Annotated in this window: 85 protein-coding genes (1 of these 85 running past the window's edge); 44 read left to right on the top strand and 41 right to left on the bottom strand. The window is 70.6% G+C overall.

Annotated elements, in window-relative coordinates; translation table 11 throughout:
• Positions 1-303 precede the first annotated feature (303 nt).
• Positions 304-1,560: an aspartate aminotransferase family protein gene (locus E1161_RS01475; RefSeq protein ID WP_132618671.1), complete on the bottom strand. Its 1,257-nt coding sequence runs from the start codon at positions 1,558-1,560 to the stop codon at positions 304-306.
• A gap of 144 nt (positions 1,561-1,704) precedes the next feature.
• Between E1161_RS01475 and E1161_RS01470 the strand changes: the two genes are divergently transcribed.
• Positions 1,705-3,183, top strand: a complete 1,479-nt coding sequence (locus E1161_RS01470; protein ID WP_132618669.1) for an NAD-dependent succinate-semialdehyde dehydrogenase — start codon at positions 1,705-1,707, stop codon at positions 3,181-3,183.
• 68 nt (positions 3,184-3,251) lie between these two features.
• On the opposite strand, the gene E1161_RS01465 is transcribed toward E1161_RS01470, so the two are convergent.
• From E1161_RS01465 to E1161_RS01450, 4 genes are all read right to left on the bottom strand, one after another.
• On the bottom strand, positions 3,252-3,944 hold the full coding sequence (locus E1161_RS01465; RefSeq protein WP_408011922.1) for a GntR family transcriptional regulator: 693 nt from the start codon (positions 3,942-3,944) through the stop codon (positions 3,252-3,254).
• A 39-nt stretch (positions 3,945-3,983) separates the two neighbouring features.
• Complete coding sequence (locus E1161_RS01460; RefSeq protein ID WP_132618665.1) at positions 3,984-4,706, bottom strand: maleate cis-trans isomerase family protein; 723 nt, start codon at positions 4,704-4,706, stop codon at positions 3,984-3,986.
• 152 nt (positions 4,707-4,858) lie between these two features.
• Positions 4,859-5,620, bottom strand: a complete 762-nt coding sequence (locus E1161_RS01455) for a maleate cis-trans isomerase family protein (RefSeq protein ID WP_132618663.1) — start codon at positions 5,618-5,620, stop codon at positions 4,859-4,861.
• On the bottom strand, positions 5,610-6,128 hold the full coding sequence (locus E1161_RS01450; protein WP_132618740.1) for a DUF3830 family protein: 519 nt from the start codon (positions 6,126-6,128) through the stop codon (positions 5,610-5,612). The genes E1161_RS01455 and E1161_RS01450 overlap by 11 nt, the downstream gene beginning before the upstream one ends.
• A gap of 208 nt (positions 6,129-6,336) precedes the next feature.
• On the opposite strand from E1161_RS01450, the gene E1161_RS01445 reads away from it, so the two are divergent.
• The 3 genes from E1161_RS01445 to E1161_RS01435 all read left to right on the top strand — a co-directional run bounded on the left by E1161_RS01445 (position 6,337) and on the right by E1161_RS01435 (position 9,739).
• The gene (locus E1161_RS01445; protein ID WP_132618661.1) at positions 6,337-7,305 is read left to right on the top strand and encodes a D-2-hydroxyacid dehydrogenase; all 969 of its coding nucleotides are present in this window, start codon (positions 6,337-6,339) and stop codon (positions 7,303-7,305) included.
• A 33-nt stretch (positions 7,306-7,338) separates the two neighbouring features.
• Positions 7,339-8,745, top strand: a complete 1,407-nt coding sequence (locus E1161_RS01440) for an amidase (protein WP_132618659.1) — start codon at positions 7,339-7,341, stop codon at positions 8,743-8,745.
• Between the two features lie 103 nt (positions 8,746-8,848).
• Positions 8,849-9,739, top strand: a complete 891-nt coding sequence (locus E1161_RS01435; RefSeq protein ID WP_132618657.1) for an AraC family transcriptional regulator — start codon at positions 8,849-8,851, stop codon at positions 9,737-9,739.
• Between the two features lie 3 nt (positions 9,740-9,742).
• On the opposite strand, the gene E1161_RS01430 is transcribed toward E1161_RS01435, so the two are convergent.
• Positions 9,743-11,179 carry an aldehyde dehydrogenase family protein gene (locus E1161_RS01430; protein ID WP_132618655.1) on the bottom strand — a complete coding sequence of 479 codons (1,437 nt, stop codon included), beginning with the start codon at positions 11,177-11,179 and terminating at the stop codon, positions 9,743-9,745.
• Positions 11,180-11,249: 70 nt separating this feature from the next.
• Entirely contained in the window at positions 11,250-12,461 is a 1,212-nt protein-coding gene (locus E1161_RS01425) for an MFS transporter (protein ID WP_132618653.1), read from the bottom strand.
• Between the two features lie 133 nt (positions 12,462-12,594).
• On the opposite strand from E1161_RS01425, the gene E1161_RS01420 reads away from it, so the two are divergent.
• Together E1161_RS01420 and E1161_RS01415 are read left to right on the top strand one after the other, a co-directional pair.
• Complete coding sequence (locus tag E1161_RS01420) at positions 12,595-13,272, top strand: GntR family transcriptional regulator (protein ID WP_132618651.1); 678 nt, start codon at positions 12,595-12,597, stop codon at positions 13,270-13,272.
• Between the two features lie 146 nt (positions 13,273-13,418).
• Positions 13,419-13,823 carry a PAS domain-containing protein gene (locus E1161_RS01415; protein ID WP_132618649.1) on the top strand — a complete coding sequence of 135 codons (405 nt, stop codon included), beginning with the start codon at positions 13,419-13,421 and terminating at the stop codon, positions 13,821-13,823.
• A 28-nt stretch (positions 13,824-13,851) separates the two neighbouring features.
• Here the strand turns inward: E1161_RS01415 and E1161_RS01410 are convergent, their stop codons facing one another.
• The 3 genes from E1161_RS01410 to E1161_RS01400 all read right to left on the bottom strand — a co-directional run bounded on the left by E1161_RS01410 (position 13,852) and on the right by E1161_RS01400 (position 16,315).
• Positions 13,852-14,916, bottom strand: coding sequence for an SPFH domain-containing protein (locus E1161_RS01410; protein ID WP_235874706.1), 1,065 nt, complete (start codon positions 14,914-14,916; stop codon positions 13,852-13,854).
• Between the two features lie 87 nt (positions 14,917-15,003).
• Positions 15,004-15,435: an NfeD family protein gene (locus tag E1161_RS01405; RefSeq protein ID WP_132618647.1), complete on the bottom strand. Its 432-nt coding sequence runs from the start codon at positions 15,433-15,435 to the stop codon at positions 15,004-15,006.
• A 73-nt stretch (positions 15,436-15,508) separates the two neighbouring features.
• Positions 15,509-16,315, bottom strand: a complete 807-nt coding sequence (locus E1161_RS01400) for a DUF3097 domain-containing protein (protein WP_235874700.1) — start codon at positions 16,313-16,315, stop codon at positions 15,509-15,511.
• A gap of 128 nt (positions 16,316-16,443) precedes the next feature.
• Between E1161_RS01400 and E1161_RS01395 the strand changes: the two genes are divergently transcribed.
• Positions 16,444-17,238: a hypothetical protein gene (locus E1161_RS01395; protein WP_132618643.1), complete on the top strand. Its 795-nt coding sequence runs from the start codon at positions 16,444-16,446 to the stop codon at positions 17,236-17,238.
• A gap of 59 nt (positions 17,239-17,297) precedes the next feature.
• On the opposite strand, the gene E1161_RS01390 is transcribed toward E1161_RS01395, so the two are convergent.
• The 3 genes from E1161_RS01390 to fabG all read right to left on the bottom strand — a co-directional run bounded on the left by E1161_RS01390 (position 17,298) and on the right by fabG (position 20,010).
• Positions 17,298-18,317: a ferrochelatase gene (locus E1161_RS01390; RefSeq protein ID WP_207920035.1), complete on the bottom strand. Its 1,020-nt coding sequence runs from the start codon at positions 18,315-18,317 to the stop codon at positions 17,298-17,300.
• 122 nt (positions 18,318-18,439) lie between these two features.
• The gene (gene fabI / locus E1161_RS01385) at positions 18,440-19,207 is read right to left on the bottom strand and encodes an enoyl-ACP reductase FabI (RefSeq protein WP_132618641.1); all 768 of its coding nucleotides are present in this window, start codon (positions 19,205-19,207) and stop codon (positions 18,440-18,442) included.
• A gap of 98 nt (positions 19,208-19,305) precedes the next feature.
• The gene (gene fabG / locus E1161_RS01380) at positions 19,306-20,010 is read right to left on the bottom strand and encodes a beta-ketoacyl-ACP reductase (RefSeq protein ID WP_132618639.1); all 705 of its coding nucleotides are present in this window, start codon (positions 20,008-20,010) and stop codon (positions 19,306-19,308) included.
• Between the two features lie 287 nt (positions 20,011-20,297).
• Here fabG and trxA point away from each other — a divergent pair, with 287 nt between their 5' ends.
• Positions 20,298-20,648, top strand: a complete 351-nt coding sequence (gene trxA / locus E1161_RS01375; RefSeq protein WP_132618637.1) for a thioredoxin — start codon at positions 20,298-20,300, stop codon at positions 20,646-20,648.
• 383 nt (positions 20,649-21,031) lie between these two features.
• Here trxA and E1161_RS01370 read toward each other — a convergent pair whose 3' ends face one another.
• From E1161_RS01370 to E1161_RS01335, 8 genes are all read right to left on the bottom strand, one after another.
• Positions 21,032-21,754 (bottom strand): MgtC/SapB family protein, encoded by a 723-nt coding sequence (locus tag E1161_RS01370; RefSeq protein WP_132618635.1) that lies wholly within the window; start codon positions 21,752-21,754, stop codon positions 21,032-21,034.
• A gap of 35 nt (positions 21,755-21,789) precedes the next feature.
• On the bottom strand, positions 21,790-22,380 hold the full coding sequence (locus tag E1161_RS28275) for a class I SAM-dependent methyltransferase (RefSeq protein ID WP_132618633.1): 591 nt from the start codon (positions 22,378-22,380) through the stop codon (positions 21,790-21,792).
• 23 nt (positions 22,381-22,403) lie between these two features.
• Positions 22,404-23,384: a VWA domain-containing protein gene (locus tag E1161_RS01360; protein WP_207920046.1), complete on the bottom strand. Its 981-nt coding sequence runs from the start codon at positions 23,382-23,384 to the stop codon at positions 22,404-22,406.
• Positions 23,385-23,386: 2 nt separating this feature from the next.
• The gene (locus tag E1161_RS01355; protein ID WP_132618734.1) at positions 23,387-24,271 is read right to left on the bottom strand and encodes a DUF58 domain-containing protein; all 885 of its coding nucleotides are present in this window, start codon (positions 24,269-24,271) and stop codon (positions 23,387-23,389) included.
• A gap of 83 nt (positions 24,272-24,354) precedes the next feature.
• Positions 24,355-25,389 carry an AAA family ATPase gene (locus E1161_RS01350; RefSeq protein WP_235874705.1) on the bottom strand — a complete coding sequence of 345 codons (1,035 nt, stop codon included), beginning with the start codon at positions 25,387-25,389 and terminating at the stop codon, positions 24,355-24,357.
• A 364-nt stretch (positions 25,390-25,753) separates the two neighbouring features.
• Entirely contained in the window at positions 25,754-26,326 is a 573-nt protein-coding gene (gene mobA, locus E1161_RS01345; RefSeq protein WP_235874699.1) for a molybdenum cofactor guanylyltransferase, read from the bottom strand.
• A 45-nt stretch (positions 26,327-26,371) separates the two neighbouring features.
• The gene (locus E1161_RS01340; RefSeq protein ID WP_132618627.1) at positions 26,372-27,673 is read right to left on the bottom strand and encodes an NlpC/P60 family protein; all 1,302 of its coding nucleotides are present in this window, start codon (positions 27,671-27,673) and stop codon (positions 26,372-26,374) included.
• A gap of 142 nt (positions 27,674-27,815) precedes the next feature.
• Positions 27,816-28,658, bottom strand: a complete 843-nt coding sequence (locus tag E1161_RS01335; protein WP_408011921.1) for an SIR2 family NAD-dependent protein deacylase — start codon at positions 28,656-28,658, stop codon at positions 27,816-27,818.
• A 186-nt stretch (positions 28,659-28,844) separates the two neighbouring features.
• Between E1161_RS01335 and E1161_RS01330 the strand changes: the two genes are divergently transcribed.
• The 7 genes from E1161_RS01330 to E1161_RS01300 are packed head-to-tail and all read left to right on the top strand — an operon-like array spanning position 28,845 to position 38,356.
• The gene (locus E1161_RS01330; RefSeq protein WP_132618625.1) at positions 28,845-30,239 is read left to right on the top strand and encodes a nitrate/nitrite transporter; all 1,395 of its coding nucleotides are present in this window, start codon (positions 28,845-28,847) and stop codon (positions 30,237-30,239) included.
• Positions 30,232-32,307 carry a molybdopterin oxidoreductase family protein gene (locus tag E1161_RS01325; RefSeq protein ID WP_132618623.1) on the top strand — a complete coding sequence of 692 codons (2,076 nt, stop codon included), beginning with the start codon at positions 30,232-30,234 and terminating at the stop codon, positions 32,305-32,307. Before E1161_RS01330 ends, E1161_RS01325 begins: the two co-directional genes overlap by 8 nt.
• Positions 32,304-33,716 (top strand): FAD-dependent oxidoreductase, encoded by a 1,413-nt coding sequence (locus tag E1161_RS01320; RefSeq protein WP_132618621.1) that lies wholly within the window; start codon positions 32,304-32,306, stop codon positions 33,714-33,716. Before E1161_RS01325 ends, E1161_RS01320 begins: the two co-directional genes overlap by 4 nt.
• Positions 33,713-36,232 (top strand): nitrite reductase large subunit NirB, encoded by a 2,520-nt coding sequence (gene nirB, locus E1161_RS01315; RefSeq protein WP_132618619.1) that lies wholly within the window; start codon positions 33,713-33,715, stop codon positions 36,230-36,232. The genes E1161_RS01320 and nirB overlap by 4 nt, the downstream gene beginning before the upstream one ends.
• Positions 36,229-36,552 (top strand): nitrite reductase small subunit NirD, encoded by a 324-nt coding sequence (gene nirD, locus E1161_RS01310; protein WP_132618617.1) that lies wholly within the window; start codon positions 36,229-36,231, stop codon positions 36,550-36,552. Before nirB ends, nirD begins: the two co-directional genes overlap by 4 nt.
• Positions 36,549-37,688 carry a uroporphyrinogen-III synthase gene (locus E1161_RS01305; RefSeq protein WP_132618615.1) on the top strand — a complete coding sequence of 380 codons (1,140 nt, stop codon included), beginning with the start codon at positions 36,549-36,551 and terminating at the stop codon, positions 37,686-37,688. The genes nirD and E1161_RS01305 overlap by 4 nt, the downstream gene beginning before the upstream one ends.
• Complete coding sequence (locus E1161_RS01300) at positions 37,685-38,356, top strand: sirohydrochlorin chelatase (protein ID WP_235874698.1); 672 nt, start codon at positions 37,685-37,687, stop codon at positions 38,354-38,356. Before E1161_RS01305 ends, E1161_RS01300 begins: the two co-directional genes overlap by 4 nt.
• A gap of 95 nt (positions 38,357-38,451) precedes the next feature.
• On the opposite strand, the gene E1161_RS01295 is transcribed toward E1161_RS01300, so the two are convergent.
• On the bottom strand, positions 38,452-38,715 hold the full coding sequence (locus E1161_RS01295) for a hypothetical protein (RefSeq protein WP_132618611.1): 264 nt from the start codon (positions 38,713-38,715) through the stop codon (positions 38,452-38,454).
• 43 nt (positions 38,716-38,758) lie between these two features.
• Here E1161_RS01295 and E1161_RS01290 point away from each other — a divergent pair, with 43 nt between their 5' ends.
• Together E1161_RS01290 and E1161_RS01285 are read left to right on the top strand one after the other, a co-directional pair.
• The gene (locus E1161_RS01290) at positions 38,759-39,007 is read left to right on the top strand and encodes a hypothetical protein (RefSeq protein ID WP_235874697.1); all 249 of its coding nucleotides are present in this window, start codon (positions 38,759-38,761) and stop codon (positions 39,005-39,007) included.
• Positions 39,008-39,024: 17 nt separating this feature from the next.
• Positions 39,025-43,443, top strand: a complete 4,419-nt coding sequence (locus tag E1161_RS01285) for a cation-translocating P-type ATPase (RefSeq protein ID WP_132618609.1) — start codon at positions 39,025-39,027, stop codon at positions 43,441-43,443.
• A 120-nt stretch (positions 43,444-43,563) separates the two neighbouring features.
• Here E1161_RS01285 and E1161_RS01280 read toward each other — a convergent pair whose 3' ends face one another.
• Positions 43,564-44,514 (bottom strand): EamA family transporter, encoded by a 951-nt coding sequence (locus tag E1161_RS01280; RefSeq protein WP_235874696.1) that lies wholly within the window; start codon positions 44,512-44,514, stop codon positions 43,564-43,566.
• 333 nt (positions 44,515-44,847) lie between these two features.
• On the opposite strand from E1161_RS01280, the gene acnA reads away from it, so the two are divergent.
• A complete protein-coding gene (acnA, locus tag E1161_RS01275) occupies positions 44,848-47,646 on the top strand; it encodes an aconitate hydratase AcnA (protein ID WP_132618605.1) in 2,799 nt (932 codons plus the stop codon).
• A 218-nt stretch (positions 47,647-47,864) separates the two neighbouring features.
• Here acnA and E1161_RS01270 read toward each other — a convergent pair whose 3' ends face one another.
• Positions 47,865-48,458 carry a class I SAM-dependent methyltransferase gene (locus E1161_RS01270; RefSeq protein WP_235874695.1) on the bottom strand — a complete coding sequence of 198 codons (594 nt, stop codon included), beginning with the start codon at positions 48,456-48,458 and terminating at the stop codon, positions 47,865-47,867.
• A gap of 347 nt (positions 48,459-48,805) precedes the next feature.
• A complete protein-coding gene (locus E1161_RS28270; protein ID WP_268951358.1) occupies positions 48,806-48,940 on the bottom strand; it encodes a hypothetical protein in 135 nt (44 codons plus the stop codon).
• A 333-nt stretch (positions 48,941-49,273) separates the two neighbouring features.
• On the opposite strand from E1161_RS28270, the gene E1161_RS01265 reads away from it, so the two are divergent.
• The gene (locus E1161_RS01265; RefSeq protein ID WP_132618603.1) at positions 49,274-49,930 is read left to right on the top strand and encodes a TetR/AcrR family transcriptional regulator; all 657 of its coding nucleotides are present in this window, start codon (positions 49,274-49,276) and stop codon (positions 49,928-49,930) included.
• On the opposite strand, the gene E1161_RS01260 is transcribed toward E1161_RS01265, so the two are convergent.
• From E1161_RS01260 to E1161_RS01240, 5 genes are all read right to left on the bottom strand, one after another.
• Entirely contained in the window at positions 49,927-51,267 is a 1,341-nt protein-coding gene (locus tag E1161_RS01260; RefSeq protein WP_132618601.1) for a uracil-xanthine permease family protein, read from the bottom strand. The two genes, E1161_RS01265 and E1161_RS01260, sit on opposite strands and share 4 nt — an antisense overlap.
• 109 nt (positions 51,268-51,376) lie before the next feature.
• Positions 51,377-52,375, bottom strand: coding sequence for a TIGR03842 family LLM class F420-dependent oxidoreductase (locus E1161_RS01255; protein ID WP_132618599.1), 999 nt, complete (start codon positions 52,373-52,375; stop codon positions 51,377-51,379).
• Positions 52,376-52,386: 11 nt separating this feature from the next.
• Positions 52,387-53,781 (bottom strand): dihydropyrimidinase, encoded by a 1,395-nt coding sequence (gene hydA / locus E1161_RS01250; protein WP_132618597.1) that lies wholly within the window; start codon positions 53,779-53,781, stop codon positions 52,387-52,389.
• 11 nt (positions 53,782-53,792) lie between these two features.
• Positions 53,793-54,635, bottom strand: a complete 843-nt coding sequence (locus E1161_RS01245) for a nitrilase-related carbon-nitrogen hydrolase (protein WP_132618595.1) — start codon at positions 54,633-54,635, stop codon at positions 53,793-53,795.
• A gap of 141 nt (positions 54,636-54,776) precedes the next feature.
• Positions 54,777-55,181 carry a DUF5313 family protein gene (locus E1161_RS01240; RefSeq protein ID WP_132618593.1) on the bottom strand — a complete coding sequence of 135 codons (405 nt, stop codon included), beginning with the start codon at positions 55,179-55,181 and terminating at the stop codon, positions 54,777-54,779.
• A gap of 219 nt (positions 55,182-55,400) precedes the next feature.
• Here E1161_RS01240 and E1161_RS26970 point away from each other — a divergent pair, with 219 nt between their 5' ends.
• Positions 55,401-55,559, top strand: coding sequence for a hypothetical protein (locus E1161_RS26970; protein ID WP_165939646.1), 159 nt, complete (start codon positions 55,401-55,403; stop codon positions 55,557-55,559).
• A 46-nt stretch (positions 55,560-55,605) separates the two neighbouring features.
• On the opposite strand, the gene E1161_RS01235 is transcribed toward E1161_RS26970, so the two are convergent.
• Positions 55,606-56,772, bottom strand: a complete 1,167-nt coding sequence (locus E1161_RS01235) for a fumarylacetoacetate hydrolase family protein (protein ID WP_132618591.1) — start codon at positions 56,770-56,772, stop codon at positions 55,606-55,608.
• Between the two features lie 305 nt (positions 56,773-57,077).
• On the opposite strand from E1161_RS01235, the gene E1161_RS01230 reads away from it, so the two are divergent.
• Positions 57,078-57,605, top strand: coding sequence for a hypothetical protein (locus E1161_RS01230; RefSeq protein ID WP_132618589.1), 528 nt, complete (start codon positions 57,078-57,080; stop codon positions 57,603-57,605).
• Positions 57,606-57,662: 57 nt separating this feature from the next.
• Complete coding sequence (locus tag E1161_RS01225) at positions 57,663-58,463, top strand: SDR family oxidoreductase (RefSeq protein ID WP_132618587.1); 801 nt, start codon at positions 57,663-57,665, stop codon at positions 58,461-58,463.
• 5 nt (positions 58,464-58,468) lie between these two features.
• On the opposite strand, the gene E1161_RS01220 is transcribed toward E1161_RS01225, so the two are convergent.
• Together E1161_RS01220 and E1161_RS01215 are read right to left on the bottom strand one after the other, a co-directional pair.
• Positions 58,469-59,473 carry an NADP-dependent oxidoreductase gene (locus E1161_RS01220; RefSeq protein WP_132618585.1) on the bottom strand — a complete coding sequence of 335 codons (1,005 nt, stop codon included), beginning with the start codon at positions 59,471-59,473 and terminating at the stop codon, positions 58,469-58,471.
• A gap of 72 nt (positions 59,474-59,545) precedes the next feature.
• Positions 59,546-60,532 carry a pirin family protein gene (locus E1161_RS01215; protein WP_132618583.1) on the bottom strand — a complete coding sequence of 329 codons (987 nt, stop codon included), beginning with the start codon at positions 60,530-60,532 and terminating at the stop codon, positions 59,546-59,548.
• A gap of 76 nt (positions 60,533-60,608) precedes the next feature.
• Between E1161_RS01215 and E1161_RS01210 the strand changes: the two genes are divergently transcribed.
• Both E1161_RS01210 and E1161_RS01205 read left to right on the top strand, forming a co-directional pair.
• Entirely contained in the window at positions 60,609-60,920 is a 312-nt protein-coding gene (locus E1161_RS01210) for a GNAT family N-acetyltransferase (protein ID WP_132618581.1), read from the top strand.
• An 82-nt stretch (positions 60,921-61,002) separates the two neighbouring features.
• Positions 61,003-61,986 carry an aldo/keto reductase gene (locus E1161_RS01205; RefSeq protein WP_235874694.1) on the top strand — a complete coding sequence of 328 codons (984 nt, stop codon included), beginning with the start codon at positions 61,003-61,005 and terminating at the stop codon, positions 61,984-61,986.
• A 95-nt stretch (positions 61,987-62,081) separates the two neighbouring features.
• On the opposite strand, the gene E1161_RS01200 is transcribed toward E1161_RS01205, so the two are convergent.
• Positions 62,082-63,203, bottom strand: coding sequence for a VIT1/CCC1 transporter family protein (locus E1161_RS01200; protein ID WP_132618579.1), 1,122 nt, complete (start codon positions 63,201-63,203; stop codon positions 62,082-62,084).
• A gap of 2 nt (positions 63,204-63,205) precedes the next feature.
• On the opposite strand from E1161_RS01200, the gene E1161_RS28480 reads away from it, so the two are divergent.
• From E1161_RS28480 to E1161_RS01145, 10 genes are all read left to right on the top strand, one after another.
• Positions 63,206-63,850 carry a YceI family protein gene (locus tag E1161_RS28480; protein WP_328591197.1) on the top strand — a complete coding sequence of 215 codons (645 nt, stop codon included), beginning with the start codon at positions 63,206-63,208 and terminating at the stop codon, positions 63,848-63,850.
• Between the two features lie 40 nt (positions 63,851-63,890).
• Positions 63,891-64,076, top strand: a complete 186-nt coding sequence (locus E1161_RS01190; protein WP_132618577.1) for a hypothetical protein — start codon at positions 63,891-63,893, stop codon at positions 64,074-64,076.
• An 80-nt stretch (positions 64,077-64,156) separates the two neighbouring features.
• The gene (gene qcrB / locus E1161_RS01185; protein ID WP_132618575.1) at positions 64,157-65,794 is read left to right on the top strand and encodes a cytochrome bc1 complex cytochrome b subunit; all 1,638 of its coding nucleotides are present in this window, start codon (positions 64,157-64,159) and stop codon (positions 65,792-65,794) included.
• A gap of 43 nt (positions 65,795-65,837) precedes the next feature.
• Positions 65,838-66,752, top strand: a complete 915-nt coding sequence (locus tag E1161_RS01180; RefSeq protein WP_132618573.1) for a ribonuclease Z — start codon at positions 65,838-65,840, stop codon at positions 66,750-66,752.
• A 96-nt stretch (positions 66,753-66,848) separates the two neighbouring features.
• Positions 66,849-67,352 carry a mycothiol transferase gene (locus E1161_RS01175; protein WP_132618571.1) on the top strand — a complete coding sequence of 168 codons (504 nt, stop codon included), beginning with the start codon at positions 66,849-66,851 and terminating at the stop codon, positions 67,350-67,352.
• Between the two features lie 39 nt (positions 67,353-67,391).
• On the top strand, positions 67,392-67,880 hold the full coding sequence (locus E1161_RS01170; RefSeq protein ID WP_132618569.1) for a DnaJ family domain-containing protein: 489 nt from the start codon (positions 67,392-67,394) through the stop codon (positions 67,878-67,880).
• 763 nt (positions 67,881-68,643) lie between these two features.
• Positions 68,644-69,939, top strand: a complete 1,296-nt coding sequence (locus E1161_RS01165) for a helix-turn-helix domain-containing protein (protein WP_132618567.1) — start codon at positions 68,644-68,646, stop codon at positions 69,937-69,939.
• A 495-nt stretch (positions 69,940-70,434) separates the two neighbouring features.
• Positions 70,435-71,421 carry a LacI family DNA-binding transcriptional regulator gene (locus tag E1161_RS01155; protein WP_132618563.1) on the top strand — a complete coding sequence of 329 codons (987 nt, stop codon included), beginning with the start codon at positions 70,435-70,437 and terminating at the stop codon, positions 71,419-71,421.
• Between the two features lie 10 nt (positions 71,422-71,431).
• On the top strand, positions 71,432-72,904 hold the full coding sequence (locus tag E1161_RS01150) for a mannitol dehydrogenase family protein (RefSeq protein ID WP_132618561.1): 1,473 nt from the start codon (positions 71,432-71,434) through the stop codon (positions 72,902-72,904).
• A gap of 29 nt (positions 72,905-72,933) precedes the next feature.
• Complete coding sequence (locus tag E1161_RS01145) at positions 72,934-74,271, top strand: MFS transporter (RefSeq protein WP_132618559.1); 1,338 nt, start codon at positions 72,934-72,936, stop codon at positions 74,269-74,271.
• 231 nt (positions 74,272-74,502) lie between these two features.
• On the opposite strand, the gene E1161_RS01140 is transcribed toward E1161_RS01145, so the two are convergent.
• Positions 74,503-75,291: an MBL fold metallo-hydrolase gene (locus tag E1161_RS01140; protein ID WP_132618557.1), complete on the bottom strand. Its 789-nt coding sequence runs from the start codon at positions 75,289-75,291 to the stop codon at positions 74,503-74,505.
• Between the two features lie 73 nt (positions 75,292-75,364).
• Between E1161_RS01140 and E1161_RS01135 the strand changes: the two genes are divergently transcribed.
• Positions 75,365-75,574 (top strand): DUF2277 domain-containing protein, encoded by a 210-nt coding sequence (locus E1161_RS01135; RefSeq protein ID WP_132618555.1) that lies wholly within the window; start codon positions 75,365-75,367, stop codon positions 75,572-75,574.
• Here E1161_RS01135 and E1161_RS01130 read toward each other — a convergent pair whose 3' ends face one another.
• Positions 75,575-77,494: a primary-amine oxidase gene (locus E1161_RS01130; protein ID WP_132618553.1), complete on the bottom strand. Its 1,920-nt coding sequence runs from the start codon at positions 77,492-77,494 to the stop codon at positions 75,575-75,577.
• Positions 77,495-77,678: 184 nt separating this feature from the next.
• Here E1161_RS01130 and E1161_RS01125 point away from each other — a divergent pair, with 184 nt between their 5' ends.
• From E1161_RS01125 to E1161_RS01110, 4 genes are all read left to right on the top strand, one after another.
• A complete protein-coding gene (locus E1161_RS01125) occupies positions 77,679-78,923 on the top strand; it encodes an amidohydrolase (protein ID WP_132618720.1) in 1,245 nt (414 codons plus the stop codon).
• A 351-nt stretch (positions 78,924-79,274) separates the two neighbouring features.
• Complete coding sequence (locus E1161_RS01120; protein WP_132618551.1) at positions 79,275-80,060, top strand: DUF1932 domain-containing protein; 786 nt, start codon at positions 79,275-79,277, stop codon at positions 80,058-80,060.
• 438 nt (positions 80,061-80,498) lie between these two features.
• Entirely contained in the window at positions 80,499-81,119 is a 621-nt protein-coding gene (locus E1161_RS01115; protein ID WP_132618549.1) for a TetR/AcrR family transcriptional regulator, read from the top strand.
• Positions 81,120-81,183: 64 nt separating this feature from the next.
• Positions 81,184-82,650 carry a CoA transferase gene (locus E1161_RS01110; RefSeq protein WP_132618547.1) on the top strand — a complete coding sequence of 489 codons (1,467 nt, stop codon included), beginning with the start codon at positions 81,184-81,186 and terminating at the stop codon, positions 82,648-82,650.
• A gap of 54 nt (positions 82,651-82,704) precedes the next feature.
• On the opposite strand, the gene E1161_RS01105 is transcribed toward E1161_RS01110, so the two are convergent.
• The 4 genes from E1161_RS01105 to E1161_RS01090 form a co-directional block, all read right to left on the bottom strand.
• On the bottom strand, positions 82,705-84,015 hold the full coding sequence (locus E1161_RS01105; protein WP_207920033.1) for a TRAP transporter large permease: 1,311 nt from the start codon (positions 84,013-84,015) through the stop codon (positions 82,705-82,707).
• Positions 84,012-84,545, bottom strand: coding sequence for a TRAP transporter small permease (locus E1161_RS01100; protein ID WP_132618545.1), 534 nt, complete (start codon positions 84,543-84,545; stop codon positions 84,012-84,014). The genes E1161_RS01105 and E1161_RS01100 overlap by 4 nt, the downstream gene beginning before the upstream one ends.
• A gap of 9 nt (positions 84,546-84,554) precedes the next feature.
• Complete coding sequence (locus E1161_RS01095) at positions 84,555-85,553, bottom strand: TRAP transporter substrate-binding protein (RefSeq protein WP_165939645.1); 999 nt, start codon at positions 85,551-85,553, stop codon at positions 84,555-84,557.
• Positions 85,554-85,696: 143 nt separating this feature from the next.
• Positions 85,697-86,353 (bottom strand): TetR/AcrR family transcriptional regulator, encoded by a 657-nt coding sequence (locus E1161_RS01090; RefSeq protein WP_132618541.1) that lies wholly within the window; start codon positions 86,351-86,353, stop codon positions 85,697-85,699.
• 117 nt (positions 86,354-86,470) lie between these two features.
• Here E1161_RS01090 and E1161_RS01085 point away from each other — a divergent pair, with 117 nt between their 5' ends.
• The 5 genes from E1161_RS01085 (at position 86,471) to E1161_RS01065 (ending at position 89,528) form a co-directional block, all read left to right on the top strand.
• Entirely contained in the window at positions 86,471-87,022 is a 552-nt protein-coding gene (locus E1161_RS01085) for an NADPH-dependent FMN reductase (protein ID WP_132618539.1), read from the top strand.
• 69 nt (positions 87,023-87,091) lie between these two features.
• The gene (locus E1161_RS01080) at positions 87,092-88,327 is read left to right on the top strand and encodes a D-arabinono-1,4-lactone oxidase (protein ID WP_235874693.1); all 1,236 of its coding nucleotides are present in this window, start codon (positions 87,092-87,094) and stop codon (positions 88,325-88,327) included.
• On the top strand, positions 88,327-89,091 hold the full coding sequence (locus E1161_RS01075; RefSeq protein ID WP_132618537.1) for an IclR family transcriptional regulator: 765 nt from the start codon (positions 88,327-88,329) through the stop codon (positions 89,089-89,091). The genes E1161_RS01080 and E1161_RS01075 overlap by 1 nt, the downstream gene beginning before the upstream one ends.
• Before the next feature lie 138 nt (positions 89,092-89,229).
• Entirely contained in the window at positions 89,230-89,370 is a 141-nt protein-coding gene (locus tag E1161_RS01070) for a hypothetical protein (protein ID WP_235874692.1), read from the top strand.
• Positions 89,340-89,528 (top strand): hypothetical protein, encoded by a 189-nt coding sequence (locus E1161_RS01065; RefSeq protein ID WP_132618535.1) that lies wholly within the window; start codon positions 89,340-89,342, stop codon positions 89,526-89,528. The genes E1161_RS01070 and E1161_RS01065 overlap by 31 nt, the downstream gene beginning before the upstream one ends.
• 14 nt (positions 89,529-89,542) lie before the next feature.
• On the opposite strand, the gene E1161_RS01060 is transcribed toward E1161_RS01065, so the two are convergent.
• Positions 89,543-89,843: the 3' portion of a VOC family protein gene (locus E1161_RS01060; protein WP_132618533.1), read on the bottom strand. Its footprint extends 77 nt past the window's final position; 301 of the gene's 378 nt are visible here — the last part of the coding sequence; its start codon lies beyond the right edge, outside the window — the gene reads right to left on this strand; its stop codon occupies positions 89,543-89,545.

Here is an 89,843-nt window from a genome sequence, read left to right as displayed (position 1 = left end):
CGTCCGGGTGGGGGTGGCGGCGCGGGGCGCCGTCCCTGAGGGGGCTGCGCGCCGCGGTAGTAGTCGTACCTGTCGCCGCCGCCCTGCGGCCTTCGCCTCGGCGGTCCGCCCGCCGACCAGTCGCTCATGCTCACACCTGCGTCGGTTTGTTGGCGACGCGTCCCGCACGCGCCGCTGGTGGCGTGCAGCATTGCAGAAGCACGTCGCGCAGGTGGCCGCCGCTATCGAACAGTAACCCGTGGACCAGCGTTCGTGCTGGTGGCGGGCCCGAGGAAGATCTCACACCCACCACCAGCGCGTTCTCTAGCGTGCCACGGCCGAGCGCACCGCGGTGGCCCACAGTTCGATCGCGGCGTCGACCTGTTCGGCGGTGACGATCAGCGGCGGGATCATGCGCACCACGTTGCCGTGCGGGCCGCAGGTCAGCAGCAGCAGCCCGGCCTCGGCAGCGGCGGCGTGAGCGCGGGTAGCGGTGGCGGTGTCCGGGGTGCCTTCGGGGGTGGTGAACTCGTTGCCCAGCATCAGCCCGAGCCCGCGGACGTCGCCGATGACCGGGTGGTCGGCGGCGACCTTGCGCAAGCCCTCGACCAGCCGCACGCCCTGCTCGGCTGCGTTGGCCACCAGGCCTTCCTGCTCCACCACGTCCAGGGTGGCCAGTGCCGCGGCGGCGGCCACGGCGTTGCCGCCGTAGGTGCCGCCCTGCGACCCGGGCCAGGCCTTGCTCATCAACTCCTCGCCCGCGGCGATCGCCGAGATCGGGAAACCGCTGGCCAGGCCCTTGGCGGTGATGAGGATGTCGGGGCGCACGCCGGCGTGGTCGTGGCCCCAGAAGCGGCCGGTGCGTCCGACACCGGTTTGCACCTCGTCGACGATGAGCAGGATTCCGTGGGCGTCGGCTCGCTGGCGCAGCCCGGCCAGGAACTCCGGGGGCGCGGGGATGTAGCCGCCTTCGCCGAGCACGGGCTCGATGATGATCGCGGCGGTGTCGCGCGGGGAGCTCTGGGTGACCAGCAGCTGGTCGAACTCCGCCAAGGCGCGGCGCACGGCCTCCTCGGTGCTGCACTGCTGGCGGTAGGGCTCGGGGAAGGGGGTGAACACCACTCCCGGCATCATCGGCCCGATCCCCGCGCGCACCTTGACCCCGGAGGAGGTCAGGGCGGCCGCGCCCATGGTGCGGCCGTGGAAACCACCCTGAAAGGCGATGATGTTGGCCTTCCCGGTGGCGTGTCGCGCCAACCGGACGGACGCTTCAACCGCTTCACTACCGGAGTTGACGTAGAAGAGGCGGTCCAGGCCTTCGGGCAGCACCTGGCCGAGCCGTTCGGTCAGGTCGAGCAGCGGTTTGTGCATCACCGTCGTGTACTGGCCGTGAATGAGGGTGCCCACTTGGCGCTGGGCGGCCTCGACCACGCGCGGGTGGCAGTGTCCGGTGCTGGTGACCCCGATGCCGGCGGTGAAGTCCAGGTAGCGGCGGTCGGACTCGTCGTAGAGGTAGACCCCTTCGCCGCGTGCGGCCAGCACCGGGGTCGCCTGCTTGAGCGCCGGGGAGAGCTCCGTCATGATCGACTCCAAGCGTGCAGACTGTAGGATTGTTGACAATCTAGCCAGTCATGCAACCATCGGCAACACTCGGTGTCCACCACCGAAGCGGACTAGGTTGGCAAACAAGCACATCCGTCGACACCCAGGAGGGTTCGCGCAGCGATGACCACCACCCCAACGCATCCCCGCGAGGCGACCGTCGTCGAGGCCGCCCCCAAGCAACTGCTCATCGCCGGCAAGTGGCGCGACGCCACCGGTGAACGCACCTTCGCCGTCGAAGACCCCGCCACCGGCGCCACCCTCTGCCACGTCGCCGACGCCTCCCCCGACGACGCCCTCGCCGCACTCGGTGCCGCCCACGACGCCCAAGCCGACTGGGCCGCCCACCCGCCCCGCGAACGCGGCGAGATCTTGCGCCGCGCCTACGAGACCATCATCGAGCGCCGCGAGGACCTCGCCCTGCTCATGACCCTCGAGATGGGCAAACCACTGCCCGAGGCCCGCGGCGAGGTCACCTACGCCGCGGAGTTCTTCCGCTGGTTCGCCGAAGAGGCCGTGCGGATCAGCGGCGACTACGCCGTGGCCCCCAACGGCTCCGGCCGGTTCCTGGTCACCCGCCAACCCGTGGGACCCGCCCTGCTGATCACCCCGTGGAACTTCCCCATGGCCATGGGCACCCGCAAGATCGGCCCCGCCATCGCCGCCGGCTGCACCTCGGTGATCAAACCCGCGCAGCAGACACCCCTGTCGATGCTGGCGCTGGCCGAGATCCTGCGCGAAGCCGGGCTTCCCGACGGCGTGCTCAACGTCGTCACCGCCAGCAACGCCGGCGGGGTCATGGAACCGATGATCCGCGACCCGCGCGCCCGCAAGCTGTCGTTCACCGGCTCCACCACCATCGGCCGCAAGCTCATCGAGCAGTCCGCCCAGCAGGTCCTCAAGGTCTCCCTCGAACTCGGCGGCAACGCACCGTTCCTGGTCTTCGACGACGCCGACCTCGACGCCGCCGTCGAAGGGGCCATGCAGGCCAAGATGCGCAACATCGGCGAAGCCTGCACCGCGGCCAACCGCTTCTACGTCCACGCCGACATCGCCCAGGCCTTCTCCGACAAGCTCGCCGAGCGCATGTCCGCGCTGACCATCGGACGCGGCGTCTCCGACGACATCCAGGTCGGCCCGCTCATCGACGCCAAGCAACTGGGCAAGGTCACCGACCTGGTCTCCGACGCCATCGCCCAAGGCGCCCAGGTCGTCACCGGCGGCGACCGGCACGGCGGCGACGGTTACTTCTACACCCCCACCGTGCTCACCGGCGTGCCCGAAGGCGCGCGCATGGCCAGCGAGGAGATCTTCGGGCCGGTCGCCCCGATCACCACCTTCACCGACGAGCGCGAAGCCATCGCCAAGGCCAACAACACCGAGTACGGCCTCGTCAGCTACCTGTTCACCCAGAACCTGCAACGCGGCCTGCGCGTCACCGAAGCGCTCGACACCGGCATGGTGGGCCTCAACCAGGGCATCGTGTCCAACCCGGCCGCCCCCTTCGGCGGGGTCAAGGCATCCGGGCTGGGCCGCGAAGGCGGCAAGGTCGGCATCGACGAGTTCCTGGAGACCAAGTACGTCTCCATCGGCGGCCTCTGACCGAGACGCACCAAGGACGTGGGGGGCTGGTTCCCGCGGGAACCAGCCCCCCACGTCGCGCGAGATCCCTACTCGGCGATCGAACCGCTGAGGCGTTCCAAAGCGTCGTTCATGTGCGCCTCCAGCCGCGCCAGCAGCAGCGCCTCGTCACCGGACTCCACCGCATCGACCAAGCCCTTGTGCTCATCGACCAGCGCCTGCACATCGGCGTGGTACTTGTCCTGCAACGCCGTCAGGCACATCCGCTTCTCCACCAGCAGCGTCTGCGCCATCCGCTGCAACCGGGCACTGCCCGACACCCGCACCAGCGTCTCGTGGAACTCCTGGTCGGCATCGGCCAGCTCGATGGCATCACCCTTGCCCGCCGCGGCCACCATCCGCGACTGCGCCGCGGTCAGCTCAGCGACCGCCTCCACCCGGTGATGCCGCACGATCTGCTCGCACGCCGCCCGCTCCACCGCCAGCCGCGCCAGGTAGATGTCGGCGACGTCCTCGGTGTGCAGGTCCATCACGAACAACCCGCGATGCGGCTCACTGCGCAATAACCCCTCGGCGACCAACCGCTGCATCGCCTCCCGCAGCGGACCCCGGCTCACCCCCAGCCGCGCCGCCAACTCCGCTTCCCCCAGCTGCGATCCCGGAGGCAGCGACCCGTACATGATCGCCGCGCGCAACTGGTCGGCCACGATCGCCGCGGTCGACTTGCGCTGCACCGGCTCCAGCTCACCGGGCTGCTGGTACTGCTCCTCGGTCCCGAGCACTGCGCTCACCATTTCCCTTTTCGCCGGAGACCACCGGGGTCACCGGCCCGTTCCGGTCCGGAACAGCGTTCCCAATCCCTCACGCGACGTGCCCGCACCGGCCAGTCGCAACGCCTCCCACGCGCTGACCTGGTTGGCGGTCAGCACCGGCTTGCCCAACAACTGCTCGATGTCCTCCAACCACGCCGCGGTGTGCAGCGCGGTGTCGGGCATCAGCAGCGCTTCGGCCCGGTCGTCGTCGTTGGCCGCGGCAAACGACAGCACCTCGTCGCGGCCCAGCGTGCCGACCTCGGCGGCGGTGACGATGCCCCTGCTGGACAGTCGCACCACCTCCAGGTCCCCGGCGCGCAGGAACTCCACGAAGTGCTCCGCCACATCAGCCGGGTACGTCGCGGCCACCGCGACCCGCCGCAACCCCAGCAGGGCGGCGGCGTGCACGAACGCGAACGACGTGCTCGACGTCGGCTTGCCGGTCACGGCTTGCAGCTTCTCCACCTGATTACGCGCTCCGGACCAGCCGAAGACGAAACTGCCCGAGGTGCACGCCCAGATCACCGAATCCACCTCGCCCAGCGCACGCGCGCCGTCGGCGAGCACCTGATCGGAACCCACGTCCAGCAGGGCATCGACCCGGTGGGCGTCCTCACGCATCAGCGTGTGCACCAGTGGCAGCCGGACGTCGTCTCCGAGCAGGCCCTCCAGGGTCGGGTAGTCGTCTTCGGCGCTGTAGCCGGGATACAGAATTCCTGCGGTGTGCGGCACCGGGGAGCTCCATCCTGTGCTCGACGTCCAACGGCCAACGACCCTGGGGATTCCCGCCCGGACACGCCGGAAACGAGGTGTCGATTGTTGACAATGTTACCGCAGGGTTGACGGCCGCCGGAACGTTCGTGATGTCATCTTTACCGCCCCGCTCATGCGGCCGGAGCGTCCACCGCCTGCATCAATCGCTGCTCGGCACCCACCGCCGCGAGCCCCAGCTCGCGCAACGCCGACCAGATCGTGACCTGGTTGGCCGTGAGGACCGGCTTTCCCAACTCCTGCTCCAACGGCCCGATCAGGTCGTAGGTCGGCAGGTTCGTGCACGAGATGAACATCGCCTCGGCCTCCGGGCGATCCGCGGCGCGCACGATCTCCACCACATCGCGGTACCCGGTCTTCCAGATCTGGCCGTGCAAACCCAGCCCGACGCTGGAGACCACCTCCACCCCGTGCTCACCCAGGAACGAGCACAAGCGGTCGGTGATGCTGACCACGTAGGGCGTCGCGATCGACACGCTGCCCACGCCCAGCACCTCCAGAGCCCGCACCAACCCACCGGAGGTGGTCACCGCCGCGGGCGCACCGGCATCGCGCATCACCTCCACCAGCCGCCGCTGCCCGCCGGCGCCGTCGACGAAACTCCCGGAGGTGCAGGCGTAGGCCACCACCTCCGGCTCGGGCACCAGCAGGTCACGGGTGGCCGCGTGCACCGCGGCCTCGTCGGAGACCAGGCTCGCCTGCTCGACGCTGACCGGCACCGGCACGAACGCGGTGCGCGTGAGGTGCAGCGACACCTCCTGCGGCGCCCAGCGCCACAGCTCGCGATCCAGCGCCAGGTCGAACGGGGCGATCACCCCGATCCCCCGCTGCCGCACCGGGCCGGACACCGCGCCGAGGAAGTCATCAAGTGGCATGCCGGCCCCCGATGGTTCCCTCGAAGCGCTCGTAGCGCAGGGTCTCGCCGACGCTGCCCGAACGCCACACGTCGTTGCAGGCCTCGGCCATCTCCGCCAGACCCTCCACGATCGTGGCGTAGACGTTGCCGGGAACCCAGCCCACGTCACCGTTGAGCAGCAGGTTGTTGCGCCCGTAGAAGATCGCCAGGTCGATCACCCCCGGCAGGTCCTCGATTCCCTTCTCCTGCTTGAACTCCCGGTCCAGCATGCCGCCGGGGAAGGAGAAGTAGACGACGTCGCCGGGGATCGGGGTCACCGTGGGGTTCTCCTGGCCAGGCTCGTCCTCGGCGAAGCGCGGCACCATCGTGTAGATCTCGTTGCGGGCGTACTTGGCGTGGTGCACCGGCCCGACCTGCGGCAGCGCGTTCCACACCGCCTCGCAGGTTCGGGGGGCGTCGGCGTCGAGCAGCTCCGCCACGCAGGACACACCGCGCTTCTCCAGCGTGATCGACAGGTACCTGGGCATCGTGATCCATTCATTCGCTGTGGCCATCTCGCACTCTCCCCGGGCCGACCTGCCGTCGCCAGTGGATTGTTGACAATCCTACGAACCGTTCCTAGCGTGTCAATGCCTCCAGCGACGCTCGTTCTCACCGCCCAGTGCTGGGGAAACACGCTCGTCATCGGCGTGGGAGACGCTCACCCGACACCCCTGCGGCCCTAAGGTCATCGCCATGGTCAACACCCGCCCCACCGTCGTCGTCCTCCACGACGGCGACGCACCCGACGAGATGGCCCGCATCGCCGAGCACGCCGAACTGCGCTACGCCACGGGCGAGCAACTCCCCGACGCCCTGCCCGGAACCGATGCCCTGTTCGTGTGGGCCTTCCGCTCCCAAGCCATCGCCGACGCCTGGCCCCAGGCCGACGAGCTGCAATGGATTCACGCCGCCAGCGCCGGAGTCGACCGCCTGCTGTTCCCGCAGCTGCGCGACTCCCCCGTGCAGCTGACCAACTCCCGCGGCGTATTCGACCAGCCCATCGCCGAATACGTCCTGGCCACCGTGCTCACCTTCGCCAAGGACATGCACACCACCCTGCGCCTGCAAGACGCCAAGCAGTGGGAGCACCGCGTCACCGAACGCATCGGAGGCAAGACCGCCCTCGTCGTCGGCACCGGACCCATCGGCCGCGCCATCGCCCGCCAACTCACCGCCGCAGGACTGCGCGTGGCCGGAGCCGGACGCACCACCCGCACCGGCGACCCCGAATTCGGCGACATCCACGCCTCCGACGACCTCGCCCTCATCGCAGGCGACTTCGACTACCTCGTCGTCGCCGCACCCCTGACGCCCCAGACCCACGGGCTCATCAACGCCGAAGTCCTCTCGGCCATGCGCCCCAGCGCCCGCTTCATCAACGTCGGCCGCGGCGAACTCGTCGACCAGCCCGCCCTCGTCACCGCCCTCCAGCAGCAACGCATCGCCGGCGCCGCCCTCGACGTCTTCGACACCGAACCCCTCCCGCAGGACTCACCCCTGTGGGAGATGCCCCACGTCCTGGTCTCCCCGCACATGTCCGGCGACACCCTCGGCTGGGCCGACGAACTCGTCGACCTGTTCCTGACCAATCTGCGCGCCTTCACCAACGGCACCGACCTGCGCAACGTCGTCGACAAGCAACGCGGGTACGTCACCGCCTGACCCCCCGGAGCCCGCCACACCCAGGGAGACGCCATGGCCAACACCCAGCCCGCCGAACTCTCGGCCACCGAGCTGCTGGCCGCCTACGCCGCCGGAACCCTCTCACCCGTCGAAGCGTGCGAAGCCGCCCTGCAACGCATCAACGACCACGACCCCGCCATCAACGCCTACTGCCTCGTCGACCCAGAGCACGCCCTGCACGCCGCCCGCGAATCCGAAAACCGCTGGCACCGCGGCCAACCCGTCGGACGACTCGACGGCGTGCCCACCTCCATCAAGGACATCTTCCTCACCCGCGACTGGCCCACCCTGCGCGGCTCGAACACCATCGACCCCGACCAGCCCTGGCCCGAAGACGCCCCCGCGGTCACCCTGCTGCGCCGCGAGAACCCCGTCCTCCTCGGCAAGACCACCACCCCCGAACTCGCCTGGAAAGGCGTCACCGACAGCCCCCGCCACGGCATCACCCGCAACCCCTGGGACACCTCCCGGACCGCAGGCGGCTCCTCCGGCGGCGCCGCAGCCGCCGTGGCCACCGGCATGGGCCCCCTCGCACTGGGCACCGACGGCGGCGGATCCGTGCGCATCCCCGCCTCCTTCTGCGGCATCACCACCATCAAACCCACCTACGGCCGAATCCCCCTCTACCCGGCAAGCCCCTTCGGCACCCTCTCCCACGCCGGTCCGATGACCACCACCGTCACCGACACCGCGCTCATGCTCGACGTCCTCGCCCAACCCGACGTCCGAGACTGGTCCGCGCAAGCCCCACCCGCCGACTCCTTCCTCGACCACCTCGGCGGCGGCGTCGCCGGCCTGCGCATCGCCGTGAGCACCGACCTGGGCTTCGGCACCCCCGTCGACCCGCAGATCGTCCGCGCCCTCACCGACGCCGCACGCACCTTCCAAGACCTCGGCGCCCACGTCGAACACGCCGACCCCGGCATCACCAACCCCATCGAGGACTTCCACGTCCTCTGGTTCGCCGGCGCCGCCAAAGCCACCGAACACCTCACCGACGCCCAGCGCGAACTCCTCGACCCCGGCCTCGCCGCCATCTGCCGCCAAGGACTCACCTACAGCGCCCAGGACTACCTCGAAGCCACCAACACCCGCATGGAACTCGGCCAGCGCATGGGCGCCTTCCACCAGGACCACGACCTGCTGCTGACCCCCACCGTCCCCATCACCGCCTTCCCCGCAGGACGCGAATCCCCCACCCACGGCGACCGCTGGACCACCTGGACCCCGTTCACCTACCCGTTCAACATGACCCAGCAACCCGCCGCCAGCATCCCCTGCGGCACCACCGACGACGGCCTGCCCATCGGACTGCAGATCATCGCCCCACGCCACGCCGACGCCACCATCCTGCGCGCCGCCCACGCCTACGAGCAGGCCCGCCCCTGGACCCGCACCACCACACCGAAGCAGACCTGACGCCGCCGAAGACCCGACCGGCACGGGCACCCATCGTCGGACGCGCCGCACCGAGCCCACCTAGCGTTGAGCCCGTCATCGACGAACGCAGGAAGGCACGACGATGGACCCCTGGAACCAGGCCGTCGCGCACATCGAACGCGACATCGCCGACGGAGCGGCCCACCGCACCACCGGGAAGATCGACGTCGCCGCCCTGGCACGGATCACCCTCACCTCGGAACACCACTTCCGACGGATGTTCTCGGTCCTGGCGGGCATGCCCGTCTCCGAATACGTCCGGCGCCGACGCATGACCATCGCAGCATCCGCCGTGCTCACCGGGCACGAGCCGCTGCAGGACATCGCCACGCGCTTCGGGTACACCTCCGCCGACGCCTTCAGCCGCGCCTTCACCGCGGTCCACGGCACCGGACCGACCGGAGCCCGACGCACCGGCGCGGTGCTGCGATCCCAGCCCCCACTGCGCTTCTCGCTCTCAGTGAAAGGAACAACGCAGGTGGACTACCGGCTCACCGACGAAGCACCGTTCACCCTCGTGGGCCAACGGCGCACCATGCCCCTGGTCCACCACGGACCCAACCCCGACATCGAGCACTTCCGCGAACAACTCGGCCTGGACGCGCTCGAGGACATCAGCGCCCTGTCCACCCGGACACCTTCCGGCGTGCTCGCCGTGAGCACCGAATTCACCGAAGACCGCGACGACGGCAGCACCTTCGAGTTCTGGTACGCCGCAGCCACCGACCACCCACCAGCACCCGGCACCGGCCACGACGCGCTGCCCGTCCCCGCCCACACCTGGCTCGTGCTCAGCTCCCACACCGCGCGCACCGACGAGGTCCAGCAGCTGTGGGCCCAGGCCTACGGCGAGTGGTTCCCCGCCAACCCCCACCAACCACTCCCGGCCCCCGAACTGCTCGCCACCGTCCTCGACGACGACGGACGACCCGACCACGCCGAACTGTGGCTCGCCGTCGCACCGACACCCTGAACATCAACCCTCGAGATCCCACGCCGACATCACGTGCTTGATGCGCGTGTAGTCCTCCAGACCGTGGTGGCCGAAATCCCGCGCCGACGCCGAATGCTTGAAACCCGAATGCGGCATCTCGGCCACCAACAGGTCATGGGTGTTGATCCACACCGTGCCCGCCTGCAACCGCCGCGACATCCGCATCGCCCGACCGTGATCACGCGTCCACACGCTCGCCGTCAACCCGTAGCGCACACCGTTGGCCAACTCCACCGCCTCCTGCTCACCGGCGAAGGACTGCACCGTCACCAACGGCCCCAACATCTCGTGCTGCACCAGCTCATCGTCCTGCCCACAACCGTCGACCACCGTGGCCTCCAGGAAGAATCCCCGCTCACCACGCCGCCGACCACCCGCCACGACCCGCGCATGCCCCGGCAACCGCTCCAACCGGCCGAGCACCAGGTCCAACTGCCCCTCGCTGTTGAGCGGACCGAACGCAGCATCCGCGTCCTGCGGCGGCCCGGGCCTCAACCGCCCGGCCCACTCCACCAACCGCCCCACCAACTCCTCGCGCACCTCACCGGCCACCAACACCCGGCTCGCCGCCGTGCAGCTCTGACCCGCGTTGCCGAACGCGGCCGCCGCGATCCCCTCCGCAGCCCGGTCCAGATCCGCATCCGCGAACACCACCGCAGGCGCCTTGCCCCCCAACTGCAGATGCGCACGCTTCAAATCCGCCGCCGCCGACCCCGCGACCTCCATCCCAGACCGCACCGTCCCGGTGATCGAGAACATCCCCGGCACCTCGTGCGCCACCATCGCCCGACCGCTGTCACGATCACCGCACACCACGTTGACCACGCCCGGCGGCAAGAACTCACCCACCAGCTCACCCAGCAACACCGCGCTCACCGGCGTGGTCTCGGCCGGTTTGAGCACCACCACGTTGCCCGCCGCCACCGCCGGACCGATCTTCGCCGCCGCCTGCAACAACGGATGCGTCCACGACGTCACCGCCGCGCACACCCCGATCGGCTCCCGCCGCGTGAACGACGTGTGCCCCTCCCTGTACTCACCACCGGCGGTGGCACCTTCCACCCTCGCCGCACCCGCGTAGAACCGCAGCAGGTCCACCGCCATCGGCAGCTCCTGCGCCCGCACCACCTCGAACGGCTTGCCGGTGTTGCGGCACTCGGCGAGCACCAGCTCCTCGCTGCGCGCCGCCACCGCATCGGCGATGCCCAGCAACGCTTCCTGCCGAAGCCTCGGCGTCGCCTGCGACCAGGACTCGAAGGCCCCGGCCGCCACTGCCATCACCGCATCGACATCGGCCCAGCGCGTCAACGGCGCCGTCGCGTACTGCTCACCCGTGCTGGGGTCCACCAGCGGCAGCGTCGCACCATCCAACGCCGCCACCGACTCGCCACCGACCAGGTTGTGCAGTTCCCAACTCACGCCACACGCCTCCAAGCCACGCCGGCCGCCGCTGGCCGACCACGCACCCGAGGCTAACGCCGCGCGCACATCACAGGGCGCGATCCCGCGACCACCACTGGGACGCGGTACCGATCACCAGCAACGCCAGCACCGGCGCGAAAGCCCACCGGTAACCCGCCGCCGGATCCAGGCCCGACACCAGCTCCAGCACACCACCGACCAGCAGCTGGATCAGCACCGCAGCGCTGAAACCGCCCATGTTCACCACACCTGTGGCAGTACCGGAACGGTGCTCGGCGTTGGCCATCCGCGCACCGTCGAAGGCCAGCATCGCCGCACCACCGGCCACACCGACCGCCAGCAAGGCCACCACCAGCACCGGCATCGGCAACACCTGCGGCCAGCCGACCATCACCGCCCACACGACCACGACCACCAAGGACAACCCGAACGTGTAGCGCTCCCGGCGACGCGGACGCCCCGACACGTACTGCCCGGCGAACCACGACCCCGCGATGAACCCGGTCACGCTCACCAGCAGCAGCGACCCGACCTCCGACTGGCCGTGCCCCTGCCCGGCGCTCAACCACGGACCGCCCCACAGAGTGGTGATCGCGACGAACTGCGCCATGAGCACGAAGTGCGTCCAGAACGAGTGCTTCGTGCCGCGCTGCGCGGCCACCGCCCGCAGGCTGTGCCGGATCTGCTCGGACATCGGCCCGGGTTCGGCGACGTGGGCGTGCGCCGAGGTGTCGCGGTCGCGGATGATCAGCGCAGCGGTCAGCCCCAGCGCGGCGGTCAACGCCGCAGCGCCCAGGAACGTCGGCACCCAACCCAGCGAGTGCAGCGACAGGCCCAGCGGCAGCGTGGAGACGACCTGCCCCAACCCTCCGGCCAGCCCGGTCAGCGCGGCGACCTTGCCGTAGCGGTGCGGCGGGAACCAGTGCGCGGCCAGCCGCAACACGTTGGTGAACATGAACGCGTCACCGAAACCGATGAGCATCCGCCCCGCGATCCCGCCGACGATCGAACCGCTCAGCGCGAACACCGCCGAGCCGACCGCCAGCGCGACCATGCCACCGGTGATGACCTTGCGCGGCCCGAGCCGGTCGGCCAGCAGCCCGGCCGGGATCTGCAGCACCAGGTAGACGCCCAGCTGCAGCGCGGAGAACAGCGCCAGCACGCCCGGACCGGCATCGAATCGCTGCACCGCCTCCGGGGCGGCGACACCGAGCCCGGCGCGGTGGAACAGAGCCGCGCAGTAGCACAGCGCTCCGACACCCCAGACCAGCCACGCCATGCGGCTAGCGGATCCTCGCCGCTGGGCGCCCGCCTGCGGCGGTGGCGCTTCGACCGTCGTGGACAACTGCAACCCTCCCCTCGAAAGCTTGTATTCATCTTAGATACAAGAGTGGTGGAAGTAGGATGCCCACGTGTCGAGCGCAACAGCATCCGAGACGCCGGCGGCCGACCGCGCGTACCAGCACGTCAAGGCCGGACTCCTCGACGGCAGCTTCCCCGACGGAGAGCTACTCAGCGAGGGAGAAGTGGCCAACGCCCTCCAGATGTCGCGCACACCCGTCCGCGAGGCGTTCTTGCGCCTGCAATCGGAGGGATTCCTCAAGCTCTACCCCAAGCGCGGCGCCCTGGTCGTGCCCGTCAGCGCCGCCGAAGCCCGCGCGGTGATCGAGGCGCGCCTGGCGCTGGAGAGCTTCGCCATCGACAAGCTCGCCATCGAAGGACCCGAGGCCATGACCACCATCGGCCGCGAACTCGCCGGTCACCCCGCCTGCGACGGCACCGACCTCAGCGACGCCGAGATGCACGTCGCCGACCGCGCCTTCCACGCCACCCTGGTCGGCGCCGCGGGCAACCCGGTCGTCACCGACCTCTACAACACCTTGCGCGACAAGCAGATGCGCATCACCGCCACCGCCCGCACCCACTCGGCGCGCGAGCGCATCACCCACCAGCACGCCCAACTCGCCGACACCCTCACCGCCGGCGAGGCCGAGCTCGCCAAGCAGCAGCTCCGCGAACACCTCCTGGGCACCGTCCGCGCCCTCGGCATCGCAGGAGGCTCCTACCTCGACCCGACCGACGACGTCTGAAGCGGGTCTTCTCAGAGGTGACGGGTGTGCGTAAGTGCTGGGCTGCGCAGCATTGAATTCGGTAAGCACTGAAATCACCGAGGATACTAAGCGTCAACCGCGCCTTCCGAGAGGCGCTGATCCTCATCCCGCCGCAGAATCTGACCATGAACGACACCGAACACCGCTCGGCCATGGTCATCGCCGACCCCAGCGGCACGATCGTGCACTTCAACGCCGACGCCGAACTCCTCTTCGGCCACCCCGCCCACGAAGCCATCGGCGCCACCCTGGACCTGATCGTGCCCGCCGAACACCAGCAGGCGCACTGGGCGGGTTTCCACCGCGCCATGCGCACCGCCCACGCCGACCTCGAAGGCAATCCGATCAACCTGCCGGTGGTCTGCCGCGACGGCCAGATCCGGGTCTTCCCCGGCGTGTTCGGGGTGCTGCGCGACCCCTACGGCAACGCCCGGGGCGCCGTGGCCACCTACGCCGCCGCCCACCAGGGCGCGCAGCCGTTCACGCCCATCACCGAGACCGCCCAACAAGTACGTCCCGGCGCCGGATGACCGGCACCGGGACGCGACAACCGCTCGATCAGCCCCGTTCCGGCGGCTGCGACATGTTGGCCGGCGGAACCTCCTTGCGGGCCACCGCCTCCGCGGCGCGCACCGCTTCGGCGACCTCGGGGTTGGTGGAGGTGTCGAACCACGCCTGCACCGACTCCTCCACCGCCTCGGCCGGCGGAGCGTCGCTGGTCTCCTGCGACGGCTCGTAGCGGAACACCCCGTCCTCGCCCGGCTCACCGAGCATCCGGGCGAAGCCCTCCAGCGACTTGCCGAAGTCACTGGGCACCACCCACACCTTGTTGGCATCACCCTGCGCCATCTGCGGCAACGTCTGCAGGTACTGGTAGGCCAACAGCTCCGGGGTCGGCTTGGCCCGTTTGACCGCCGCGAAGACCTTCTCGATGGCCTTCGCCTGCCCCTGCGACTGCAGGTACTGGCTCGCCCGCTCACCCTGCGCCCGCAGGATGCTCGACTGCCGGTCGGCCTCGGCCTCCAGGATCGCCGCCTGCTTCTGGCCTTCCGCCGCCAGGATCGCCGACTGCTTCTGACCCTCAGCGGTCTTGATCGCCGACTCCCGGGTGCCCTCGGCGTTGAGGATCATCGCGCGCTTCTCCCGGTCGGCGCGCATCTGCTTCTCCATCGAGTCCTGGATGGACGGTGGCGGGTCGATCGCCTTGAGCTCCACCCGCGCGACCCGGATGCCCCACCGGCCGGTTTCGGTGTCCAGGACCCCGCGCAGCTGCGTGTTGATCGCATCCCGCGAGGTCAGCGTCTCCTCCAGGCTCATCGCACCGACCACGTTGCGCAGCGTCGTGGTGGTCAGCTGCTCCACCGCCACGATGTAGTTGGAGATCTCGTAGACCGCCGCACGCGCATCGGTGACCTGGAAGTACACCACCGTGTCGATCGAGACGGTCAGGTTGTCCTGCGTGATCACCGGCTGCGGCGGGAACGACACCACCTGCTCGCGCAGATCGATGCGCGCCCGAACCCGGTCGAAGAACGGCACCAGCATGTTCAGCCCCGGCTGCGCGACGGTCCGGAACCGGCCCAACCGCTCCACCACCGCCGACTGCGCCTGCGGCACCACCATCACCGACTTCACCGCGACGATGAGCACCAGCAGCACCACAACCGCCAGCACGATCACTTCATCCACTCCCACGAAGCCTCATCTCCCTCAGGGCTCGGCCCACACCACCGCTGTGGCACCCGCGATCTCCATGACGGTGACCGTGCGGCCGGCCTCGACAACCTGCGTCTCGTCCAGAGCCCGCGCCGACCACAACTGGCCGTCGATGCGAACCTGACCCCCCTGCACATCCACTGTGGACACCACGCGCGCCTGCTTCCCCACCAGGGCGTCCACGTTGGTCTTGAGCGCCCGCTGACCGATCATGTGCCGCCTGAGCGCGGGCCGCGCCAGCACCACCAAACCCAGAGCCAGCATGGCGAACACCGCGACGTCCACGCCCAAGGGCATCCCCAGCGCCGAACTACCGGCGGCCCCCAGAGCCGCGGCGCCGATCATGACCAGCACGAAATCCCCGGACAGGACCTCGGCGCCGATCAGCAGCACCCCGGCGATCAGCCACAGCAGCGCAGGAGTCATGCGTCCATCGTGGCACGCCCACCCCAGGTGGCACCGGCATTCCGAACCACGTGATCAACGTGTGACCGCCAGATCACCCATCGCCGGTGACGAAATCGATCAGCTGCTCCACCGCGGTCAACAACGGCGTTTCGACGTCGCGGAAACCAGTGGCGCCGGCCAGCACCCGCCGCCAACCCTCCGCGGGCTCACCCCAGCCCAGCTGCGAGCACACGCCCTGCTTCCAGTCCTGCCCGCGCGGCACCGTCGGCCACTCGCGAATCCCCACCGCAGCGGGCTTGACCGCCTCCCAGACATCCACGTACGGGTGCCCGGTGACCATCACGTGCTCGTCGGTGATGCCCTCCACCAACCGCGATTCCTTGCTGCCCGGAACCAGGTGGTCCACCAGCACCCCGACCCGGCGACCCGGCTCCGGCCCGAACTCGGCCAGCAACCCCGGCAAGTCGTCCACGCCGTGCAGCGGCTCGACGACGATGCCTTCCACCCGCAAGTCGTGACCCCAGATCCGCTCGACCAGCTCGGCGTCGTGAACGCCCTCCACCCAGATCCGGCTGCCGCGCGCCGTGCGGGCCCGCAGACCCTCGACCTTCACCGAACCAGACGCCGACCGCGCCGGACCCGCCGGGGCGCTCGTGCGCGCAGGCACCAGCGTCGCGGGCTTGCCCTCGAACAGGAACGCGGCCGGGCGCATCGGGAACAGGCGCTGCTTGCCGTGCCGGTCCTCCAGCACCACGTTGTTCTTCTCCACCCGCACCACCGCACCGCAGAAACCACTGGCCGGGTCCTCGACCACCAGATCCGGTTCAGCCGGGATCTCCGGCACCTCCTTGCGCCGCGAGCCCGACAGGATGTCGCGTCCATAATCAACCGACCGCACGAACCGACACGGTAATCGACCGTGGCCAACCGTCATGCCGCCACGCCGCGCAACCGCCCCATGGGCGGAGTCACACCACACCTCCCCCCGGGCACGGCAAGGGTTTTCGATCCGTACCCTCTACCGACGTGCCATGCCCAAGCGCCACTTCGGTTGTCTGGTCGTCCGCCTGGCTGCACGGTGCGGCCGCGTCTGACGACGTGCTCGATGCCCTGCAGACCTGGGGCGAGGTGCAGGAGTTCCGCGCCGCCGACGACGAGCTCGCCGCGCGCCTGGACCTGCCCGGCCCCGACGACACCCCCGCCGGCCCCGCCCTGCTGCTGGCGGCGCTGCGCAAGGCCGGTGCCTCCACCGGCGAACTCGCGCTGCCCGTGCCCGGTGACGCCCGGGGCCTCGGCGGAGCCACCCCGTTCTCCAAGCTCGCGATGCGCATCGGCGAAGCCGCCGTGCTTCCCGAAGCCGGACTGGGACTGGTCCCCGAACGCATCGCCGAAGGCATCCTGCGCTGGACGGTGTTCGAGACCGGCGAACTGCCGCCCGCCGAGCACCTGCCGATCGGCGAAGCCGAGCACGGCATGGCCTCGGCCATGCGCGAGGCCGCCACCGCCCTCATCGAACTCGGAGTGGCCAAGCAACGCCCAGGTGTGCGCGAGGAGATCGCCCAGACCATCGCAGCCAAACCCGCCCCGGACTGGCCGGAGAACATCCCCCAGCGCACGCTGCGGATCCTCCAGCGCGCCACCGAGGTCGAGGCCATCCTGTGGGTGGCCACCGACGACGCACCCGGCGGCGCCCTGTCGGCATCAGCGATGCGCAGCCGCACCGACGCCCTGCGCCCGCTGTTCGACGCCGTGCGCGCCGCCCGCCGCGCCTCGGTCGCCGAGATGGTCCGCGTCCTGGCAGACCAAGCGGCCCGTTCCTGACCGACGTTGGTGGGGTGTCTGCTCCGCGGAGCAGACACCCCACCAACAGCCGCGAACCCTCAGCAGCAGCCGGGAGCGCACAGCGCCCCGTTGACCGTCGAACCCGCCATCCGAAGCTCCGAGAGCTTGCACACCGGTGCAGCATCGGTGTGCTCGGCGATGAGCTCCACGATCATCTCCACGAACCGCGGATCGGTGCCCGCCGTGGCCGCGCGCGCGAAACCCATGCCCAACCCGGCAGCCGCTTCTTCCGCTTCGTTGTCCAGGTCCCACACGACCTCGAGGTGATCGGAGACGAACCCGATCGGGCTGACAACCACCGACCCGACCCCCTTGGCGTGCAGGTCCTGCAGGTGGTCGCAGATGTCGGGCTCCAGCCACGGCACCTGCGGCGGCCCCGAACGCGACTGCCACACCACGTCGTAGGACTCGGCACCCACCTGCTCGGCCACCAGCCGCGCGGCCTCGGCGACCTGCCGCGAGTACCACTGCGGCCGCCCGTCCGCACCCGGCCGCTCATCCGCGCGCAGCGGGATGGAGTGCGCGGTGAGGACCAGCCGCGCCTGCTCCGCCCGCTCCCCCAGCTCGGCGTAGGCGGCCCGCACGGCGTCGGCGTTTGCCCCGACGAACAGCGGGTGGTCGAAGAACTGCCGCAGCTTCACCAGCTCCGGCGCCCGCTGCCCGACCGACTCCCGCGCCCGCACGATGTCCTCGTGGTACTGCTTGCACCCCGAGTAGCCGCCCCACGCCGAGGTCGCGAACACCAGAGCCCGCCGCACCCCGTCATCGGCCATCCGCGCGACGGTGTCCTCGACCATCGGGTGCCAGTTGCGGTTGCCGAAGTAGATCGGCAGATCCCGACCCTGAGCGTCCAGCTCGGACCGCAACGCGGCCATGATGTCCTCGTTCAGCCGGTTGATCGGCGACACCCCACCGAAGTGCAGGTAGTGCTCGGCCACCTCGTCGAGGCGCTCCGGCGGCACTCCCCTGCCCCGGGTCACGTTCTCCAGGAACGGCCGCACTTCCTCCGGGCCCTCCGGCCCCCCGAACGACAAGAACAGCAACGCGTCAAAGCTCACCGGACCATCATCGCGCCGCTGATTCATCCCCGCGCAACCGGGGCGCACCCGATGTGAACCACGCGGTGCAGACGACGAGGGGCGCCCCGGATCATCTCCAGAGCGCCCCTCCGCACGACGAATCACACCCCGAGGGAGTGCACCCCACCGTCGACCATGATCATCGAACCGGTCGTGGCAGGCAGCCAATCCGACAGCACCGCGCAGATCGACTTGGCCACCGGCGTCGGGTCGTTGACGTCCCAGCCCAGCGGGGCCCGGTCACCCCAGCCCGCTTCCAGGTCCGCGAAACCCGGGATCGACTTGGCCGCCATCGTCCGCACCGGACCGGCCGACACCAGGTTCACCCGCACGCCCTTGGGGCCCAGCTCACGCGCCAAGTACCGCGACGTCGACTCCAGCGCCGCCTTGGCCACGCCCATCCAGTCGTAGGCCGGCCACGCCACGCGCGCGTCGAAGTCCATGCCCACGATCGAGGAGCCCTCGCTCAGCAGCGGCAGCGTCGCGGTGCTCAACGACTTCAACGAGTACGCCGAGATCCGCACCGCAGTGGACACGTCCTCCCACGGGGCCTCCAGGAAGTCCCCGCCCAGGCACGACGCCGGCGCGTAGCCGATCGAGTGCAGCACACCGTCCAGCCCGCTGACGTGCTGGCGCACCCGCTCCGGCAGCGTCTCCAGGTGCTCGGCGTTGGTGACGTCCAGCTCCAGCACCGGAGCAGGCTTGGGCAGCCGGTTGGCGATCCGCTCCACCAGGCTCAACCGGCCGAACCCGGTCAGCACCACCTCGGCGCCCTGCTCCTGGGCGGCCTTGGCCGCGTGGAACGCGATCGACGCGTCGGTGATCACCCCGGTGATCAGGACCCGCTTGCCTTCGAGCAATCCGCTCACGAAAAACCCCTTCGAAAATCACATGCCGGGCGCCCACGCACCCGAAGTGGCCGGCACCAGCGCTGTGCCGGAAGTCCCCTCACCCGCTGCCGAGCGGGTCAGTGCCCCATCCCGAGACCGCCGTCGACCGGGATCACGGCACCGGTGACGTACCCGGCCTCGTCCGAGGCCAGCCAGCGCACAGCGCCCGCGACCTCCTCCGGGTCGGCCATCCGCGAGAGCGGAACCTGCCCGAGGATCTCCTCCTTGCGATCTTCGGGCAGATCATCGGTCATCTCGGTCTTGACGTAACCCGGTGCCACGACGTTCGCCGTGATGCTGCGCGAACCCAGCTCACGCGCGATCGAACGCGCCATGCCCACCAGGCCGGCCTTGCTCGCCGCGTAGTTGACCTGCCCCGGACCACCGGAGAGCCCCACCACCGACGAGATGAAGATCATCCGTCCGAACCGGTTGCGCAACATGCTGCTGGCCGCGCGCTTGGCCACCCGGTACGAACCGGCCAGGTTCGCGTCGATGACCCGACCGAACTGCTCCTCGCTCATCCGCAGCAGCAGCGTGTCATCGGTGATGCCCGCGTTGGCCACCAGCACCTCGATCCGCCCGTGCGCGGCCTCCACCTCGTCGAAGGCCGCCGCGACCTGGTCCGGGTCGGTGACGTCGCACTGGACGCCGAGCAGGCCCTCGGGCGCGCCCGATCCGCGGTGCGTGACCGCGACCTTGTCCCCGGCCTCCTGGAACGCCCTCGCGATGGCCAGGCCGATGCCGCGGTTACCGCCGGTCACCAGTACGGACCGTGCCACTGTGGATCTCCCATCGAACGCCTCAAGATTCGTTTCAGCCGCGACATTATCGGCTCGGCAAGCTCCACCGCTCATCGACTCCTCACACAAAAACGGACCCTTTCTGGTGGCGTGCCTACACACCGGGCCACCCGCGCACGACGAACCTCACCCGCGGCCAGTACGGTGGCCCACCACGCTCGCGCTGATCGCCACGATCGTGGTGCGACCGACACGAACCGGGGGAATGCGCGGTCCCGCGGCCGGCGTTGCCCGACTAACTGCCCCACCATCCGAAGAGGGATCCAATGGCCACGGTCGAACTGACCAAGGACAACTTCGACGAGGTCGTCAGCGACGACAAGTTCGTCATCATCGACTTCTGGGCTTCCTGGTGCGGCCCGTGCAAGCAGTTCGCCCCGGTCTTCGAGAAGGGTTCGGAGACACACGACGACATCGTCTTCGCCAAGGTCGACACCGAGGACCAGCCCGAGCTCGCCGCCGCCTTCGACGTCCAGTCGATCCCGACGTTGGCGATCATCCGGGACAAGGTCTTGGTCTTCCAGCAGCCCGGTGCCCTGCCCGAGAACGTCTTCGAAGACCTCGTCGGCCAGGCCCGCGACCTCGACATGGAGCAGATCAAGAAGGAAGCGGATTGAGCCCTCCCCCGCCCGCTCGCCGGCGCGCATCCCGCCGGCAGTGCGCAGGCGGGGATTCGCAGCTCAGACAACCTGAGCGCACCGCGTGCGCCCAGGTCTGACGCCCACATCACTGCCCGGATTGGGAACCAGCCCGGCTCCGCACGACGAGGGCCGAGGTCTTCCCCTCGGCGCGGTGCACCCCACCGTCGCGCAGGTGTAGGCGCGTTGCGACATCGGGAGACCGGTCTTCGGCTCCGGCATCGCGGCGCAGGTGGTCGCGGTGTTGGCCGGGGGCGCAGGACGATCACGCTGTGCCCCCGGCCGCCTCGAGTAGCGGGCGGATTCGTGACGGCCTGCTCGCGGTGCGGGCGCGGTCCGCCGATGCCGGCCCCCGCACCGCCTCAGAAACCGCCCTCGGCCGAATCGCCGACCGCAGCGTGCAGCACGCCCGGCAACTGGCTGATCTCCTCCACCAGCGTCGACACCGGTGTCTTGCCGCGCAGCCGCAGCGCCACCACCGCCGTGCGCTGCTCGTCGTCGGAGTCCTCCCGCTCGACCTGCAGGTCCAGCAGCGCCCACCCCCGGCTGGTGCACATCGTCAGCACGCTGCGCAGCACGCCGTAGCCGTCCAGGTAGCCCACCCGCATCACCTGCGGCTCCCGCAACGCCGGACGCGCGACCCGCAGCAGGTGCGGGAAGCCGATCGCCACCAGGAAGTGCACGCCGGTCGTGGCCGCCGCCAGCACCACCAGCCCACCGCCGCAGGCCATCCCCACCGCGGCCACCAGCCACACCGAGGCCGCCGTGGTCAGACCGCGCACGGCATCCCGGCGCACGAAGATCAGCCCGCCGCCGATGAAGCCGATGCCGGAGACGATCTGCGCCGCGACCCGCGACGGGTCCAGCGACACCCGGTCGAACACCAGCAGGTCACCGAAGGCGTACTTGGACACCAGCATGAAGAGCGCCGCGCCCACGCCCACCAAGGCGTGCGTGCGCAACCCGGCGCTCTTGGCCCGGATCTCCCGCTCCAGCCCGATGAGGCTGGAGAACAGCAACGCCGTCCCCAGCTCGATCAGCAGCGGTAATTCGTCAAGCCCGGACACCACGGCATCAGCAGGCATCCCAGCAACCTAACACCGCCCCCGGCGGCGCGCGGCTACGACGAACGCGGCCTGCGGGCCAGGTACACCACCGCGGGCGGCAGGTTGCGCCACACCGTGCGGCTGACCACCGTCTCCTCGAACGTCGCCTTGAGGTCCGCGTGCTGCTTGCGGGCTGGCGGCGCCCACCGCGTCCAGGTGTAGGCGAACTGCGTGAACACCCCGTCCGCAGCCATCACCGACGCCAGCAGCTCCACCAGCGGGACGCCGTTCACCGGCGCGTGCGCCACCCACGGCAACCCGCTGACCACCACGTCGGCCTTGGCGAGTCCGCGCTCGGCCAGCAGTTCCGGGACGCTGCGGGCGTTCCCGCACACGGAGTCCACGCCCGGGAAGCGGTGCCCCAGGTCAGCGGCCCAGCTCTCGTTGAGCTCCACCGCCAGGTGCGTGCCCCGTCCGCCCAGGCGTCGCTGGATCACCTCGGTGAACGCACCCGTGCCCGGGCCCAGCTCCACCACGACCGGATCACCGGTCAGCGGAACCGGCGCCACCATCTGCTCGGCCAGCGCCCGAGAACTCGGGCCCACCGCGGCGGTCGTGGTCGGCGACTTGACGAATTCCCACAAGAAACGAGCTGCCGTGTTCAAGGGGACGAAGCTCCTGTCGTCGGCTACGGCAATCGCCGACCGGCGAACAACGAGATCCCGGCCGCGATGATCGCGCAGAGAGTACCCAGCACCAGCCACGGTTTGCTGGCGTCTGTGTGCTTGGTCTCGTAGCCGATCTGCTCACCCAGCGTCTCGTAGACCTCGCGCAGCTGCTCAGCGCTGGCGGCCTTGTGGAACTCGCCGCCGGACAGGCGCGCGATCTCCTGCATCGCGTCGTCGTCGACCTCGACCCACTCCTGCTCGCCCTCGATCTCGATCGAGCCGTGCTTGGTGCCGAAGGAGATCGTGGAGATCGGAACGCTGGCCTTCTTCGCCTCGAGGGCCTTCGTGTACGCGCCACGCGGCGCGTCCATCTCGCGCGGGATGGTCTGCCCGCCATCGGCCATCAGCACGATCCGCGCGGGCGGAGCACCCGCCGGACCGCCGACCATCTTCCCGAACGAGTCGATGGCCTGCATCGACGCGTTGATCCCGTCACCGGTCGCGGTCGCCTCGGCCAGCTTGAGGGTGTCGATCGCCTGCTTGACGCTCGAACGATCCGTGGTCGGCATGACCAGCACCGTCGCCGTCCCGGCGAACGACACCAGACCCAGGTTGATGCCCGGCGTGAGCTTGTCGGCGAACTCCTTGGCCGCGACCTTCGCCGCCTCCAACCGGTTCGGCTCCACATCGGTGGCCTTCATAGACAACGACACGTCGATGGTCAGCATGACCGTCGCCCGGTTGCGCGGAATCCGCTGCTCGGCCGTCGGACCCGACAGCGCCACGGTCAGCAGGACCAGCGCCACCCCGAGCAACGCCGGCGGCACGTGCTTCCACCAGCCCTGCCTGCTCGAGGCGACCCGGTCCAGCACCTCCAGGTTGGAGAACTTCAACGAATCCCGATGCCTGCGCCGCATCGCCCACACGTAACCGGCGACCAGGCCGGCGACCACCAACAGCAGCAGGAACCACCACGGCGCGGTGAACCCGGTCAAACTCAACATCACCCAGCTCCTCCGCCGGACCAGCCGCGCTTGCGCGCCATCACGAACCGCACGACATCGGCGATCCAGTCGGAATCGGTGCGCAGCACCAGGTGAGCGCACCCGGCCCTGCGCAGAACCCTTGCCACGTCCTCGCGGTGCGCGGCCGCCGCAGCGGCGAACTCCTTGCGCAGCACCGGCGTCGTGTGCACCTCGCGCCGCCTGCCCGTCTCCGGATCAGACAGCAGCACCGTGCCCACGTCGGGCAGCTCCACGTCGCGCGGGTCGATCACCTCGATGGCCAGCAACGAGTGCCGCGCACCCAGCCCGCGCAGCGCGCGCTGCCAGTCGGCGGATCCCAGGAAGTCGGAGACCACCACCGCCAGCCCCCTGCGCCGCGGCGGCCGCCGCAACGATTCCAGCAGCGCGGACAGATCTCCCCGGGTGCCCTCCGGGGCGCGCGGGGTCTCGGCGACCTCCTTCAGCAGCGCCCGAGCGTGCGCCGCGCCGCCGCGCGCGGGCAGCCGGTGCTGCCCGGTGCCGTTGTCCACCACCGCACCGATGCGGTTGCCGCCACCACTGGTCAGGAACATGACAGCGGCCAGCGCCGCCACGGCCAGTTCCCGCTTGTCGCAGGCGGCGGTGCCGAAGTCCAGGCTCGGCGAGAGGTCCATCGCCACCCACGTCTCCAGCTCGCGGTCGGCGACGGTCTGCCTGATGTGCGGCTCGGCCATGCGAGCGGTGACCGCCCAGTCCATCCGCCGCACGTCGTCACCGGGCTGGTAGGCGCGTGCCTCGCCCGGCTCGCTGCCCGGACCGGGCACGAGACCGAGGTGATTGCCCTGCAGGAGACCGTCGAGCCGACCGCGCACGCTCAGCTCGAGAGCGCGCAGCGCGACCTCCATCCGCCCGGTCTCCAGGGCCGGTGGCGCCCAGGCCGGGCGGTCACCGCCGGAGTCCGCGGGTACCGCCACGTCTGCCCCTCCCCTCACTGGTGCGGTGGCATCGGCGGCTGGCCGTAACCGGGCTGCACGGCCGGACCGACCGGCGCGGCCTGCTGCTGGCCGCCCTGCGGGCGGGCCGAGACCTGCGGCAGCGGCACGGTTTGCAGCACCCGGCCGACGATGTGCTCCACGGGGATGCCGTCGGCCAGCGCGTCGTAGGACAGCACGAGGCGGTGGCGCAGAACGTCCGGCACGACGTCGACCACGTCCTGCGGCAGCACGTAGTCGCGACCGCGCACCAGGGCCAGGGCTCGCGCGGCGGCGATGATGCCGAGGCTGGCGCGCGGCGAGGCGCCGTAGGAGACCCAGCCCGCGATGTCGGACAAGCCGTGGTCGTTGGGCATCCGGGTGGCGACCACCAGTCGCACCACGTAGTCGACCAGCGCGTGGTGCACGAACACCCCGGCGGCGACGTCCTGCAGCCGGATCAGCTCCTCGGGGTTGAGCACGCCGTTGGGCTCGGGCGGGGTGACGCCCATCCGGTAGATGATCTCGCGCTCCTCCTCCGCGGTCGGGTATTCGACCGGGAGCTTGAACAGGAAGCGGTCGCGCTGCGCTTCGGGCAGCGGGTAGACGCCCTCGTTCTCGATGGGGTTCTGGGTGGCCAGCACCAGGAACGGCGCGGGCATCGGGAAGCTCTCGCCGCCGATGGACACGTGCCGCTCGGCCATGACTTCCAGCAGCGCCGACTGCACCTTGGCGGGAGCGCGGTTGATCTCGTCGGCGAGAACGAAGTTGGCCAGCACCGGGCCGAGCTCGACGTCGAAGCGCTCGCTGCCCTGCCGGTAGATGCGGGTGCCGAGGATGTCGGCGGGAACCAGGTCGGGGGTGAACTGAAGCCGCGAGAACGAACCGCCGACCACGCGGGCGAAGGTCTCCACCGCGAGGGTCTTGGCGACACCGGGCACGCCTTCGAGCAGGATGTGCCCCTTGGCCAGCAACCCGGTCAGCATCCGCTCGACCAGGCGGTCCTGGCCGACGATGACGCGCTTGACTTCGAAGACGGTGCGTTCGAGCAGCTGCGCATCGCGCGCGGGAGTGCTCGACGAACTCGCCTGACCCGCTGGACGCGCCGCTGCCGCTCCGGCGCCCCCGCTCTCACCGTTGCCGGCCTCGGTCACTTCTCCCAGCCTCCTCGTCGACGCGGCCGTTTCGGGCCGATCAAGATCCTGGCACGCCGCTCGCTCCTCGCGCACGAGGGGGCGCATCGAAGCCCACTCAACCCCATCGGCGGTTTGACCGCTGTGAAGCCGAGCGGCGTTCATCGTCCCGGCCTGGTTCGGGGTTTGCCCGTGGAGCACTGACTTCAGTCGACACTGAAGTCATGGACGCGACAAATGATTCGATGCGGCGGTCCCCCGGGCTTCGACACCACTGGAGGGGTCAGCGTTCCGGCGTGCGAGCCCGATGCAGGTCGCGCGGGGTATCCACATCGGACACCTCAGCTGTGGTGGCGTCGATCCGAAGTGGCTCGACCGGCGCGAAGAGGGTGCGCACCGGCCGGTTCCCGACCTCCGCAGGCATCGCCTCGCGCAGGGACCGCAGGCGCCAGAGGCCTACCAGCCACTGCGCGCGGCCGCCGGGCTCGGACAGGACCGCTCCCCCGGCCCCGGGATCGTCGCGCAGCGCAGCGCGCAACCGGGCCAGCGTGCCCTGGGTGAGGTGCGGGTGGTCAGCGGCGAGGATCGCGACCAGCCCGTCGGCGTCGTCGATCAGGCGCAGCCCGGCCTCGACGGCCGCGAGCGGTCCTCCCCCGGAGGGCTTCTCGGCCGTCCAGCGGACGGGCGTGGCCGTCGGCCGTTCGGGACCGACCACCACGACGGGATCGGCACCTGCCACGGCGTCGAGCGTGCGGTCCAGCAACGTGCGGCCGGCCACCGGCAGCATCACCTTGTCCACGCCGCCCATCCGGCGCGCTCCCCCACCTGCCAGCAGCACCGCCGCGAAATTTGCCACGCGGCCATGCTTGCAGCACCCCTGGTCCGAAGACCAGCCGGGCCGTCAGAGCACCCGGACCGCGTAGGGCGTGATACCGCCGTAGCGGACCTGGGTGACGCGCACCCGAGAACCCGAGTACGGTGCCTCGACCATCTTGCCGTTGCCCAGGTAGAGGGCGACGTGGTGGATGGCGCCGCCGTGGTCCCAGAACAGCATGTCGCCACGGCGCATCTGCGACAGCGGGACGCGCTTGCCCGACTGCGCCTGGTACCCGCTGTAGTGGTCCAGCGTGATCCCAGCAGCGGCGAAGGCGTAGATCATCAGCCCGGAGCAGTCGAAGCCGGTCTTGGCGTAGTCGCCGTAGGAGTCGGCCACTCCCCCGTCGCGGATGCCGCGCGTCGGCCCGCGCGAGTTGCCACCACCCCACGCGTAGGGCATCCCCAGCTGCGACAGCGCCCGCGAGACCACCGCCTCGACGTCGCCGGAGGCGGAGGGTGCGGAGCTGCCCGCCTGGTCGTCGTCGTTGCCGACCGGCTCGGCAGCGACGACCTGCTCCTCGCGGACCTTGTCCTCATGCCACTCCTGGTAGTCGGCGCGCTGCGCCTGCAGCCCGGTGACCCGGGAGAGGGCTGCATCGAGATCGGCCTGCACCGAATCGCGGTCGGCTTGCAGGCCCTGGGCCTGCGCGGCCTGCTGCGCGCGGGCCTGGATCGCCGTCTGCTGCGCGGCTTCGGCGGTGGCGCGCGCCTCGTCGGCGGAACGGCGCTTGGCCTCGGCCTCGTCGAGCGCGGCGCGGGTCATGGAGTCCTTGTTGACCTTCTCGATGCGGGCGCGTTCGAGGTCGTCGAGGACGTCGAGCTGGGAATCGCTGATGGCGTCGAGCAGCGAGGCCCGTTCGAGCATCTCCTGCGGGTCGCGAGCGCCGGCGTAAGCCGTGATCGAGCCCAGCTTGCTGCCCTGCCGGTAGCTGCTGGCGGCGAACTCGTCGAGCCGGGAGCGCTGGGCTTCGATCCGGGCTGCCGCCGAACGCGCTTCGGCGGCAGCAGCGTCGGCGGCGGTGCGCGCCTGCCCGTAGGCGGTCTCGGCGCGCTGGAGGTCGACGCGAGCCTTGTTCGCGTCCTCCATCTTCACCTCGACCTGCGCCTGCAGACCGACCAGCAGGGACTCGGCCTCGGCGAGGCGGTTGGCCAGTTCACCGGCCTGGCCCGCGGTGCGTTGAGCTTCGGACTTGCCCGCCTGGAGCTCGGCGTCGCTGGGGTTGGGCGGGGGCGGCGGGACGGCTACGCCGGTGCCGACGGGTGCGAGACCGACCGCGCACAGCACTACCAGCACGCCGATCCTGCGTGCACCGCTCTTCGTCGACAACACCCGTCACCTCCAGCAGATGCACCCGTTCGGCGCGCTGGAGCTTAGGCCGAACGGAGTAATAATTGACCGGAGCTTGACACTCGTGCCACAGGCGCACCACGCGAAACGGAGGTTTCGCTTGCAGCGTCAACCACTCGTGTCACATCTGTCCCCAGGTGCTGGGATCTCCCCAGGAGCGCAGCGGCTCGGCGGAGTTGATCCGCGGCGCCGCGGCGAGTCCGGGCAGCACCTCGGTGAGCGGGCCGCGCAGGACCGCGTCGGCGATCTCGTCGTAGGGGGTGGGCTCGGCGTTGCAGATGACCAGCTTCGCGCCTGCCTTGGCGGCCAGCTCCGCGAAGGCAGCAGCCGGGTAGACGGTCAGCGATGTGCCCGCGGCGATGAACAGGTCGCAGTCCAGCGACGCGCGCCTGGCTTCCCGCAGCACGTCGGTGTCCAGCGCCTGGCCGAAGAACACCGTCGCCGATTTGAGGATGCCGCCGCACGAGCGGCAGTCCGGGTCCCGCTCCCCCTCGGCGACGCGCTGCAGGGCGTCGGTCATGACCCCCGTGGCGCCGCAGTGCACGCACACCGTGCGGCGCATGGTGCCGTGCAGTTCCAGCACGCGGTCGCGGGCCAGGCCTGCGCGCTGGTGCAGCTCGTCGATGTTCTGGGTGAGCAGGGCACCAAGGCGTCCGGAGGCGTCGAGGTCGACGAAGGCCCGGTGCGCGGCGTTGGGTTCGGCGTGCCAGGCGGGGTTCTCGGCGCGGGCGCGCCACGCCTGCGCGCGGACGTCCTCGTCGGCGAGGTAGCTGTCGATGTCGCTGAGCCGGGCGGCCTGCGGGTTGCGTGTCCAAAGACCGTCCGGGCCTCGGAAGTCCGGGATGCCGGAGGCGGTGGACACGCCCGCGCCGGTGAGCGCGGTGATGCGCCGGGCGGCGCCGAACAGTTCGCGAGCGCGCTGCCAGGTCGCGCTGTCGTCGGCCTCCGAGGCTCGTTCCGTCACCTCCACAAGGTGCCACGAACGCGGCCGCGGACGGAGCACCGGGCCGCCGTGTGTTGCCGGTCACGGCCGTTCTGACCGGGGGCGCAGCGATCATGTGAAGACCGTTTTTCTTAGCGGTAACGCGCGGCAACCACCGGGGAAACAGCCGATTCCTACCTTCGGAGCACCCCGTTGAGAGGAGCCGCGTTGACCACGAGCGCACGGGCCCCGAGAGGCCGCTGGATCGAGGGTTGGGACCCCGAGGACGAGGACCTCTGGGAATCCACCGGCAAGCACGTCGCACGCCGGAACCTCATCTTCTCGATCATCTCCGAGCACATCGGCTTCTCCGTCTGGAGCATCTGGTCGGTCCTGGTGCTGTTCATGGGCCCGGACATCGGCCTGCCCTTCACCCCTTCCGAGAAGTTCCTGCTGGTGATCACGCCGAACCTGGTGGGCGCGGTGCTGCGGTTGCCCTACGCGGCGGCGGTGACCCGCTTCGGCGGACGCAACTGGACGATCTTCAGCTCGGTGGCGCTGCTGGTGCCGGCCGGACTGGCCTTCCACTTCGTGCAGCAGCCGGGAACTCCGCTGTGGGTGTTCATGCTCATCGGCGCCACCGCCGGTGTCGGCGGCGGCAACTTCGCCTCGTCGATGACCAACATCACGATCTTCTTCCCGCAGCGGTTGCAGGGCTGGGCGCTGGGGCTCAACGCCGGTGGCGGCAACATCGGTGTCGCCACCATCCAGGTGGTCGGCCTGCTGGTGATCGCCTTCGCCGGCAACACGCACCCGTCGTACGTGGCGGCGATCTACCTGCCGCTGATCGCGGTGTCGGCTGTGTGCGCGGCGCTGTTCATGGACAACGTCGACGCGATCAAGGCCAAACCGGGTGCGCTGCTGGAGGCGTGCGCCAGCAGGCACACCTGGTGGATCTCCTCGCTGTACGTGGGCACCTTCGGTTCGTTCATCGGCTACAGCTTCGCGTTCGGGCTGGTGCTGCAGACCGAGTTCGGCTTCACCCCGTTGCAGGCGGCGAGCTGGACGTTCCTGGGCCCGCTGATGGGTTCGCTGTCGCGGCCGCTGGGCGGCTGGCTGGCCGACCGGATCGGCGGTGCTCGGGTGACGGCGTGGAACTTCGTGCTGATGGCCCTCGGCGTCGCGGTGCTGCTGGTGGCCTCGGCGCAGGGCTCGCTCGGGTTGTACGTCACGGCGTTCATCGCGCTGTTCCTGCTGACCGGGCTCGGCAACGGCTCGACCTACAAGATGATCCCGGCGGTCTACGCCGCCGAGGCCGAGGACGAGGTCACCTCCGGTGGCGAGGCCGCGGCGGCCTTCGCGAAGGCGCGGCGGCTCTCGGGTGCGGTGATCGGCATCGCCGGGGCGATCGGCGCGCTCGGCGGGGTGGGCATCAACCTGGCGTTCCGCGCCTCCTACGGCGGTGCGGCGGCCAGCGGTGACGCGGCGCTGGCGGTGTTCCTCGCCTACTACGTGGTGTGCGTGCTGGTGACCTGGGCGGTGTACCTGCGGGGTTCGCTCAAGCCGGGGCAGACCCCGCTGCGGGCGGCGGAGAAGCGGACCGCGGAGGCCGGCCGTGCCTGAGGTCCGCACCGTGGCCACCCACTGCCCGTACTGCGCTCTGCAGTGCGGCACCCGGCTCACGCGCGAGCGGCGCGGGGTTTCGGTGCGACCCACGGACTTCCCGGTCAACCGCGGCGGGCTGTGCCAGAAGGGCTGGACCGCTCCGGCGCTGCTGGACGTCCCCGACCGGTTGCGCCACCCGATGCTGCGCCGCGACGGCGAGCTCGTCCGGGTGTCCTGGGAGACCGCGTTCGACACGATCGCGGCGCGCCTCGACGCCATCCGGGCCGAGCGCGGTCCCGACGCCATCGGGGTGTTCGGCGGTGGTGGGCTGACCAATGAGAAGGCGTACCTGCTGGGCAAGTTCGCACGGCTGGCGCTGGGCACGAGCCAGATCGACTACAACGGCCGGTTCTGCATGTCCTCGGCGGCGGCGGCCGGGACGGCGGCGTTCGGGCTGGACCGTGGGCTGCCGTTCCCGGTGACCGATCTCGGCGGCGCGGACGTGGTCCTGCTCGCCGGGGCCAACCCGGCGGAGACGATGCCGCCGCTGATGCAGCACCTGCGCTCGCCGGAGCTGATCGTCATCGACCCGCGCAGGACCGCAACGGCGGAGCAGGCGGCACTGCACCTGCAGCCGCTGCCGGGCACGGATCTCGCGCTGGCGCTGGGACTGCTGCACATCGCGGTGGCAGACGGCTTCAGCAACACCGCCTTCATCGGCGAGCGCACCCGCGACTTCGACGCCGCGTGGCAGCGCGCGATGTCGTGGTGGCCGGAGCGCGTCGAGCGCGTCACCGGGGTCCCGGTGTGCGAGCAGCGCCGGGCGGTGCGGATGCTCGCCGAGGCGGGCAGCGCCTACGTGCTCACCGGCCGGGGCGCCGAACAGCACAGCAAGGGCGTGGACACCGTTTCCGGGTTCATCAACCTCGCGCTGGTGCTGGGCCTCCCAGGGCGAGCGGGTGCCGGCTACGGATGCTTGACCGGCCAGGGCAACGGGCAGGGCGGTCGGGAGCACGGGCAGAAGGCCGACCAGCTGCCCGGCTACCGGATGATCACCGATCAGGCCGCGCGCGAGCACGTCGCCGAGGTCTGGGGCGTGCTGCCGGAGGTGCTGCCCGGTCCGGGTCGCTCGGCCTACGAGCTGCTCGACGCGCTGGGCACCTCGGACGGCCCGCGCGCGCTGCTGGTCTTCGGCTCCAACCCCGCGGTGTCGGCACCGCGCGCCGAGCACGTCGTCCGCCGGTTGCAGTCCCTGGACCTGCTGGTGGTGGCCGATTTCGTCCCCTCGGAGACCACCGAGCTGGCCGACGTGGTGCTGCCGGTGACCCAGTGGGCCGAGGAAGAGGGCACCATGACCAACCTGGAGGGCCGCGTCCTGCGGCGCCGCCGGTTGCAGGTGCCTCCAGGCCACGCGCGCAGCGACCTGGAGGTGCTGCGCGGCATCGCGACCCGGCTCGGCGAGCCCGGCCACCGCTACCCCACCACCGCGCGCGAGGTCTTCGACGAGCTGCGCCGCGCTTCGGCCGGCGGCAAGGCCGACTACTCCGGCATCAGCTACCAGCGCCTCGACGCCGGCGAAGCGCTGCACTGGCCGTGCCCGGACGGCGAACACCCCGGCACGCCGCGGCTTTTCCTCGACGGGTTCGCCCACGCCGACGGCCGGGCGAGGTTCGCGGCGGTCGAGCACCGCGATGCCGGCGACGTCCCGGCGGAGGAGTTCCCGCTGACCGCCACCACCGGGCGCGTGCTGGCGCAGTACCAGTCCGGTGCGCAGACGCGCCGCGTCGCCGAGCTCAACGACGCCGCGCCCGAGGTGTTCGTCGAGGTGCACCCGGACACCGCCACTCGCGCCGGGCTCGCCGAAGGCGCGCTGGCCCGGGTCTCCTCATCGCGCGGCAGCACGATCGCCGCGGTGCGGCTGGTACCGACGATGCGCACCGACACGGTGTTCCTCCCGTTCCACTTCCCCGGCGAGGGGCGCGCCAACCTGCTCACCGGGGACGCGCTGGACCCGCGCAGCCGGATGCCGGAGTTCAAGGTCAGCGCGGTGCGCATCGAACCCCACCGGGAGGTGGTGACGCCATGAGCACCGCGCTGCCCCTCAACCGCGTCGCCGGCCGGGTGGTCGTGGTCGGCAACGGCCCGGCCGCGCACCGGCTGGTCGAGCGGCTGCGCGCGCAGGGCCACGACGGCCCGATCACCGTGCTCGGCGCCGAGGGGCGCGGCGCCTACAACCGGGTGCTGCTCAGCTCGGTCCTCGACGGTTCGCTGTCGGCCGCCGCGGTGAGCCTGCCGGGTCTGGACGCCGAGGTGCACCAGGACGCCGTGGTGACCGACGTGGATCGCGCGCAGCGCTCGGTGCGCACCGCCGGCGGCCGCGAGTTCGGCTACGACGCGCTGGTGCTGGCCACGGGTTCACGACCGCTGGTGCCCGAGATCCTGGGATTGGGTGCCGACCAGCTCACCGCGCTGCGCACCCTCGCCGACTGCGCTCGTCTGGAGACCACGAGGGGTCCGGTCGCGGTGCTCGGCGGCGGGATGCTCGGGGTGGAGTCCGCGCGGGCGCTGCTGACCCGTGGCCGTCAGGTGACGCTGGTGCACCGCGAGCCGCACCTCATGGAGCGCCAGCTCGACGAAGCCGGCGGCCGGATCCTGGCAGAACGCCTGCGCGCGCTCGGTGTCGACGTCCGGACGGGTGTGAAGGCGACCGCGCACCGGTCCGGGACGCTGCTGCTCGGCGACGGTTCCGAAGTGCCCGCCGAGCTGGTGGTGGCCTGCACCGGGGTGTGGCCTGAGGTGGCGCTCGCGCAGCGCGCCGGGGTGTCGGTCAACCGCGGTGTGGTCGTCGACGACCAGCTGCGCACCAGCGACCCGCACGTCCACGCCATCGGCGACTGCGCCGAGCACCGGGGCGCCACGCCCGGTCTGGTGGCCTCGGCGTGGGAGCAGGCCGAGGTGCTGGCCGCGCACCTGACCGGGCGCGATGCCACCTACTGCGGAACACCGGTGGTGTCGCGGCTGCAGGCTCGCGGCATCGACCTGGCGTCGGTCGGATCGGTGCGCGCTCTCAGCTCCGCCGACGCCGAGATCGTCACGCTCTCGGACCCAGCGCGCGGCCGCTACGCCAAGCTCGCGCTGCACTCCGGGCGGATCTCCGGCGCGGTCCTGCTGGGCTTCCCGGCCGCGATCGCCGCGATCAGCCAGCTGCACGACCGCGACTTGCCGATGCCGGCCGATCGCCTGTCGCTGCTGCTGGGCACCCCCGCGGTGCCTGGCGCACCGGTGGAGCTGCCCGAGGACGCGGTGCTGTGCCGCTGCAACAACGTCACCAAGAAGTCCCTGATCAGCGCCTGGCACGCCGGTGCCCGCTCGGTCGCCGAACTGGCCAGGGCAACGCGGGCGACCACCGGCTGCGGTGGCTGCGTCGACGATGTCGGCCGGCTGTCCAGCTCCTTGGCGGATCGCATCGAATCAGAAAGGGAGGGCGCGGCATGACCCGCACGCTCGTCGTCGTCGGCCACGGGATGGTCGGCCACCGGCTCGTTGAAACGCTCCGCGAACGCGATGAGGCCAACACCTGGCGGATCGTCGTGCTCAGCGAGGAGCCACGCCCCGCCTACGACCGGGTGGCGCTGTCGTCCTACCTCGACGGCAAGAGCGCCGAGGACCTCAGCCTGACCGGCCAGGACGTCCTCGACGACCCGATGGTCGAGTTGCGCCTGAACACCGCGGTGACCGGTGTGGACACCGGCGCCCGCGCGGTGACGCTGGCCGACGGCGAGTCGCTGACCTACGACGCGCTGGTCCTGGCGACCGGGTCGGAGCCGTTCGTGCCGCCGGTGCCCGGTCACCGGCTTCCCGGCACGTTCGTCTACCGCACCATCGAGGACCTGGACGCGATCCGCGGTGCGGCCACCGAAGGCCGCGACGGCGTGGTCATCGGCGGTGGGCTGCTCGGTTTGGAGGCCGCGAACGCGTTGCGGCTGCTGGGAATGCGCCCGCACGTGGTGGAGATGGCCCCGAGGCTGATGCCGCTGCAGGTCGACGAGGGCGGCGGGCAGGTGCTGCGTGGTCTCGTCGAGGAGCTGGGCCTGACCATCCACGCCGGATCCGCCACCGCGTCGATCGACGGCGAGGAGCACGTCACCGGCGTCAGGCTCGCCGACGGCACCGTCATCGACACCGACCTGGTGGTGTTCTCCGCCGGGGTGCGTCCGCGCGACGAGCTCGCCGAGCTCGCCGGTGCGGCGCGCGGTGAGCGCGGTGGTTTCCTGGTCGACGAGGCGTGCCGCACCACCGTCGACGGGGTGTGGGCCATCGGCGAGTGCGCGGCGGTCGACGGCCGCTGCTACGGCCTGGTCGCGCCGGGATACGCCATGGCCGAGGGCGTCGCCGAACAGCTCCTGGAGCTGGGCGAGGGCACGTTCCCCGGTGCCGACACGTCGACGAAGCTCAAGCTCCTCGGCGTCGACGTCGCCAGCTTCGGTGACGCCCACGGCACCACCGAGGGCGCGCTGGAGGTCGTCTACGCCAACAACGCGGCTGGCACCTACGCCAAGCTGGTGCTCTCCGACGACGCCCGCGTGCTGCTGGGCGGTGTGCTGGTCGGTGACGCCGGCGCCTACGCGGTGCTGCGACCGCTGGTGGACCGCGAACTCCCCGCGCCGCCCGAGCAGCTGCTGCTGCCCGCCGGATCCGGTGCGGACTCCGGTGCGCTGCCCGACGACGCCACGGTGTGCTCCTGCAACAACGTCACCAAGGGCCGGATCACCTGCGCCATCGCCGAGCACGGGCTCACCGAGGTCGGCGAAGTCAAGTCCTGCACCAAGGCGGGCACCAGCTGCGGTTCGTGCGTGCCGATGCTCAAAACGCTGCTCACCGACTGCGGCGTGGCGACGTCCAAGGCGCTGTGCGAGCACTTCGGCCAGTCGCGGGCGGAGCTGTTCGAGATCGCGCAGGCCACCGGTATCGGATCGTTCTCCGAACTGATCACCAAGCACGGGACGGGACGCGGCTGCGACATCTGCAAGCCCGCAGTGGCCTCGATCCTGGCCAGCCTCGGCAACGGTCACATCCTCGACGGCGAGCAGGCCGCGCTGCAGGACACCAACGACCGGTTCCTGGCCAACATCCAGCGCAACGGCACCTACTCGGTGGTGCCGCGCATCCCCGGCGGCGAGATCACTCCGGACAAGCTCATCGTGCTCGGCGAGGTGGCCAAGGAGTTCGGCCTCTACACCAAGATCACCGGTGGCCAGCGAATCGACCTGTTCGGCGCGCGGGTGGAGCAGCTGCCGGAGGTCTGGAAGCGTCTGGTGGACGCCGGTTTCGAATCCGGTCACGCCTACGGCAAGGCGCTGCGGACCGTGAAGTCCTGCGTCGGGAACGACTGGTGCCGCTACGGCGTGCAGGACTCGGTGAGCATGGCGATCCGGCTGGAGCTGCGCTACCGGGGCCTGCGCTCACCGCACAAGCTCAAGTCGGCGGTGTCGGGCTGCGCCCGCGAGTGCGCGGAGGCTCGCGGCAAGGACTTCGGCGTCATCGCCACCGACAAGGGCTGGAACCTCTACGTCGGCGGCAACGGTGGGTTCACCCCGCGCCACGCCGAGCTGCTCGCCGCCGACCTCGACGACGAGCGGTTGATCCAGCTCATCGACCGGTTCCTGATGTTCTACGTGCGCACCGCCGACCGGTTGCAGCGCACCTCGGCGTGGGTGGAATCGCTCGACGGCGGCCTGGAGCACCTCAAGGACGTCATCGTCGAGGACTCCCTCGGCATCGCCGGCGAGTTGGAAGCCGCGATGCGGCGCCACGTCGACACCTACTCCGACGAGTGGGCGGGAGTGCTCGCCGACCCGGGCAAGCTCTCCCGGTTCGTGTCCTTCGTCAACGCTCCGGACGCCCCGGACCCCACCATCCGCTTCATCTCGGAGCGCGGTCAGGTCCGGCCGGGCCCGGTGGTCCTGCCGATGCCCTCGATCAGCTCCCACACCCAGGAGGTCCACTCGTGAACTGGCACCAGATCTGCGACATCGACCTGCTGCTGCCCGAGTACGGCGTTCCGGTGCTCGTGGGCGACCACCCGGTGGCAGTGTTCCGCACCCACGACGACCAGCTGTTCGCGGTGGGCAACGTCGACCCGTACTGCGGGGCCGGGGTGATCAGCCGCGGCATCGTCGGCGACCGGGCGGGCGAGCCCACCGTGGCCTCCCCGATGCTCAAGCAGGTGTTCTCGCTGCGCACCGGGCAGTGCCTGGACGATCCCGGAACGCGGCTGCCGGTGTTCCCGGTGCGGCGGCGCGCGGCGTTGGTGGAGGTCGCGCTCCCTTGAGCGAAGAACTCACCGGCTACACCGTCGCCGTGACCGCGGCCAGGCGGGCGGACGAGCTCGGCACCCTGCTCGAACGACGTGGTGCCCGGGTCGTGCACGGACCGGCGCTGCGGATCCTGCCGCTGTCCGACGACACCGAACTGCGGCGGGTCACCGACGCCTGCATCGCGCAGCCGCCCGATGCCGTGGTCGCCACCACCGGTATCGGGTTCCGAGGCTGGGTGGAGGCCGCCGACGGCTGGGGCGTGGGAACGGAGTTGCTCGCGGCGCTGGCCCCTGCTCGGCTGCTGGCCCGCGGTCCGAAGGCGCGAGGCGCGGTGCGGGCGGCCGGGTTGCCCGACCCGTGGTCACCGGACTCGGAGTCCTCGGCGGAGCTGCTGGAGAACCTGCTCGGCGGACCGCTGGAGGGCTTGCGGATCGCGGTGCAGCTGCACGGCCAGCCGCTGCCGGACTTCGTCGAGGCCCTGGAGTGCGCCGGGGCGGAGGTCATCGAGGTCCCGGTGTACCGGTGGGCGGCCCCGGCCGACATCACCGCGCTGGAGAACCTGCTGTCCGCGGTGTGCGCGCAGCAGATCGACGCGGTGACCTTCACCAGCGCACCCGCAGCGGCGAGCCTGCTGTCGCTGGCCGCCGAGCGCGGCTGCCGCGAGGAACTGCTGACCGCGCTGCGCGGCCCGGTGCTGGCGGCCTGCGTGGGTCCGGTGACGCACGCGCCGCTGGCCGATCACGGCGTGGCGGCGGTGATCCCGGAACGCTTCCGCATCGGCGCGTTGGTGCGCGCGCTGTCCGAGGCGCTGCCGATGCGCTCGCCGACGCTGCCGGTGGCAGGTCACGACCTCCAGCTGCGCGGGCACGCGGCCATCCTCGACGGTGAGGTCAAACAGCTGTCCCCGCAGGGCAAAACGTTGCTGCGGGCGTTGGCCGAACGACCGGGCCGGGTGGTCTCGCGGCGGGCGCTGGCCGAGGCGCTGCACTGCGCCGGAGGGACCGCCGACGAGCACGCGGTCGAGCAGGCCGTGGCCCGGCTGCGCTCGGCGCTGGGCGCGCCGCAGCTGGTGCAGACCGTGATCAAACGCGGATACCGACTTCCGCTGGAACCGATGAGGGACTCCCCGCGATGCGCCGATGCGCTGTGAACCCGCCGTTGCTGCTGGTCGCCCACGGAACCCGCGACCCAGGGGGTCCGCGGGTGGTCGAGGAGCTGGCCGAGGCCGCCTCGGCACGCCTGGACGTGCCGGTGCACGTCGGCTACGTCGACGTCATCGGCCCGACCGTGGCCGAAGCGCTGGCGTCCGCTCCCGGTCCGGTCGTGGCGCTGCCCGCGTTCCTGGCGGCCGGCTACCACGTGCGCGTCGACCTGCCCGCGCAGATCCGCGCCACCGGCCGCGAGGACGTGACGATCACCGAACCGCTGGGTCCGGCACCGGAGATCACCGCGGCGCTGCTGGACCGGCTGCGCGCAGCCGGGTGGCGGCCGGGCGACCGGGTGCTGTTCTCCGCGGCGGGTTCCTCGGACGAGCGCGCGCTGTCGGACGTGCGCGCCGCCGCACGGTTGCTGGGTCGGCGCTGCGGGCAGTGGCTCACGCCCAGCTACATCACCACGGCGAGCCCGGCCACCGATGCGGTGTGCGCGCCGGGTCATTTCATCGCGCCTTACCTGCTGGCACCTGGACTGTTCCACCGCCGCCTCGCCGACCTCCGAGTCGCCGGGGTCGCCGATCCGATCGGCGTCCACCCGGCGGTGATCGAGCTCGTCGCCCAGCGCTACCGCGCCGCCGTGCGCGACGACGTCTACGCGGCCTGATCGACCGCGGAGGGTGCCGGCAGTCCGCTCACCTGGTCTGTTCACCCGACATCCATGCTCCGTTCGTCGTAGCATTGGTTGCGCCGTCGGTTCCGCTAGGAGGTCGTCGCCATGCCCAGCAACAGCACCGGATCCGCGCAGCCAGGCCGGAGGCGTCCGACGTCGGAGCACGGCCGCACGACCGGCAGGACGCCCTCGAGCACCGAGTCACCCACGACCGGCAGGACATCCTCGAGCACCGAGTCACCCACGACCGGCAGGACATCCTCGAGCACCGAGTCACCCACGACCGGCAGGACATCCTCGAGCACCGAGTCACCCACGACCGGCAGGACGCCCTCGAGCACCGAGTCACCCACGACCGGCAGGACATCCTCGACCTCATCAGGTGCTTCGATTCCCGTGCCGTACGTGACCGCGCAGCTGCACACCACGAACATCCCGCTGCCTGGGATCCCCGGCCGCAACGAGGTCGCCTCGACGGTGACCGCCGTGCGCGGGGCGCTCCCCTCCCGCGACCAGCTGCTGTTCTACGGCGGGCTGACGGCGGCAGCGGCGCTGAGCGTCATCGAGTGGCCCGTCGCCGCCGCGATCGGCATCGGAGCGGCCGTGGTGCAGCGCAACGCGCACCAGGGCGACGAGTCGGACTGACCACGCTGGGGGCGCCGATGCTGCGTTGGCTGCTGTCGCAAGCCACCGAAGTCGCCGCACCGGTGCTGCAGGCTGCCCGCGCGGCCACCACCTCGCCCGGTGACCGCCGGACCTGGCGCGGACGCGAACGCAGCCACCTGGAGATGCGGGGTGCGCACCTCCCCGGCAACGACGACGCCGTCCGCGAGGTGAAGCGCCGGCTGAGCGAGCTCGCCGGGGTGCGCAGCGCCGAGGTCAACGGGGTGCTCGGGCGCGTGGTCGTCGAGCACGACCCCGAACTGCCCGACCTCACCGAACCCTCGCGGATCATCGCCGAGGTCGAGAGCGGTTTCGGCCTGGGAGACCAGGACGTGGCGCCGCGCAGCGAGCGGCACCCGGGCAACGCCGAGGCCGTGCTGCGCGACGCCGGCGCCTTGGCGGTCGGCGTGCTGGGCCTGGGCTACGCGGGACTGGGCGCGCTCCTTCCCGGCCGCTTGGTGTCGCCGCTGGTGCCCGCGGCGGTGTCGCTGGTCGACTCGGTGCCGTGGATGCGCGGTGGCCTGCAGCGCGTGGTCGGGCGCGGACCGCTGGACCTGGCGCTGGCGCTCGGCGGGGCGGCCGGGCAGGGCCTGTCCGGGAGTCCGCTGGGTGCGCTGACCGATCTGTGCGGACGCTTCTGCTCCGCGCGCGAGACGCTCGCGCGCAACCAGGCCTGGCAGCACTGGGAGGACGCGCTGCCGCACGCCTGCCCCGCGCTCGCGCACCGGCCTCGCCCCCGCCCGGTTCCCGACGGTCCCGTGGAACGGGTCGCCAACGCATCGGGTGGCGCGGCGCTGGGCGGTGCGGTGACCGCCTACGCGCTGTCGCGCGCTCCGCAACGCGCGCTGGCGGCGCTGCTGGCCGCGGTTCCCAAGCCCGCCGCCGGCGGGCGCGAGGCGTTCGCCACGACGTTGAGCACGTCGCTGGCCTCGCGGGGAGCGCTCGTCCTGGAACCGGACGCGCTGCGGCTGCTGGACCGCGTGGACGCGGTCGTCTTCGACTCCCCAGCCCTGCTGACCGGACGGCGCGTGGTCGACTCGGTGATCCCGTTGGACGACGGCGGGGAATCCTCGGAGCTGTTCACCCGCGCGGGTGAGCTCGTCGACCCCGCCGATCCCGTCGCCCACCGCAGCAGCGGGAACTGGTCGGTCGCCCCGCTGGACGAGTTGGACCACCCGCTGGAGGCCCGGCGTGCGGCGGAGGCCGAAACCGCTTGTGGTGCGACGGTTCTCGGTCTGGTCCACGATGGACGGACGGTGGCTCTCGTGGTGGTCGCCGACGAGCTCGACCCGCTCGCCGAAGCCCTGGTCGACACCGCCCGATCAGTCGCCGCCGAGGTGCTCGTGACCGGGTCCGGGATGGAGCGCCGGCTGCCCGTCGACGGGTCGGTGCCGGGCGGTTCCGAGCTGGCCGACTCGGTGCGCGCACTGCAAGATGACGGCGCCGTCGTCGCGGTGGTCTCGCACCTCGACGGCGACGGCCTGGCCGCCGCGGACCTGGGCATCGGTCTGTCCCCATCGGACCCCGCAGCCTGGGCCGCGGACGTGATCTGCCCGAGCGCCGCGGTGCTCGACCTGCTGCTGGGCTCGGCCGGGGAGGCTCGGGCGGCGAGCAGGTACGCAGCGGGCATCTCGGCGGCGGGAGCGCTCCTGGGTGCGCTGTTCGCCGCGTTCGGCCCGGCCTCCGGCGCCCCCGCCCGCGCTTCGATGCCGGTGCACGCCGCGACGTTGGCGGCCTACGCAACCGGCGCCTGGGTCGCCCTCCGCGTCACCACCAGACCACCGCCGCTCCCCCGCGAACGCACGCCGTGGCACGCGATGCCCACCACCACCGTCCTGTCCACACTGGACACATCTGAGCAGGGGCTCGCGGCGTCCTCCGCCGCCGAGCGACACCGCCCACCAGACGACGGTCACGCTCCGGTGGGCGTGTTCGCGGCGACCGTCGAGGGGTTGATCACCCCGATCACGCCGGTGTTGGGCGCAGGCGCGGTGATCTCCGCGGGTCTCGGGTCGGTCGTCGACGCCGGGCTGATCTGCGGAGTGCTGCTGGCGAGTGCGCTCATCGACGGCGTCCAGCGCGCCGCCACCGACCGCGAGCTCGCCAAGCTGCTGTCCTCCGGGCGGACACCGGCGCGGCGACGCCGAGGAGGCAACACCGAGATCGTCTCGTCCGACGAGCTCGTCCCCGGCGACGTCGTCGAACTGCGCGCGGGCGACGGCGTTCCGGCGGACTGCCGGTTGCTGTCGGTGGAGTCGCTGGAGGTCGACGAGTCCGGGTTGACCGGCGAATCCCACCTCGTCACCAAGACCGCCGCACCCACCACCGCGCCCGCGGTCGCCGACCGCACCAGCATGCTCTACCGGGGCACGGTGATCGCCAGCGGTACCGGGCTCGCGGTGGCGGTCGCGGTCGGTTCGCACACCGAGCTGGGCCGCACCACCGCCCAGGTCACCGGGACCGACGATGCGACCGGTGTCGAAGCGAGGCTGGCGGAGCTGACCAAGAAGGTGCTGCCGGTCTCCATAGGCGCGGGCGCGCTGCTGTTCGCGTCCGACCTGCTGCGCGGGGTGCCGATGGGCCAGACCGTGGCGCGGTCGGTCGGTCTGGCGGTGGCCGCGGTGCCCGAGGGCTTGCCGTTCGTGGCGACCCTGGCCGAGCTCGCCGCGGCGCGTCGCATGTCCAAGCGCGGCGTGCTGGTGCGCAGCCCCGCCACCATCGAGGCGCTCGGCCGGGTCGACGCGCTGTGCTTCGACAAGACCGGCACGCTCACCCAGGGCCGGATCGCGCTCGGCGAGGTCTCCGACGGCCGCGACTCCCGGGGCGTGCACGAGCTGCAGAGCGCGCACCGGGAGGTCGTGACCGCCGCCCTGCGCGCCACCCCGCGCCCGCAGGACGACCACCCGCTGCCGCACCCGACCGACCGCGCGGTGCTCGACGGCGCCTGCGAGATCGGGCTGACCGCCGACGGCGAGGTGCTGGCCGAGCTGCCCTTCGAACCGTCGCGCGGTTTCCACGCCGTGCACACCGACCGACTGCTGTCGGTCAAGGGCGCCCCCGAAGTGGTGCTGGACAAGTGCACGAGCTGGCGGCGGAACGGGGCGTCGCGCTCGTTCGACACCGAGGCCCGCGCCGACGTCGAGACCGAGGTCGAACACCTGGCACTGCGCGGTTTCCGGCTGCTGGCGGTCGCCGAGCGCCGGGTGGGCGAGGACTACGCGCTCACCGAGTCCGATGTGGACGAGCTCGAACTCGTCGGTCTGCTCGGCCTGGCCGATCCGGTGCACGCCACCGCGGCGGATGCCGTGGAACAGCTGGGCCGCGCGGGCGTGGACGTCATCATGATCACCGGTGATCACCCCAGCACCGCCGAGGCCATCGCCGCCGAGCTGGGGATGCTAGGCGACAAGAGGGTGCTGGCCGGAGCCGATCTCGACGAGCTCGACGACGAGCAGCTGGCGGGCGAGGCATCCAAGATCGCGGTGTTCGCGCGGGTCACCCCGGCGCAGAAGGCGCGCATCGTCCGCTGCCTGCGGGACGCAGGTCGGGTGGTGGCCATGACCGGCGACGGCGCCAACGACGTGCCCGCGATCAACCTCGCGCACGTCGGGATCGCGTTCGGTTCGGGCGCCACGGCGGCGGCCCGCGACGCCGCCGACCTGGTGGTCGCCGACGACCGCATCGAAACGCTCACCGACGGCATCGTCGAGGGCCGGGGCATGTGGACGTCGGTGCGCGAAGCGCTCGCGGTGCTGCTCGGCGGCAACCTCGGCGAGATCGGCTACGCGCTGGGCACCGGGCTGATCAGCCCGTCGGCCGCGCTCAACGCCCGGCAGCTGCTGGTGGTCAACATGCTCACCGACGTGCTGCCCACGATCGCCATCGCGGTACGACCACCGGCCGACCGGACCCCCGAGAAGCTGCTGGCCGAAGGACCGGAGGCATCGTTGGGCACCGCACTGGCGCGCGAGGTGGGCGCGCGGGCCGTGGCCACCGCCTCGGCGGCGGGCCTCGCCTGGACCTTGACCCGACCGCTGGCCACCGCCGCGCAGGCCCGCACGGCCGGTCTGGTGGCGCTGGTGTCGGCTCAGCTGGCGCAGACGCTGACCTCGCGCGGGCGCACGCCGCTGGTGGTGCTGGCCGCGGCGGGCTCGGTGCTGGTGCTGTTCGCACTGGTGCAGCTGCCCGGGGTCAGCCAGTTCTTCGGCAGCAGCCCGCTGCTGCCGCACCAGTGGGCCATCGCGCTCGGCGTTTCGGTGGCCGTCGCTCTGGCGATGCGGGTGTGGCAGACGTGGCCGGTGGGACGCTCGATCCTGCCCGACCTGCGGAATTGGGCGCGGGTTCACCCGGCGGCCACCTGGCTTCCGAACCGAGCTAACCCGCTTGCCCCAGAGTCGGAGGCGTCGAAGCACCACTGATTGGGACGAGGACGCCACCGATGCCCGCATTCCTGACGACCATCCTCACCGCCGCGGCCATCGCGTTGATCGAGACGCTGGTCGTGCACCTGGTCAGGTCAGCGCTGCGCACCGCCTGAGTCACGGCGCCGGCGAACCGACCGGACCGGCCGGCGCACGCGCGTCGCGATCGAAGGGCGCGGCGCGTTGCGCGACGCAAGCGCCGATGAGCACCAGCGCACCGCCCACCAGTTGCGGCGGTCCCAACGCCTCCGCCAGCAGCACCCACGCCAGCAGCGTGGCCACCACCGGTTCGAGGAACGCCACGCCGCCGGCGACCTGCGGGGACAGCAGGCGCACGGCGACGATCCCGGTGAGGTAGGCCAGCACGGTGGTCCCGACGACGACCCACCCGACGGCGACCACCGCCGGGACGTGGTGCCCGGCCAGCTCGACACGACCCGCCAGCAGCGCGAAGTCCACCTCCCAGGGCCGTGCGATCGCGGTGACCACCACGGCGCCCACCAGCAGGCCGAAGCCGGCCAGCGCGAAGGGGTCGACCTCCGCCGTCGAATCCGAAAGCAGGAAGTAGGTGGCTTGGCACGCCGCGGCTCCCAGGCCCAGCAACAGACCCAGCGGGTTGAAGATCAGCCCCGAGAACAGCTCGACCACGCACGCCAGGCCCACCACCGCCAGCAGCACGCCGATCACCGCGGAGCGGCTCACCGGTGCGCGGCGGACGAACCGGATCCAGCCCAGCACCAGCACCGGACCCAGGAACTCGATCAGCAGCGCCACGCCGACCGGGATGGTCGCGATCGCGGCGAAGTAGCAGACCTGGACCCCGGCGACGGAGAACAACCCGTAGCCGAGGATCAAGCGCGGGGCACGGCGCAGCACCGGCAGGTGGCGCAGCAGGACCGGCAGCAGGAGCAGCGCTCCCCCAGCCAGCCGCAACCAGGCCACGTGCAGTGGGCTCAGCCCGGCGTTGATCAGCGGTTTGGCGAACGGCCCCGATCCGCCGAAGAAGATCGCAGAGGCCACGGCCACGGGCAGGCCGACGGCGCGGGGATCATGGGCCGGTGAGCGCACGGGCACATCGAAGCACGCCGGACCGAACTCCGGTACTGGCGTGCCACACCGCCGAAGGGCGCCACTTCCGCGCTCACGAGGTCCGCTGGGCGAACATTCGGCCCACATGATGTTCCACCATCGGAATCGCCGCTTCCCGCGGTGGAAACACTCGCGCTTTTTGACGGAAGTGCGCATAAGCGATCGACAGTCAGGTCACCCTTTGTTGAGCGGCTTTATAGGACACGCGTACTGTTAGCGGTGAAGAGCGCGAGTCCTCGCGCACGCTCAGCTGACGTGCGCGAGACTCGCAATCGTTCCCGAACTTGCGCCCGTCGCGAGATGGAGTTGAACGTGACTGCACCTGCGAGCAAGGACAGCTTCGGCGCACGCGGCACGCTGAACGTCGGCGACGCCTCTTACGAGGTGTTCCGACTCAGCGCCGTCGAAGGTGCCGAGCGGCTGCCCTACAGCCTCAAGATCCTCCTGGAAAACCTGCTGCGCACCGAAGACGGTGCCAACATCACCGCCGACCACGTGCGCGCGCTGGCCGGCTGGGAGTCCAAGGCGGAACCCGCCACCGAGATCCAGTTCACCCCCGCCCGGGTGATCATGCAGGACTTCACCGGCGTGCCCTGCGTCGTTGACCTCGCCACCATGCGTGAGGCCGTCGCCGACCTCGGCGGTGACACCTCCAAGGTCAACCCGCTGGCGCCGGCCGAGCTGGTCATCGACCACTCGGTGATCATCGACGTGTTCGGCCAGCCCGACGCCTTCGAGCGCAACGTCGAGTTCGAGTACAGCCGCAACAAGGAGCGCTACCAGTTCCTGCGCTGGGGCCAGGGCGCCTTCGACGAGTTCAAGGTCGTCCCGCCGGGCACCGGCATCGTGCACCAGGTCAACATCGAGCACCTGGCCCGCACCGTGATGTCGCGCAACGGCCAGGCCTACCCCGACTCCTGCGTCGGCACCGACTCGCACACCACCATGGTCAACGGCCTGGGCGTGCTGGGCTGGGGCGTCGGCGGCATCGAGGCCGAAGCCGCGATGCTCGGCCAGCCCGTGTCGATGCTCATCCCGCGCGTCGTCGGCTTCAAGCTCACCGGTGAGATCCCGGCCGGTGCCACCGCGACCGACGTGGTCCTCACGATCACCGAGATGCTGCGCAAGCACGGCGTCGTCGGCAAGTTCGTCGAGTTCTACGGGTCCGGAGTGGCCTCGGTGCCGCTGGCCAACCGCGCCACCATCGGCAACATGAGTCCGGAGTTCGGCTCCACCGCGGCGATCTTCCCGATCGACGAGGAGACCCTCCGCTACCTCAAGCTCACCGGCCGTCCGGCCGACCAGGTCGCCCTGGTCGAGACCTACGCCAAGGAGCAGGGCTTGTGGCACGACGCCGACCACGAGCCGGAGTACTCCGAGTACCTCGAGCTCGACCTGTCGACCGTCGTCCCCTCGATCGCCGGCCCGAAGCGCCCGCAGGACCGCATCGCGGTCTCCGCGGCCAAGCAGTCCTTCCGCGCCGCGCTCACCGACTACGCCACGGCGCCCACCGATGACGCGGCCTTGGACGAGGCTGGCGAGGAGTCCTTCCCCGCCAGCGACCCGGCGTCGATCAGCCCGCACGCCCAGCCCGAGCTGATCTCGGCCGCCAACGGCTCCAACGGCCGGATCTCCAAGCCGGTCAAGGTCTCCTCCGAGGAGCTGGGCGAGTTCGAGCTCGACCACGGTGCCGTGGTGATCGCCTCGATCACCTCCTGCACCAACACCTCGAACCCGTCGGTGATGCTGGGTGCCGCGCTGCTCGCGCAGAAGGCCGTCGACAAGGGCCTGACCCGCAAGCCGTGGGTGAAGACCTCCATGGCCCCGGGCTCGCAGGTCGTCACCGACTACTACGAGAGGGCCGGCCTCTGGCCGTACCTGGAGAAGCTCGGCTTCCACCTGGTCGGTTACGGCTGCACCACCTGCATCGGCAACTCCGGCCCGCTGCCGGAGGACGTCTCCGCCGCGGTGCAGGAGAACGACCTCAGCGTCACCTCGGTGCTGTCGGGCAACCGGAACTTCGAAGGCCGGATCAACCCCGACGTCAAGATGAACTACCTGGCCTCGCCGCCGCTGGTCATCGCCTACGCCCTCGCGGGCACGATGGACTTCGACTTCGAGAACGACCCGCTGGGCAACGACACCGAGGGCAACCCGGTCTACCTCCGCGACATCTGGCCGACGCCGCAGGAGGTCCAGCAGACCATCGACTCGGCGATCACCAACGAGATGTTCACGTCCTCCTACCAGGACGTGTTCGAGGGCGACGAGCGCTGGCGCGCCCTGCCCACCCCGGAGGGTGAGACCTTCGAGTGGGACGAGCAGAGCACCTACGTCCGCAAGCCCCCGTACTTCGAGGGCATGCAGATGGACCCGGCTCCCATCACCGACATCTCCGGCGCCCGCGTGCTGGCGATGCTGGGCGACTCGGTCACCACCGACCACATCTCCCCTGCCGGTGCCATCAAGCCGGACTCCCCCGCGGGAAAGTACCTCTCCGACCACGGCATCGACCGCAAGGACTTCAACTCCTACGGTTCCCGCCGAGGCAACCACGAGGTGATGATCCGCGGCACCTTCGCCAACATCCGGCTGCGCAACCTGCTGCTGGACGACGTGCAGGGCGGCTACACCCGGGACTTCACCCAGGAAGGCGCTCCGCAGGCGTTCATCTACGACGCCGCGCAGAACTACGCCGCGCAGAACACCCCGCTGGTCGTGCTGGGCGGCAAGGAGTACGGCTCCGGTTCGTCGCGCGACTGGGCCGCCAAGGGCACCCGCCTGCTGGGCGTGCGCGCCGTCATCGCCGAGTCCTTCGAGCGCATCCACCGCTCGAACCTCATCGGCATGGGCGTCATCCCGCTGCAGTTCCCGGAGGGTTCCTCGGCGAAGTCGCTGGGCCTGGACGGCACCGAGACCTTCGACTTCTCCGGCATCACCAAGCTCAACGACGGTGACACCCCGGAGACGGTGAAGGTCACCGCCACCAAGGCCGACGGCTCCCAGGTGGAGTTCGCCGCCAAGGTCCGCATCGACACCCCCGGTGAGGCCGACTACTACCGCAACGGCGGCATCCTGCAGTACGTCCTCCGCAAGATGATCCGCTCCTGATCCCCTGCTTTATCCTGGCAGGACATTGAAGAACGGGCCCGGCTGGAGTCACAAGCTCCTGTCGGGCCCGTTCTTTCGTGCTCCGGGAGCCGAGGCTTATGTATGCCAATACACGACACGTCGGCTGTCCTCACCAGAAGACGTGTCAGAACCCGCGGCGGCGCAAGTGCCTTAGGTGGGGTGAAGAGAAACCGGCTTCGCCGGTTGCCTGACGTGGGTCAGGGGAGGTTCGGCCTGCGGCAGACGTAAGTCCTTGCCGGGGGAACGTTGCGCCAGACGGTGCGTGAGGTGATGACCTCGTCGAAGCTGACGTCGAGGCGGCGACGGAACTGGCGGGCGCCGGACATGCCCAGGGCGTGCAGGTAGGCGAAGGTCGTGAAGGCACCGCCGGGGGTGAGCACCGAGCCGACCTGCTGCAGGATGTCGTGCTGGAGCTTGGCCGGGAAGATCGACCACGGCAGGCCGCTGACCACGGCGTCGACCCGATCGATGCCTGCGGCCGACAGCAGGGCTCCCAGGTGCGAGGCGTCTCCCTGAACGACCTCCAGCCACGGAAGTGCCCGGTTGAGGTGTTCGACCATGCCCGGGTCCAGTTCGATCGCCACGTGCCGACCGCCCGCGGGAAGCCGGTTGGCGATGGCCGAGCTCAAGGCACCCGTGCCGGGGCCGAGCTCGACGACCACGGGACTGCCGGTGCGCGGCACCACCGAGGCGATCTCGCGAGCCAGGTGCGGCGAGCTGGGTGCGACGGCACCGACCTGGCCGGGTTTGCTCACCGCGCGCTGCAGGAAGGTCCGGTAGTTCTGCAGCACCGACGCGCCCCCTCGTCCGCTCCCCGGCCCCGCAACGGGCGTCGTCGGGGTGTCCGGGCTGCTGGGCGTGTGTGGAGAGGTCACGGATGCCTTCCCGATCGGTGTAGCCGGTCGTTGGTGCTCACCAGCCTATCGGGCGATCTGCGACCGGGCGCACAGCAGTGCCGCACACCACGGGACGCGAGGAGGAAGATCAGGAATTCCGCAATTCACCGGGAGGTGCTCGACCGGTCGCGGAAAAGGGGCGCGGAATTGCGCCGGAACCTGTAACGAAGTGCGTTCCAAGAACGATTGAAAAGCCTCACGGGCTTGTCCCGAGTGGGATCAAGCCCGTGCGCGCGCTTACCTCAGGCGGTCTGCCCGGTGGGCTCGATGACCCGGTCCGGGGTCTCGTCCGAACGCCTGACCCAGCTGGTCAGCGCTCCGGCCGCACCCAGAAGAACGATCGCCTCGGCCGCCAGGGCCATCCACACCGTTGCCACTCACTTGCCTCCCTTCCACTGTCCGCCCCGCCTTCCGAACGCGCGCACGCACATACCCGCCCAGGCGGGTCGATCGGAAGGAGGTTTGGGTTATAACCCGGTACGGACCAATCTTACGGCTGTGTTTCGGGACTTCCCAAACCAGGCAGATGTAATGTGCACGACACTCGAACAGTCGACCGCCACAGCCACCAAGTCAGCCACGTTCGTGTGAAAGTCGCAGGTAGTGCGATCGTTCGCCTCGCGAATCAAAATGGACGCCGCTCTTCCTCTTAACGGAGTACCCGGCATGCGACAATCCGCGCGAAGCACAACAGGGCCGAATCGAGGATCATGACCACCGAAACGACGCCGCGACTGCGCGCAGACGCACGCCGAAACCGGGACCGGATCATCACCGCCGCCCAGGCCGTGTTCACCGAACGCGGTACCGAGGTACCCATGGAGGAAGTCGCCCGAGCCGCCGGTGTCGGTGTCGGCACCCTCTACCGCCGCTTCCCCGATCGGGACTCGCTGATCCGGGCCGTCGCCCACGACGCGTTCAGCTCTGTGCTGGAAGACACCCGCGCGACCATCGAGCAGGAGCCCGATGCGTGGCGTGCGCTCAGCCAGATCCTGCACCGCGGCATGGCGCTGCGCACCGTGGTCCGGTTGACGGTCCTGTCCTCCAGGGCGCGGGCGCTCATCAACGCAGACCCCAACACCGAGGCCGTGAACAACGAGTTCATGGCGCTGGTCGACGACCTGGTGAAGCGGGCCCAGGCCGACGGGACGCTGCGCGCCGACATCAGCACCGGCGACATCGCCGTGCTGAGCTCGCTGGCGCTGCAGGGCGTGCAAGCGCTGCCCGAGGAGCTGCGCACCGTGGCCCCGGCCCGCTACATCGCGGTGCTGCTCGACGGGTTGCGCGCGGACAACAGCCGTCCGCTGCCCGGCCGCCCGATCTCCGCGCAGGAGGTCGTGGTCCGCACCCCGGAGGTGGACGTCTAGCTCCTGCGGGCCATGCTCATGCGCAGCAGGTGGTGGCCGATCAGCGTCACCACCGTGCCCAAGGCGATGCCGCTGAACTCGAACGACGGGGTGATCTGCAACGACACCCCGCCGATGCCGGTGACCAGTCCGGCGGCCAGCGGCAGCAGGTTGACCGGGTCGGCGAAGTCCACCCGGTTCGCCACCCAGATCTTGGCGCCGAGCAGGCCGATCATGCCGTAGAGCACCACGGTGATACCGCCGAGCACCCCACCCGGTGTGGCGGCGATGACCGCGCCGAACTTCGGGCACAACCCGAAGGCGATGGCCACGATCGCGGCCACCCAGTACGCGGCGGTCGAGTACACGCGGGTGGCGGCCATGACGCCGATGTTCTCCGCGTAGGTGGTGGTCGGCGGGCCGCCGACGGCGCTGGACAGCGCGCTGGCGAACCCATCGGCGAAGATCGCGCGGCCGAGGCTGCCGTCGAGCTCGCTGCCGGTCATCTGCTCCACGGCCTTGACGTGCCCGGTGTTCTCGGCGATGAGCGCGATGACGGCCGGGAGCACGACGATGATCGCGGCCAGGTCGAACGAGGGCGCGTGGAACTGCGGCAGCCCGAACCAGGGCGCGTCGGCCACACCGCTGAGGTCCAGCCTCGGGTGGGTGCTGACGTTGCCGTCAGCGTCCGGCGCGGTGATCGGGCCGAAGGCCACGTCGAACGCCCACGACAACGCGTACCCGCCGGCGAGGCCGAGGAAGACCGCGATGCGCCCCCAGAACCCGCTCAGCAGCACGCTGGCCGCGAGCACGATCACCATGGTGATCAGCGCGACCCACTGGTCCTGCGGCCAGTAGGTCTCGGCGACCACGGGCGCGAGGTTGAAGCCGATCAGCATGACCACCGCGCCTGAGACCGCCGGCGGCAGCATCCGGTGGATCGCCGCCGTCCCCGCGAAGTGCACGATCAACCCGACCGCACCCAGCACGAGCGCGCAGACCAGGATCGCGCCTGTGACCGCCGAGCTGTCCCCGCCGCCGGCGCGGATGACGGTCACTGCCCCGACGAACGAGGCGCTGGAGCCGAGGTAGCTGGGGATCTTGCCCTGCACGATGAGCAGGAACAGGATCGTCGCCACTCCCGAAACCATGATCGCCAGGTTCGGGTCCAGTCCCATCAGGACCGGGAAGACGAAGGTGGCTCCGAACATCGCCACCACGTGCTGAGCACCGAGCCCGATCGTCCGGCCCCACGAGAGCCGTTCGTCCGGTGCGACGGCTTCACCGGGTTGCGGCGTCCCTCCGTCGCCGTGCAGTCGCCAGCCGATGCCCAGCTTGGAGCCCAGTCCTTGCCGCATGCGAGCCTTCCTGTTCCACCCGCTGCGCGGGACCGCTAGATCGAGCGGAACTCTACAAACCGGCACCCGTGTGACGACCGCCGCAGCCTGCGGAACCACGCGGATCACATCAGGCGAGGAGCGGGATGATCTCCTCGCCGTAGGCGCGCACGGTGTCGTCGATCGCGTCGTGCATGGCGTAGACGGCGAACTGGTCCACGCCGATCTCGCGGAGCTCGGCGAGCCGATCCACGTGCGCGTCGGCCGGTCCGAGCAGGCAGAACCGATCGACGATCTCGTCGGGAACGAACTCGGTGCTCTGGTTGCTCGCCCGGCCGTGGTGCGAGTAGTCGTAGCCACCGCGGTTCTTGACGTAGTCGGTGAGCGCAGCTGGTACGGCCTGCCCGGCGTCGCCGTAGCGGGCGACGAGGTCGGCGACGTGGTTGCCGACCATGCCGCCGAACCACCGGCACTGCTCGCGCGCGTGCGCGAGGTCGCCACCGACGTAGGCCGGAGCCGCGACGCACACCGTGACCTCCCCCGGCTCTCGTCCCGCCCGCTCCGCCGCGTCGCGGACGTGCTCGACCATCCACCGGGTCAAGTACGGGTCGGCGAGTTGCAGGATGAACCCGTCTGCCTGGCGCCCGGCCAGTTCCAGGGCTCTCGGCCCGTAGGCGCCCATCCACACCGGCAGTCGACCCTCGCGGACCCACGGAAGCCGGACCGGAGTGTCGTTCACCAAGGCTTCGCGACCTTCAGCGAGGTCCCTGATCACTCCCATCGCCTTGCCGAGAGTGGCCAGGGTGGCGGGTTTTCCGCCGGTGACGCGCACCGCGGAATCACCGCGGCCGATGCCGCAAACGGTGCGCGGCCCGAACATGTCGTTGAGGGTGGCGAACAGCGACGCGGTCACCGTCCAGTCCCGGGTGCTGGGGTTGGTCACCATCGTTCCGACGCGCAACCGCCGAGTGGCGGCGAGCACCCGGCTGTAGATGACGAACGGCTCCTGCCACAGCACGCAGGAGTCGAACGTCCAGCCGTGGGCGAACCCCAGTTCCTCCGCCTGGCGCATCCGGTCGACGAGCACCGATGCGGGCGGGTCGGTCTGCAGCACGAGTCCGAACTCCATGGCCGCGCTCCTCAGCTCAGGTATCCGCAGGATTCACGGCGCAGGAACCGGCCCCTGCCGGGCCGGCCGTGGTACTCGCCGTCGTGCAGGATGACCTCGCCCCGGGACAGCACCGTGCGCACCCGGCCCGTGATCTTCCTGCCCTCGTAGGCGTTGTAGTCCACGTTCATGTGGTGGGTCTCGGCCGAGAGCACCTGCTCGAAGCCGGGGTCGTAGATGACGATGTCGGCGTCGGCGCCCGGGGCGATGGTGCCCTTGCGCGGGTGCAGCCCGAACATCCGAGCCGGGGAGGTGCTGACCAGTTCGACCCACCGGCGGCGGCTGATCCGGCCCGCGACCACGGCGTCGTGCAGCAGGTCGAGGCGGTTCTCCACGCCCGGGATGCCGTTGGGGATCTTGGAGAAGTCGTCGCGCCCTAGCTCCTTCTGGTCGGCGAAGCAGAACGGACAGTGGTCGGTGGAGACCACCGACAGGTCGTCGGTGCGCAGCGCCCGCCACAGCGACGCCTGGTGCTCAGCCGGGCGAAGGGGTGTGGAGCACACGTACTTGGCGCCTTCGAACCCGGGCGCGGCGAGTTCGTCGACGGTCAGGAACAGGTACTGCGGGCAGGTCTCACCGAAGACGGTGAAACCCTCGTGGCGGGCCCTGGTGATCTCGGCGACCGCCTCGGTGGCCGACACGTGCACCACGTACAGCGGCGAACCGGCCACTTTGGACAGCTGGATGGCGCGGTGCGTCGCCTCGGCTTCCAGCAGCGGGTGGCGGACGCGGCCGTGGTACACCGGATCGGTGTGCCCGGCGTCGAGCGCCTGGCGGACCAGGACGTCGATGGCGATGCCGTTCTCGGCGTGCATCATGATCAGCGCGCCGTTGTCGGCGGCCTGCTGCATGGCGCGCAGGATCTGCCCGTCGTCGCTGTAGAACACGCCCGGGTAGGCCATGAACATCTTGAAGCTGGTGATGCCCTCCGCCACCAGCGCGTCCATCTCCTTGAGCACGCCGTCGCCGACGTCGGAGAGGATGCCGTGGAAGCCGTAATCGATGGCGCAGTTGTCGTCGGCCCTGGCGTGCCACGCCTCCACGCCTTCGCGCAGCGTGCGGCCGACGGGCTGGATGGCGAAGTCGATGATGGTGGTCGTGCCGCCCCACGCCGCGGCGCGGGTGCCGGTCTCGAAGGTGTCGGCGGCGTAGGTGCCGCCGAAGGGCATCTCCATGTGCGTGTGGGCGTCCACACCGCCGGGGATGACGTAGTGGCCGGTGGCGTCGAGCACCGCGTCGGCGGTCCAGTCCCGCGCTACGCCGGGTGCGGCGATGGCGGCGATCGCGTCGTCCTCGACCAGGACGTCGGCTTCGATCTCCTCGGTCGCGGTGATCACCAGTCCACCGCGGATGGCGGTTCTGCGCATCGCGGGCTCCTTCAGGGCTGGGTCAGCGGGCCGTAGGCGTCGGGGCGGCGGTCGCGGTAGAAGGCCCACTTGCGGCGGACCTCCTCGACGACGTCCAGGTCCAGGTCGCGGACCAGCAGCTCTTCGTCGTTATCGCTGGCCGGGTCACCGACGAACTGGCCGTAGGGGTCGACGAAGTAGCTGGTGCCGTAGAAGTCGTTGTCGCCGTACTCCTCGACGCCGACGCGGTTGATGGCGGCCACGAAGTACTCGTTGGCCACGGCTGCGGCCGGTTGTTCGAGCTTCCACAGGTAGGAGGACAGGCCCCGGCTGGTGGCCGACGGGTTGTAGACGATCTGGGCACCCGCCAGACCCAGTGCTCGCCAGCCCTCCGGGAAGTGCCGGTCGTAGCAGATGTAGACCCCGACGCGTCCGACCGCGGTGTCGAAGACCGGCCAGCCGAGGTTGCCGGGCCGGAAGTAGAACTTCTCCCAGAACCCGGGCAGGTGCGGCAGGTGGTGCTTGCGGTACTTGCCGAGGTAGGTGCCATCCGCGTCGATCACCGCGGCGGTGTTGTAGCGGAAGCCGGGCCCGTCGACCTCGAAGACCGGCACGACGACGACCATCGACAGCTCGCGAGCGAGCGCGCACATGCGCTGCACGGTCGGGCCGTCCGGCACCGCCTCCGCCCAGCGGTGGTGCTCGTCCTCCTGGACCTGGCAGAAGTAGGGCGCGTTGAACACTTCCTGGAAGCCGATGATCCGCGCCCCCTGCGCGGCTGCGGCTCTGGCGCGCTGCTCGTGCGCATCGACCATGCTCGCGGTGTCACCGGTCCACTTGGCCTGCACGATTGCTGCGCGAACGACGTTGGGCATCGACGAGGCCCCTCCCGCTCGGCCTTTCCCGCCGGATCTCGGGCGGATGAGACCGAACGTAGGCCCACAGGTGAACACCCGCAATGACTGCGCGATCACGCAATGTGACGAGTTGTGCCCTCCCCCTCGGGAGGAACCCGGTCACTCCCACCAGGGGCGGTAGCCGACGCCGTGCTTGTTGGCGCGGTCGACATCGCGGCGCATGGCGCGGGTGTCGCGGGCGACGCCGGGAGGGAAGCCATGCTTGATGGCGCGATGCTCACCGGTCTCGCCCATGTAGCAGACCGAGTAGAAGAGCCCGACCAGCAGTCCGAGGGCCAGCGAGCTCAACCGGATCCACATCGGACCGGGCAGCAGCATCAGCACGGCGCACAACGGGGCGAGCTGGGTCAGGGCGCGGGCGAGGTGCCGCAACACCCAGGTGCGGCAGGTGACGTCGTGCAGCACCCACTCGGCGCACCGGTCCGGCAGCTTGCCGCCGAAGGCGTACCAGGCCCATTGCGCCGGGTTGGGTCGTGATGACGGCGCGGGCCGGGTGGTCGCCATGGCTCCAGGTTAGTCCTCGTCGCAGCGCTTGGGGACCGTCCGTTCGGCCCTCGGCACCGATCCTATGCAGCCGTTGCCGGGCGAACGACCTGACGCCACCGCCGACGGCGATCTGCGTCACATTTGGGTGATTCAACGCCACGCTTGCGAGTGAAGCGCGTCCCACGGGTAACGAGGGATTGCGGGAGCTCGATACCGCAATCGGAAAGGGGAGGAAAAGTGTTCGTCGTCGTCGTGGCAATGCTGCTGGTTCTGGTTCTGGGATTCGTGATGTTCACCGACGCGCTGGACGGCACCGGGTCGATGAGCACCCGGCGGGGGCTCCGCGATGTGGCCGCGCAGGTGAAGCGCAGCGCGCGCCTGTCCGACCACAACTGAGCGAGACCGCCGGCCTCCTTCGCAGGCCGGCGGTGCTTCCCGGGGGTCAGAGCAGTCCGCGGTGGACCAGGTTGGCGAGCAGGGAGCGCACGCCGAAGGTCCACTGCGGACACCGCTCGCTGCGGTTGACCCGGTTGGCGAGGGTGCCGAGCTTCGGGGTGGAAATCCGCACCACATCGCCGACCTGGTGGGTGAAGCCCTTGCCGAGCGCGCCGCGATCCTCGGTGGGGGCGAAGAGGGTTCCGGTGTAGAGGATCAGGCCGTCCGGGTACTGGTGGTGCGGTCCCAGCGCGGACGCGGCCAGCTCCTCGGGGTCTCGGCTGATCTCCCGCATCGAGCTGTGCCCGTCGAGGACGAAGCCGTCCTCACCCCGCACTTCCAGCCGCACGTCGAGGTTCCGCACGTCGTCGAGGCCGAACCCGTCGTCGAACAGGCGCAGCAACGGCCCCAGCGATGCGGAGGCGTTGTTGTCCTTGGCCTTGGGCAGCAGGAGCGCGCTGCGGCCCTCGACGTCGCGCAGGTTGACGTCGTTGCCCAATGTCGCGGCCACGATCCGGCCGTCGCTGCGGATCGCCAGCGCCACCTCGGGTTCCGGGTTGTTCCAGTCCGAGCCCTCCGCGATGCCGATCTCGGCGCCCGCGCCCACGGCCGCCAGCAGCGGCGCCTTGGTGAAGATCTCCGGGTCCGGGCCGAGCCCGACCTCCAGGTACTGCGACCAGAGTCCGTCGCGCACCAGCACTTCCTTGACCGCGCGGGCCTCCTCCGAGCCCGGCCGGATCGCGGCGAGGGTGCCGCCGATCGCGGACTCCACCTGCTCGCGGATCTCCGCCGAGCGGGTCACGTCGCCCGCGGCACGTTCCTCGATGACCCGCTCCAGCATGCTCTTGACGAAGGTGACCCCGGCCGCCTTGAGCACCTGCAGGTCGGCCGGTGCCAGCAACCTCGGCCCCGGCCCGCCGTCGACCGTCGCGGCGAGCACGCTCGTCAGCGGCCAGCTCTTGCGCGGTGCGGCGCTGCGGGCGAGCGCGACGGGATCGCGGTGCTCCAGCAGGTCGGTCAGCGTCGGGACCGCGCCGGTGATGTCGACCAGCTCGTCGCCGCGAACGGCGACCACGGACGGGCCGGCCTCCTGCGGGTCGTGCACGCGGCCGACCAGGGTGGCCGCGTCGCGGTCGGTGGGCAGCACGTCACGCACGTCGTCGAGCAGCTTCACGTCGTACCTCTCGTTCGGCTCGACGGCAACATAGCGCCCCGAACACCGCTCGCCCTTCCTCTTCGGCGAACACCCGCCAGCCGGAGGAAAGAGCGCATGGTTCCGCGTCCGGGAGGATTCAGGGGAGCTGGCGAACGGGCGAGCTGGTGACGTAAGGTTCGATCGACTCTCACTCGTTCGGATGAGAGTCTTTGGACGGAATGGATCAACCGGCAGTGGGGTGAGTGGCAGTGGTCAGGTCGTCGTTGGCGCGATCCGGGCGAGGACGCCACCGGCGTGGCGCTGCGTGGCGGTACACCGCACCGGTGCTCGGGTACACGACGGCGGCGGTGCTCGCCGTCATCGCCGCCACCAGCGCGCACTACTCGCAGACGCGCGCGGACGAGGTCGCGATGCCGGAGCCGGCCAACGCCGCGCGGGCCCAGGCCTCCGCACCGTCCCGTCAGTACCTGCCGCAGTTGATGCGGCCCGAGTCAGGCCTCGGCACTCCCCCGGTCGTTCCGCCGCCCGCACCGACCGCACCGGCGATGGCGGGACCGCAGACCGCCGTGCCGACCTCGGAGGCTCCGGAGGAGACCACCACGCGCAGCTACGCGCCGTCGACCACGACCGAACCGACGAGCACCCCGTCGGCGACCAGCGAGCCGACGCCGACCTCCGAACCCACTGGAACCTCGGAGTCGACCCAGACCTCCCCACCGACCCAGTCTTCTGAGCCGAGCCAGACCTCGGAACCGACGCAGCCCAGCACGACGTCTGAGCCGAAGCCGGGTCTGCTGCCACTGGTCGGAGGCGTGGTCGACGGCCTCACCGGCCCGCTGCTGGGGAGCTGACGCCGCTCGCGGAGGTCGCGCACCAGTGGGATCGTCGGTCCCGGGAGGTGCGGGCCCATGGAAACGGTCGCGATCACCGGTGGCACCGGTCATCTGGGACGTCAACTGGTTCGCCTGCTCAAACCGACGCACCGGGTTCGGGTGCTCACCCGCCACCCGGGAACTGATGCCGACGTCGAGTGGGTGCCCGGGGATCTGGCCGTCGGCACGGGCATCGAGGAGCTCGTCGCCGGAGCGAGCACCGTGGTGCACGCGGCGACCTGGTCCCCGGGCGCGCAGCGCGGATACCTGCTGCCGGTGGACTTCTGGCGCAGCCCACCGGACGTCGACGTCGACGGAACCTCGCGACTGATCGACGCCGCCACGGCCGCGGGCGTCGATCATCTAATCCACGTCTCGATCGTCGGCATCGACCGACCGGCGCTGCCCTACCTGCGGCTCAAGCACACCGCCGAGGAGCTGGTCAGCGTCTCCGAAGTGCCGTGGTCGATCGCGCGGGCCACCCAGTTCCACTGGCTGCTGGACCGGATGTTCGGTCGCGCCGCTCGGCTTCCCGTCATCCCGCTGCCGGGCGAGCTGCGCACGCAGCCGGTCGACGAGCGCGATTTCGCCGACCACCTCGTGGGATGTGTGACCGAAGGGCCATCGGGGCGGCGTCCGGACTTCGGCGGTCCCGAGGTGCTCACGCTGGAGCAGGCGCTGACGGCCTGGCGGGAGGCGCGCGGGACGAAGCCGCGCGTGCTCAACCTTCCGGCTCCCCAGCGCCTGCGGCGCATCGCATCGGACTGGACGTGCCCGAACGACCGGCACGGCCGGACCACCTGGGCGGAGTGGCTGCGCAACCACCCCGCCCAGTGAGCTGATCAGGCGATCTTCACCAGCATCTTGCCGGTGTTGTCACCGCGCATCAGGCCCAGGAACGCGTCGGGAGCGTTGCGCAGGCCCTCCACGACCGTCTCGCGGTACTTGATCTTGCCCTCGGCCAGCCAGCCACCGACCTCGTTGACGAACGCGTCCTTGAGGTGGCCGTGATCCCCGACGATGAAGCCTCGCAGCTTCAGGCGCTTCTGCACGATCATCATCATGTTGCGCGGCCCGGGCTGCGGGGTCTCGTTGTTGTACTGCGAGATCATCCCGCACTCGGCGGCGCGGCCGAAGTCGTTGAACGCGGAGATCGCTGCCTCGAGGTGCTCACCGCCGACGTTGTCGAAGTACACGTCGATGCCCTCGGGCGCGGCTTCCTTGAGCTGCTTGCGGACGGGTCCGTCGTGGTAGTCGAACGCCGCGTCGAAGCCGACCTCGTCCAGCAGGTACTTGACCTTCTCCGGGGAACCGGCGCTGCCGATGACCTTCTTGGCGCCGCGCAGCTTGGCGATCTGGCCGGCCAGCGAACCGACAGCACCCGCCGCGCCGGAGACGAACACGACATCGCCCTCCTCCTGCTCGGCGACCTCGACGAGACCCGCGTAGGCGGTCATGCCGGGCATGCCGAGCACGTAGAGGTAGGCGCTCGGCGGTGCGACGCTCGCGTCGACCTTGGTGGCGTGCTTGACGGGCACGACCGCGTAGTCCCGCCAGCCCAGCATGTGCAGCACGAGATCACCGGTCTGGTAACCGTCGGCGTTGCTGCTCACGACCTCACCGACGGCACCGCCCTGGAGGGCCTCGCCGACCTCGAAGGGCGGCACGTAGGACTTGCCCTCGTTCATCCGGCCCCGCATGTACGGGTCGACGCTCATCACCAAGTTGCGGACCAGCACTTCGCCTGCACCCGGCTGCGGAGCCTCCACCTCGACGAAGTCGAAGTTGTCCATCGTCGGCAACCCCTGCGGACGGGACGCGAGGCGGATCTCCAGGCCCTTGCTCATTCAACTGCTCCTTTCACCAGAACACTTTCCCGGGACTCTACGCCGCGGCACCAGCCGTTCGCCGGGGGCTGATCAAGTTCGTCGGACGCGGCCGCGCGCCCGCAGCGCGACGTGGGGCATCTCCGGTGCCGCCAGCGCGGCGGCGTCCCCGTGCACGACACCGAAACGTCCTGGCTCGTCGGGTGTTCCGCGGCCGTGCTCCCACTCGGACCTGGCCCGTGCGACCTCGTCGTGGGTGCGGCCGACGAAGTTCCACCACATGACGATCTCTTCCTCGAACGGCACACCGCCGAGCAACATCGCCCGCCCGGGTCCGGCTGCCTCGATCGTCACGTCGCCGCCGCCCTGCCCCACGTAGAGCATGTCGCCGGTGCGCACCTCGCGGCCGTCGACCGCCAGGTCCGACAGCGCCAGCACCGCGTGCTCGAAGTCCTGCTCGACCGGGATGCGCATGGTCGCACCGGAGTTGATGGTCAGCTCCGCGCCGACCAGCGGGGTGTAGGCCTTGGCCGGCGAGGTTGCCCCGAGCAGCGAGCCGATCAGCACCATCACCGAGCCCTCCGGGGTGGTGATCACCGGCAGGTCGACGTGGTGCTCGAAGTGCGGGTCCACTCCCCGCTCCTGGGCGGGCAGCGCCACCCACAGCTGCACTCCGTGCAGGATCGCCGAGTGATCCGCCGGGGACTCCTCGGAGTGCGAGATGCCTCGGCCGGCGGTCATCAGGTTCAGCTGGCCCGGCTCGACGAGCTGGCTGTTGCCGAGGCTGTCGCGGTGCAGGACCTGCCCGTCGAAGAGCCAGCTGACGGTCTGCAAGCCGGTGTGCGGGTGCGGCGGGACCTGCATCCCGGCCTGACCTGAGATGTCCGCCGGTCCGTAGAAGTCGGCGAAGCACCAGGCCCCGACCATCCGGCGGTCGCGGTTGGGCAGCGTCCGGCCGACCAGCATCGCGCGCGGACCGCCGAGCGGAACCTCGCGCGGTCGCAGCAGTTCGGGTTCCGGAGCAGCGGTGATCACGCCTCCGCAGCGCAGCTCGTCGGGGTCGTTCTCGACATTGCTCACGTCCTCAGCCTCCTCCAGCGGGCTCGAGCATGCACAATCGATTGTTGAACCATCATCCAATGACGGGAGAGCAGCGGTGAGCACCGAGCCCGAGATCAAGGACGACCCCGACGCCAACCGGTTCGAGATCCGCGTCGACGGAGAGCTGGCGGGCTTCGCCGAGTACAAGCTCAAGACCGGGCAGATCTCCTTCACCCACACCGAGATCGACGACGGCTTCAGCGGTCAGGGCCTGGCGAGCAAGCTGGTGCGCGCCGCGCTGGAGGAGGCCCGGGGACGCGAGCTGGCGGTGCTGCCGTTCTGCCCGTACGTGCGCGGCTGGATCGCCAAGCACCCCGACTACGTCGACCTGGTTCCCGCCGAGCGCCGCGCCGACTTCGAGCTGTGACACCGCGTCCCAGGTTGTGAGTCCTGCTAACTACTGGGGCTAGGCTGGCCACGACCACCACCTACGCGATCAGGAGAGATCCGTGTCCGACACTCCCCCACGTCGCCGACTCGGCCGCAACGGGCCCGAGGTCAGCGCCATAGGTTACGGCGCGATGGGCCTGTCCGGCGTCTACGGCACCGCCGACGACGCCGAATCGGCGAAGCTGCTGAACGAGATGCTCGACCTCGGTGTGAACTTCCTCGACACCGCCGACGTCTACGGCGAGGGCCACAACGAGCAGCTCATCAGCGGACTGCTGGCCGAACGCCGCGACGAAGTCGTGCTGGCCACCAAGTTCGGCGCCAACAAGGAGACCGGCGGAGGCAAGCCCGAGTACGTCCGCCAGGCCGCGGAGGCCAGCCTTTCCCGGCTGGGCACCGACCACATCGACCTCTACTACCTGCACCGGCTGGACCGCACCACGCCCATCGAGGAGACCGTCGGCGCGATGGCGGAGCTGGTCGCCGAGGGCAAGATCGGCCACATCGGGCTCTCGGAGATCAGCGCCGCGACGTTGCGCCGCGCGCACCAGGTCCACCCGATCACCGCGGTGCAGCAGGAGTACTCGCTGTTCACCCGCGACCCGGAGGCCGAGCTGCTGCCCGCGACCCGCGAGCTGGGCGTGAGCCTGGTGGCCTACTCCCCGCTGGGACGCGGGGTGCTCACCGGATCGTTCACCAGCGCCTCCGACGTGGAGAACCTGGAGGTCCGCGAGAAGCGCTACCCGCGGTTCCAGGAGGAGAGCCTGCAGCGCAACATCGAGCTGACCCGGCCGCTGCGCGAGCACGCGGACCGCCTCGGGATCACTCCGGCGCAGTTGGCGCTGGCGTGGTTGCTGGCCCAGGGCGAGGACGTCCTGCCGATCCCGGGCAGCCGCCGCATCGGGCGCGTCCAGGCCAACGTCGAGGCGGCCCACGTCAGGCTCAACCCGGAGCTCGCCGCGGAGCTGTCCGAGCAGTTCCCGCCCGGCACCGCCGCGGGCGAGCGCTACCACCCGGACGGGATGTCCCGCCTGGACCGCTGACCGCTTCCGGTCGTGGTCGACGCGCTCACCATCGCTGGAGTCGCCACATACCGGCACGATCCAGCAGCCGCCACCCTTCACGGCACCCGCGTCGATCAGCCGACGGTGGCTCCGAACAGGACGCCGAGAAGGTAGGTGACCGCTGCGGCGCCCAGGCCGATGGCCAGTTGCCGAAGCGCTCGGGGCAGCGGGGCGGCTCCGGAGAGAACGCCGACCGTAGCGCCGGTGAGCATCAGCGCGAGCCCCACCAGCACGACCGAGGCCACGATCGCCACCACTCCGGTCAGGCCCACGGCGAAGGGCAGGACCGGGATCAGCGCACCGGAGGCGAAGAACGCGAAGCTCGACACCGCCGCCTTCGCACCCGAGCCGACCACCTCGTGGTCGTCGGAGGTCTCCGACGACGCCTCCGCGCCTCCGTCGGTCTCGGGGGTGGCGTCGGATTCCTGGTGGGCGTGCGGCAACGTCGACCGCAACTGCCGCAGCAGGGCGGAGGCGCGGCGCTGCGCCTCCGCCTCGTCCATTCCCCTGGCCCGGTAGACCAGGGCGAGCTCGTTGGCGTCGACGTCGAGGTGCGGGACGACCGCGCGCGCCTGCGGGTCCGGGGTGGCCGCGGCGAGGAGCTCGCGCTGGGAGCGGACCGAGATGTACTCGCCCGCACCCATCGACAGAGCTCCCGCCAGCAGGCCCGCGAACCCGGTCAGCAGCACGACCTCGGAAGACAGGTTGCCGCCGATCACGCCCAGGACCAGCGCGAGGTTGCTGACCAGGCCGTCGTTGGCGCCGAAGACCGCCGCGCGGAACGACCCCGACACCCGGGCGCGGCCGCGCGCGGCCAGAGCGCGCACGACCTCCTCGTGGATCCGCTCATCGGCCGCCATCGAAGCAGGCACGTCCTGGTCGTAGTGGTACGGCGAGCGGCTTTCGGCTCGCTGGGCCAGGGCCAGGACGAACACCGAACCGAAGCGGCGCGCCAGGACGACCAGGACGCGCATCCGGAACTGCCCGCGCCGCTGCCGGCCGATCTCGTCGCCGAGCAGGTCCTCCCAGTAGCGGGCGTGGCGCTCCTCGGCCTCGGCGAGACCGAGCAGGATTTCCCGCTCCTCGCCGCTGCGACGGGCGGCCAGGCTCCGGTAGACACGAGCCTCTTCCCGCTCGTCGGCGAGCCGACGCCGCCAGCGTCGGATCGAACGGCCGTCACTGATCTTGTCCTGCACGCGTGCAGCCTGCCAGCGCCGACACGCGGTCACCACCCGACCCGGCGCTCACCCGTTCCAGGGACGGGCTGCGGAGCCCACCCGTGGTTGTCCTCCTGCGGCGTGGTCGGTGGTGTCCGCCCCCGTGGGAACACCAGGGAGCGACCACCCATGAGCAAAGCCACCGACCTCGGAAGGCTCACCGGCGACCACACCATCGACCCGGTGCACTCCCGGCTGGGATTCGTCGCCCGACACGCGATGGTGACCGCTTCGACCTCGACAACCACCCGGAGATCGTGTTCACCTCCACCGGGGTGCGGACTCAGGGCGAGAACACGTTCCACGTCACCGGTGATCTCACGATCAAGGGCAACACCAAGCCGGTGGAGTTCGACCTGGATTGCACCGGCCAGGCCAGGACCCGTTCGGCGCCGTCCGCGTCGCGTCGAGGGCGGGCTGCAGGTCAACCGCGAGGACTGGGGCCTGACCTGGAACGCAGCGCTGGGACCGGCGTCTGGGGTGGTCGGCGAGAAGATCACCGTCGAGCTCGACATCTCCGCGGTCAAGGAGGCCTGACGACACCCCGACGCGGCCGTGGAACACCGTCCCAAGACGTGACACGCGTGTTCCCGTCGTGTGACGGCTGGGGCGGGTGTGCAGGGTAGGGTTCCTGCGGCGCCGGGCGGACCGACGGAGGCTGATCGCATGAACCGCAAAGCCGTGACCGTGATCGTGATTCTCGTGGTGCTGGTGTGCGGCTCCCTGCTCGTGCGCGACCCCATCTCGGCCGCTGAGGCGGTCCGCAACGCGGTCACCACCATCATCGGCGCGGTGACCACCGTCATGGGCGCGCTCACCACCTTCTTCGAAGCCCTCTTCCACTCGAAGTAGCACGAACTCGGCTGCTCAGCACCGCCGGAAGCAGTAATCTGGGTCGGCAATGTCGTGAAACCGGGATGACTGGGGTCGACATGAGCAAGCTGACCCAGCCGACGAAGCCCGAGGGCAAGCTGTCCCGTTCGGTGGCCGACGGAGCCGACCAGCTGGACAAGCGGTACCGCGCGGCACCGGGGATGAGGCGCCAGCTGAACAAGGTCTTCCCCAACAACTGGGGTTTCCTGCTCGGCGAGATCGCCCTGTACAGCTTCATCGTCCTGCTGCTGACCGGCACCTACCTCGCGTACTTCTTCGACCCGTCGATGGCCGAGGTGACCTACGACGGCAGGTACACCAACCTGCGCGGCGTCGAGATGTCCCGGGCGTTCGAGAGCACGCTCGACATCTCCTTCGAGGTCCGGGGCGGGATGTTCGCCCGGCAGCTGCATCACTGGGGCGCGCTGATCTTCATGGCCGCGGTCGTGGCGCACATGTTCCGGATCTTCTTCACCGGAGCGTTCCGCCGCCCGCGCGAGACGAACTGGCTCATCGGCGTCAGCCTGTTCGTGCTGGGCATGTTCGAAGGCTTCATCGGCTACTCGCTGCCCGACGACCTGCTCTCCGGCACCGGCCTCCGGATCGCCTCAGGCATCCTGCTGTCCGTCCCGGTCATCGGCACGTGGCTGCAGTGGCTGCTGTTCGGCTCGGAGTTCCCCGGTACCGAGATCATCCCGCGCTTCTACCTGTTCCACGTCTTCCTGCTGCCCGGGCTCATCCTCGCGCTGGTCGCGGCCCACCTGGCGATCGTGTGGTACCAGAAGCACACCCAGTACCCGGGGCCCAAGCGCACCGAGTCCAACGTGGTCGGCGTGCGGATCATGCCGAAGTTCGCGGTGAAGGCGACCGGTTTCTTCCTCATCGTCACCGGTGTGATGGCGATCATGAGCGGCATCTTCCAGATCAACGCGATCTGGAACTTCGGCCCCTACGTCGTGTCGAAGGTCTCCTCCGCCTCACAGCCCGACTGGTACATGATGTGGACCGACGGGATGGGCCGGTTGTGGCCGCCGTGGGAGCTCTATCTCGGGCCGTTCACCGTCGGCGCCCCGTTCTTCCCGCTGGTCCTGGGCATGGGCCTGGTGTTCACCGTCGCCGCGATCTACCCGATGCTGGAGCGCAAGCTCAGCGGCGACGACGCGCACCACAACCTGCTGCAGCGCCCGCGCGACAACCCGGTGCGCACGTCGCTGGGCATGATGGCGATCGCGTTCTTCCTCGTCGTGCTCATCTCCGGGATGAACGACATCGTCGCATTCGTCTTCAGCCTGTCGCTGAACATGATGACCTGGGCCGGGCGCATCGGGGTGCTGGTGCTCCCACCGCTGGCCTACTACATCACCTACCGGATCTGCATCGGGTTGCAGCGCAGCGACCTCGAGGTGCTCCAGCACGGCGTGGAGACCGGCGTCGTCAAGCGGCTCCCGCACGGCGAGTTCATCGAGGTGCACCAGCCGCTCGGCCCGGTCGACGAGCACGGCCACCCGGAACCGCTGGACTACCAGGGCGCGCCGGTGCCCAAGAAGATGAACAAGCTCGGTGCCGCGGGGCACTCCGTCCCCGGCAGCCTGTTGTGGCCCGACCCGCCCGAGGAAACCCGGGCGTTGGAGGCCCCGCAGGAACAGGACGAGGAATCGCCGGTGAAATCCGGGCGACCACGCCCGCCCGAAGACTGAGGCCCGCTCCTCGCGAGCGGATCCGGCGCATAGGGTGCTCGACGTGTCAAACCGGGAACTCGTCGTGCTCGGCACGGCAAGCCAGGCGCCGACGCGCACCCGCAACCACAACGGCTACCTGCTGCGCTGGGACGGTCTGGGGCTGCTGTTCGACCCGGGTGAGGGTACGCAGCGGCAGATGACCTTCGCCGGTGTCAGCGCCAACGACGTCGACCACCTGTGCATCACGCACTTCCACGGTGACCACTGCCTGGGAGTGCCCGGGGTGGTGCACCGGATGTCGAGCGACCGGGTTCGCGGCGCGGTGCACGCGCACTACCCGGCGTCGGGCGCCAAGTTCTTCGGTCACCTGCGCCACGCGGCGGCCTACGACGACGCGGTTCAGCTCGACGAGCACCCGATCACCGGTGACGGCACGATCGCGCGAGGCCCGTTCGGACGATTGCGGGCGGTGCGGCTGGAACACCGCATCGAGGCGTTCGGCTACCGGCTCGAAGAACCCGACGGCCGCCGCATGCTGCCCGACGCGCTGGCGCGGCTGGGCGTGCACGGGCCCGACATCGGCAGGCTCCAGCGTGAGGGATCGGTTCTGGTCGGCGACCGGACCGTGGAGCTGGCGGAGGTCAGCGAGGAGCGGGCGGGGCAGCGGTTCGCGTTCGTGATGGACACCCGGCTCTGCGACGGCGTGTTCGAGCTGGCCGCCGATGCGGACATGCTGGTCATCGAATCGACCTTCCTGGACCAGGACGCCGACCTCGCCGATCGGTACCGGCACCTGACCGCGGCGCAGGCCGCCCGGGTCGCCGCCGACTGCGGGGTGCGGTACCTGGTGCTGACCCACTTCTCGCAGCGCTACACCGATCCGCGGCGCTTCCACGACGAGGCGGCGGAGGTCTTCGACGGCACGATCGTCGTCGCCTCCGATCTCGACCGCATCCCGTTCCCGCCGCGCCGCTGATACCGCAACACGCCGTCCTGGATCCGCTGCCGGCGACGGTGCCGCGCCGTACGGTGTGCGCAAGCGTTCGCCGCCGGATGTGAGGAGCGGGACCGGATGACCAGCGCCGATGTGCTCGTCGATGCGTTCAGCCGGATTCAGGCAGTGGTGCACGAATCGGTCGTCGGTCTCGACGAGGAGGCGCTGGCGCACCGCATCGACCCCGAGTCCAATTCGATCGCCTGGTTGTTGTGGCACCTGGCGCGGGTGCAGGACGACCACATCGCCGACGTCGCCGAGACCGAGCAGGTGTGGCTGGTGCAGAGCTGGGCCGCGCGGTTCGGGCTGCCGCTGGACGAGGAGGACACCGGCTACGGCCACGACTCGGACCAGGTCGAGTCGGTGCGCGCCTCCGGTGAACTGCTGACCGGCTACTACGACGCGGTCCACGAGCAGACGCTGCGGTTCGTCACCGGACTCGGCGACGCCGACCTGGACGAGGTCATCGACGCCAGCTGGTCCCCGCCGGTCACGCTGGGCGTGCGGTTGGTGAGCGTGATCGCCGACGACCTGCAGCACGCCGGCCAGGCCGCGCTGCTCAACGGGTTCCTGCGCAGCTGACGGTGGCGCGCGGTCGCGCTCGTACCGGACAATCGCGTCATGGCAGAGCGCAAACCTCCCGGGGTCACCTTCGAATCGTGGGTGGACCGGCAGATCCGCACAGCCCAGGAGCGCGGCGAGTTCGACGACCTGCCCGGCGCGGGCAAGCCGCTGCCGGGCGCCGGTGCGCCGCTGGACGAGCAGTGGTGGATCAAGGAGCAGATCCGCCGCGAGGGCCTCTCCGGTGACGCGCTGCTGCCCACTCCCCTGCGACTGCGGCGCGAGATCGACCGGCTGCCCGAAACCGTCGCCGAGCTGACCAGCGAGCACGCCGTGCGCGAGGTCGCGGCCGAGCTCAACCGCCGCATCGTCGAGCACCTGCGCTTCCCGGTCGGCCCGCAGGTCGCGATCGCACCGGTCAAGGTGGACTCGCTGGTCGAGCGCTGGCGGTCGCAGCGACCGGCCACGCAGGCTCCCGACACCCCGGAACCGGCCGCCGATCAGCGGTCCACGCCGCGCAGACGACGCTGGTTCCGGCGCCGGCGCTGACCGGCGTGTTCCGACTGCACGAGCACGCTTTGCGTCACCGATCCTGACCCCACCCGGCGGCATGGCCACCGGACCGCTGCTGGTGCAGCGTGCGCGCGTCGACCCGATGCGGGCCACTTCCGCTGCGTGTCCGCGCGGTTGAGCCTTCCGCTCCCGCCCGTGTCACACCCCGCAGCGATGGAGGACCGTGCCATGGCGCTGGAACCGGCAAGAGCGGGCTTCGCCCCGGCCTGCGCCCGGTCTCGTCCAAGTCACCGCCCGATTGGTGGTCACCCGCGAAGACCCTGGACCTGCTGGAGAGGATGCTGACCCGCAACGCCGAGCTGCGCGAAGCGGTTCCGGCGCAGTCCACGGTGGACGCCGAGCCGGTGGAGTTGCCGAAGCTGCGAATCGTGGTGGCTGCCAGGCAGATCGTCCGCCCAGACGGCACCCCGCATCCGCGTCACCCGGCTTGGGTTCGACCTGCTGCTGTTCCTTGCCCGCAACCCCGGCCGGGTGCACCACCGCAACCCGCTGCAGGCAGCGGTGTGAGGACTCTCCCGCGAAATCCCGCACGTGCACGGTCGACGTCCACATCCGCCGGATCCACGACGAACTCGGCCCCCGGGATGGATCCCATCACGACTGTGGGCGGCGTCGGATATCGGCTCGATCACGGAGAGCGCATCCGAATCATCACCGACTAGACCGATCGCGTTGACCGCGACCAGCATTCGCGCAATCCTGGTGAAGTTTCGTCGGCGAACTGAATCCAGGTGGGGACATGAGCGTGGTGATCGGCGTCCTGGTGCACGCGCGGCACCAAGAGGTCTTCCGCCAGGCGGCGAGCACCGTCTCCGGCGTCACCCTGCGCTGGGCCGTCTGCGGCGAAACCGCACAGGCCGGGGACCGGCTGCGGGAACTGCTCACCTCGCCTGGGGTGAACGGGCTGCTCATCGGCCCGCTGTCCTACGAGGCCGTGCGCGGTCAAGTCCCGGAGGGCCTCCCGGTGGCGGTGACGCGACCGAGCTCGCTCGAGCTGGCGCTGGCGGTGGCCCGGATGCGCAGCGACTACCCCGAGCACCGCAGGGCGAGCATCGACACCTTCGACCACCACGTGATCCAGGAGGTCGCCACCACGCTCGGCGTCCGCCACTCCGCGCTCCCCTACGCCACCGACCAGCCGATAGCGGAGATCATCGCCCACCACCGCGCTGCGCTGCGCAACGGCGGCGTGGTGATCACCCCGCGCCTGGAGGTCGCCGAGGCGCTGCGCGCGGAGGCACCCGTGGTCGACACCGTCCTGCTGTCGGCATCCGTGCGCGCCGAGCTGCAGGACCTGCTGCTGCGGGTGAAGGCCGGTCAGGCCGAGGATTCCCGCTTCGCCGCCGGGGTCTTCCAGGTCCGCGACGGTGAGGACGTCGAAGGCGCGCGGGCGGGGTTACGTGAAATCCTGCTGCAAGACCCGCAGTTAGCCGGCTCGTGGGTGGAGAACCGCGGTAAGCGCGGACTGGTCCTGTTCGCCCACAAGGCTCTGCTGGAGCGCGCAACCTCGGGCTGGCAGGTGGTTCCGGCGTTGCAGCAGGCCGAAGGCAGCATGGACGTGCGCATCGCCGCCGGGTTCGGGCTGGGCGCTTCGGTGCGGGCCGGTATCGCGCTCGCCGAACGCGCGGCGGTGCGCGCCGAGGCCGAGCCGCACTCGTGCGGGTTCGTCATCCAGGACAGCGGTGTGATCATCGGGCCGATCGGGGGCGCCGGGCGGCGCACCGAGTTCGCCTACCGGGACCACAGCGCCGATCTGGAGCGGATGGCCCGCGAGGTGGGGTTGAGCCCGACGACGTTGTCCCGCCTGGTGTCGCTGGAACGCGAGTTGCGCGGGCGCGCGGTTTCCCCCAGCGAGCTGGCCACCTTGCTGGGCATCACCGACCCGAGCGGGAGGCGGCTGATCCGCAAGCTCGGCACCGCCGAACTGGTCACGTCCGAGGGCAGCGCGCAGCCCACCCGGCGCGGACGTCCGACCCGCCTCTACAGGCTGCGCGTCGGCGAAGCCCTGGGTCAGTCAGGCTCCGCCCTCGACTAGTTCCGCTCAGCGGAGCCGGATGTGCCACTGCGCGGTGTCGCACTGACCGACGTCGTTGCCGAGCGTCACCGCCGGGTCCGCCGAGCCTTCCCGCTGCCGTGACCGTGCCACCTCCGCGAAGATCGACGGGGTGCCAATCCCCGGCGCCCGCAGCAGCGATCTCGCGCCCACGTGCTGACATCGCGCGCACCCTCCTGCACCCGGCCCCGCCGCAGCCGAACCGGGAGGTTCGGTGAGTTCGGTTCCCCGCTGTCGCCGAGCCGTTCCAGACGTCGGGCGACGCTGCTGTGGTGCACGTGCAGCATTTCGGTGGGGCGGTCGCGGGAACCGGTGGCGCAGCAGGCGTCCAGGGTGGCCAGGTCGTCGGGTTCGGCGCAGAGGCGTGCGCCGCGTTGTGACCGAGTGCGCTCGGCAAGAGGTTGACAAGTTTGCGCAAGGTTGGTCAAGATCTGCTCGGCCTGGCGCACCGCCGGGGTGCGACGGAGCGGAGGGGCGATGGCGCCGACCTTGACCGACGTGGCGAAACGAGCCGACGTCGCGCTGTCCACGGCCTCGCGCGCCTTCAGCGACCCGCAGCGGCTCGGACCGGACACCTTGCGCAAGGTCCTCGACGCGGCCCAGGAATTGGGCTACCAGACAGCCAAGCCGCCTGAGGCGCAGGTCGCCGGTTCCACGGTGGCGATGGTCGTGCCCGACATCGCCAACCCCGTCTACGGCACGCTGGTCAAGGCGGCGCAGGGCGAAGGCCGGCGACGCAGGCACACCCTCGTCCTCCACGACACCGACCGGGACCCGGAGCGCGAACGCGAAGCCATCGCCCACCTGCGCAGCCAGGTCTCGGCCATCGTGCTGTGCTCGTCCCGGTTGCCCGCCGACGAACTCGTCGAGCTGTGCGGGTCGACGCCGTCAGTGCTGATCAACCAGGAGCACGACGGTGTCGACTGCGTGCTCGCCGACGCCGGTGACGGCCTGCGCCAGGCCGTCGACTACCTCGCCGCGCTGGGCCACGAGCGCATCGCCTTCGTCTCCGGTTCCACGAATTCCTGGTCGAGCCCGCGCCGCGTGCGGCTCGTCGAATCCCTCGCCACCGAGGCAGGCATCTCGCTGCACGTGCTGGACTGGCACGCCGAAACCGTGGCGGCCGGAACCGCCGTGGCCGCCAGCGTGCTGGCCACCGGAGCATCGGCGGTGATCACCCACAACGACCTGGTCGCGTTCGGCGTGATCAAGGGTGCCCGCGCGCTGGGCGTGCAGGTCCCCGATGGGCTCAGCGTCATCGGCATCGACGACGTGGCGCTCACCGAGGTCTCACGGCCGTCGCTGACCAGCATCTCGATCCCGTGGTCCAAGGCGGGTTCCCTGAGCATGGAGCTGCTCGGCCCGATCCTGGGCGGACACCGCCCGCCACCGCGCAAGCACCTGCTGCCCGCGCACCTGGTCGTGCGCGACTCGACCGCTCCCGCCGCCCGCCGGCCCGCCTGATTGGTTCGCCATGCAACGACTCAACGCGTCCACCACACCCGTCTCCGCCCTGCAGCACCACCGCTCGCTGGGCGCGCCGGGCATCGTCCACCTGGGACTCGGCAACTTCCACCGCGCCCACCAGGCCGTGCACACCGCCCGCGCGCTGGAGCACACCGAGGGGCCTTGGGCGATCGTCGGCGTGGCCAACTCCTCGGCGACCGTCGCCCAGGCCATGCGCGAGCAGGACATGCGCTACGGGGTCGTGGAGATCTCCCCGGAGCGCACCGAGATCGGCGTCCCGGCGGTGCACAGCGACGTGCTGGTCGCCGCGCAGCAGCCGGGCGCCGTGCTGGACGCGCTGTCGGCGCACGAGACCCGCATCGTGACGCTGACGATCACCGAGAAGGGCTACAGCTACTCGCCGCGCACCAAGCTACTCGACCTCGACGACCCGGGAATCCGGGACGACCTGGCCGGTGGCGCACCGCGCACCACGATCGGCCGGCTGGCCCGCGCGCTCCAGCGCCGCGCGGCCACGCACGCCTCGCCGGTCGCGATCCTCAGCTGCGACAACCTCACCGGCAACGGCGAGCTCACCGCACGCCTGGTGCGCGAGTTCGCCGAAGCCCTGCCCGCCGCCGAGCGCGAAGACCTGCTCGCCTACCTGCACGGCTCGGTCAGCTTCCCGAACGGGATGGTCGACCGGATCGTGCCGGCGACCACCGACGCCTACCGCGAGACCGTCGCCGACCGGCTCGGGCTGCGCGACGAGGCCCCGGTGCCCGCCGAACCGTTCAGCATGTGGGTGCTGGAGGACCACTTCGCCGCGGGACGTCCGGCCTGGGAGCACGGCGGGGTCACCTTCACCGACGACGTCGAGCCCTACGAGCTGATGAAGCTGCGGCTGCTCAACGGCACGCACTCGCTGATCGCCTACCTGGGCGCGCTCGACGGCTGCGACCTGATCGCCGATGCCACCGCCCGGCCGCACATCGCCGAGGCCGCACATCGGCTGATGCGCGCCGACTACCTGCCGACGCTGACGATGCCCGCCGACATCGACTTCGAGGACTACTCCGCCCAGCTGTTCACGCGCTGGAGCAACAGCGCGCTGGGCCACCGCACGCGGCAGGTCGGCTCCGACGGCTCGACCAAGCTCGCCCAGCGCGTCCCGGAACCGGCCGGGCTGCACCTCAAGGCCGGTCGGGTGCCGCAGCACCTCGCGCTGAGCGTGGCCGCCTACCTGCGCTGCACGACAGCGCCCGAGACCACCGAGCACACCGCGGCGATGGTCGATCCGGCCGCCGGGGCGCTGCGCGCCGCACGCGCGAACGCCTCCGGCACGCGCGAGTTCGTCGCCGCGGCCCTGCGCGAGGGACTGCTGGGTGACGAACTCGCCGCCCACCAGGAGTTCCAGACGCGGGTCGCCGAGCTCGTCGACGTGCTCAGCGCCCACGGGGTCGCCGCGGCGACCGAAGAAGCCCTGCAAGCCGACGGTTGACCGACCGCACGAGAAGATTGCGTGGACCCATGAGCGAACGAAGAAGTTCCACTGCGGACACCACCGAGGCAACACCCGACCGCAAGTCCGTGCGGCGCGCGGCGTGGGCCGGACTCATCGGCACAACGCTGGAGCAGTACGACTTCGTCATCTACGGCACCGCGTCGGCGCTGATCTTCAGCAAGTTGTTCTTCCCGAACATCTCGCCGGTCGCCGGGATCCTGGCCTCCTTCAGCGCCTACGCGGTCGGGTTCGCCGCGCGGCCTTTGGGCGGGCTGATCTTCTCCCGGTTCGGTGACCGGCTGGGCCGCAAGTGGGTCCTGGTCGCCACGCTGCTGCTGATGGGCGGGTCCACGCTGGCGATCGGCCTGCTGCCCACGTATTCGCAGGTGGGGCTCTTGGCGCCGATCCTGCTGGTCGCGTGCCGGTTCTTCCAGGGCATGGGTGCCGGTGCCGAGCAGGCCGGTGGCGCCACGCTCCTCACCGAGACCGCGGGCAGGGGCAAGCGCGGCGCGCTGGCATCGCTGGTGATGACCGGTGCCGCGCTGGGGACCGCGCTCGGAGCCCTCGCGTGGATCCTCGCGCAGTCGCTGCCCGAGGACGCCTTGATGACCTGGGGCTGGCGGCTGGTGTTCGGCAGCAGCCTGCTGGTGACGATCGCCGCGCTGATCATCCGGCGCAAGCTCAACGAGAGCCCGGTGTTCCAGGAGCTCAAGGAACAGGTCGGCGAGACCAAGGCGCCGGTCGCCGAGACGTTCCGCAAGGGCCGCAAGCCGCTGCTGCTGGCGTTCTTCCTCAACGTCGGTTCCAACGCCCAGTCCTACACCTACCAGGTGTTCATGGCTTCCTACCTGGTCTCCGCGGTCGGGGTGGACGAGGCTTTCGTGCCGAAGGTGCTCCTGCTGGGCGCGATCTGCGGCGGCATCGCCGCCTTCGGGTTCGGCGCGCTGTCCGATGTGGTCGGACGCAAGGGCGTTTACTCCACCATCATGGGCGCCCTGGTGCTGCTGCCGGTGCCGACGTTCATCGCGCTCAACACCGGCTCGCCGGTGGCGATCACGGTGGCGATCGTGCTCGGCTTCATCCTGGCCTGCCACGGTTCGGTCGGTGTGCAGATGAGCTACTTCCCCGAGCTGTTCGGCAACCGCTACCGCTACGCGGGCGTGGCCCTGGGCCGCGAGTTCTCCTCGGTCGTCGGCGGTGGCGTCGCGCCGCTGATCTGCGCGGGCCTGATGGCCGCGTCCGGCGGATCGTGGGTCCCCGTCGCGATCTACATGATGGTGATGATGGCGATCAGCTTCATCGCCTCCCTCGTCGCCCCGGAGACCAAGGACCGCGACCTCAACGTCGCCCACGACGCGGTCTGAGCTCTCCACCCGGAATGGGCATCGGCCACGTGGCCGATGCCCGCTCCGCGGTCTTCCCGCCCGGTCGGTTCGGGCCGGAACCGACCGCTCCCCCAGCACCGGCGATGCCGCGCCGGGTCACCGGGTGGAACGCCTTCCGCCGGTCTCGCGCTCTGCGGCACCTGCTCGTCAACATCCCGCAGAACACCCGCATCGCCCACGGCTCCGAGACGGCGCTAGGTCCGCACCACCTCACTCCTCCCGCACGAAGCGCAGGTAGCGAGCTGCTGAGCGCTGGACGATCTCGTGGGCGCCGGTGGGGATCACCGTGTCCCACCAGGCCCCGTGGAGGGAGTCGAAGGTGAGCTCGTCGAGGAGCTCGGCGGCCCGCCGCACGACGCTGGGCCGTTCCGGGATGAGGTTCGGGTAGCTGTACATGAAGCCGACGTGCGTGCGGTCCGGGATGACCTGGACGATGTCGCCGGTGAACAGCGAACCCCGCCCGGCGGCGCTGTGCAGGACAGTGCCGCCCGCGAAGTGGACGCCGAGGTTGATCAGCGCCAGGCCGGGGATGATCTCGTGGGTCGTGCCGTTCCAGAACCGGATCGCCGGGTCCGGGCGGCCGACCCACTGCCGGTCGGCTTCGTGCAGGTGGATGGGCACGTCGAAGGCGCGGGCCCACTCGATCATCGTCGTGTAGTAGTGCGGGTGGCTGATCGCGATGCCGATCAAACCGCCCAATTCGTTGATCGCGCTGACGATCTCGTCGTCCAGGTAGGCCGTGCAGTCCCAGAGGACGCTGCCCGCGCCGGTGCGCACCAGCAATGCGCGCTGGCCGATGGCGAACTTCGGTTCGCAGCCGATGCCGAGCACGCCGCCCTCGTCGCGCAGCACGGCGCGGCGCTCGGCGCGGAGGGCGTCCAGGTCGGTCCACTGCTGGCCCTCGCGCGGGACCCACTGGCGTTCGTCCTCGCAGATCGGGCAGTCCTCGCGGGCCTCGGCGTACTGCATCCCGCAGGTCGCGCAGATCGGCAGCACCATCGTCCCTCCTCCGGTGTCGGCGCCGGGACCAAACTACCTGGTCGCTGTCAGAGGTGAGGCGGACAATGCGGGCATGTGCCGCAGCATCAAGACCCTCCGCCCGCCCTACGCCGAGCAGGTCACCGACGCCGACGTCCGGGCTGCCGCCCTGCAGTACGTCCGCAAGATCTCGGGGTTCCGGGCACCGGCCGCCCACAACGCCGAGAGCTTCGAACAGGCGGTGGACGAGATCGAGCGCGCCACCGCGAAACTCCTCGGCTCACTGCGGGTCAGAGGCCAGTGATCACGTCCCGTGGCAGTCGGCGCCGGTCGAACGCGGGACGTCGAGGGTGGGGTTGCGGTCGAAGAAGCCGACCGGGGTGAGCGTGAACCCCGCGCGGTCGACGGGCATGATCGGCCAGTCCTCGGGCCGCGGGAAGTGGGTGAGCCCGAAGGTGTGCCAGACGACGATGTCCTGGCCGTCGATGTCGCGGTCCTCCGCCGTCCAGGCCGGTAGGCCTGCGCCTCCGGGGTTCTGGTTGACCAGGTCGCCGGCCGGGTAGCGCTGCTCGCGGTCGTAGCGGGTCACCCACAGGTGCTTGGTCGCGAAGGTTCCCCGGGCGTGCACCGAGGACGACTCGTCGGCGAGCATGACCGGCTGCCCTTCGGGGTGCAGGACGTAGGAGACGTTGTCGCCGTAGCGGTTCCGGCTGCCGGGGTTGACGATGTGCCAGGTCCGCGCGCGGGAGCTGTCGGCGAGCCGGGCGGCCTGGCCCTCGGTGCTCAGCCGGGTCCTCCTGGCCCGGAACGCGTTCCCGCGCGGGTTGGTCTCGCTGACCGGGACGCGTTCGGCCTCGACCTCCTCCACCGCGTTGCGCGGCCCGTCCACGGCCACGTCGAGCCGGGCGCAGAACAGGTGCTGGTGGAACGGGGCGCCCAGGCCGGGGGCGATCTGGTTGGCGTACTCGTGGCCCTCGTCGGGGTAGGCGGCGGTGAAGGTGATGCCGGTGGCCTTGCACTCCAGCTGGATGGTGCCGTCGAGGTAGAAGTACCAGTAGAAGCCGTAGTCGTAGTTGCCGATGGTGGTGAACAACGAGATCACCAGCCGGCGCTGCCGCCGGGTCTCCTGAGAGCCGGTGAACAGGTCGGTGTGCTTCCAGAGCACCCCGTAGTCCTCCTCGTGCATGCAGATGCCGTTGCGGATGGTGCGCGGCCTGCCGAAGTCGTCGGCCACCACCGCGTCGAAGTAGTGGATCTCGCCGAGGCAGTCGCAGCCCAGTTCCAGCGAGTTGGTGTAGCGGGCGAACATGTACTCGCCGCAGTCGAAGTAGTTCTGCCAGAACCGCACCGGCGACGGGTCCGCGTAGGGCACCACCATCTCGGCAATCGACGCGCGGTGCAGCACCTGCCGCTGGTGGAACGACAGCTGGTGCAGGGTGAGCCCTTCCCGCTCGTTGAAACCCAGTCTCAGGTCCCAGTTCTCCCAGCGCACCCGGTGACCCTCCACGGTGAAGCTCGGCCCTTCGGGCTGGGTGATCTCGATGGGCTTCAGGCTCGTGCGGGCCGGTCCGGTGACCTCGGGGTCGTCGAAGTTGCCGGATTCCTGCGGGACTGGGAGCTCGCGGTGGTCGATGACGCGGGTGACCTCGCGGTTGGTGAGGTCGATGTAGGCGCACAGCCCGTCCACCGGGTGCGCCCACGGGTGGTCCGCGGGGTGGAGCTGCTGGAACCCCAGCGACCGGATGATGCGCTTGCCCCGCTCCCCCGGCTCGTCGTAGACGCCCGCCGACAGCGGCGCGGCGCGCACCGTGGCCGGGTCGATGCCGCGCTTGCGCAACGCCGAGGTCCAGCGCTCGTCGGCGTTGACGATCTCCTCGACCAGCTCGAACTCGGTGTCGATGATCGGTGGCTGCCCGTCCACCGCGGGGTCCAGCCGACGCACGGAGTCCACAGTGGATCGGGTGGCGGAGACGACGGTGTCGTGCGAGACACCGCTGGCCAGGTCCAGCAGCACCGCCCGGAACCGGCGGTCCACGTCCTGGCCGGGTCGGTGGGCGAGCGCCGCCCTCCTGTCGGGTTCTTCGAGCGCGACGAAGGTGAACCGGACGTTCTCGCCGAGCAGGCCGGCGTCGTCGAGCGCCGCGCGGACCGCGGTGACCTCCTCGGCGGTCATCGGGTCCAGCGGGTGCGTGGTCGTGGTGGCGGGCTGTTCGGCGATGGTCATGCTTCCTCCCCCAGAACGGCCGCCGGTCCGGCGGCGGCAGGCCACCACCCAGCATGGCGCTGGTAGCTCTCGCAGGCGAGACCGATCCCCCGATGAGACCCCACGCCGCACGTGGCGCTCCGCCTCGGGTGTGCGAGGTGCGAGGGTGGCTCCGTCGCCCACGGGAGGAGCCGCGGTGTCCGGGATGCTGACCGGGTTGGAAGACCGCATCGCAGGTGTCCGCGAGCTCTACGAGGACCTGCACCGGAACCCGGAGCTGTCGTTCCAGGAGGAGCGCACCGCCGGGGTGCTGGCGCAGCGCCTGCGGACCGCCGGCTGCGAGGTGACCAGCGGCGTCGGCGGGACGGGCGTCGTGGCCGTGCTGCGCAACGGCGACGGCCCGGGCGTGCTGCTGCGGGCGGACATGGACGGGCTGCCGGTGCGCGAGGTCGAGCAGGTCGCCTACCGCAGCACGGCCGTCGGTGTCGATGCCGACGGCAACGAGTCACCGGTGATGCACGCCTGCGGGCACGACGCGCACATGGCGGCCCTGATCGGCGCGATCGAGCAGCTGGCAGCGCGCCGAGATGCCTGGTCGGGAACGGTTCTGGCGGTGTTGCAGCCCGCCGAGGAGGTCGGCGGCGGAGCGCAGGCGATGGTCGACGACGGCTTCCTGGACCGCTTCCCCGCCTTCGACGTGGCCCTGGGCCAGCACATCGCCTCGGCCCCGAGCAGGCACCTGTACGTGCGGCCCGGGGTGTTCATGGCCGCCGCCGACAGCCTGCGGGTCACGGTGCACGGCCGTGGCGGGCACGGCGCGCAGCCGCAGGCCACGGTCGATCCGATCGTCATCGCCTCGTCGATCGTGCTGCGGTTGCAGACCGTGGTGGCGCGGGAGATCTCGCCCGAGGACGTCGCGGTGGTGACCGTGGCCGCCGTGCACTCGGGCGGCAAGGAGAACGTCATCCCCACCACCGCCGAGCTCAAGCTCAACGTGCGCACCTTCGACCCGGAGGTGCGGGAGACCGTCCTGGCCGCCATCGGCCGCATCGTCCGCCACGAGGCCGCGGCGGCGGGCGCGCCCCGCGAACCCGGCATCGAGCCGATCAACGCGTTCCCGCTGCTGGTCAACGACGTCGACGCCGCGCGCCGCGTCTCCGACGCCTTCGCCGAGGAGTTCGGTGACGAGTTCGTGCACACGCCGCAGGCGAAGGCCGGCAGCGAGGACTTCGGCGTTTTCGGCACCGCGGCCGGGGTGCCGTCGGTGTTCTGGAACTTCGGGGGCTTCGACCCCGAGCTCTACGCGGACCCGGCGAAGCCGAACGCGGCGGTCGCGGCCGGGAAGGCGCCCGGCAACCACTCGCCCGAGTTCGTGCCGACCGGCCTGGAACCCACCCTGCTGCGCGCTTCGTCCGCCCTGATCACCGCGGCCGCGCTCTGGCTCGGCTGACCCGGCGCGATCACGCCTCCGGTTCGGCGGTGTCGGCGCTGCTGACGTTCCTGGAGCGCACGAAGACGCCGACCGACGAGCCGGGGCGGTGTGGGCGAGCTGGGCGTTCCGGTGTGCGCGGGTGCGATCGCCACCGCCTGCGCCCGTGCGACCGGCACCAAGCCGCGCAACTTCCCGGTCAACCACTGATCCCGGTCTGAAGGGGCCAGGACGTCAGATGTCGCTGTACCGGACGCGGCGTCCATGGGGACCCTCCGGGGGTGAAGCGGGGAACACCACAACGATCACCGGCTGACCGACCGGCTATTTTCGGGGTGGATGCGACGGCGGAGCGACTGGAGGTGGCACCGGATGGAGCAGTCGGAGCGGACCGTGATCGGTGTGCTGGGCCTGGGCGAAGCAGGCGGCGCGTTCAGCGCCGACTTGGCTGCGGCGGGCGCGGTGGTGCGCGGCTACGACCCCGCGGTGACGGCCGGGCCGGACCTCATCGCGGCCACCAGCGAGTCCGGTGCAGCGACCGGGGCGGATCTCGTGCTCAGCGTGAACCGCTCCGCGGCAGCCGTGGAGGCGATGGAGGCAGGGATCGGCTCGCTCCCGCCGGGTTCGGTGTGGGCCGACCTCAACACGGCTTCGCCGGAGGTGAAGCGTCGGCTGGCCGAGATCGCCGAGCAGCACGGGGCGCGGTTCGCCGACGTGGCGATCATGGCACCGGTCCCCGGACCGAGACTCCAGGTCCCGCTGCTGGTCAGCGGATCCGGCGCCCAGCGCACGGCTGAGCTGCTGCGCGGCTTCGGCGCGAACGTCGAGGTGCTCGACGGCCCGGCGGGGCTGGCCGCGACCCGCAAGTTGTTGCGCAGCGTCTACTTCAAGGGCATGGCGGCCTCGATCGTCGAGGCGCTGGAGGCCGCCAAGGCCGCCGGTTTCGAGGACCTGCTGCGGGAGAACATCATCGCCGACTTCACCAACGCAGGTGAGTCCACTGTGGAGCGCATCATCTCCGGCTCCTACCAGCACGCGGTGCGCCGCACCGACGAGATGGCCGCGGCCACCGAGATGCTCACCGACCTCGGCGTCACCCCCACCATGGCCGCGGCAAGCCGAGACCTCCACGCCCACCTCAGCGCGCACCGCCGTTGACGAATCGTCCTGGACCTGCTCAGGGACGCGGCGGTGCCGAGTTCCAGGGGTGGGGATCGGCCCGCGCCGCCGCGGGTTCGCCAGCGGCGTCGTGGCGAGGACACCACGACGCCAATGTCCATACCCGGGGTGAGCGGAACCACCAGGAGTGGCGCGCGGAGTCCACGGAGCCGCTGCGCTTCCCCCTTCGAGGTCCCCGCTCGACCGGGCGCTTGAACAGGTAGCCGCTGTCGACCGGTTCTCCACCACGTCGTACCCGACGCAGGGACGGCTGAGCTGCATGATCACGTTCGCCGCTGCGGCCAGCAGGCCGGTCTCCAGGCCCGAGTCCTCCACGCCGCCGCTGCGCCGCATCGCACGACCTCCGCAGCAAGGTCTGGGAACCGTCGTTGTCACAGACGTGAGACGGGTCACGGTGCGAGATGTCAAGATGGTCCGGTGGCCACCACTCCTCTGCGCGTCTACGGCGGCGTGACGGGTTCGGACCGCCAGGCCGAACGTCGCGCCTTGTTCATCGAGGCCGGACTGGAACTCCTCGGCTCCCCCGATGGAGATCCGAGCCTGACGGTGCGCGGGGTTTGCAGGCAGGCCGGACTGGCCGACCGCTACTTCTACGAGAGCTTCACCGATCGCGACGAGCTGGCCACAGCCGTCTACGACCACGTCGTCAACGAAATCGCCACCACCGCGCTGGACGCCGTGACCGTCGTCGAAGAACCCGAGAGGAAGGTCCGCTCCGGCCTGACCACGATCGTGCGGCTCATCGCCGACGATCCGCGTCGCGGCCGGCTGCTGTTCTCCCCGTTCCTGGCCGGAACCCCGCTGGCGCACCGGCGGGCCGAGTCGACGCGGCTGTTCACCCAGCTGCTGGGCACGCAGGCGCGCCAGGTCTACGGGGTGCAGGGCGGTGCCCGGCTAAAGCTGCTGTCGAGCTTCCTGGTCGGCGGTCTGGCCCAGACGCTCACCGCGTGGCTCGACGGCGGTCTGAACGCATCGGACTCCGAGATCGTCGAGTGGTGCAGCGAGATCTTCCTCGCCACCTCCGATTTTCCGCAGTAGACCGGCAGTCCCCGCCGACCACCGCAGCGACCGCCGGTGGTCACGTCCCAGACGGGAGCCAACCGTGACGCTGACCGACCGGATCGCCGCAGCCGTGGCCGCACCCCGCAGCGACGACGACTTCGACGCCCACGCCGAGTTCGCCGAGGTCCTGGCCGGGATCGGGATGGAACCAGCCGACACCGGCGGGCAGGTGCGGTTCCTGGGCGCGGATCCGGTCGTGCCGAGCACGCTTCGGTTGGGCGGAGCGGCCGCGATCACCCTCGCCGCCAAATCCGCGGCTATCGCCCGGTTGTGGCGGCTGCGCGGGGGCGAAGGGCAGGACATCGAGGTCGATCTGCGCACCGCTCCGCACCGGCTGTGCCCGTTCTACGACCGCAAGTGGGAACTGCTCAACGGCTACCCGGGCGCCGGAGACCCCAACCAGGCCTTCGGTTTTCGCTTCTACCCCACCGCCGATGGCCGCTGGGTGATGCCGCTCAACCCGTACCCGAAGATCAAAACCGGTGTGCAACGACTGCTCGGCGTGCCGGAGGACTCCGAGGCGGTGACGGCGGCCGTCAGCCGGTGGAAGGGGCGCGATCTCGAAGAAGCCGGGGCCGAAGCCGGTGTCGTGATGCCGATGCTGCGCAGCGCCGAGGAAATCCTCGCCGAACCGCAGTACGCCGGGCACTTCGCCACGATGCCGCTGGTGGAGGTCGAGCGCATCGGCGACGCCGAACCCGAACCGCTGGCGCCGGGCGCTGAGCAGCCGCTGTCGGGCGTCCGGGCGCTGGGCATGGGGCACGTCATCGCCGGGGCGGGGACGGGCCGCGCGCTCGCGCTGCACGGCGCGGACGTGCTGAACCTGTGGCGGCCGGCCGAGTTCGAGCACGAGGGCGCTTACATGAGCGCCAACGTGGGCGTGCGCTCGGCGACGATCGACCCCCGCAAGCACCGTCACGAGGTCGCCGAGCTGCTGGCCGGCGCGGACGTCTTCTACGCCAACCGGCGTCCCGGCTACCTCGACGAGCTCGGGCTGTCCCCTGCCGAGGCCGCCCAGCTGCGCCCCGGGATCGTGCACGCGACCACCACGCTCAACGGTGAGCGCGGACCGTGGGCCGACCGGGTCGGTTTCGACCAGACGGCGGGCAGCCTGGTCGGGATGATGAACCTGGAGGGCGACGGCACCAAGCCGATGCTCCCGCCGATCCTGGTGGTCAACGACTACATCGTGTCCTGGCTGCTCACCGCCGGGATCACCGCTGCCCTGACGCGTCGCGCCACCGAAGGCGGCAGCTGGCGCGTCCACGTCTCGCTGACCCGCGCGGCCCTGTGGATCCTGAGCCTCGGGGTCTTCGACCGCTCCTACGCGTTCGACACCGCGGGGCGCGGCGAGCAGCACGCCTACCTGGACCCCGAGACCTTCACCGCGGACACGCCTCTGGGTCGCTACAAGGGCGTCACGGACCAGGTCCGCATGGCGGCGACCCCCGGCCACTACCGCCACGTCCTCCTCCCTCGAGGCTCCAGTCGCCCCGAGTGGCTCTGACCTCGGGTTCCCGTTGCGCTCGTCCAGGGCCACGGGAGCAGCGGTGGCCCCTCGCTAGGTGATGACGCTCGGCAGGTAGGTGGCGGTTCCGGGGACGGCGATCATCAGCAGGATCAGGGCGGTCTCGATCGCCAGGTAAGGGGCGATGCCCCGGAAGACGTCGCCGAGGTCGAGTTCCGGGACCACCGACTTCATCGTGTAGAGGTTCAAGCCGACAGGCGGGGTGATCACCGCCATCTCCAGGTTCACCACCAGAAGCACGCCGAACCACAGCGGGTCGAAGCCGAGTTCCTCGATGGCCGGGACCAGGATCGGCGTCACCACCAGCAGCAGCGACGCGGCGTCCACCAGGCAGCCCAGCAGGATCAGCACCAGCATGATCCCGATCAGCACAACGTAGGGGTGCACGTCCAGGCCCACCACGAAATCGGTGAGCGCCTCGGGAACCCGCGCCACGACCAACATCTGGGTGAACACGAACGCCGAGCCGACGATGGCCAGCATCGCCGCCGACACGGTGGCGGTCGAGGTGAAGATGAGCCTGAGGTTCTGCCGCCCCAGCTCCCGGTACACCAGCCCGGTCATCGCGAACGCCAGCAGCGCGCCGATCGCCGCGGCCTCGGTGGGTGTGGCGAAACCGGTGTAGATCGAGCCGAGCACCAACGCGATGAGCACCAGCGCGGGCGTGATCTTGCCGATGGCCGTCCAGCGCTCACGCCAGCTGAACCGCTCGCCGTCGCGGGGCGCGCTGTCGGGGTTGAGCTTGGCGCGGACCACGACGTAGCCGATCATCGACGCGGCCAGCAGCAGTCCGGGAACGATGCCACCGGCGAACAGCGCGGCGACGCTCTCGCCGGTGACCGAGGCGTAGAGGATGAACATCAGGCTCGGCGGGATGAGCATCGCCAGCGCACCGGAGGCCGCCACCGAACCGGCGGCGAAACCCGGTTTGTAGCCTCGCGAGAGCATTTCGGGCACGGCCATCCGCCCGATGAGTGCCACCGAGGAGATGCTGACCCCCGACATCGCGCCGAACAGCGTCGACGACGCGATGGCCGAAGCACCGAGCCCGCCCGGCACGCGGGTGAACCAGCGGTGCGCGGCTCCGAACAGGTCGCGCCCGAGTCCGGTGACGGCGAGCGCCTCTCCGAGCAGGATGTACAGCGGGGCCGCGACCAGCGCGTACTCCTGCAGCTGGGCGCCCATGGCCAGCGGCACCAGCTTCAGCCCGCCGAACCCGGTCAGGCACAGCAGCCCACCGATGCCGGAAACCGACAGGGCGATGAAGATCGGTGTGCGCACCGCGATCAGCACCAGCAGCAGCACGACCGCCAGCGCCACGACGAGCCCGTGGGAGAGGATCACGCGTTCGCTCCGTCCTGTGCGGTGTCGGCGCCCGCGGCGGTCGCGGCGAGCTCCGGTTCGGCGTGCGGCGGGAACAGCAGCGCCACGAGCAGCAGGAGCGCTCCGGCCGCGCCGAGGATCAGGTCCGGTATCCACAGTGGAACGCTGAACGTCCCGGACCCGGTGAGCCCGTGGGCGTAGGACAGCACCACCGACTGGAAGCCGGTGACGGCCAGCACCAGTCCGAGCAGCGCGGCCGCGGTCGCCGTCACCGCGTCGGCGACCTTCCGCGACGTCGGCGGCAGCGAGCGGTGCACGAGGTCCATCGAGATGTGATGGCCGGTGGCGTACAGGTGCGGGATGGCCAGCACCGTCACGGCCAGCACCGCGCTGGAGTTGAGCGGGTAGGCCCAGTCGGTGGGTGCGCGGAAGGCGTAGCGGGCGACGACGTCGTAGCTGATGGACAGCATCATCAGCCCGATGGTGATCATGGCGAGCACCGCCATGGACCGGGTGCCGACCAGCACGATGCGGCGGAGGTGGTTCAGCATCGTCGCTCCTCAGGCGTCGCGGATCAGCTGGAGCGCCCGCTGCGCGGCGGCCGGGTCGCCGAGCAGGGCGCGCCAGCGTTCGTGCACGGCCGACACGGCGTCGCGGAAGGGCCGCAACCGCGCCTCGTCGAGCTCGATGAGTTCGACGCCGGCATCGCGGACGGCGGGGAGGTACTCGTGCTCGTGGACGTCGACGAGCTTCGCGGTTCCGTCGCGGAAGAGCACCCGTCCGGCCTCGTCGAGCGCGTGGCGCTGTTGCGGCGCGAGCGCCTCGTACCAGTCGTTGCGGCAGTAGGCGTCCACGGTGTACGCGCCGAAGTGGGCGGCGGTGCCGTAGCGCAGGATCTCCTGCAGGTCTCGGGAGACGACGGTGCCGAGGTAGCTCATCATCCCGTCGATCGTGCCGCGCTCCAGCGCCTGGTAGAGCTCGGCGGATCCGAGGAAGACCGGTGCTCCGCCGAGCGCCTTGACGGTCTCGCCCTCGATCTCACCGGCGACCCGCAGCCTCATCCCGCGCACGTCCTCGGGCGTGCGGATGGGCCTGTCGATGGTCCAGAGGTACTCGAACCCGGTGGCCATGCCGCCGAGCATCCGCAGGTTTTGACCCGTCAGCGCCCGGTTGATCAGCCGGGACACGTCGCTGTCGGGATCGCAGGCGCGCAGGTAGCGGTTGAAGTCCTCGGTGGTGAAGGGAAGTTCCAGCGATCCGAGGATGGGGAAGCTGGAGGACACGTACGAGCTGGTCTGCAGGACCAGGTCGGCGACGCCGTGCAGCATCCCGGGAACGAGCTCCTCGGCGCCGAGCAGCTGCCCGGAGGGGAACACGTCGAAGTCGAACCCGCCGAGCGCGCGGGCCTTGCCGAGGAACATCTCCACGCCCGGGTAGAGGTCGTCGTAGGACGTGGTCAGGTAGGTGGCGGCCACCGGCCGGTGCGCGCCGGGTGCGCAGCCCGCGACCCCGGCGAGAACGCCCAGCCCGGCCGCGGCGAGGAAGCTCCGCCTCGGCACCGCGCATCGAGCCCTCCCCGGAAGTCGGGGCGGCACATCGAAATCCGGGTCGTTCACCGGCGAACTCCCTCCACGCATGAGCCGCCGGAGGCTCGCACCGCGAACGCGGTTCCACCAAATCGATCATCCCGACCAGCGGAAGATCACCGCAACGGCGTAGCGAGCCTGGTGACCAAGTCCTGCCAGCCGGATTCGAGGCGGTCGAGGCCGAACCCGCGCTGCTCGACCAAGTGGTGCACCAGCGGGGTGTCGAGGAAGGCCAGCATGGTTTCCGCGGCGAGCTCGACGTCTGTGGTGGCTTCGGTCATGCGCAGCAGGATCGCCAGGTGACTCCGGCGGAGTCCGCGCGCGGGCACCACGCAGCGGCGTTCGGCGGGCGGCTCGGCGGCGAGGTAGAGCTCCACGTTGTCGAGCTCGTGGCGCATCACGGCGGGCCCGAAGGCGCGCAGCCGCTCGATGGCCGGAGCACCGGGGCCCAGCGGTGGCGGGCCGGACAGGAACGCCTGTTGGAGGCGTTGCTCCTCGTGGTCGAGCAGGGCCAGCAGCAGTCCGTTGCGGTCGCCGAAGCGGCGGAACACGGTGCCCTTGCCGACTTCGGCTTCGGCTGCCACGGCGTCCATGGTCAGGTTCGCGGCACCGCAGTCGGCCATCAGGCGAGCGGCGGCGTCGAGCAGCTTGGCCCGGTTGCGGACGGCGTCTGCGCGCGGCCGACGAGCACCGCCGACGGACGTGAGGTCGAGTTCCACCGGTCCGGCCAGGGCATCGCCGGTCGGCCCGATCCGCGGAGTGCCAGCACTCATGCGCACAGCGTAACGCCTCCCACAAGGAACTGGACCGGGGTCCACTTCGGTGGTACAAAGTTAATCGGACCACGGTCCGATTAACTTCCACCATACTCCTCACCTGGAGGAACACCTATGTCCGTCAAGGTCCTCGCGCTCGTCGGCAGCCTCCGCTCCGGATCGCACAACCGTCAGCTCGCCGAGGTCGCGCGCAGCCTCGCCCCCAGCGATGTCGAGATCGAGGTCTTCGACGGTCTCGGCGACCTGCCCTTCTACAACGAGGACATCGACACCGAGGCCGACGTGCCCGCCGCCGCCACCCGGCTGCGCGACGTCGCCGGCGCGGCCGACGCGTTCCTGCTGTTCGCGCCCGAGTACAACGGCACCATCCCGGCCGTGCTGAAGAACGCCATCGACTGGCTGTCCCGCCCGTTCGGCGCAGGCGCCCTGTCCGGCAAGCCCACCGCCGTCATCGGCACCGCCTTCGGCCAGTACGGCGGGGTCTGGGCGCAGGACGAGGCCCGCAAGTCCGCTGGCATCGCGGGCGCGGCCATCGTCGACGAGGTCGAGCTCAGTATCCCCGGCTCCATGACCCGCTTCGCCGAGACCCACCCGGCCGACGACCCGGAGGTCGTCGAGCAGCTGGCGACCGCAATCGCCAAGCTCACCGCCAACGTCTCGGCATGACCCCTCCGGCGGCGGTGCGGTGATCGCAGACCGTACCGCCGCCGGCGTTCGCCGAGTTAACGTTCCCCCGTGGCTGGTAGCGGAACGAACTGGGCTGGGAACCTCACCTACCACGCGCAGCGGATGCACCGCCCGCGCAGCGTGGAGGAGGTGCGGCGGATCGTCGCCGAGGCCGGGCGGATCAAGGCGCTCGGCTCGCGGCACTGCTTCAACGGCATCGCCGACACCACCGCCGATCACCTCACGCTGGACGCCCTGCCCGACGACGTCGAGATCGACGGCGACGTCGTGTGGGTTCCCGGCGGCACGCGCTACGGCGAACTCGCCGCGCACCTGGCCGCTTCCGGCCGCGCGCTGCACAACATGGCGTCGCTGCCGCACATCACCGTCGTCGGGGCGACCGCCACCGGCACCCACGGCTCCGGCGTGCGCAACGGTTCGCTCAGCGCGGCGGTGGCCGGGCTCGACATCGTGCGCGCCGACGGCGAACTGGTGCGGCTGCGACCCGAGGACCCCGATTTCGCCGGTGCCGTGGTGCATCTCGGCGCGCTGGGCGTCGTCACCCGCATCGGCGTGCGCGTCCAGCCTTCCTTCGATGTCGCCACCACGGTGCACCTCGGCCTGGACTGGGACTCGCTGCTCGGCGAGTTCGAGGCCATCACCTCGGCCGCCTACAGCGTCAGCGTGTTCACCGACTTCGACGAGGTCATCCAGGTCTGGGCCAAGGCCCGGGTGGGCGACGACGCCAAGACCGACTTCTTCGGCGCCCGCCCGGCCGAGGTGCCCACGCACATGTTGCGGGGCACCGGGATCGACAACCTCACCGAGCAGCTCGGTGTCGCTGGCTCGTGGCACGAGCGGTTGCCGCACTTCAAGGCCGGTGTCACGCCCAGCGACGGCGACGAGCTGCAGAGCGAGTACTTCGTGCCGGCCGAGCACGGCGCGGCGGCGCTCGCGGCGTTGCGACCGCTCGCCGACAAGATGGCTCCGCTGCTGCACATCGGCGAGATCCGAACCATCGCCGCAGACGACCTGTGGTTGAGCCCCGCGCACGGCACCGCTTCGGTGGCCTTCCACTTCACCTGGCGTCCCGCGCAGGCATCGGTGGAGCGGCTGCTGCCCGACGTCGAAGCCGCGCTGGAGCCCTTCGGGGGACGCCCGCACTGGGGCAAGCTGTTCACCACCGAGCCTCCGGACCTGGACCTGCTGTACCCGAAGCTGGCCGATTTTCGCTCGCTGGCACGGCGTTTCGACCCCGAGGGCAAGTTCGGCAACGACTTCCTCGGCCGCACGATCGGTCTGTGATGGCCGCGCGCGGAAAGCCGGCCGGCGCCACCGGTCCCGTGGTCCGCCGCACGCTGCACCTGCTCGACGCGTTCTCACCGGAGCGCACGGCGCTCACGCTCACCGAACTCGCCCGCCAAGCCGAACTCCCGCCCTCGACGGCCTACCGGATGCTCGGAGACCTGGTCGACTGGGGCGCGCTCGAACGCGGCGAGGACGGCGCGTACCGGGTGGGTCTGCGGCTGTGGGAGCTGGGCGCGCTCGCACCGCGCGGTCTGGGTTTGCGCGAGCGGGCCCTGCCGACGATGGAAGACCTCTCGGCGGTGACTCGGGAGAACGTGCAGCTGGCGATCCGCGAGGGCGCCGAGGTCGTCTTCGTCGAGCGCATCGCGGGCAGCGGCGCGATCCCGGTGCGCACGCGCGTGGGCGGGCGGTTCGCGCTCACCGCCACCGGAGTCGGGCTGGTGCTGCTGGCGCACGCGCCCACCGAGGTCCAGGACGAAGTGCTCGGCGGGCACATCCCGCGCTTCACCGACCTCACCGTGACCGACCCGGCGGCGTTGCGGCGGATGCTGGCCGAGGCGCGCGGCTGCGGTTTCGCGATCAGCGACCGGCAGGTCACCGACGACGCGCTGTCGGTGGCGGCGCCGGTGCACGACCAGCGGGGCGAGGTCGTCGCCGCGGTGTCGCTGGTCGTGCGCCACGGCAGTGCCGCTCCGCACGCGCTCAGCGCGCTCGTGCGAGCGGGCGCCCGCGCCATCTCGCGAGCGATCACCGAGCCCTGATCCACGGTTCTGCCGTTTACTGTCAAGATCAACAACAATACGGTGGGAGCTGCAACGCCCTTCGCGACCGGGTCGCGGACCTGACAGGAGCTCGCCATCGACACCCTCTGCCCGACCGGCGAGACCCTGGCCAACCGCGTGGAGTGGCTGCCGGGCGACAGGATCCGCGCGGTCTGCCGCTGCGGCGCCGAGCGCGAGTTCGACACCGCAGCACCGATGTGGGACTGGCTGATCCACCACTCCCACCTGTGGGATCAGGGCAGGATGGAGTCCACGTAGCGCCGCCGACGCGCACCGCGGCACCCGTGGTCGCCGAGGCCAGCGGGGCGATTGAGGCGCTGCGCGTCCTCGGCGCCGGGATCAGCGGGGTGTCGGCGGCCATCGAAGCCGCGGAGCTGGGCAAGCGCGTGGTGCGGGCCCCCGCCGCGGGTGCGTGAGCCCGGCCCGGCGTTCAGCCCTTCCAGTCGACGAGCTGGACGATCACGCCGTTGGGGTCGCGGACCTGGAACGCCCGCTCGCCCCATTCCTCCACCGTCAGCGGCATGGTGATGGCCACGCCTTCGGCGTGCAGCCTGGCGAGCTCGCCCTCCAGGTCGTCGACCTCGAAGGCCAGGATCAGCCCGGCGGCGTGGTCGTCGCGCTGGTCCTCGGGCAGCGACTCCAACCCGCGTCGCAGGAACACCACGTTGACCCCGGCGTCCTCCCTCGCCAGCGATGCGAACCCGTCGGCCGCCATGATCTCGGAGAATCCG

The organism is Saccharopolyspora aridisoli, from assembly GCF_004348445.1.
GTDB lineage: Bacteria > Actinomycetota > Actinomycetes > Mycobacteriales > Pseudonocardiaceae > Saccharopolyspora > Saccharopolyspora aridisoli.
This window is presented reverse-complemented; position numbering and strand designations above follow the sequence as displayed.

Excerpts from the sequence above, each read along its gene's own strand:
- E1161_RS01475 (WP_132618671.1), bottom strand. The coding sequence starts at position 1,560 with ATGACGGAGCTCTCCCCGGCGCTCAAGCAGGCGACCCCGGTGCTGGCC.
- E1161_RS01470 (WP_132618669.1), top strand. The coding sequence starts at position 1,705 with ATGACCACCACCCCAACGCATCCCCGCGAGGCGACCGTCGTCGAGGCC.
- E1161_RS01455 (WP_132618663.1), bottom strand. The coding sequence starts at position 5,620 with ATGCCACTTGATGACTTCCTCGGCGCGGTGTCCGGCCCGGTGCGGCAG.
- E1161_RS01450 (WP_132618740.1), bottom strand. The coding sequence starts at position 6,128 with ATGCCCAGGTACCTGTCGATCACGCTGGAGAAGCGCGGTGTGTCCTGC.
- E1161_RS01445 (WP_132618661.1), top strand. The coding sequence starts at position 6,337 with ATGGTCAACACCCGCCCCACCGTCGTCGTCCTCCACGACGGCGACGCA.
- E1161_RS01440 (WP_132618659.1), top strand. The coding sequence starts at position 7,339 with ATGGCCAACACCCAGCCCGCCGAACTCTCGGCCACCGAGCTGCTGGCC.
- E1161_RS01435 (WP_132618657.1), top strand. The coding sequence starts at position 8,849 with ATGGACCCCTGGAACCAGGCCGTCGCGCACATCGAACGCGACATCGCC.
- E1161_RS01425 (WP_132618653.1), bottom strand. The coding sequence starts at position 12,461 with ATGGCGTGGCTGGTCTGGGGTGTCGGAGCGCTGTGCTACTGCGCGGCT.
- E1161_RS01415 (WP_132618649.1), top strand. The coding sequence starts at position 13,419 with ATGAACGACACCGAACACCGCTCGGCCATGGTCATCGCCGACCCCAGC.
- E1161_RS01410 (WP_235874706.1), bottom strand. The coding sequence starts at position 14,916 with ATGGTGGTGCCGCAGGCGCAGTCGGCGGTGGTGGAGCGGTTGGGCCGG.
- E1161_RS01405 (WP_132618647.1), bottom strand. The coding sequence starts at position 15,435 with ATGACTCCTGCGCTGCTGTGGCTGATCGCCGGGGTGCTGCTGATCGGC.
- trxA (WP_132618637.1), top strand. The coding sequence starts at position 20,298 with ATGGCCACGGTCGAACTGACCAAGGACAACTTCGACGAGGTCGTCAGC.
- E1161_RS01370 (WP_132618635.1), bottom strand. The coding sequence starts at position 21,754 with ATGCCTGCTGATGCCGTGGTGTCCGGGCTTGACGAATTACCGCTGCTG.
- E1161_RS01355 (WP_132618734.1), bottom strand. The coding sequence starts at position 24,271 with ATGGAGGTCGCGCTGCGCGCTCTCGAGCTGAGCGTGCGCGGTCGGCTC.
- E1161_RS01320 (WP_132618621.1), top strand. The coding sequence starts at position 32,304 with ATGAGCACCGCGCTGCCCCTCAACCGCGTCGCCGGCCGGGTGGTCGTG.
- nirB (WP_132618619.1), top strand. The coding sequence starts at position 33,713 with ATGACCCGCACGCTCGTCGTCGTCGGCCACGGGATGGTCGGCCACCGG.
- E1161_RS01285 (WP_132618609.1), top strand. The coding sequence starts at position 39,025 with ATGCTGCGTTGGCTGCTGTCGCAAGCCACCGAAGTCGCCGCACCGGTG.
- E1161_RS01265 (WP_132618603.1), top strand. The coding sequence starts at position 49,274 with ATGACCACCGAAACGACGCCGCGACTGCGCGCAGACGCACGCCGAAAC.
- E1161_RS01260 (WP_132618601.1), bottom strand. The coding sequence starts at position 51,267 with ATGCGGCAAGGACTGGGCTCCAAGCTGGGCATCGGCTGGCGACTGCAC.
- E1161_RS01255 (WP_132618599.1), bottom strand. The coding sequence starts at position 52,375 with ATGGAGTTCGGACTCGTGCTGCAGACCGACCCGCCCGCATCGGTGCTC.
- hydA (WP_132618597.1), bottom strand. The coding sequence starts at position 53,781 with ATGCGCAGAACCGCCATCCGCGGTGGACTGGTGATCACCGCGACCGAG.
- E1161_RS01245 (WP_132618595.1), bottom strand. The coding sequence starts at position 54,635 with ATGCCCAACGTCGTTCGCGCAGCAATCGTGCAGGCCAAGTGGACCGGT.
- E1161_RS01240 (WP_132618593.1), bottom strand. The coding sequence starts at position 55,181 with ATGGCGACCACCCGGCCCGCGCCGTCATCACGACCCAACCCGGCGCAA.
- E1161_RS01225 (WP_132618587.1), top strand. The coding sequence starts at position 57,663 with ATGGAAACGGTCGCGATCACCGGTGGCACCGGTCATCTGGGACGTCAA.
- E1161_RS01220 (WP_132618585.1), bottom strand. The coding sequence starts at position 59,473 with ATGAGCAAGGGCCTGGAGATCCGCCTCGCGTCCCGTCCGCAGGGGTTG.
- E1161_RS01190 (WP_132618577.1), top strand. The coding sequence starts at position 63,891 with ATGAACCGCAAAGCCGTGACCGTGATCGTGATTCTCGTGGTGCTGGTG.
- qcrB (WP_132618575.1), top strand. The coding sequence starts at position 64,157 with ATGAGCAAGCTGACCCAGCCGACGAAGCCCGAGGGCAAGCTGTCCCGT.
- E1161_RS01175 (WP_132618571.1), top strand. The coding sequence starts at position 66,849 with ATGACCAGCGCCGATGTGCTCGTCGATGCGTTCAGCCGGATTCAGGCA.
- E1161_RS01170 (WP_132618569.1), top strand. The coding sequence starts at position 67,392 with ATGGCAGAGCGCAAACCTCCCGGGGTCACCTTCGAATCGTGGGTGGAC.
- E1161_RS01165 (WP_132618567.1), top strand. The coding sequence starts at position 68,644 with ATGAGCGTGGTGATCGGCGTCCTGGTGCACGCGCGGCACCAAGAGGTC.
- E1161_RS01155 (WP_132618563.1), top strand. The coding sequence starts at position 70,435 with ATGGCGCCGACCTTGACCGACGTGGCGAAACGAGCCGACGTCGCGCTG.
- E1161_RS01150 (WP_132618561.1), top strand. The coding sequence starts at position 71,432 with ATGCAACGACTCAACGCGTCCACCACACCCGTCTCCGCCCTGCAGCAC.
- E1161_RS01145 (WP_132618559.1), top strand. The coding sequence starts at position 72,934 with ATGAGCGAACGAAGAAGTTCCACTGCGGACACCACCGAGGCAACACCC.
- E1161_RS01140 (WP_132618557.1), bottom strand. The coding sequence starts at position 75,291 with ATGGTGCTGCCGATCTGCGCGACCTGCGGGATGCAGTACGCCGAGGCC.
- E1161_RS01135 (WP_132618555.1), top strand. The coding sequence starts at position 75,365 with ATGTGCCGCAGCATCAAGACCCTCCGCCCGCCCTACGCCGAGCAGGTC.
- E1161_RS01130 (WP_132618553.1), bottom strand. The coding sequence starts at position 77,494 with ATGACCATCGCCGAACAGCCCGCCACCACGACCACGCACCCGCTGGAC.
- E1161_RS01125 (WP_132618720.1), top strand. The coding sequence starts at position 77,679 with ATGCTGACCGGGTTGGAAGACCGCATCGCAGGTGTCCGCGAGCTCTAC.
- E1161_RS01120 (WP_132618551.1), top strand. The coding sequence starts at position 79,275 with ATGGAGCAGTCGGAGCGGACCGTGATCGGTGTGCTGGGCCTGGGCGAA.
- E1161_RS01100 (WP_132618545.1), bottom strand. The coding sequence starts at position 84,545 with ATGCTGAACCACCTCCGCCGCATCGTGCTGGTCGGCACCCGGTCCATG.
- E1161_RS01090 (WP_132618541.1), bottom strand. The coding sequence starts at position 86,353 with ATGAGTGCTGGCACTCCGCGGATCGGGCCGACCGGCGATGCCCTGGCC.
- E1161_RS01085 (WP_132618539.1), top strand. The coding sequence starts at position 86,471 with ATGTCCGTCAAGGTCCTCGCGCTCGTCGGCAGCCTCCGCTCCGGATCG.
- E1161_RS01075 (WP_132618537.1), top strand. The coding sequence starts at position 88,327 with ATGGCCGCGCGCGGAAAGCCGGCCGGCGCCACCGGTCCCGTGGTCCGC.